The sequence below is a fragment of the Janthinobacterium sp. NKUCC06_STL genome (assembly GCF_019345455.1).
GTDB classification, from domain to species: domain Bacteria; phylum Pseudomonadota; class Gammaproteobacteria; order Burkholderiales; family Burkholderiaceae_D; genus Janthinobacterium; species Janthinobacterium rivuli.
Window position 1 is genome coordinate 56,554 of record NZ_JAHKQY010000008.1, and the last position, 113,253, is coordinate 169,806.

Here is a 113,253-nt window from a genome sequence, read left to right on the forward strand (position 1 = left end):
GCCCTGGCGCAACAGCCACGGCAGGGCCTGGTCCAGGCAATTGAAGACGCCGCCCACGTTCAGCGCCAGCAAGCCCTGGGCTGCCTCAAGGTCGAAACTATCGGCGCGCATGGCCTGATAGCCACCAGCGACTACCAATATCAGGTCGATATGCGTCCACTGCTGCTGCAATTGCGCGCTGACGGCCCGCAGCTGCGCATGCTGGGTGATATCGAGCGGCAAGGCTTGCGCCAGCGGCTGTCCCTCGCATAACCGTTCGAGACTGGCGCGGTGGCGGGCAGACAAGGCTACGCAGGCGCCCTGCTCCAGCAGCAAGGTGGCGCAGGCGGCGCCAATGCCGCTGGACGCGCCGATGATCCACACGCGCTTGCCGGCCCAGCTGGTGATCTTGCGATTCATGGGGCCGCCTGCGGACGCTTGCTGAACGACAAGGTGACGGCGCCCAGGCTGAAGCCGAACTTGCTCATGGCGGCGCGGTTGAGCATGACCTTGTCATCCATCAGGAACATCCAGTCCTCGAAGTCGACGTGATAGACCGTGCCATCGACGGGCAGCGCCAGCACATATTGCCAGCGCAGCGCATTGCCGGCCACTTCGCCGACGGCCTCGCCGATCACGTCGGGCGCGGTGCCGATGAAGCGCCCGGGCGCCGTCTTGCGCAAGGTCCACACGCGGCGTTGTTTGCTGCCGTCGGAATACGTGAAATCCTCGTCCAGCGTACCCGTCTCACCCGCCCAGCTGGCCCGCATCACCACGGTGAAACGCTTGACCACCTTGCCGGAGCGGTCCTGGAAGATGCCGTGGGCATCGAGCGTGCCATTGAAATACTGTTGCAAGTCCAGCTTCGGCAATTCCTGCGCGTAGGTGGCCGGCGTGGGCGGCGTGGAGCAGGCGGCCAGCGCCAGCAGCACGGCCGCCAGGGCGCCGCGTTTGCAAAATGTTATGAGGCGCATGTGCGGGTCTCCGAAGGTTGTATATATATATATGTTGCAGGGGGGCGCGCCACAGCAGCAGCGCGGCCAGCAGTTTCAGGACGCAGGGCAGCAAGGCGTAGGCGGCGGACAGGGCCGGCAAGCCGCCGCTGCCGCCCGGCACATAGCCGAGCCAGGCCAGCAGGGGCAAGGCGATGCCGGCCGCCAGCGCCAGGCTCATCTGCACGCCCCAGTTCCACCAGCCGAAATACGCAGCTTCATGCCGCCCGGCATGGCCGGCCGCGCCGATCAACCCTGCCAGCAGGGCCGGCGGCAGGGCCAGGTCGGCGCCCAGCGCCAGGCCCGATAGCAGACAGATGCTGGCAAAACCCCAGGCCGCGCCCGCGCCCAGGCCATACGCCCAGACAAACACGGTCGCGGCCAGCAGCATGGCGCCACCCCAGGCGCGCGCCTCGCCAAAGCGCCGCGCCAGGGCCACCCACACGGGCATCGAGGCGGCCGCAGCGCAAAAGTAAACGATCAAAAACGGTCCTGCGTAATGGCCCAGGCGCAAGTAGTCGGCGGCAAAGAACAGGAACAGGGTGGCGGGAATGGCGGCCGCCACGCCATTGACGAGCAGGACGGCAAACAGCCAGCGGAACGCGCGCTGGCGAAACGGCAGGCGCCAGGCGCCAGCGGGCAGCGCCTGCGTGCCGTGGAGCAAAACCGGACGCGGCGCGCGCGCCAGCAGCAACGCGCCCGCCGCCAGCAGGCAGGCGGCAAAGGCCAGCGACAAGCCGTCATAGCCGAACACGGAAGTGAGCCCCGCCGCCAGGATGACGCCCAGCAAGCCGCAGCCTTCGCGCACGGCCGTCACCCGCGTCCGCTGCGCGCGCAGCTGGCTCAAGGCCGCGCCCCAGCTCTGGTGCGCGATGCCGGCCAGGCCATAGGCGGCGTAGACGAGCAGCAAGGCGACCAGGAACCAGGCCAGGGTGGCCGCTTCCTGCATGGCGGGCGGATGGAACAAGGCGCCAAAGCCCAGCAGCAGCAAGGGCAGCGAGGCGCCGATCACCACGGCATAGCTGCGCCCGCCGCGCGCCATCCAGGCACCGAGGGCCGGGTCGATGAAAGCGGCGGCGATACGGGCCGCCAGCAGCACGGCGCCGATCTGCGCCAGGTCCAGGCTGCTGCGCTGCGCATAAAATGGCGCGACATATATATAGATGGGCAGCGCCAGCATGGCCAGCGGCAAGCCGAACAGGCCATAACTGAACAAGGCAGGCAAGCTCAAGGCGCCGCCCCCGGCACTCATGGCAGCGGCGCCGCGCTCTGCAGCAAGGCCGCGCGCAGCTTCGGCGCCGTGGTCGACGGCGAGAGCCAGATAGCGAAGAAGGCGCGCGCGAAGTCACCGTCGCTCACGTCGGCCAGTACCTTGCCATCGAGATAAAAGCGCACGCCGGGCGCGATGCCGGCCCGGTAGACGCCCGCGATGCGCTGGTCTTCCTTAACGTCAGGAAAGATACGCTGCATGGTGGCCAGCCAGGCCAGGCGCTGCTCCGGCGTGCCGGCGCCGATTTTCTGCATCTGTTCATAACTGGCTTCGGCGATCTTCTTGCCATCGAGCGCGCGCGCGTAACGCAGTTCCAGCACAAACGGCGCCGTTGCGGACGCCGCGCCCTGGTAGCCCTGCGGCCCCACCCACAGTTGCGCGCGATAAATACGCATGCCGAACCACGTGTATTCGCCTTCGCCCGCCAGGCGGGCTTCGGGCACGTCGGCGGCGATAAAGGCAGGCGGCGCGGCCGCGGCGCCCAGCATGGTCAAGGACAGCACAACAGTGGCAAGCAGGCGGCGCATGGTCAGTCCTTGATCAGGGTAAATTGCATCACATCCGTGTTGTGCGCCTGGAAGGCGGCCTCGCAATACGCGAGGTAAAACTCCCAGGTCAGCAGGAAACGTCCATCGAAACCCTGTTTTTCCAGCGCCGTGCGCTGGGCCAGGAAGCTGGCGCGCCACTGGCGCAAGGTTTCCGCGTAATCGAGACCAAAGCTGAAGGCGTCTTCCACACGCAAGCCCTGCGCCTCGGCGGCGCGGCGAAACTCGGCCGGCGACGGCAACATGCCGCCCGGAAAAATATACTGTTGAATGAAATCCGTGCTCTTGCTGTAGCGCTCGAACAAGTCATCGGCGATGACGATGGTCTGGATGCAGGCGCGTCCGCCCGGCTTCAGGTTGCGCGCCACGCATTCGAAATAGCCGGGCCAGTAGCTTTGCCCCACGGCTTCGAACATTTCGATCGAGGCGATGGCGTCGTACTGGCCGGCGCTGTCACGGTAATCGCACAGCTGCAGGTCGGCCTGCCCTGCCAGCCCCGCGTCGTGCAGACGCTGGCGCGCATAGGAGAGCTGTTCGGTCGACAAGGTCAGTCCCGTCACGTGCGCGCCATAGTCGCGCGCCGCCGTTTCCGCAAAGCCGCCCCAGCCGCAGCCGATTTCCAGCACCCTGGCGCCTGGCTGCAGCTGCAGTTGATCGGCGATGCGCCGGTATTTCGCACCTTGCGCCTGCTCCAGGCTGGCGCCTTCGGTGAACAGCGCGCTCGAATACGTCATCGACGGATCCAGCCACAGCTGATAAAAGGCGTTGCCGATGTCGTAATGGGCGTGGATATTCTTCTTGCTGCCGGCGCGCGAATTGCGATTGAGCAAATGCCGGATCTTGTAGACCAGGTTGCCCCACCAGTTACCGTAGATCAGCGATTCGATGTGCGCGCGGTTGCGTATCATCAGCTCGATCAGGCCCGGCAAATTGTCCGTGCGCCAGTCGCCGGCGATAAACGTTTCCGCAAAGCCAATGTCGCCCGAACGCAGGACTGCCGCACACAGGCGCCAGTTGTGCAAGTCCAGGGTGACGGGGTGGCTGCCATCGCCATACAGCAAGATACTGCCGTCCGGCGTGCGCAGGCGCAGGGCGCCATGCTGCAATTTTTCCAGCAAGCGCAAGATCACCCGTCCGGAAGCGGGAACGTCCAGGTGCGTGTGATCGGCCGTGTGGTCGGGACGGACGCAGGCGCGCGCCTGCAGGCCGGTCGGCAGGGAATCGGAGCTCATCGGGACACCTTTTCTTGTGGGGGAAGGGGTTTGCTGAAAAACGGCACGCGGCGCAGCCACAGGCGCAAGGCTTGCCAATGAATGCGCGCCATCACGCCTAACGTCATCAGGGGGTAGCGCAGCAAGGCCCAGGCGATGGCACCATCGCGCAGCGGCTGCGCCGTGCCGGACAAGCTCGTCTGCAGCAGTGGACCATCGAGGTCGTCGTAGTCGACTCTGGCCAGGTGGCGTTCGCCGTCCTGTTCGCTATTGCGCAGGAAACGGAAGCGGTACTTACCCTCCACCTTGCAAAACGGCGACACGTGGAAAATTTTCTTGGCGACCAGTTCGCTGCCATAGGCGATGGCGCCGCCCTGTTCGAGCAGGTACAAATGGCGCTCGCCGAAGGTATTGCGCACATCGCAGACCACGGCGCGCAGCGCGCCATCCGGGCGGTGGCAAAACCAGAAACTGACGGGATTGAAGACATAGCCGAACATGCGCGGCATGGTTTGCAGCCAGATTTCGCCGCCCGCGTCCGACACGCCATGCTGGCGCAGCAAACCATCGATCCAGTCCAGCAGCGGCGTCGCACCATCGCCGTGGTCGCTGTCGCGGAAGGACAGCACATTGGCGCCGTTGCGCGAAATCAACCTGGCAGGAAAATCGTGCGCGCCCAGGCTGCGCAGGGGCAGGCGCAGATAAAACATGCCATAACTAAAAGCATGCGCGCGCGGACGCAAGCGCGCATGGCGCACCAGTCCCAGGCACAGCTGGGGCTGCGGCTGCGACGGCTGCGTGGGATCACGCGGCATGGCCAAGCTCCGCCGCCGCCATGCCATTGAGTACTTGCGCCACGGCCAGGCCCGACTTCAAGCCGTCTTCATGGAAACCATAGCCGGTCCACGCGCCCGCGAACCACGTGTGCTGCGCGCCCTGGAAGCCGGCCAGGCGCGCCTGGGCGGCAATGGCCGCGCCATCGAACACGGGGTGGGCATACGAAAACTCGTCGAGGATGGACGCCGGGTCCGGTTCGTCGAGGGGATTGAGCGAAACGATGACGGGCGTGGTAAAGGGCAAGGGTTGCAGCTGGTTCAGCAAATAATGCACGCACACTTGCGGCGCCTCGCCTTCCGCGGCTGGCCGGCCTTGGTAATTCCAGGCCGACCAAGCCTTGCGGCGCTGCGGCAGGCAGGACGCATCCGTATGCAGCACAGCGCGATTCGGCTGGTAGCGCACGGCTTCGAGCACGGCGCGCTCGTCGTCGCGGATATCTCCCAGCAGGGCCAGCGCCTGGTCGCTGTGGCAGGCGAGCACGACGTGATCGACATGCTCGACGCCGGCGGCCGTGTGCAGCTCGACCATGCGCGCGCCACCGTGCGGCTGGCGGCGCACCGCCAGCACGGGGCAAGCCAGGCGCTGCTGCGGGATGCCTGCCAACAATTTTTTCACATACTCGCGCGAGCCGCCGCGCACCGTGCGCCATTGCGGCCGGTCGCTCACTTGCAGCAAGCCATGGTTGTGGCAGAAACGGATGAAGGTGGCCAAGGGAAAGGCCAGCATCTGGCGCGCCGGGCATGACCAGATGCAGGCGGCCATCGGCAGCAGATACCAGTGGCGAAATTCCTCGCCATAGCCGTGCAAGTCGAGAAACTCGCCCAGCGGCATGGCCGGCGCCGGCACGCTGGCCGTCGCCAGGGAGCTGGCCTGGCGGTTGAAGCGCAGAATATCGCGCAACATGCGCAGGAAGGCGGGGCGCAGCAGATTGCTGCGCTGGGCAAACACGGTATCCAGGTTGGCGCCCGCCCATTCCAGCACGCGGGCATCGGACGCGGTGCCCAGCGGCATTTTGACGGAAAACGACATGTCGCTGTCGGCCGCCTCGACGCCGAGCTCGTCAAACAGTTGCACCAGGTTCGGATACGTGGCGTGATTGAATACGAGAAAACCCGTGTCGACGCCATGCGTGACGCCATCGAGCGTGACATCGACCGTATGGCTGTGGCCGCCAAAATAGTCGCCCGCCTCGTACAAGGTGACGTCCTGACCCGCTTGCGCCAGCCGATAGGCACACGACAATCCTGCGATTCCTGCTCCGACGACGGCAATTTTCATGAGTGCACCTGTGTTAAGTTTGTCCTGGACAAATAAGCCTCATGGATAATCGATGAAATATTGATTTATGTCAATGAGCGTCCTGAGCCGTTCAGAAACTTATACGTCGGCAATTTCTAATCGGATTCAGCTATTTGGTATGGGGCAGCGGAAGGCGTAAAATGCACTCCACGTTCTTTTGGCATGCGAGCAAGCCCCCTGGTATGGATACTGACCTGCAACCTACTTCCGCCTTCAGCATCAGCGATGTCGAACGCGATACCGGACTGGCCAAGGAAACCTTGCGTGTGTGGGAGCGCCGTTACGCCTTTCCCCAGCCCCAGCGCGACGCCTTTGGCGAGCGCAGCTACCCGGCCGAGCAAGTGCAAAAATTGCGCATGGTCAAGCGCCTGCTGGACCTCGGATTTCGTCCGGGCAAAATCATGCAGCACAGCACCGTGCAACTGCAGCAGCTGGCCAGCGCCGGCAGCGCGGCGCCGTCAACGCCAGCGCCCCAGCTCGAACACTACCTGGCCCTCTGCCGCAGCCACCAGATGGAGGAACTGGGCGGCGCCCTGCGCCAGGCGCTGGCCGTGCTGGGCCTGAAAGCGTTCACCATCGACGTCATCGCGCCGCTTACCGGCATGGTGGGCGAAGCGTGGGCTTGCGGTGAGCTGGCCGTGTATGAAGAGCATCTGTATAGCGAAACCCTGCAGACGGTGATGCGCCACGCCATTTTTTCCCTGCCGCAAGCGAGCAGCCCGTCCACGCGCACGCCGCGCATCGTCCTCAGTACCTTGCCGCAGGAACGCCATGGCCTGGGGCTGCTGATGGCCGAGGCGCTGTGCGCGGCGGCCGGCGCCCACTGCATGTCGCTGGGGGTAGAAACGCCGCTGACGGACATCGTCGCGGCCGCCCGCGCGCAGCGGGCCGACATCGTGGCGCTATCGTTTTCCAGCGCCAGCAAGCAACGGCAGACGCGCGACAGCCTGCAGCAACTGCATGCAAGCTTGCCGCCAAGCATGGAATTGTGGGCCGGCGGACGCAGTCCCGTGTTGTACCGCCAGCCGCCGCCGTTTTTACATGTGCTGGACTTGCGGCAAGTCGACGAAAGCATCGCCGACTGGCGCCGCCGCCACCAGGCCCTGGCCCTGCAAACCCATTGATCCGGCTGGAAAGCGCGGCAATTGCGGCGATCTTCGTGGATAGCGACGCAATGTTGCCAATCGAACAGTAAAGCATGAAGGGCCGGGCGCGCTCTGGTAGAATAGCCCGTAACAACAGTGTCCGGCGCCGCCGGGCCTTAGGTCAGCACCCGCCACCACACATCCATGTTTAGTTTCTTCAAGAAAAAACCCATCGCTCCCGAGGCTGCACCAGCCGAGCCTCTCGTCCTTCCCGCCGCCACGCCGCCTGCACCGCAGCCTGCCGCTGCGCCCCTGAGCGGCGCGCCGGCCGAGCTCGTGCCCGTGATCGTGGCCGCCGAACCCGAGAAAAAATCGTGGATGACGCGCCTGAAGGCGGGCCTGTCGAAAACCTCGAATACCTTGTCCGTGCTGTTCGTCGGCGCGAAGATCGACGACGCCCTGTATGAAGAGCTGGAAGCGGCCTTGCTGATGTCCGACGCCGGCATCGACGCCACGGAATTCCTGCTCACGGAATTGAAGAAGAAGGTCAAGGAAGACAAGCTGCTCGACGCGGCCGCCGTCAAGGCCGCCCTGAAAGTATTGCTGATCGACCTGCTCTCGCCGCTGGAAAAGCGCTTCGAGCTGGGCCGCCACAAGCCGCTGGTGATGATGATTTCCGGCGTGAATGGCGCCGGCAAGACCACCACCATCGGCAAGCTGGCCAAGCACATGCAGTCGAACAACCAGTCCGTGCTGCTGGCTGCGGGCGACACCTTCCGCGCCGCCGCGCGCGAGCAATTGATGGTCTGGGGCGAGCGCAACAACGTCACCGTGATTTCGCAGGAATCGGGCGACCCGGCCGCCGTGGCCTACGACTCCGTGCAATCGGCAAAAGCGCGCGGCATCGACGTGGTGATGGTCGACACGGCGGGCCGCTTGCCGACGCAGTTGCACCTGATGGAAGAATTAAAGAAAATCAAGCGCGTCATCGGCAAAGGCATGGAAGGCGCGCCGCATGAAACCCTGCTCGTCATCGACGGCAACACGGGCCAGAACGCCCTCACGCAAGTGAAAGCGTTTGACGATGCCCTGCAGTTGAGCGGCCTGGTGATCACCAAGCTGGACGGTACCGCCAAGGGCGGCGTGCTGGCGGCGATAGCCCGCGTGCGTCCCGTGCCCGTGTATTTCATCGGCATCGGTGAGAAAATTGAAGACTTGCAGCCTTTCGTGGCTGCCGAATTTGTCGAAGCGCTGCTCGGATAAGCCTACCTACATGATTGAATTTCAGCACGTCTCCAAGCAATACTCCCCCGATGCCGTGGCGCTCAGCGACATTTCGCTCAGTATTGCCAAGGGCGAGCTGGTCTTCCTGGCCGGCCCGTCCGGCGCCGGCAAATCCACCTTGCTGAAAATGATCGCCGCCATGGAACGCCCCACGTCGGGCAAGCTGATCGTCAACGGCCAGGACATGGCCAAGATCAAGCCGGCCGGCGTGCCGTTTTTGCGCCGTAACATGGGCCTGATCTTCCAGCAGCAAAAGTTATTGAACGACCGCTCCATCCTGGCCAACGTCATGCTGCCGCTGCTCGTCGTCGGCGCGCATAAAGTGGCCGCGGAACAGCGCGCGCGCGCCGCGCTCGACAAGGTCGGATTGCTGGACCGCGCCATGGCGCGTCCGCTGTCGCTGTCTGGCGGGGAGCAGCAGCGCGTGTCGATCGCGCGCGCCATCGTCAACCGGCCGCAAATCATCCTGGCCGACGAACCGACGGCCAACCTGGACCGCGCCAGCGCCAACAAGGTGCTCGACGCCCTGAAAGCATTCCACTCCGTGGGCGTGACCTGCCTCATTTCCAGCCATGACGAACAGATGCTCGACGCGGCCGCCCGCGTGATCCACCTGAAAAACGGCCAGCTGGTGGCCATCGACAAGGCCACGCAAGCGCCCGTCTTCGCCCCGCCCGATCCCGATTTTGCCCCTGGCCTGGACGACGGCGAAGGAGAGCAGGCATGAGAGGCTGGTTCCGTCAACACCGCTTCGCGCTCGGTTCGGCGCTGATTCATTTGCGCAAGTCGCCGGGCGGCTTTTTATTGAACGTCGTCGTCGTCGCCATCGCCCTGTCGCTGCCGTTCGCCGGCTTGACCATGCTCGACAATGTACGCCCGATGTCGGAACAGATGTCGGTCGACCCGGAAATCAGCGTCTTCCTGAAGATCGACACGCCGCGCGAGCAAGCCGTGGCGCTGGCCAGTTCCATGCGCAAGATTGTCGGCGAGCAAAAGGCGAAGATCGTCTTCATCGCGCGCGAACAGGCGCTCGACACCCTGAAGAACAAGAACGGCCTGGCCGACGTACTGAGCACCCTGGGCGACAATCCCCTGCCCGACAGCTATGTGCTGAAACTCGACGCCTTCAGCAGCGCCAGCGAAGCGCAGGATGTCGATGCCGTGGCGGAACAGTTGCGCCAGTTGCCCGGCGTGGAATCGGCGCAAGTCGATTCGGCCTGGGTCAAGCGCCTGGCGGCCCTGCTGGGCGTGCTGCGCCTGGTGCTGTTGCTGCTGGCCATTACTTTGGGCGTGGCCGTGATCGCCGTTGTCTTCAATACCATCCGCTTGCAGGTAATGCAGCAGCGCGATGAAATCAGCATCTCGAAACTGATCGGCGCCACCGACACCTTCATCCACCGCCCCTTCTATTACACGGGCGCCCTGCTGGGCCTGTGCGCCGGTGCGCTGGCCCTGGGCGCCGTGGCGCTGGCCATGCAACCGCTCAATACCGCGATTGCCGAGTTTGCGCGCCTGTACGCGTCCGAATTCCAGCTGGTGCCGCTGGCGCCGCTGCCGATGGCCGGCTTGCTGGCCGTCAGCGCCGGCCTGGGCCTGATCGGCGCCTTCCTCTGCGTGCAGCGCCACCTGGCGCGCCTGAACTGAGCTTCCCTCCCATGGCGGCGCCTGCGGTGCCGCCATGCGCCTCACCCTCCTCATCTGCTGTTATCTTGATATTTAGCAAGTATTCTTAAGGTTCGCTTCAGTCAGAGGCCGTAGACTGATTACGTGTTCAAATCACTGTTCATATATATATCAAGCATTAAATCGCCATAGCATTTAGGCTATCAGGCCGATTAAATGTGCTGATTGGCACTCTCAAGCAGAGAGTGCTAATATAGGGACATACCAAACGCAGAAGCGCCATGGACGCCAGATGAAGATGGTGCCGCGCTCTGCAAAGTGCAAGACCGAATACGCAAACAGACAAGCGGACCACGTCGCGTGACGTGGCCAACTGGAACAAAGCAAGACTACGAGGGAGAAAACATGACTATGATGTCCGCAACGTCCGCATTGGTTCCGACCAAAAGTAATGCGCTGGGCCTCGGTTTCACTGGCAATCTGGGCAATATCGACGCCTATATTTCGGCCGTGAACCGCCTGCCCATGTTGACCCACGACGAAGAAATTTCGCTGGCGACACGCCTGCGTGAAAAAAATGACCTGGCCGCCGCGCAAGAACTGGTGCTGTCGCACCTGCGCCTGGTGGTCTCGATTGCCCGCGGTTACCTGGGCTATGGCTTGCCGCACGCCGACCTGATTCAGGAAGGCAATATCGGCTTGATGAAAGCCGTGAAACGTTTCGATCCGGATCAGGGCGTACGCCTGGTGTCGTACGCCATGCACTGGGTGAAAGCCGAGATGCATGAGTACATCCTGAAAAACTGGCGCCTGGTCAAGGTTGCGACGACGAAAGCGCAGCGCAAGCTGTTCTTCAACCTGCGCAGCCACAAGACGGGCCTGGACGCGATGACGCCGAAGCAGATCGATGCGCTGGCCAAGCTGCTCGACGTGAAGCGCGAAGAAGTGATCGAGATGGAAACGCGCTTGAGCGGCCGCGACATTGCGCTGGAATCGCCGACCGACGATGAAGACGACAAGTTTTCGCCGATCGCCTACCTGTCGTCGGAGCAAAGCGAACCGACCAAGGTGCTGGAAGCGGAACAAGTGACGCGTTTGCAATCGGAAGGCCTGGAAACGGCCTTGAGCAAGTTGGACGCCCGTTCGCGCCGCATCATCGAAGCGCGCTGGCTGGCCAACGACGACGGCTCGGGCGCCACCCTGCACGCGCTGGCAGAAGAGTTCGGCGTATCGGCCGAACGCATCCGCCAGATCGAAGTGGCGGCGCTGAAAAAAATGAAGGGCGCCTTGGCCGCCTGGGTGTAATCGAAAGCAATGCCGCAATGCAAAAGGCGCCGCAAGGCGCCTTTTAGTTTTACCACTGATATTTATCAACAGATAAACATTGTCAGCCCTTACGCTGCAGCCAGGCCCTTGACGAGGACTTCGGCAACCAATTCATTCAGATCCGCGCCGCGCTCCTTGGCCAGGGTCTGCAATTGCAAGACCAGATCGCTGTTCAGCTTGACGGCGAATGGCACCAGGCCCAGGGCCTGATCGCGCTTGCGCTGCTCGCGGCGGTCGATGACCACCGCTTCCTTACCGAATGCACCGGCGCCGGGAACATTCATCTTTCCCATCAGTTTCTTGGCATCGCTTTTCGCCAGGGCAGTTTTTTTCATGGTTGTTTCCTGATTTTCAAAACAGCCATTTTACGCAGTAATCGGCGCGCCGCGTGGCCGGCGCATCAATTCATCGGCAGCGCGCCAATAGTGCGCCGGAAAAATATCATTTTGTTACTATCATTTCATCCCACGCGTGAACAAGCACGCCGGGGACGCTCCACCTGAAAGGAAAAACATGCATTATCTGACCCGCTCTTATCGCAGCATGCTGCTTACCCTGTTCTTCGCCTGCCTGGCCGTGCTGGCTGGCTGCGGCGCGGCCGGCAGCGCCGGCGACGCGGAAAACACGCCGCGCAGCGTCACCCACGTGCTCTCGCCGGGCGAACAGGTCGCCATCACGGCCACCGATACCCTGAAACTCGAACGCGTCAACGACAGCCGCTGCCGCAAGGGCGCCGTGTGCGTATGGAAAGGCTACGTCAGCTACAGTTTCAGCTTGCTCAACAGCGCAGGCACGACCGACATCGTCCTGTCCGACTCCATGCCCGGCGCCGCCAGCTCCGTCACCGTCAACCACATGACGTTTACCTTGCTCGACGTCGACCCGGCCACGCCGCCGGCCCTGAATGCGGCCGAGCCCACTTACCGGGTCAAGGTGAAAATCACGCAGGGCGCGCTGCCCCGCTAAACGCTGTGGCGCTGGCGGCTGTCGGCCGGCGCCTGTTGCCGGTCCAGCATGCCGTAATCGCGCACGACGGCGGCGATGCGCAGCCGGTAATCATCAAATACGCCCTGCCTGCCTGCCGACTGCGCCGCGCGGTGCGCTTCCAGCTGCCGCCACTGCGCCAGCGCCGCCTCGTCGCGAAAGAAGGATAGCGACAGCAATTTGCCTGGCTCGCTCAGGCTGCTGAAGCGCTCGATGGAAATGAAACCATCGACTTCATCGAGCAAGGGACGCAGCGCGGCGGCCAGGTCCAGGTATTCCTGGCGCCCTTCCGCGCTGGGCCAGACTTCGAAAATCACGGCAATCATTTCATTTCTCCTGGGCTAAAGACGGGGATGCGGGCATTCAGCGACGGCAAGTAACGCCACGCCAGCGGCAGACGTTGCAACGCATCGGCCCACGTCTGCAGGCAAGCCGTGGCGATGGTGTGCGCGATGGACTGGCCCGGACAACCGTGGCGGCCATGGCCAAAGCCCAACTCCGCATCGCAAGCGCTGGCCAGCACGACGACGATCATCTGCCCGGCCGGCACGCGCACGCCATGCAATTCCACGGCATCGGCCGTGTAGCGGCGCGTGTTGTGGATGGCCGGATCATTCCGGCTGACTTCGCGCAGCATGGCCGGCCATCGCTGGGGGGCGGCGCGCAGTGACGGCAGCAAGTCAGGCTGCGCGCGCAAGGCAACGATGGCATTGCCCAGCAAGCCAGCCGTGGCGTCGCAGGTCTGCGACAGCAAGCCCACGAGGTTGGCCAGCAAGCCACTCCCCATGGCATCGGTCTCGGCCACGATACTGGCCAGCAGGCTGCCGGGCCTCGCGTTGCCCTCGCGCAGCAAGTGGCCAAAACCTTGCAACAGGGAATCGGCCGCCACTTGCGCGCCAGCCAGTTGTTCTCCATTGCTCAGCGGCGACAGGCAGGCGACAAAAGCGCGCGTCCAGGCGGCCAGCGACGGCCATTGCGCTGGCGCAAAGCCCAGCAAGTCGGCCATGGCGAACAGGGGCAGTTGAAAAATCGCATCGTTGAGCTGGGCGGCGCTGCCGGGAACATAATCACGGGCAAGATGTATCGCCCGCTCCTGCAGGCGCGCCAGATCCACCTGGCCCAACGCGCGCGCCAGCACCTGTTTCGGCACGGCATGCCGTTCGCCATCGTTCATGCGCACCAGTTCGGCAAAAATCGCGCCACACGGCGTGCCAGCCAGAGTATCCGGTACAGGCTGTCCTGTCGGGCGCACCCGGCAAGCGGGATGCGCCAGTACGGCCAGCACGCCGGCCGCGCCCGTCGCCAGCCAGCAGTCGAGTGAGGCCTCGAAACGCAGCGGCGGGCCATCCGCCAGGCGGCGATAGTAATCATATGGCGCCGCGTGGGTGACGGCGGCGAAAGGGTCGGCGGGGTCGATAACAAAGTCGGTGGACGGCATGCGCATTCCATTGCAGTGAGGGTGGGACACGAGTATGCTGGTCCTTCCACCACAACACTTCGCCCACGAACGAACTATGGATGACAAACTTCCCTCGGCCGACATGGGTCTGGCGCAACTGGCCGGCGCCATCGCCGAACCGGCCCGCGCGCGCATGCTGTGCAGCCTGCTCGATGGCCATGCGCGCACGGCTACGGAATTGGCCACGCTGGCCGAAGTGGGCGCCTCGACGGCCAGCGCCCATCTGAGCCGCTTGCGCGACGATGGTTTGCTGTCGATGGTGGCGCAGGGCAAGCACCGCTATTACCGCCTGGCCAGCACGGAGGTGGCGCGAGCGCTGGAAGCGCTGCTGGTGGTGGCCGGCGTGCCGGCGACGCCCTTTTCGCCCTCCACGCCCGACCGCCTGCGCCATGCGCGCACTTGCTACGACCACATGGCCGGCACGGTGGCCGTCACCGTGCACGACCAGTTGCTCGCCCAAGGCTGGCTGCTCGATGATGGCGGTGGCGGAGAATATCGTTTGTCGGAAGCGGGCGCGGCCGGCATGGCGGCGCTGGGCATCGACGTGCCGCAATTACACAAGCAGCGCCGCCGCTTCGCCTGTGCCTGCCTGGACTGGAGCGAGCGGCGTGCCCACCTGGGCGGCGCGCTGGGGGCCGCCATCTTGCAGTTGGCCCTGCGCCAGCGCTGGGCCGAACGCGAACTCGACAGCCGCGCCCTGCGCCTCACGCCAGCCGGTGAACGGCGCCTGCTGGCCGCCGTTGGTGGACGCTGAACGGCGCAGACATTTTGTATCTCGGAAGCAACGAAAAAGATAAAAATGTGCTTTTATCATTCTTTTCATTCATCATAGGCTGCGCCCTTGAGCGATCATTTTTTGGCCATGGAAAGAGTTCATCTTGAAAACAGTGTCATCCAGCACCTGCCATAACTGCAATACCGATGCGCCAGGCAACTTCTGCAGCGCCTGCGGCCAGACGACGACCCTGCACATGCCCAGCGCGCGTGAATTCCTGCATGAATTCGTTGCCCATTATGTGGCGCTCGAAGGCAAGCTCTGGCGTACCCTGGCCCTGCTGCTGTTTCGTCCTGGCACGCTGAGCAATGAATACATCGCGGGACGCCGCGTGCGCTACGTGGAGCCGCTACGCGTCTACCTGACCTTCAGCATCCTGTTCTTTGCCATCCTCAAGTTCAGCAGCCCCGCCGTATTCCTCACCGTCCATGGCCAGCCAGCCCAGGTGAACGCCCAAGGCCCCCGTCACATTCCGGAAAACAAACCATCACCTATACAGCTCAGCATCTTGGGCCAGACGCCCACCCTGCCGCAGCAATGGCAAGACTTCGAGCAACTGCCCACGGCGGAGAAACAAAAACTCGTGGTGGACAGCTTTTACCATTACGCGCCGTACGCCATGTTTTGCCTGATGCCGCTGTTCGCCCTGTTCCTGAAAATCCTTTACCTGGGCAGCGGACGGCGCTATGGCGAGCATTTCCTGTTCGCCCTGCATGCGAATGCCTTCGCCTTCATCACAATGGCGCTGATGACCTTGATCCCCGTCAACATCATCCGCCTCACACTCGGCGCCTGGCTGCTGGCCTATCTGCCCTGGGCCATGTGGCGCGTGTATCGAAGCGGCAAACTCGCCACCATCTGCCGCTGGCTGGTATTGATGGCAGCCTACGGCATCGCCATGAGTCTGGCGATCCTGGCCTGCATCGCCATCGGCGTCATGCTGCGACATTAAGGGACGCGCCAGCGGCACCGTCTCGGGCTATCATCCTGCACGCTATCTTTTTTGGGATGCACGATGATTGCCTTTGAAGGCTTGTCCAAACAGTACGGCACGTTCGAGGCCGTCAAGCCGCTGACCTTGCAAGTGGGCAAAGGAGAAGTCTTCGGCTTCCTGGGCCCGAACGGGGCGGGAAAAACCACCACCATCCGCATGCTGATGGGTATCCTCGTGCCCAGCGCCGGCCGCGTGCTGGTCGATGGCCTCGATTGCCAGCGCGATGGCGCCGCCGTCAAGCGCAAGGTGGGCTACCTGCCCGACAATCCCATCTTTTACGATTATTTGCGCGGCCGTGAAATCCTGCAATTCGTGGCCGAAATGCATGGTTTTTCACGCACGGAAGCGGCCGCCCGCGCCGCGCGCCTGCTGGCGGAGTTTGGCCTGGACGAGGCGAGCGAGGATTTCGCCGTCAATTACTCGCTGGGCATGAAGAAAAAACTGGGCCTGGCGTGCGCGCTGATCCACGATCCGGCCGTGCTGATCCTCGATGAACCGATCAACGGCCTCGACCCGCGAGCTTCGCGCGACGTGCAGGAACGCTTGCTGCGCCGCGCCGCCGCCGGCACCACGATTTTTGTTTCCACGCATTTGCTCGATATGGCGCAAAAGCTGTGCAGCAGGGTCGCCATCATCCACCGTGGCGCCCTGGTCGCCACAGGCAGCCTGGACGATATTCGCCAGCAACTGTCCAGCGATGGCAGCCTGGAAGAGCTCTTCCTGCAACTGACCGATGAAACCACATGACGGCGGCGCCGCCCACCGCCTGGCGCGCCGTCTGGCTGCTGACCCGCTTGCGCCTGCAGCGCCTGCTTAACGCCAGCGGCCGGGGCTTTTCCTTCAAGAAAAACAGTAAAAGCCGCCCCGCCACGCCGGGCAAGCGTGGCGGGCGCTGGCTGCTGGGCGCGCTGCTCTTGCTGCCCATGCTGTTGTCCTTCGGCAGCATCGCCCGCCATAGCGTGCTGAACATGCATTGTTTGCTGGACCAGGTCGCCGCCTGCCAGGCGCGTGGCAGCCTGCACACGGGCAGCCACCTGCTCGACCCCGTCATCGCGCAGCTGATGGCCGCGCCCTTCAGCGCGGTGCTGACCGGCGGCCTGACCCTGCAGCTGGCGCTGCTGTGGCTGGTCAGCGTCCTGCTGCCGCTAGGCATGGGAGAACTGTCGAAGCCGGACTGGGACCTGGAATGGCTGGTCACCCTGCCCGCCGAGAAAAGCACCTTGCTGTGGGCGCGCGTGCTCGAACGCACGCTCGTCAATCCGGCCGGCATGCTGGCCCTGTGGCCCGGCACGACCGTCATCGCCTGGTATTCGGGCCAGGGCTGGTTTTCGTCACTGTCCGGCCTGCTCACCAGCCTCGTCCTGCTGGCCCTGGCCGCCATGCTGCGCACCCTGGTCGACACGGGCTTGCGCCTGTCGCTCACGCCATCCCGGCTGGGCAACCTGCAGGCGGTGATTTCGCTGGCGGGCCTGTTTCCCATGTATCTGGGCATGTCCTTCGGCATGGGCATGGGAGGCTTCGCCTATGACTGGGCGGCCGCCATGCCCGCATGGAGCCACTGGACGCCGCCGGGCCTGCTGGTGCGCGTGCTCAATGCCGATGGCGTGGCCGCCTTGCTGCCCGCTATCCTGCTGCTGGCACAAACGCTGTTGTTGATGCTGCTGGGCATGGCCGTGCTGCGCCGCCAGTTGCGCCACGGCGTCGTGGGCGCGGGCCAACGCGAAGCGGCGCGCAAGCCGGCAGCGGCGCCATCGCCCACGCAGCGGTGGCGCCCGCGCCTCGGCACGGCGATCCAGCGGCGCGAGCTGACGTTACTCTTGCGCGACCGCAATTTTCTCGTGCAAACCCTGCTGATGCCCTTGCTGATCCTTGGCGGACAAGCCGTGTTGACAGGCCAGGCGCGCGACCTGCACGCGCTGCTGGCCAGTCCCGTCCTGCTGGCCTCGACCGGCTTTTTCCTCGGCACCTATGTGCTGCTGATGTCGGCGTTCCAGACCCTCAACAAGGAAGGCGGCGCGCTGTGGCTGCTGTACACGTTTCCCCTTTCCATCGAGCAGGCGCTGCGGCAAAAGGCGCAGCTGTGGGCCGTGCTGGCCCTGCTGTATCCATTGGTCCTGTTCGGCGTGGCGCTGGTCTGGCTGCCCGCCTGGTCGTGGCAGACGGTCGGCCTGATGCTGCTGGCCCTGGCCGGCATCCCCCTGTATGCGCTGATCGCCGTGGCGCTGGGCGTGTTTGCCAGCGATCCGCTGGCCACCGAAACAACGGCAAAGCTGCGTCCCGTCTATACGTACCTGTATTTGCTGCTCACCGGCCTGTACATTGCCGCGCTGGCCGCCGGCAGCCTGGTGCAGCAACTGGTGTTTGTCGTGCTCACGGGCGCGCTGACCGTGGCCCTGTGGCAAAAGGCGCGCGACGCTCTGCCCTACCTGCTCGATCCCGCCGCCTCGCCGCCAGCGAGAGTAACGGCGGCGGACGGCCTGATCGCCGCCATGCTTTTTTTCATCTTGCAGACACTGGCCTTGATCCTGCTCAAAGGTAGCAATGCGGCGCCGCTGGTACAGCTGTCCATCGCCTTCGGCGCGGCCGGCGTGCTCACGTATGCGCTGCTGCGCCTCGTCTACTGGCGCGCCAGGACGGCCGGCGTGCCGCGTATCGGCCATGGCCGCGAACCGTGGCGCCGGGGAATCGCGGGCGCCTGTGTCGCGGCGCTGTTCGGCATCGCTTATGCGGCCCTGTTGCCGCCAAGCGCTTCAACATTGATGCAGATCAATAGCGACGGACTGTGGCTGCTGGCCCTAGGTGTGCTGGCCGCGCCCCTGTGCGAGGAATTCCTCTTCCGCGGCTTGCTGCAGGGCGGCTTGCGCCGCTCTCTGCCCGCCTGGCAAGCGATCGGCATCGCCGCCGCGCTGTTTGCCATCATGCATCCACCGGCCGCCATGCTGCCCGCCTTCGTGCTGGGCCTGTGCGCGGGCCATGCCTACGAGCGCAGCGGCGCGCTGCTGGCGCCCATGCTCGTGCACGGGCTCTACAACGCGGCCCTGCTCGGCTGCCAGCTGAATAGGTGATTGTTGCCGAGTTTGCTAGAATCGCACACGTTTCCGTCCGTATCCCAACCCCTGACTACGCACAGATCACGCATGAATCCACGCTTGTTCGTCCCATTTATCCTCGTGGCGCTGCTGAGCGGCTGCACGGTACTCGCCCTGCGCCCCAACCGCGGCGTCGAAAACCGCACGTTTACCGTGCAGGAAACCCCGCGCCTGCGCATCGACGCGCCCAAGGCGCGCATCCAGAATCCGATGCCCAACGACCATTTCATCGGCATCGCCCTGTCCGGCGGGGGCAGCCGCGCCGCCAATTTCTCGGCCGCCTCGCTGGAGCAGCTGGAGCAGTTCGGCCTCGTCAGCGGCGCCTCGGCCATTTCCGGCGTCTCGGGCGGCGCCATCGCGGGCGGCTACTATGCGCTGCATGGCAAACAGACGGACTGGCCCTTGCTGCGCAGCAAACTGAAAACGGATTTCTTTGGCCAGACCATCTTGAAACCGGCCAACCTGACGACGATGTTGTTGACGAACAAAACGCGCACCTCGTTCCTGTCCGACGTGCTGGACGATGTGCTGTACGACAAGAAAACCTACCAGGACTTGCCGCACGACGGCCCCATCTTCCTGGCCAACGCGACGGACGCCACCGATGGCGGCAAGCGCGTGGTGTTTTCCTACGAGTATTTCTACAGCACCCTGCATTCGCCGATCCAGGACATCCGCCTGGCCACGGCCGTGGCCACCTCGGCCGCCTTTCCCGGCGTGTTCGATTCCGTCACCTTCGAGCGCTTCCGCCCGAAAAACAGTTTCGTGCCGGAACTCGGTTCCGAGTCGCGCGAATCGCCGTCGTACGTGCATTTGTTCGATGGCGGCGCGGCCGACAACCTGGGCGTGGAAACCCTGTGGGACGTGGCCCTGACGCAGCTGTACGGCAACGACATGGCCGTCGTGCCGCCACGCCTGAACAGCAAGCCCTTCATCCTCATTTCCATCGACGCCAACGCGCCCAATTCCAGCGCCGTGTTCGAAAAGATGTCGGACGAGCGCCAGCCGCTGGACCGCATCTTCAACAAGAATATCTACGACGCCGTCGACGCCCTGTTTTCGCGCCAGCGCAAGGAAAACCTCGTCAAGATGGGATTTGGCCAGGCCCGCTTCGATACCATCACGCATGAAAACTTTGGCGACCTGAGCCAGAAATTCGTCAAGGGCAAGCGCACCTCGGCCTTTGCCATCCCCGTGCTGTGCCGCCCCCACCTGGGCCTGTACCGCTGCGAAGTCGATGCGGCCGATCCCTTGCCGGGCCAGATCCGCACGCGGCTGGAAGGCTTTGCCTGGCATATTTCCATCGACCAGATCGCCTCGCTGGCACTGCGCCTGGCCAGCGAAGACGTGCACGTCGATGGTGCCCGCAAGGAAGAGCGCGCCGCCCTCGTCAAGCTGCAACGCCTGGCCACGCAAACGAAAACCCATCTGAAGCTGACGGGTCCGGAAAATTGCAGCCCGGAAGTCTTGCAATCGGCCCTGTACAGCGCCGCGCGCGTGCTGATCCTCGACGACGAGGAATCGCGCTTCGCCCTGTGCGACTACATGCTGGCGGGCCAGCTGATCAATGACGACACCGTCTGCAAGCAGCGCTATATCCACGCCGTGCCCCGCTTTGCCATCGAAAGCGAAGATTTGCAGTACCGCAACCTGAGTTCGGACGGCAATTCCGTGAACGTGCCGATACGCTGCAAGAAGTGAGCGCCCACAAAAAAGCCCGCACGATCGCTCGTGCAGGCTTTAGCGCAAGGATTCCAAGCGCCCGATTGACTTAAATCAACCGACTGCGCCTGCGCATGTAGCTGCGGCTTAACGCACCTTCCAGTTCCTGCTCCGTTTTATGCTGGTTCACCGTGTACAGGGCCCACAGGGCCGCCGGCGCCCAGCCGATCACAGTGCACTGCAAGATCAAGGCGGCGGCACCGGCCAGCGGGCGCCCCAGCATGAAAAACGTGAGACACGGAAGTAGCAAGGCTATCAGCAATCGCATCACGACATACTCTCCTTCAATATAGAGCAGCGGACAAGGGCCGGTATCCGGTCCGTCCCCCGCCCGCTGCGTACTGCTCCTTATAGATGCACGGCGATCTGCGGCATCAAGTCGTCAAACGTGCGACCGTTGCCGTTTTCTCCGATGGCGTGCATCTTCCATTCGCCGTTATGGCGGTACAGCTTGGCCATGATCTGTGCCGTGTGGCTACCTTGCACAGACAGGTTGAAACGCGCAACTTCCTGATTATTGCTGGCATTCAAGATGCGGCAATAGGCGTTTTCCACCTGCGAGAAGTTCTGGCCAGTAAAGCTGTTGACGGTGAAGACGAGGCTTTTCACGTTCGCCGGCACTGTCGACAGATCGACATTGATCTGTTCGTCGTCGCCATCGCCCGCGCCCGTGCGGTTGTCGCCCGTGTGGACAATGCTGCCGTCCTTGCTTTTCAGCTGGCGGAACCAGACGATGTCGGACGTGCTCTTGTTTTCATCGAACATGACGCACGACGCGTCCAGGTCGACGGCTTCCGTCTTCGAACCGAAACCGAGGAAACCCTTGGTCTTGGCCGCATCCCAGCCCAGGCCCATGGTGATACGGGTCAGGGTGGTACCAGCTTCTTTGTCCAGAGAAATCTTCTGGCCTTTGCTCAAATTGACAGACATACGCATAGCTCCTGTTAAGTGTTTACTGCTTGATTACGCCGGCTTGCTTTGGGTCCAGGCGAGGAAGGCCGCGCGGTTGCGCGAGCACACGAGGATTTTTCCCGTGCCTGAAAACTTCAGCACCATGCCCTCGCCGCTGGTCTGGCTATTGATCAAATTGCCCAGAAAGCCGCCGCTGCTGCCGGTCGTCATGGAAATTTCGTATTGCAGGCGGTTGTCCCAGCACACGACGTGCGAGTTATCGATCACCACGTCCTTGCCAGGCGTCACTTCCAGTATCGACATCGCGCCAAAACCGGACACCGCCAACTGGCCGCTGCCTGCCGTCTCGGTAATGAAAAAACCACCGCTCTGGGCAAACAGCGCATTGCCAAGGCTTTGCGTGCGCACCTTCAATTCCACGCCAGCACTGGCCGCCACAAAGGCGCCGTCGCTGATCATGTATTGCTGGGCACCGACCTCATTGCCCACCTCATTGCCCACATTAAGCACCCGCATCGCGCCGGGCAAGGTAGGCGACAGCAAACAATCGCCGTCGCCCCGCATGGCCTCGATATGCTGCTGAAAGAACGATTCCCCGTTGGCAAAGGTGCGCATCAGCGCGGCGCCTATGCCGCCCGTCATCTTGCCTTTCAGCTCAAGATTGGTTTCCATCATCACCATCGCATTGGATTCGCAATAAATCTTCTCGCCCTTGGCAAGCGACACATGCAGGAACGGGTCGACGTCCCCGGTAATAGTGAAAACTGGCATCTGACTGTTCCTTCCTCAACTCGGTAATGATGGGGGCGGTCCACACAGCGGACCGCCTTGACTGCTTACAACTTATACGCCGACGCCGAACGAGGCGGCGAGTGGGCCCAGACCGCCTTTATAACCTTGGCCGATAGCCTTGAATTTCCAATCGGCGCCATTGCGGTAGATTTCACCGAAGACCATGGCCGTTTCCGCCGAACCGTCTTCCGACAGGTCGAAGCGGGCGATTTCCGTGTTGCCGTTGGCATTCACGCAGCGTACGTACGCCTTCGATACCATACCAAAGTTTTGCTTGCGCGCTTCGGCATCGTGTATCGTGACGCAGACGGCGATCTTGTCGATCTCGGCTGGCACCGTGGCCAGGTCGACGATGACAGTTTCATCATCGCCATCGCCAGCGCCCGTGGTGTTGTCGCCCGAGTGGGTGACGGAGCCGTCGCTCGACTTCAGGTTGTTGTAGAAAATCATGTCGACGTCGGCGCGAACCTTGCCGTCGGCCTTCAGCATGAAGATCGAACCGTCGATGTCGAACGCGGCGCCATCGGTGGCGCGGGCATCCCAGCCCAGGCCGATGATCATCTTCGAAATGCCAGGAGCTTCCTTGCTCAGGTTGACGTTGCCGCCTTTTTGCAGACTGATTGCCATGATGTATTTCTCCTATGTGGGTTGTGTATGACCAAACACCTGGCGTCCTCCACCGGCCTGACTCCCCAGGCCGGCGGCGACGCTTGCTACAACTTGCCGACAAACGGGTGTAGCGTTTGTCGCGCATTCTTTACACTGCCGTTGCCTTGCCCGCTTCCAGCACTTCCGTCTTGTCTTCTTCGAGGGCCATCCTGCGCTTGTAGCGGATCGACGACCACAGCGAGGCGAGAATGAAGGCCACGCCGATCAGACCCGTGAAGATCTCGGGAATGTGGAACTTCATGCTGACCAACATGATCACGGCCAGGATACCGATCGCATAGTGCGCGCCGTGCTCCAGATAAACGAACTCGTCGAGCGTACCCTTGCGCACCAGGAACACCGTCATCGACCGCACGAACATCGCGCCAATCGCCAGGCCCAGCATGATGATCACGACATCCTTGGTGATGGCAAACGCGCCGATCACGCCGTCAAAGCTGAACGAAGCGTCGAGCACTTCCAGGTACAGGAAGCCGCCAATACCGCCGCGCTTGATGATGTCGCCCATGTTGCCGTCGCCGTTGTCGCCTTCCAGCAAGCCACTGATCACATCGACGCCCACGTAGGTCAAAATACCCCACAGGCCGGCCGTCAGCACCACCAGTTTCTGGCCTTCTTCGATCATCGACAGGCTGACCATCAGGGTGCCCAGCGCGATCATCACGGAAATCGAGGAGATCTTGCCCAGCGCGCCCAGTTTTTCTTCAATACGGCCCAGCCAGTGCGTTTCTTTTTCCGAATCCAGCAGGAAGTTCAGGAACACCAGCAACAGGAAGATGCCGCCAAAAGCCGCCACTTCCGCATGGTGATTCGTCAGGTGCATCGAATACTGTTCCGGATTGCTCAGGGCCAGATTCCATACTTCCATCAAGCCCAGATCCGCCGCTTGCGCCACGATGACCAGCGGGAACAGCAGACGCATGCCGAAGACGGCGATGATAATGCCGACGCCGAGGAACAGGTTCTGCCAGAACTTGTCCCAGTTCTTCAGCACCGAGGCATTGACCACCGCGTTGTCGAACGACAGCGAGACTTCCATCACGCCCAGGATCACCGCTATGCCCAATGCCGACAGCATGGTCGACACGCCACCGTGCGTGTAACCCCACCAGGCGGAAATGCCCAGGCAGATAAATGTCACTAGAAATGACACTCTGAAATGTTTCATCGATAGTTCCCCGTTATCCAAATTCAATGGAAGGTAGTATAAGGACATGTGACACATTTAAAAATGGAAGATAATGGAAGTATTACTTCGTAAAAACAGAAGATAGAGGATGCAGCGATGAAAACCACGGGTTTCAATTACCGCCATTTGTACTTCTTTTGGGTGGTCGCCAAGGAAGGCGGCGTGACGCGCGCGGCCGAACGCCTGGGACTGGCCGTGCAAACCATCAGCACACAGCTAGCCCTGCTGGAAAAGGAACTGGGCAAGTCCCTGCTGCAGCCGCAGGGACGGCGCTTGGTGCCGACGGAAGCGGGTCGCCTGGCGCTCGGCTATGCGGACCAGATTTTCTTGCTGGGCGAGCAGATGCAGGAAGCGCTGGCCGACACGGACGCGGAAAAGATGCGCCTGACGGTGGGCATTTCCGATTCCCTGCCGAAACTGATGGCCTACCGCATGCTTGACGCCACGCGCAGCCTGGACCAGCCCATCAAACTCGTGTGCCTGGAAGACGAGTTCGAATCCCTGCTGGCCGACCTGGCCCTGCACAAGCTGGACCTGGTGTTGACGGACCGCGCCGTGCCGGCCGGCGCCAGCCTGCGCGTGTCCAGCCACCTGTGGGGAGAAAGCGCCATGAAGCTGTTCGGCATCCCCGCGCTGGCGGAACAGTACCGCGACAATTTCCCGCACAGCCTGCACGGCGCGCCCTTTTTACTGCCCGCGCGCAACAACGCCTTGCGCGGGCGCATCGACGAATGGATGGTACAGCAAGGCGTACGTCCCGACGTGGTCGGCGAATTCGAGGACAACGCCATGCTCAACGCCTTCGGCCGCAAGGGCTTGGGCCTGTTTTTCGCCTCAGCCAGCCTGGCGGCCGATATCGAGGAACAATTCGGCGCCGTGCTGGTCGGCGACGCCTCGTCCCTGCGCGAGCAGTTTTATGTGATTTCCAACGAGCGCAAGATCATGCATCCGGCACTCGACGTGATCCTGGCGGCCATCCAGGGTACCCCGAAGATTAACAAGGAAACCTGATAAATCCATTCGAAAATAACGTTTGAATAATCAATCAAAAGCGATTGTAATGAAGCCTGAGACAAACACGCGCCCATCCCTCGCCGGCAGGGCGCGATCACCATAAAAATACAGGAGCGGCACCATGTCCACGGCAGGCAAGACGATCGATATTCCCGATCTCATCAATAACAACAAGATCGGCTCCTTCCAGATCGGCATGCTGATCCTGTGCGGGCTGTGCGTCATCATGGACGGCTTCGACGTGCAGGCCATGGGTTACGTGGCGCCCGCCATCATCGCCGACTGGCATGTGAGCAAGGCCAACCTTGGCCCCGTGTTTGGCGCTGGCCTGCTGGGCATGCTGGTCGGCTCGCTCGTCTTCAGCATCACGGCCGACAAGTTCGGCCGCCGTCCCGTGCTGATCGGCTCGACCATCTTCTTTTCGCTGTGCATGCTGGTCACGCCGCTGGCGACGACCATCGAACAATTGCAACTGATCCGTTTTATTACCGGCCTGGGCCTCGGTGCCGTGATGCCGAACGCCATGGCGCTGGCTGGCGAATACAGCCCCCTGCGCAAGAGAGTCACCCTGATGATGCTGGTCTCGTGCGGCTTTACCCTGGGCGCCGTGCTGGGCGGATTATTATCCGCCGCGCTGATTCCCGCCTTCGGCTGGCAATCCGTGTTTTACGTGGGCGGCGTGGTGCCGCTGGTGATCGGCGTACTGATGTTCTTCCTGCTGCCGGAATCGATGCAATTCCTGGTGCTGAAAAAACGCAAGCTGGATAAAGTCGCGCAGTGGCTGAAACGCATCGACCCGACGGTGAGCATCACGGCCGACACGCAATACGTCGTGCATGAGAAGGAACACAAGGGCGCGCCCGTGCTGCAATTGTTTACGGGCGGCCGCGCCAAGATGACGATTTTGTTGTGGGTCATCAATTTCATGAACTTGCTGAACCTGTATTTCCTGTCGAACTGGCTGCCAACGATCGCCAGGGAAGCGGGCCTGTCGACGTCCAACGCCGTGCTGGCCGGCACGGCCCTGCAAGTGGGCGGCACCATCGGTACCCTCGTCATGGGCCAGCTGATCGACCGCTCGAGCTTCCGCCGCATCCTGCTGCCGTGCTTCCTCGTTGCCGCCGTGGCCATTGCCCTGATCGGCCGTCCGGATGTGTCGCTGGCCTTCCTCTTCATCACGATCTTCATCGCCGGCTTTTGCGTGGTGGGCGGCCAGCCGGCCGTCAACGCCCTGGCGGCCAGCTATTATCCGACCACCCTGCGCTCGACGGGCATCGGCTGGAGCCTGGGCATCGGGCGCATCGGCTCCATCATCGGCCCCGTGCTCGGTGGCGAGCTGATCCGCCTGAACTGGCCCAACAGCACGATTTTCCTCGTCGTCGCCATCCCCGCCATCGTCTCGGCCGTCATGGTCTTTGCCATGCGCGGCGGGCCGCAAGCGGCCCCCGCCAAGGTAGCGGCCTGAGGCCGGCGCATTGGCCGGTTCAAGCGTACGCCGTCACAAAGTTGCATGTTTTATACTCAAACACTCATCCATTTCAGTGTACCGACATGACCAACCTTGCCAATGACGGCGCCGCAACCAGCCTTCTGGAAACAGCCTGGACCCAGCGCGAAGAAACACTCTACAAAACCCTGTTCGGGGACCTGGGTCCGGGCATCTATCCGCTCAGCATGTCCCTGTTTGAAGAGCTGTTCAACTGTACCGAAGTCGATCCGCGCTGGCTGCATATCGGCGTGTTCGAATGCCCGCCAACACCCACGCGGTCGCATTGGGCCTACGTGTCGTCGGGCCTGTCCAATCCATGGGACGACGAACCGGATGAGGATGAGGAATGGACGGGACTGGGCCGCGAACTGCTGCTGGAATGCCCGCAACAGTCGCCATGGGCGCTGGCGCTGGTGCGCAGGTTCGCCGCTTACCAGATGCTGCTGGCGGCTGGCCGCTTCGGCGACCAGGAACCGCTGGACGCCTGGGACCGCATGTCCGTTGGCGGCCCCATCGATGGCCAGCAGTCCGCGCTGAGCGCCATCATCATAGTGCCCAGCGAACATTACCCGGAAGAATACCAATTGGTCTCGGGAAAATTTGCCTTCCTGCAGATTATCGGCCTCAGCGCCGCCGAGCTGGCGCATGGCCGCGCGCACGACTTCGGGGACTTGTTGCAGACGCTGGGCGAACAGGGCGCCGCGCCGCTGGTGGACGCCACACGCCGCAGCATCGTGTAAAACCGCAGGGCAGATTTGCCGGAAATTAGGATACTGCGCCCTTCGTCGTTTAAGATGTCGTTTTACCAGCCCATCTTCTGCGCCCCCATGCACAATGTCTTGCTAGTCCTGCTCGCCCTCTTCCTGGTCGCGCTGAACGGTTTTTTTGTTGCCGCCGAGTTTGGCATCGTCACCTTGCGGCGCACCCGCATCCGCGCCATCGCCAAGACACAAGGGCTGCGGGGCCGCATCCTGGCCAAGGTGCATGGCCAGCTGGACGCCTACCTGTCCGCCTGCCAACTGGGCATCACCCTGGCATCGCTGGGCCTGGGCTGGGTCGGCGAGCCGGCGTTTGCCGGCTTGCTGGAACCCCTGTTCGGCGCCATCGGCGTCACCTCGCAAGAGCTGATCCACGGCGTGTCCTTCGTCGTCGCCTTCAGCGTGATTTCCTTCCTGCACATCGTCGTGGGCGAACTGGCGCCAAAATCGATGGCCATCCGCAACCCGGAAGCCGTCGGCCTGTGGAGCGCGATTCCCCTGTACGGCTTTTACTGGGCCATGTACCCGGCCATCTACCTGCTCAACGCCAGCGCCAACTGGGTGCTGCGCATGGCGGGCCTGTCCGGCAAGGGCGGCCACGATGCCCATTATTCGTCCGAAGAGCTGAAACTGATCCTGCGCACCAGCCAGCCGGGCGAAAAGTTTACGCGCGACGAGCGCAACATCCTGGCGCAGTCGCTGGATTTCGAGCAGATGACGGTGTCGGACCTGATGCGCCCGATCAATGAAGTGATCGCCCTGCACGCTTCAAACACCCTGGAAGAAAATCTCGACACGGTGCTGCGCAACCGCTTCAGCCGCTACCCGTATTTCGACATGAATGAAGACGACGTGCTCGGTGTCGTGCACCTCAAGGATCTGTTCTTTGCCCAGCAGGCGGGCAAACCGATCGCCTCGCTCACGCCCTTCCTGCGTCCCGTGGACATCATTTCCGCGCGCACGCCGGCATTGGAGCTGTTCCGCCGCTTCCGTGACGGTGCGCCCCACTTCGCGCTGATCGGCGAAAAGGGCAAGCGCCCGCTGGGTTTCATCACGCTGGACAACTTGCTTGGCGCCATGGTCGGTGAAATCCGCGACGAATTCCGCCGCAATGAAAACGACTGGCTCAAGCAAAGCGACGGCACCCTGATCGGCAAGGCCAGCCTGCCCATCTTCTCGCTCGAACGCATCCTCGGCATCGATATCGAAAACGAGGAACTGGGCCTGGACGACGTGGAATCGGTGGGCGGCTTGATCATGGTCAAGCTCGGTGACATTCCGAAGCAGGGCCAGCGCATCACCTTTGTCGACTTCGACATCGTCGTCAAGAAGATGAACGGGCCCCGCATCGTGCTGATCAAGGTGATCCCGAAACAGGAACGCGACCTCGATGCGGACTTACGCGATTAATCTTTTTTCAAGGTAATCGTATCTTTTCCCTGTGGCACGGTGGTCTCTCCCACCGTCCACGTTTGCAGCAAGCTGTACAGCACCGCCAGCAGGGTCGGCCCGATAAAGATGCCGACGAAGCCGAAGGCCAGCACACCGCCCAGCACGCCGAGCAGCACCAGCAAAAAAGGCAGGCTGCTGCCGCGGCTGATCAGCATGGGTTTCACGACGTTATCCACGCCGCTGATCAGCAGCGCACCCCACACCAGCATGAAGATGCCCCAGCCCGTCTGGCCGTCGGTAAACAGCCAGATGGCGGCGCCGCCCCAGATCAGGGGCGGCCCGACGGGGATCAGCGAAAAGATGAAGGTGGCCACGCCCAAGAGCGCCACGGCCGGCACGCCGGCGATCAGAAAACCCACCACGGCCACCAGCGCCTGCGCCAGCGCCGTGCCCAGCAAGCCGTACATGACGCCGCGCACGGTGCGGCTGATGGTCAGGCCCACGCCAGGCGCGCTGTCGCCGATGATGCGGCCGGCACCCGTCATCAAGGCGCGGCTCAGCTGCTGGCCGTCGCGGTAGAGGAAGAAGCTGACGAACACGGCCAGGCTGGTCTGCGCCAGGCCCGTGCCCAGCAGGATGCCGCCCGAGGCGAGGAAGTGGCGCGCCGGTTCCAGCATGGTCTTGCCTAAATTGAGTAATTCCTCGCGGTCGGCGAGCAGGCGTTCCACATAGCCAGCGATGGTTTCGCCCACCACGGGAATGCTGGCCAGCCAGGCCGGCGGGTGCAGGCCGCCCGATTCCAGCGCGGCGCGCAACTGTTCATAGATGCGCGACACATTGTCGGCCAGGTTGTAGGTGACGAGCGCCAGCGGCAGCACGATGACGAGCAGCAGCGACAGGGTCATGATGGCGGCCGCCCAGTTGCGCCGGCCTTTCAGGCGGTCCAGCAGGAGGATGTACAAAGGCCAGCTGGAAATGCCCACGCAGGCGGCAAACAGCATGGCGGCGAGGAAGGGCCGCAAGACGAAAAAGCAGCCGATCAACAGAAAGATGATGGCTGCCAGGCGGGCGTGCGGCTCGAAACGTTTGTCCATGTACTGCATATCCTGAAGATGGCGCCCTGAGGCGCGACCGGGTCAGGATAGCAGAAGTTTAAGATCGTGCGCGATGGCGGCAGGCTTTTCGCCGTGGCGCACGAACAGGCGGATCTTGCCTTCGCGGTCAAAGACATAGGTGCCGGCCGTGTGGTCGACCGTGTAGCTGCTGTCCGTCTCGCCCTCGACCTTGGCGTAATACACCTTGAATTCCTTGGCCACCCTGGCTGTCGCGGCCGCGTCGCCATACAGGCCGACGAAACGCTTGTCGAAGGCGGGCACATACTGCGCCAGCAATTGCTGCGTGTCGCGCTCGGGGTCGACGGTGACGAACAGCACTTGCACCTGCTCCGCCTGCGGACCCATTTCCTGCATCACCTGGGCCATGTCGGCCATGGTGGTGGGGCACACGTCCGGGCATTGCGTGTAGCCGAAGAACACCAGCACCAGCTTGCCCTTGTAGTCGGCCAGGGTGCGCGGGTGGCCCGTGTGGTCCGTCAGCGCGAACTCGCGCGCGTAGCCCAGGCCCGTCACGTCCGTGTTCTTGAAGGCCAGCTTGGGCGCGGCAGGCTTGCCGCAGCCGGCCAGGACGGCGACCAGCGCGGCCGCCAACAACAGGGTCAGGGTTTTTTTCATGTGCCGAGTGGAATGTAATGGTCGACCAGCAAGGCCGCGAACAGCAATGCCAGGTAGATGATGGAAAACGTAAAAGCCTTGCGCGCGATCAAGTCCGTGTAGTGGCGGTACATCTTCCACGCGTAGTACAGGAAGCCGGCGTTGAGCACCACGGCCGACGCCAGGTAGATCAGGCCGCTCATGCGCACGGCGTACGGCAGCAAGGTGGTGGCGGCCAGCGCGATCGAATACAGCCAGACGTGAAATTGCGTGAATTGCATGCCGTGCGTGACGGGCAGCATGGGCAAGCCCGAGCGCGCGTAATCATCGCGGCGGTACATGGCCAGGGCCCAGAAATGCGGCGGCGTCCACACAAAAATGATCAGGACCAGCAGCCACGCCTGCATCGGCACGTCGTTGGCGACGGCAGCCCAGCCCAGCGCGGGCGGCATGGCGCCGGACAGGCCGCCGATGACGATGTTTTGCGGCGTGGCCGGTTTGAGCACCATGGTGTAGATCAGGGCATAGCCGACAAAGGTGACAAAGGTCAGCCACATAGTCAGCGGATTGACGAGGTGATACAGAATCGCCATGCCCAGGCCGCCGATCACCAGCGCGAACACCACCGTCTGCTTGACGGTGATGTCGCCCATGGCCATCGGGCGGCGCGCCGTGCGGGCCATGCGCGCATCGATTTCGCGCTCGGCCAGGCAATTGACGGCAAACGCGGCGCCGGCCAGCAGCCAGATGCCGATGGTGCCGAACACCACCGCGTGCCAGTCAGGCAACTCCTCACTGGCCAGGAACATGCCGATGACGGCGCAAAACACGGCCAGTTGCGTCACGCGGGGCTTGGTCAGCGCCCAATACTGGGCGATGCGGGGGGATGGTTTACGGCTGATGGTCTGAGTAGTCATTTATGCGGTACGGGAAGGACTGGCTTGTGCCGAGGGCACTGGCGCGGAGGCGCAAGCGCGCTTAACATTGCGCGCTACATCGAGTTGGAATTTAGCCTTGTAGTTTAACATGGTCAGCAATAACACGAGCAGCGCCGCCCCGCCGTTATGCATGACGGCAATCGACAAGGGCCAGCTCAGGTAAATCGTCGCCAGGCCCGTGGCCGCCTGCAAGGCCAGCACCAGCGCCACCCAGCGTGCCGTGCCGCGCAAGGACGGCAGCTTCCATGCGCGAAACACGGTATAGCCGATGCCGGCCACCACGATGAAGGCGAAATTGCGGTGCACCCAGTGGATGGCCGTCAGCGCGGAAAACGGCAAATAGTGGCCGGCGGCCGTCTTGCCCAGCTCGCGCCACAGATGGAAACCATGCTCGAAATCCATCTCCGGAATGACTTTCCCGCCGCACAGAGGGAAATCCGTGCAGGCCAGGGTGGCGTAGTTGGTGCTCACCCAGCCGCCCAGCGCGATCTGCACGGTCAACAGCACGAGCGAAAAGATGGCCAGCGCGCGCACGGGGCGCAGCACGGCAGCGTCCGCATCGGCGTGCAGCAGGGGTTTGACGGCATGGTCCTGGCGCCCGCCCAGCCACGTCAGCATGGCCAGCAAGCCCATGCCCAGCAACAAGTGGATGGTGACGATCACCGGCTGCAGTTTTAATGTCACGGTCCAGGCGCCGAACGCGCCTTGCAGGCAGACGAACAAAAACAGCGCCGTCGGCAGAGCCGGGGCGAATTCCGCGCGTTTGCTTTTACGCCACTGGCGCCACGCCTGCACCATCATCGCCACGATCAAGACGCCTATGGCCATGGCCAGGTAGCGGTGCGTCATTTCGATCCACGCTTTCACCACCGTCACGGGGCCCGTCGGCATCAGGGTTTCGGCTGCCACGATGTGCTCGTGCGCGAGGAAAGGATTGGCCGAGCCATAGCAGCCGGGCCAGTCGGGGCAGCCGAGGCCGGAATCGGACAGGCGCGTAAAGCCGCCAAACATGATCAGGTCGACCGTCAAAAAAATGGCGATCCACACCAGCTTGCGGTATTTATTGGCGTCCGCGGACACCCAGACCATGGTCAGCGGCAGCAGCGCCACCAGCAGACCCGTCAAGCCCAGCTGGGCCAGCGCGGAGAGATGCATCGTCGGCATGCAGACTCCTCAACCGATCGCCGAAGCTTTGAGCAGCTTGGCGATGTCTTTCTTGATCTTGTTCGGGTCCGCGTCTTTCGGGAAGCGCATCATCAGATTGCCCAGCGGATCGATCAGGTAGAAATGGTCGCTGGTCTTGCCGCCCGGCTCTACGGGCAGCCACGCTTTCAAGGCGTCGCTATTGACGCGCAGCATGCTGGTGCCATCGAATTCGCGCATCACGAGGGTGTCGAGCGGCTGGGCGTCCGTCACCAGCCAGACTCTTTCCAGGCGCTCGCGCTCCTTGCCCTGCATGAGGCGCAGTTGTTGCATGTCAAACAGTTGCTTCTTGCATGCCTCTTGGCAATCGGACGGCCCTGTCTGCAGCAGCACCCACTTGCCCTTGAACTGGGCCAGCGGCGACGCCTTGCCATCGAGTTCCGTCACCTGCAGCTGCGCTTCCGGTATCGGATACAAACGCGGGTCGATCAGCGCGCCATAGTTGTTGCGGCCCGTGGGCTTGATGATGTAATACGTGAAATACGAAGCGATGATGGGAAACGCGCACACGGCCACGACGGCCAGCAATTTCCAGCGTCCCGTATTTTGTGCCTGTTTATTGCTGCTGTCTTGCGTTGCTTCAGGGTTGTTTGTTTGCACGTCGAAATCCTGTAAAGACAAAAAATAGAAAAGCCATCAGTGCCAGTGCGTACCACTGGAATGCATAGCCGCGGTGCTTGTCGGCGCCCAGGTCCGGCGCCGGCCAGTCGCGCACGGGAAGCTGGCCAGATGCTGGCGCCGTCGCTCCTTCGACTGTTTGTTCGAGAATGAACGGTTGCAAGGCCAGGCCACTGGCCTGTGCCAGCTGGGCAATGTCAGCATTTTGCACGATGGCGTGCGGCGCCAGGGCCGGTGCCGTGCCCAGTTCCATCACATGACCCGCGTTCAGGCGCGCGATGCCGGAAATCGTCACCGTGCCGGCAGGTGTAGGGTAATCGGGAATGCGCGTACGCTCGGCATTATTGCGCGGCAGCCAGCCTTGCGCCACCAGCACGTGCATGGCCGAACCGTCGATCTGGAATGGCGTGAGCACGTGAAAGCCGGCCTGGCCCTTGTAGGGGCGGTTGTCCAGGTACACCGTCCAGGCGGGCACGAAATGGCCCGTGACGGTGACGCGGCGATATTCAATCGCTTGCGCGTCGCTCGGCAGCATGGGCGCGGCCGTCAATGCCAGCGGAGCGGCCAGGTTGCCCGCTTCCAGCCGGGCGGCGCGGGCGACTTTTTCATCGCCACGGCGCTGCTGCCATTGCGCCAGGGACACGCCCAGCGCCACCAGTAGCAGCATTACAACAAATGGAATCCATCTAAAATGGAAGCGGATACGCATTACAATGAAACCTCCTCAAGCCTGGCGCTACCATCCATGAAAATCCTCGTTGCCATTGCCTTCATCCTGATCCTGGGCAGCCTGGGCTCGGCCCTGTTCTTCCTCATGCGCGACAAGGGCAAGAGCAACCGCACCGTGCAAGCGCTGGCCCTGCGCGTGGGCTTGTCGATCACCCTGTTTTTGCTGATCCTGCTGGCGCACAGGCTCGGCTACATACAGCCGACGGGAATTCATTAAGGCCCGACATTGCCTGATTAGCAAATTCTTCACACTAAGAAAAAAGCCGTACCCAGGATCTCCCGGTACGGCTTTTTTTATGGTGCCGGCGCCAGCGCTAACCGCGCGCGCCCTGCCCCGCCATTATAACCAATACACGACCACGTACAGACCCAGCCAGACGACGTCGACAAAGTGCCAGTACCAGGCGGCGCCTTCGAAGCCGAAGTGGTGTTCAGGGGTAAAGTGGCCTTTCAGCACGCGGTACAGGATGACGGACAGCATGATGGCGCCCAGGGTCACGTGGAAGCCGTGGAAGCCCGTCAGCATGAAGAAGGTGGCGCCGTAGATGCCGGACGTCAATTTCAAGTTCAGTTCGCTGTAGGCGTGCATGTATTCGTAGACCTGGAAGCCCATGAAGATGGCGCCCAGCAAGATCGTGGCAAACAGGAACAGGGCCGTCATGCCGCGGTGGCCGGCGCGCAGCGCGTGGTGCGAGATGGTCAACGTGACGCCGGACAGCAGCAGCAAGGCCGTATTGATGGTCGGAATCCAGAACGGCGTCATGGTGGTGAATTCCTGCACCGTGCCGGCCGGGCCCGTATTACCCCAGTGAGCGGCGAAATCAGGCCAGATCACCTTATGGTCGAGGTCGGCCAGCCATGGCATCGAGATGCTGCGCGCATAGAACAGGGCGCCGAAGAAGGCGGCGAAGAACATGACTTCCGAAAAGATGAACCAGCTCATGCTCCAGCGGAAGGAGTGGTCGATGCGCTCGCTGTACAGGCCCTGCTCCGATTCGCTGATGGCGTCGCCGAACCAGAAATACAGCACCAGCAGGATGCCGGCCAGGCCGATGTAGTTCAGGTACGGGCCCCAGGAGACGTCGTTGACCCAGGCCGAGGCGCCGATCATGGTCAGCAGCAGGCTGGCGCCGCCCAGCATGGGCCAGCGCGACGGGCCGGGCACAAAATAATAAGGTACGGCGGCGTGGTTGGAACTCATCATCATCTCCTCAAAAACTTATAGGGTGGTTTTTTATAATTTATAAAACGACGAATTTAACAATTGAAATCAGGATGCCGATCAGGCAAGCCACCACCAGGAAGCCGGCGATGACGATGTGCACGGGATTGAGCTTGGCCGAATCCGTGTCGAAATCGCTCTTGCGGCGCAAGCCCGTGAATGACCACACGACGGCGCGCAGCGAATACAGGAACGACGCTTTTTCAGGCTGCTTGGATTCGCCCATGCCACTCTCCTATTGGACGGCCGGCGTCTGAGCCTGGCTCAGACCGGCAATCTCGAAAAACGTGTACGACAGGGTGATGGTTTTCACCTCTTTCGGCAGGGCCGGATCGAGAAAAAACACCACCGGCATCTGCCGCGCTTCCTTCGGTTTCAAGGTCTGCTGCTTGAAGCAGAAGCACTCGACCTTCTTGAAATGCGGCGTGGCGCTCTGCGGCGCATAGCTGGGGATGGCTTGCGCGTTGACGACGCGGTTTTGCGTGTTGACCACTTCATACATGACGGTCACCAGTTCGCCCGGATGCACCTGCATGCTCGACACGGTCGGGCGGAAGCGCCATGGCCCCTGCGCATTGCCGTCGAACTCGACGGTGATGCTGCGCGTCGTGTCGACCTGCGTATTGTTGTCGTAAGCTACCGTGCCATCTTTTTGCGTCAGCACGTTAATGCCCATCACTTCGCAAATCTGCTTGTAGACGGGAATCAGGGCATAGCCAAAGCCGAACATCAGCACGGCAATGACGAGCAGCTTGCCCAGCATCTTGCGGTTCAGGCCGCGTGTTTCCTGTTGGTGGGGCGTCGTCACGTCAGAGCCACATGCGCTTGACGAACACGGACAGGAAGAAGAAGGCCGCCAGGGCCCCCAGTATCAGCCCGGTACGCAGGTTGTTCGGTTTTTTACGCTCAGTTTTCACTTCGGTCATGACAGGCACTTTATTCAAGACGGGCCGCGCAACACGCCGGCCCGGGATACCCATTATTTCACTGTCGGCGGCGTTTCAAACGTGTGGAAAGGCGCCGGGCTCGGCACGGTCCATTCCAGGCCTTCCGCGCCTTCCCATGGTTTCGCTGGCGCAGCCTTGCCGCCGCGGATGGTCGGCAAGACCACGAAGAACAGGAAGTACACCTGCATCAGGCCAAAACCGAAGCCGCCGATCGAGGCGATCATGTTGAAGTCCGTGAACTGCGCCGGATAGTCGGCGTAGCGGCGCGGCATGCCGGCCAGGCCCAGGAAGTGCATCGGGAAGAAGGTCACGTTGAAGGTGATCAGCGACAGCCAGAAGTGGATCTTGCCGCGCGTCTCGTTGTACATGTGGCCCGTCCATTTCGGCGACCAGTAATAGAAGCCGGCGAACAGGGCGAACAGCGAACCGGCCACCAGCACGTAGTGGAAGTGGGCCACCACATAATAGGTATCCTGCAGCTGGATGTCGATCGGCGTGACGGCCAGGATCAGGCCCGTGAAGCCGCCCATGGTAAAGACAAAAATGAAGCCGACCGAGAACAGCATCGGCGTCTCGAACGTCATGGAACCCTTCCACATCGTGGCGATCCAGTTGAACACTTTGACGCCCGTCGGCACGGCGATCAGCATGGTCGCGTACATGAAGAACAGCTGGCTGGTCACCGGCATGCCGGTGGTAAACATGTGATGCGCCCAGACGATGAAGGACAGAATCGCGATGGAAGCGGTAGCGTAGACCATCGACGCATAGCCGAACAGCGGTTTGCGGGCAAACGCGGGCAGGATCTGCGAGACGATGCCGAAAGCCGGCAGAATCATGATGTAGACCTCGGGGTGGCCGAAGAACCAGAAGATGTGCTGGTACATGACGGGGTCGCCGCCGCCTGCCGCGTTAAAGAAGGAGGTGCCGAAATGGCGGTCCGTCAGGGTCATGGTGATGGCGCCGGCCAGCACGGGCATGACGGCGATCAGCAGGTAGGCGGTAATGAGCCAGGTCCAGCAGAACATCGGCATTTTCATCAGGGTCATGCCAGGCGCGCGCATGTTCAGGATGGTAACGATGATGTTGATCGAGCCCATGATGGACGAGGCGCCCATCAGGTGCATGGCAAAAATCGCCATGTCCATGCCAGGGCCCATCTGCGTCGACAGCGGCGCATACAGGGTCCAGCCGGCAGCCGTGGCGCCGCCCGGCACGAGGAAGGACGTGGCCAGCAAGATCGCGGCCGGTGGCAGCAGCCAGAACGAGAAGTTGTTCATGCGGGCAAAGGCCATGTCGGACGCGCCCACTTGCAGCGGGATCATCCAGTTGGCGTAGCCGACGAAGGCCGGCATGATGGCGCCGAACACCATCACCAGGCCGTGCATGGTGGTCAGTTGATTGAAAAATTCCGGGTGAAAGAATTGCAAGCCTGGGTGAAACAGTTCCGTACGGATCATCAGGGCCAGCACGCCGCCCGACAGCAGCATGATGAACGAGAACCACAGGTACAAGGTACCGATATCCTTGTGGTTGGTGGCAAACAGCCAGCGGCGGTAGCCAGTCGGGTGGTCGTGGGCATGGTCGTGATCGTGACCGGCGTGATCCAAGGTGCTAGTGCTCGTGCTAGTACTCATATACGGCTCCTAATTACTTGCGTGCAGCCACGATTTCGGCTGGTTGAACGATGTTCTCTGCGGCCTTGTTCGACCAGGAATTGCGCGTGTAAGTGATCACTGCGGCAATTTCCGTGTCGGACAGCTGTTTCCAGGCTGGCATTTCAGCGGGATACTTGCCGCTCTTTTGCCCGTTCAGCAAGACGTGGATCTGTTCCGCTTTCGGGCCGTTCACCACGGCCGAACCGTCCAGCGGCGCGAACGCACCGGGCACGCCCTTGCCGGTCGCCTGGTGGCAGACCACGCAGTTGGCCGCATATACTTTCTCGCCCTTGACCTTCAATTCGTCGATGGTCCACACCTTGCTTGGATCATCAGCCAATGCCGCCATTTCCTTTTGTTTTACATCAACCCAGGCCTTGTAATCTTCGTTTGACACGACCTTGACGACGATGGGCATGAAGGCGTGTTCCTTGCCGCACAGCTCGGCGCAATTGCCGCGGAAAGTACCGATATGGTCAGCCTTGAACCAGGTGTCGCGCACGAAACCGGGAATCGCATCCTGCTTGACGCCGAAGGCGGGCACGGACCAGGCGTGGATGACGTCGTTGGCCGTCAGTACCACGCGGATCTTCTTGTTGACCGGCACGACGACTTCGTTGTCGACTTCGATCAAGTAGTTTTCGCCGCGTTTTTCCGTCGGCGGCACGCCTGGCGCGCCCACTTGCGAGCGCGGCGTGGCCAGGTTGGAAAGGAAGGAAATGCCTTCGCCCTCGCCTTTCAGGTAGTCATAGCCCCATTTCCACTGCATGCCGGTGGCCTTGATGGTGATGTCGGCGTTCGAGGTATCTTTCATGCCGACGACGGTGCGCGTGGCAGGCAGGGCCATGCCGATGACGATCAGGAAAGGCACGACGGTCCAGGCGATCTCGACGGTGGTGCTTTCGTGGAAAGTGGCCGGCTTGTGGCCCAGGGACTTGCGGTGCTTGAAGATGGAATAGAACATGACGCCGAACACGGCCACGAAGATCACCAGGCAGATGATCATCATCAGGGTGTGCAAATCGTAGATTTCATGGGCGATCTGTGTCGCCGGCGGTTGCAGATTCATTTCGAACGGCACGGGACCGCCGGTGCCGGGATAGGTGCCGGCAGCCGGTGCCGCCGTGGCCCATCGCCCGATGCCAAACGCTGTCAAAGACAGCCCGAGCAGCAACGATTGAAGTCGCTTTGCATGTGTCATGTTTTCCCCAACCACCCAAAAAATAATGATATTTTAAACGGCTGCGGACTTCTCCGTACTGGACCGCTGCCGCTCCTCCATGAAAGCAACACGGCCAGAATGCGGCCATGTGCGTCAAGCACCAGCGAATTCCATGCTGGCTGCCGACGCCAAAACGCTGACGGACAACCATGCTGGAACCCTGTTTTTCTTCCTCACATCGAAATGGCCTCGTGTGGAAGATGGTTACTATACTAATGCAGTAACTTCGAATTCGTCTCGCTTTGTTTTTTTTATTTTGTATGCAGCCCTTGTTTTTTACACTTATTAAGCTGACAAACAATCAACGATTATAATCAAGTAAACTTGAATCCATCAAGCAATAATCGGCTTTGTGCATGCCCTTCTGCTGGCCGCCGCGCGCTTTGCAACGCTTGCTGCAACATTAACGCGCGGATGGCGACCAAGTGTCGGTTTCTTTAGCCTTTTATTTGGGTTTGCGCGGCAAATCAAAGCGGATGATCGCCTCGCCATTGCGCGTCACGCGCGGCGCCGGACGGAAGGCGTGGCCATAGATCACCTCGAAACTCAGGCCCAGCTTGCCGTCGGGACGGCGCATTTTTTCCAGCGCGGCCAGCATGCGCTGCCAGGCCGCCTTGCCCATCAGGCCGCGCCGGCGCGTGGTCAGCGGGTTGCCGCCAAAGGCGCGCACGTCCGCCAGCAGTTTTTCCGCCGTATCGTAGGTCACCGTAATGATTTCCATATCCAGCACGGGCGTGGAAAAACCCGTCTCGACCAGCATGTCGCCAAAGTCGTGCATGTCGACAAAGGGCAAGGCGTGCGGATATAAATCGGCCTCGGCAAAGGCATCGCGCACTTCGCGGAAGGTGTCGGGACCGAAACAGGAAAACATCAGCAAGCCATCGAGGCGCAAAGCGCGCCGCCATTCGGCAAACACGCGGTCGGGTTGCGCGTGCCAGTGCAGCGCCAGATTCGACCACACGAGGTCGATGCTGCCCTGCGCCAGCGGCAAGTCGCCCAGGTCGCCGCACAATAAATCCACGCCCGCCTTGGCCGGCAGCAGTTTACTGAGAAACTGGTTCAGGCTGGCCAGTTTCGACGCGGGCGCGCGCGCCGCCTGCATCATCGCTTGCGCTGCATCGAGACCGATAATCTGCGCAGCGGGATAATCCTTTTGCAACTGCGCCAGGTCCGCGCCCGGGCCGCAGCCGGCGTCGAGCACGCGGTGCGGCGTGATTTTCACCAGCTCCAGGCGCTCGTGCATGCGTGCCGACACTTCGCGGCGCAGGAAGTCCGACGGCGCGACGCGCGCCGGACGGGAAAAGAAATCGCGTACTTGCACCGCATCGATGGGCGCACTCATTTTGGGTGGATTGGCGGGAACAGGCATGTTGAAACCGGTGAGGTGAGATAATGTCGGCAGTGTACATGGAACGACGCCATCGCGATGCGGACGGCCACCCGGCACCGCCTTGAAGCCGCCTGGCAGGCGCTGCGCCAGTGGCTGGGTGCCACGGTGCTGCCGGCCCAGTGCGCGCTGTGCGGCATCGGCTGCCCGCAAGTGCTGTGCCCGCCCTGCCGCGCACAATACCTCGGACAGATCCAGCCGCGCTGCCGCCAGTGCGCCAATCCGCTCGACGATGTGGCAACGCTGTGCGGACGCTGTTTGCGCCACAGGCCCGCGTATGACGCCACCGTCACGGCATTTGATTATGCGGCGCCCGTCGACCAGTTGCTGCTGCAACTGAAATTCGGCGCGCGCCTGGCGCTGGCGCCCCTGTTGGCAGAGCTGCTGCATGTTGCCATTCAGCAACAACCAGTGTGGGAGGCGCCGCAACTGCTATGTCCCGTGCCGCTGGGCCCGGCCCGGTTGGCCGAGCGGGGTTTTAACCAGGCGCTGGAAATTGCCCGCCCGCTGGCGCGCCTGCTGGACGTCCCTTTACAGCCCCGCCTGGCGCTGCGCGTGCGCGACACCCGGGCGCAAAGCGGCGTGGCGCCGCAGGAACGGCAAGCCAACCTGGCGCACGCGTTCGCCATCGCGCCGGAACACGCGCCGTCATTGCAAGAGTGTCATGTGGGCATCGTCGACGACGTGATGAGCAGCGGCCATACCGTCAACGCCCTGGCGGCCGCCTGCAAGAGCGCAGGCGCAGCCAGGGTCAGCATACTGGTGGTGGCGCGCACGCCGCCGCATTGAATTAGTTATATATATGAGGAGAGCATTTTGTTTCACGTAGTTTTGGTAGAACCTGAAATCCCGCCCAATACGGGCAACGTCATCCGCCTGTGCGCGAACACGGGCGCGCAGCTGCACCTGGTCGAACCGCTGGGCTTTCCGCTCGACGATGCCAAGATGAAGCGCGCCGGCCTCGATTACCACGATTACGCCAAGATGAAGGTGCACAAGAACTGGGACGCGTTCCTGGCCGACACCCAGCCCGACCCGGCCCGCATGTTCGCCATGACCACGCGCGGCTCGCGCCCGTTCGGCGACGTGGCCTTCCTGCCGGGCGACGTATTCGTGTTCGGCTCGGAAACGAAAGGCCTGGACCCGGCCCTGCGCGACGGTTTTCCCGCCGAGCAACGCATCCGCCTGCCGATGCGCCCGGACAACCGCAGTTTGAATTTATCGAATACGGTGGCCGTGGTCGTCTACGAGGCCTGGCGCCAGCACGGCTACGCCGGCGGCGCGTAGGTCGGATTAGGCCCAAGGGGCCGTAATCCGACAACATTGTTGGCGTTAGTGGTGTTGTCGGATTACGCGGGGCTTTACCCCGCTAATCCGACCTACTCGTTTGCATACGGCGATCAGCGCAGCGCCAGCTGCGCGTCAACGCCCGTATCCGCATCCAGCATCACCAGCTGCGTGCGCAGGTCGCGCGTGGCGGCCAGCTTGCCGTTGACGTACAGATTCGTCCTGACGCCATACACGCCTTGCGATACGCCTTCCGGAAAGGTCAGCTGGAACGAGTTTTCAAAGCGCCCGCCCGACTTGTTGTTGCTGGCCAGGGCCTTCGAGCCGGACTTGAATGGCTGGCCTTGCGGGTCGAGCACCACCAGCTCTTCGCGCACGTCGGTGACGCTTTGCGCGCTGCCGTTGACCAGCTCCACCACGGAATTGACCTTGAACGGCTGGCCGCGCTTGACGGTCGACGCGCTCAGCTGCGGCGTGTACGACACCACTTGCGGCTCGCGCGGCAGCGCGCCGCGCGTGCGGATGTAGTCGCGGTCCGCCTGCGCCGCCGTCTTGGTCTGGCGCGAATTGACATTGATGGCCAGGCAACCGGCCGCCGCCAGCCCCCCGCCGATGGCCGCGCCCTTCAGCGCAGCATTCTTGCCGCCCGCCAGCGCGCCCAGCAATGCCCCCACGGCTGCGCCGGCCGCGGCCGTCGCGCCCATGCTGCACGGGTCATCGTCCGTTGCCGCCTGGCTTCCACCTTGCGGATAGGAACCGTCCTGGCGCACGCCGTTCGGGCTCATCGGCGCCGTGGCGCAGCCGGCCAGCATGGCCGCGATGGTCAGCGCGGCAGCCGCGCGCACAGTGGTGTGGTTCAGCATGTTGACTCCCAGGATTGCTAATTGATCGTTGTTTCCGTCTGCAGCACTTGCCGTTCGCGCTCGCGGATGCGGCGCGACAGATTGTCGATGCGCGCATTGCCCGGATCGACGCGGCGCGCGCTTTCCAGATACGTCTTGGCCGCATCGAACTTGCCTTCCAGCAAAGAGCGCTCGGCATCGCGCAAGAACGATTGCGCCATTTCGTTGCGCATGGCCGCGCCGCTATCGACGGGCGACGTTTCCAGCGGACGGCGTTCGGCCACCGCTGAACGTTCGACCGCGCGCGCGGGCGCAGGTTCCTGCTGTGCCGACGTCGCCACTGGCACAGGCGTTGAAACGGGCGCCGGCGCAGGCTCCGCGACCGCTGACAACGCCTGCACGTCGGCCTTCAACTGCGGCAATTCCACCGCTTCGCGGTCGATCGCTTCCAGCCTGGCGATGCCATTTCTTGCTGCCGTCGCATCCTTGCCATCGAGCGCCTGGCGCACCCCGACCAGCACGGACGCGGCTGCCGCCTGCTGGCGCGCCAGCTGCTTGCGCAAGGAGTCGACGCTCGATGCGCCCGCGCAATCGGCGTCGAGCGCGGCGATGCCCTTGGCCGCGCTTTGCAATTGATGGCCGTCGATGGCGCGCTCGATGGAACGCACGCCGCGCTGGCAACCGCTGGACGCGGCGCCGGCCTTGCCGATGGCCGCCTGCAAATCGTCGGCCTTGGCGCTGGACTTGCCCGTACACACATTCTTCGCCGTCGCCAGCTTCTGCCGGGCGCCGTCCAGGCTACCGTTCGCTACCAGTTTCAAACCGCTGTCGATGGCGTCGTTGCAGGCCGACTCATTCTTGCCGCCCGGCTTGCCGTTCATGTAGACGATCACCAAGGCCAGCGCGGCGATGCCACCGAGCCAGCGCAGCCACTTGCGCGGCGGCGATGACCGTTCGGTTGATGCCGGTGGCGCTGCCGGCACGGGCTTGGGCACGGCTTTCGGCTGGGCCGGCTGGGCCTGTTTCGCTGGCGCCGGCGGCGGCACGGTAGCCTGCTTCGGCGGTGCTTTCGGCGCAGGCGCAGGCGCCACCGGCACAGGCGGCGGCTTGGGCGCTACTGGCGGCGGCACCGGTGCTGGCACAGGCAGCGGCGGCGGCACGGCCGCAGCTGGCCTGGCAGCGCCCGCCACCGCGTGACCGCAGTACGGGCAATGGCTGACAACGGTCCACAGGCCCGTCTTGCATTTGTTACAGATATCCAAAACTAATCCTTCATTCCAACGTCATTCCAGCGTTCACAGGGGCGGCGGCATCAACGGTGGCGGCGCGCTGAGGAACAGGGGCGCCAGTTCCGGGAACTGGGCCAGATCGGCCCAGGCCGGCAAGCCGGCGCGCCACACCTTGGTGGTACCTGGTGCGACCTGCCCCGCCTGTACGTACTGCACGATCTGCTGGGCCGTGAACGGTCCCTGCTGCTGGCCATTGATGCCCAGGAAATACTGGTATTCCACCAGCGGCGGCGGCATGCCGCCCAGCGGTGGCGGCGCCATGCCGAACACTGCCGCCGGGGCAGCGGCCGCGCCGGCCGGGCGCAGCAATTGCTCGAGACGCCCCGCTTCCAGCATTTCCCCCTTGATCGCATACTTTAAGCGCGGCTGCCCGTCCGCTTCCGGCTCGCGCACTTCCCAGTCGTAGGCGTCGCTGTCGGAGTCGCCGATGACGTTCGCCCACTCCTTCAAACGGCCCAGCAAGGCTTGCACCGTGCGGTCGAGCTCGTCGCTGGCCATGCCCTTGCGGCGCGCCGACTCGCGCAGGCGCGCGCCCACTTCGGCGGAAATGGCGCTGCCAAAACCGACGTACGGCAGTTGTGAGCCGTCGGCTTGCGCCACCAGCTTGGGCGCATATACGGTGCGCTCATAGTATTTTGCCAGCGCGGCCATGGCCGCTGTCTGCACGGCGTCAAGCGCCGTCAATTTTTCCTCGATGCGCAGGGCGATATTTTTCTCGTACGAAGCGGGCATGCCGTTCTGGCGGATGGCCCGTTCGTTGCCGATGCGGCGCAAGTCACCCGGTTCGACGGCAAACTGGTACTGGCCCGGCGGCACGACCCGGCCCGTGTGGCGCGTCAGCACGCCCAACATGATCGCTTGCAGGAATTCGCCGAAATCTTCCGCCAGGCGTTTCATTTCATCCGTGTTCGGCGCGATCGGATGCGTAAATTGCGTCGGATCGATGTGCGTGTGGGTCGGCGCCTTGTCGTTGTCGCCTTCCTTGCGGTAACTGGTACGCCAGCCTTCCAGGCCGCGCAGCACCGTCATCGGCACGCCAGCCAGCTCGCAATAGCAGACGGCGCGCCCGCGGATGCCCGTCTCGACGATTTCCAGCTGGCTCACCGTGATGCCCACTTGGGTCGGCACACACGACTCGAGTTCGGCGCCGAACTTCGCCTTGAAGGCGGCCGCGTTGGCCACGCCGATCACGCACTTGAACTGGTCCGACACAACAGTGAAGTCACCGGCCATATTGGCGTCGATCCACGGCATGGAGCAGGCCAGCAGCTTGCGGAAGCGGTCCAGGCGTTCGGACACATCCATCTGTTCCAGCGCTTCGAACAGCGGGTCGGGCGTGCTCGTCGCGCCTTCGGTCAGGCCTGCCGTGGCGATCATGTTTTCCGCCATGCGCGTGACCTTGGCCAGGATCAAGCCCCGCTGCGCCGGTTCGCCCAGCATGGGGAACAGCGCTTTCGAGCCGCCCATGTCCTTGAACGCTTCATCGGCCCACTGGCGCAAGGTGGCCGCCGACGGCAGCGCGATGTCTTTTTCCGTGACGGGAATGACGATCAGGGTCGCGTGTTCCTTGTCCAGGTCCTTTTGCAGGATGGTATTGGCCGTTTTGAGTTCCGCCAGCATGGCCAGCACACCTTCGCGTCCCGTTTGCAGCTCGCCCACGAGGCCATTCCACTGCGCGCGGCCCTGTGCGTCGACGCCGACCCGGTTGCCCAGCCAGCGCGACAGTTCGCCCAGCAGGATGACGGACTCGTCCGCCGCCTTGGCGCGCAAATGGAATTTCAGGGCATTCGCCATTTCCGTGCGCAAATGGTCCATCACGACGCCCGCCTGCTTTTCGCCATTGCTGAGGAAGCCGAAGGTGCTGCGCGTCTGCTCCAGGTTGTTCAACAGGCGCTCGTATTCGCGCGAGCGCACGGCTTCCTTGATTTCGCGGTAGCGCTCGGCATTGTTGCCGATCTGCGCCGTCAAGCCGCTGCCCGGCGCCTCGATGCGGTCCTTGATCTGTTCCACCAGCGACAACACGTATTCCAGGCCGCCGAATTCCTTGTTGTCCAGGTAGCCATACAATTGGTCGCGCACGACTTTCTTGACGTCTTCCAGCACTTCGCGGCGGCGCTTGCTGATGCGGTCTTCCGTCGTGTCGGCCGTGGAATCCTGGTCGCGCACGGCGTCACGTTCCAGGTGCTTCATGGCGTCGCGCACCTGCGCCGGCCATTCGCTGCGGTCAAAGCCCGTGCGGATATCGTTGATGCGCGTATTGACCCGGTTTTCCACGCCGGCCAGCAAGTGGCCGTGGCGGTCTTCCAGCAATTCGTCGACGACGCGGAAATCGATGAAGTCGCCGCTGGAACGTTTCAGTTCGATGCTCTTGTCGGAAAACTCGGGGAAGTCGCTGAACGGCGTGCCCTTCAGGAACATATTGGCAGCCAGGAAATTATCGCGCTGCGTATCCGTGGCGCGGTTGGCGCCCGCATCCGTGCCGCCCACGCCAAAGAACGCTTGCAGCATGGCGCCGGCCCAGCGGTGAGCCCGCTCGTCGCGCGCCGCTTCCTGGCGCGTATCGAGCACAGCCATGCCAAACGAGGAAAAGCGCTTCGAGAAATACAGGCGCATGTCGCCGAAGCGGTCTTGCGGCACGGGCGCGTTGTACAGCGAGTTCTTGTGCTGCGCCTGGTTGACGGCGATCGAGCGCTTGGCGCGCGCGAAGTCGGCCGAGGCGAAATCCTCGAACAGCGAATCGGCCACCATGTGGTACACGTCGCTGACATCCTTGGTGTGCTGCTGAGCCAGGTTGCCCGAGTCGATCAGGTAGACTTCGCTGTACGGCTCGCGCGTCAGTTCCGGACGGTCATACGCATCCCAGCGGCCCACATAGCCCTTGTTGCCCATCATCGCCGATTCCAGCTCCATCAGCGCCGCATAGCCGTTGGCCTCGACCCGATCCTTGTTGGCCTTGGTGTAGCCGGTCGGCAAGAACAGCATCAGCTCGACGTCGGCCGCGCCTACTTCGCTGCGCGCCAGCCAGCGCGCCAGCAAGCCCATGTCGAGGAAGGAACCGGAACCCGTGCCGCCGGCCACGGAACCGACGATGACGATGCGGAAACGGTTCGTTTCCATGCGCAAACCCAGCTCGGCCAGCTGGCGCTCATGCGACAGGCCCGCCTTCAACGCTTTCAGCTTCAAGCGGATCTTGTCGCGGATCTTGGCATATTTATCGAAGAAATACAGGCGCGACACGGCGCGGATCTGGCCGGCGCCGCTGCTCATGTCGAAACGCAATTCGCGGATGCGCTGCGGCGTCAACGGCAGCCATTCCTTGATGTGCGGATATTTCTCCAGAGAATCTTCATCGCGGCTGTACTTGTCCATGTCGAACGATTCGACCACCTTGTCATCATCCGTGAACTTCACCTGGTCGAACTGCAAGTCCTTCGCCTGCGACTCGCCGCTTTCGATCACGGCGCCATTGTCGAGGTCGAAATGGATGAATTGCGCGATGGGAAAGTCGGCCAAGCCCTCGATGCGCGTGCGGTTGCCCGCGCCGCCCCACAGGGTGTTGAGGACGCGCCGGCGCACGCGCATCAGCACCTGCATGCCCGTGCCGCCGATGCCGATGAACAGGGTCGGGCGCAGTTCGATGATCTTGTCCTGCTTGCGCTCGCTGGCGCCGCCGGTGATGGTTTGGTTCAGGTTCTCTGCCATGGTGATTCCTTCGATGATGCGTGTTACGGCGTGTGCTTAACGGCGGCTGGAAGTAAAAGTCAGCAACAGGGCGACCAGGCCCACCAGCACCAGCGGTCCCATGAACAGTGGCGCGAGGAATTTATGCGCGTTCACGGCAGCCAGCACGACACCGGTCGCCAAGCTGGCCAGGAAGATGAACAGCCACCAGCCCGAGGCATTGGCCTTGTTCGGCGGCACGCGCTTGGCCACGAGGCCATTCGCGTAGGCATTCTTGGCAAAGAAAAAGGCGATGAACAGCAGCAACAGCACGACGCCACCGATCAGGGTGTCGCGCGACGAGGTATCGGTCGTGCTGGCAGGGTCGAGCGCGGGCGCAGGTTCGGTGGTGGCCGTGGTGGCGGCACCTGCAGCCGGTGCGTCCGCCGCGGGCGGCGCGGACGCCGGTGCCGGCAGGGTGAAACCAGTGTTGTCTTTTGGAGTGTCTTGCGCCATGGTATGCCTCTGTTGAATGGAAGGAATTTTTAGGGAGTGATTGTTCAGGCCAGGCTCAGGGTATGGCCTTCAGCCACGCGCACGACGGCCGGCTGGCCCAGGCCCCGCTTGAGTTCGCCAATGTCGCGGCCGTCATCGTCGCGGATCTGCACGCTCTTGAACGGTTTCAACAACACTTGCCGCTGCACGCCGTCGGCCATCACCTTGTAGCGCGTGGCGCGCGTGCCAAGCAAACCCAGCGCCAGCAAGCCCAGCACGAGCGCCAGCACGCCGCCGAGTATCACCAGCACGGGCAGCAGCGGATACTGGATGCGCACCAGCAAGGGGATCGTTGCCTGCGAGGCGCGCACGCTGTCGGGCGGCGTGAACATGCCAGAGATCGGGTCGCCCGGGAACAGTTCCTGCAAATCCTTGCCAAAACTGGACGCCAGCGCCAGCCGCTGTTCCGACAGACCCACTTGCGCCTGCATCGGCAGCATCACTTGCTTGCCCATGGCGGCGATCGCCTGCGCCGACCACGGCGACGGGATCTGCGCCATCGGCAGGGCGAACTGTACCTGCACGGACTGGCTGGCGCCCGGCTGCAGCTGGTGGATTTGATCTGGCGCAACGTGCAGCGGTGCGTTCTGGCCAGCCAGGCTGGCATGCACTTTGGCGCTGTCGATCACGTACGGGAAAAACATGTTTTGCAGAGACGCTTGCAGCACCACTTGCGGCACCAGGTTGGCCGCATCGACGTCGAGCACGATGGTGCGCCCGTCGCGGCCCAGGCTGGCGTGCACATTGGCGCTGTTCTTGACGGACTGGGGCACGATGCGCACGGCATCCTGGTCCACCGGTTTCAGGCGCGCGGGCGGGCGCGTCAGCACTTGCGACAAGCGCCCTTCGGCCAGGATGCGGGTCAAAGCCTCGGACGCCGGCTGGCCGTACGCGAGCGCATACACCATCAAGCCCTTGGCGCTGTACAGCTTGCCCTGCACGGGCATGCGCAGTGGAAACACCACCGTCTTGGTGATCGACGGTTCCAGGTGCAGCAAGCGGTAAAAGTCGCGGTTACGCTCGGCCGTCTGGCTGTCGTTGTTGGGGCTGTTCTTGTTATTGGTAAATATCCACACGATGCCGGAGGCGGACTGGAACGGGCCCGTGATGGTCTTGGTGACGGCTTCCTGGAAATCCGTGTCGGCCAGCGCGCCGCCGGCGCTCTTGCGCGCCAGACCCAAGTTCGCCAAGTGGCCCGCCACGCCGGCGCCGCCCTGCCCTTGCCCCAGCAGCGACGGCGACACGTGCGCGCCGCTGCTCTGGCTGAAGGCCAAGGTATAGACCTTGTCGGACGGGTTCGTGGCAGCCTGCGCCACGGCGCCCACGAGGGCCTTCAGCTGCGAATGCTCATCCGTATAAAACGGCTCCATCCAGCCCGAGTTTTGCACGAGGAACGCTTGCTGGATGTCGGCCGCCTGCACGCTGGCGGTGGCGAAGGCGAGCAAGGCGGCGCCGGCCGCGATCAGGGCGCGCGCTTTCATGCCTGCAAGGCCCAGCCATCGATGCGCGACAACAAGGGGTGATACGCCCACAAGGTGCCTTTATGGACAAACAGGCGCACCCGCCACGGCTCGCCGACGGCAAAGGTATGAAACACGGTTTCGCGCAATTCATCGTCCTGCACCAGCTGGGCCGCCAGGCGCTCGTTCGAGCGCAGCACGCTCGACAGGCCGGCGCTGGTGGCAAATTTCACGCCAAAGACGCTGTTACCACCGCTTGACTCCAGCAGCGGCATGACGGCCTGGTTCTTGCCGCCATCGTCGCCATGTTCCGGCTCTTCCCACGGCGCCGTTTTCAGCTTGGTGGCAAAGCGGTAATTGAAGCTGCCCGAACACAGGCGCGGCGCCAGCGCATCGGCACGTTCGGACTGCGCGCCCAGTTTCACGTAGACATAGGTGCCGCGGCTGCGCTCGAAGCACAGCTGCCACAGGCCGCCGTCGCGCGACACGTAGGGGCTGCCGAATTCGAAATGCGGCACCAGGCCTTCGGGCCAGGGCGTAAACGAGGCGGCCACGTTGCCGTCCGGCTGCAGCTGCAAGCGCAGCTGGCCGTTGGCGCAAGGCCACACGGCCATGCGGTTGTAGGCGACGGGCGCGCTGACGGTGCCCAGGTCGACCAGGCCGTCGAGCAGCACGTCACTGCCCGGCTTTTGCGCGGCATCAAGGTTGACGAAGCGGAGGCGGCCATCGTCGTCGCGCAGCGGCGCCCACAGGCGGCTCTGGAACCAGACGGGCGCGGCCGCGCACGGCGCGCCGCCCACGTGCTCGACCACGTAGGTCAGCGATGGCACGTCGGGGCGGATGCAAGCCAGACCATGGCTGGTCGGCAAGACCAGCACGCTATTGAACTCCGGCACCAGCTCGGCGCGCCAGGCGCCGTGGGCCAGGTCCGATTCGGCCAGCAGGCTGCCATAGTCGGGATCCAGCGCCAGCCAGCGTTTCGAGGCGGGCAGCCAGGCGTGCAAGACGGCCTTGCGCGGGTCGAGCGCCAGCAGCGCGGGCGCGCTGGTGCCGAACTGCGCGGAAAAGAATTCGTATTCGCCGGGCGGCGGCATGGGCAGCGAGGCATCGGCCTGCGCATGCTCTTCGCGCGCGCGCTGGTCGGCCAGTTTCAGGGGCACGCTGGCCTGGCGCAAGCCGGACGGGCCGGCCGGCGGCACGTCGCTGACGGGATAGGCGCCGTAGGGCGGCACCCACGGCGGGCTAATTGACGTGTCGGGCGGCACTTGCAAGGCCGCGCCCGAAGCGGGGTCGAACGCAAATTCGGGCGGGAACTGCCGCACGGGTGCGTCGGCCGCCGCGGGCAGGCGCCGCGCGAGCATCAGCTTGCCGATATCGGCATCGCTCACCAAGGGCGAGACGTTCTGGCCGTCCGCGCTGCGCTGCATGCTCCATGCGCCCTCGTCATCCACGTGCCAGGCGCCGGAAGGCAGTGGCCAATCCCCAGAAGTTTTATGGTCCATTTATTTTCTATGACTAGCAATGCATTCAGACGGTGTAACGTGCTGGGGCTGACGAAACGAAGTCGCAGCCCTGGCAGTTCTCATAGTAACGTCTTTTTATCTGTATGGAAACATTGACGACAGTCCTCAGCCTTGCTGCGTCCGCACTTTCGTCAACAGCTTGGTGGTCGAGCGGTCATGCTCGAAATCGATGGCCACGGCCTGGCCGCCATATGCGAGCACGGCCTTGCCTTCGGGGATGGCCGCCATGTCGTAGTCGCCGCCCTTGGCATAGATTTCCGGTTCGATGTCCTGCACCACTTCCAGGGCGCTGTCTTCCGAAAACGGCACCACCAAGCTCACCGCTTCCAGCGCGGCCAGCACGGCCATGCGGTCTTCGCAGTTGTTCAGGGGACGGTCGTCGCCCTTGCCCAGGCGTTTCACTGAAGCATCGGTATTCACGGCAACGATCAGCGAGGCGCCCAGTGCGCGCGCCTGCGCCAGATACGTTACGTGGCCGCGGTGCAAAATGTCGAACACGCCGTTCGTCACCACCACCGGTTTCGGCAGGGCCGCGGCGCGGGCGCGCAATTCGTCGCGGCCACACAGTTTGTTTTCAAAGTCAGGCATGAATATCTCTTGTAGGGTTAAATAGGGTCACGCTATGGTCACGCTCAGGCGTGGCTATCGCCTTGGATGCCGCCGGCATCGCGGCGCCAGGCGTCGATCAAGGCCAGAATGGCCGGTTCCAGGCCCTCTTCGGCGATGCAATCTTGCCGGTTGTAAATCATCAGCGCATACACGCCGGCCAGGCGGCTGACGGGCGGCGACAGCGCATATTCATTGCCGCGCGCCGGTTGCCTGGCACGCCAGTAATTGATTGCCGCTTCCAGCGCCTGCATCCGCAATTCCATCACCGTCTCCCTTCGCCGCCCGGTCCCGCATTATAGGGGGCGATCCGCTACAATACGCCATCGGCGCCACAGTTTCACGTTTGCGCCACCTTTCATTCATTGCAAGTAAGTACTTCCTGTGTTTCAATCAACCTATGACACTGACTGAACTGAAATATATCGTTGCAGTCGCGCGAGCGAAGCACTTCGGCCACGCCGCGGAAGCTTGCTTCGTTGCCCAGCCCACCCTGTCAGTGGCCATCAAGAAACTCGAAGACGAATTGGGCGTGGTCCTGTTCGAACGGGGCGGCGCGGAAATCTCCGTCACGCCCCTGGGCGCGCAGATCATCGCGCAAGCCGAGCGCGTGCTGGAACAGACGGCCGCCATCAAGGAACTCGCCAAGCAAAACAAGGACCCGCTGGCCGGCCCGTTGCGCCTGGGCGTGATCTACACGATCGGCCCCTACCTGCTGCCGCCGCTGGTCAAGGCCATGATAGACCAGGTGCCGCAGATGCCCTTGATCTTGCAGGAGAATTTCACGGTTCGGCTGCTCGAATTGCTGCGCCAGGGCGAACTGGACGTGGCCATCATGGCCCTGCCCCTGCCCGACCACGGCATGGCCATGCAGGAACTGTATGACGAACCGTTCGTCGTCGCCATGCCGCGCCAGCATCCATGGACGGCGCGTGACAAAATCGCCGCGCAAGATTTGAAATCGGAAACCATGCTGCTGCTGGGCAATGGCCACTGCTTCCGCGACCAGGTGCTGGAAGTGTGCCCCGAAATGGCGCGTTTTTCCTCGCCCGGCAACGGCATGCAGCGCACGTTCGAAGGTTCTTCACTGGAAACCATCCGCCACATGGTGGCCAGCGGCATCGGCCTGACGGTCTTGCCGCGCGCCTCCGTCGCCAATATGCACGCCACCGACGGCATGCTCGAATACCGGCCCTTCGCCGCCCCCGTGCCATCGCGCCGGGTAGTCATGCTGTGGCGCAAGAGTTTTACGCGCAAGGCCGCCATCGACGCCTTGTGCGCGGCCATCGCCAGCTGCAACTTGCCGGGCATCACCCCTTTATGTGACGACGAAGACTAGCGTCCAGGCGTCAAATAGTACATTTACGTACTATTTGCGATAATCGACCTTTCTCTTCAACAAGATCGAGTCTTCCATGAACAAGCTGGCGCTGTATTTCCGCCTGATACGGCTGGACAAGCCTATCGGTACCGTATTGCTGCTGTGGCCTACCCTGTGCGCGCTGTGGCTGGCGCAGCAGGGCGTGCCGGACTGGCGGCTGCTGCTCATCTTTACTCTTGGCACTTTCCTGATGCGCTCGGCGGGCTGCGCCATCAATGACTACGCTGACCAGGATATCGACAAATTCGTCAAGCGCACGGCCGAGCGCCCCATCACCAGCGGACGCATCAGCGGCAAGGAAGCGCTGGCCGTGGCCGGCGTGCTCACCGTGCTGGCCTTTTGCCTGATCCTGCCCCTCAACGCGCTGACCAAGCAGCTATCCGTGGCCGCCGTCATCATCGCCGGCACCTATCCCTACTTCAAGCGTTTCTTTGCCATCCCGCAAGCGTATCTGGGCATCGCCTTCGGTTTCGGCATTCCCATGGGCTTTGCCGCCATCACGGATGCCGTGCCCGTCGTCGCCTGGCTGCTGCTGCTGGGCAATGTCTTCTGGGCCGTGGCCTACGATACGGAATACGCGATGGTCGACCGCGACGACGACTTAAAAATCGGCATCAAGACCTCGGCCATCACTTTTGGCCGCTACGACGTGGCCATCGTCATGTTCTGCTACGCCGTTTTCCTGCTGCTGTGGCTGGCATGTGGCTGGTATCTGGGCTTGCGTTACTGGTTCGTCGCGGGGCTGGTGGTGGCGGCCGGCTGCGCCGTTTACCACTACACCTTGATCCGCGCACGCGAGCGTATGCCGTGTTTTGCGGCATTCCGGCATAATAACTGGCTAGGAGCGGCGGTGTTTGCGGGCGTGGTTCTGGACTTTGCTTTCCGTTAAGCAATCATCCTTGCGCCGCGGTAGCCCTTGAGGCGGCGCAAGACAGCCTGGCCGCAGCTGCCTACACTGGTATTTCACTGTGCAGTTTCACTTCCATGAGGTAATACATGAGCTCGATACATACCGGAAAATCCAGCAGCGACAGCATCCTCGCCGACGCCGACAAGGCGCGCGACAAACTGGTCGGCGACCTGAAAACCGTCATCAATGAAGCGGAAGGCTGGCTCGACGGTGCCAAGGATCAGACGGGCGAGAATGTCAAAGCCGTCAAGGACAAGTTCATCGCCACCCTGGAAACGGCCAAGAAAGACTTGATCAAGCTGGAAGAAGACTTGCTCGAACGGACCAAGAAGGCGGCCAAGGCCACCGACGAATACGTGCAGGACAATCCGTGGAAAGCCGTGGGCGCGGGCGCCGTCGTGGGCGTGCTGTTCGGCCTGCTGCTTTCCTCGTCACGCCGCTAGACAGTACCGACGCAGTACCGACGCAGTACCGACGGCCTTGGCCGTCTCCTGACGCGAAAGGCAGCATATGGCTATCGTGCACCATGTCGCCCAAGTCGCAGCGACCCTCGCCGCCATCGTCCAGACACGTCTGGCCCTGGCGGCCGTGGAAATGGAAGAAGAGTCGCTGCGCTTCCTGTCCTATCTGGCGCTGGCCATGCTGGCACTGCTGTGCCTGTTCGTCGGCCTGGTATTGATCGTGTTCCTCGTCATCGTGCTGTTCTGGGATACGCACCGCATCGCCGCCATCGCCATCACGGCCGCCGTTTTCATCGTCGCCGCCATCGCCACCCTGCTGGGCGTGCGCGCCAGTTTCCGCAGCAAGCCGAAACTGCTGTCCTTCACACTTTCCGAACTGAATAAAGACCTGGACGAGCTGCAATTGCTGGCCCGCCGGGGATCGGAGCGGCCATGACCACGCATCCCACCAAGTTGTCGCATGTGCACACGGCCGCCAGCCTGGCGCAGCGGCGCGACGCGCTGCTGGCCGAATGCGCGCTGCAGCGCCTGGCCCTGGGCGTGCAGACGCGCCAGTTGCTGGAACCGCTCACGGGCGGCAATCTGCGCCACACCCTGGCCACGCGTTTTAAAATTCCCCTGATGATAGGCGGCGGCGTGCTGGGTTTGCTGCTCGTGCGCCCGCGCCGTTTCCTGCCGCTGCTGCGGGCCAGCGGCGCGCTGCTCAAGCACGCCACCACCGCCATGCCCGTCGTGCTGGCGCTGGCGCAGCGTTTCAGCAAGAAAGACACGCCGGACTAAAATATTTTTTCCTGGCTGCATCCAAATGGCAAACCCCTGCGTAGTAATGGTATCAACCAGCCGGTTGAGCCAACTACCAGGAGTTTGCCATGCTTGCCTTCACCGCCCCACGCCACGCCGTTCCCGCACTGACTCTGCTGAGCGCCGCCCTGCTGCTGACGGCTTGCGCGCCCATGAGCGCGCGCTATTCGCAGGAACAATTGCCGAACGCCGTCAAAGTGCCCGATGGCCACCAGGTCGCCATGCAAACGGTGGGCGTGGGCAAGATCGCCTACGAATGCAAGGCCAAGAAAGACATGACGGGCCATGAATGGGTCTTCGTGGGACCGGACGCGGCCTTGAACGACCGCGGCGGCATGCAAGTGGGCACGTATGTCGGCCCGCCTGCCACCTGGGCCAACCTGGACGGCTCGAAAGTGACGGCGACGCAAGTGGCCGTGGCGCCGGCCGGTGCGGGCAACATCCCGTATCAGCTGGTGAAGGCCAACCCTGCCACGGGCAGCGGCGCCATGCAGGGCATCAGCTACATCCAGCGCGTGGCCACCAGCGGCGGCGTGGCGCCAAGCAGCCCCTGCGGCATGGAGTCCATCGGCGCCAAGCAATGGGTACCTTACCAGGCCGATTATATCTTTTGGAAAGCAGCATAAAAGCGTAAGCGTGACGGTTGGCAAGCTGGTTTCTGGCCTATACTTGGTCTTGAAAACTTGCTAACCGTTAACTCCAACGATTGCGCCAACCTTGCCAACCCTAGCCACCCCTTACGATTACGATGCCGCCCTGCGCGCCTGCGCCAGGGGCGAGCAGCAGGCATTGCACGGCCTGTACCAGCAGGAAAGCCGCTATCTGCTGGGCGTGGCTCTGCGCATCGTGCGCCAGCGGGACCTGGCTGAAGACGTGCTGCACGACGCCTTTCTGAACATCTGGCGCCGCGCCGGCAGCTTCGATGCCACGCGCGGCAGCGGCAAGGGCTGGATCTATGTGGTGGTGCGGCACCAGGCGCTGGATGTGGCGCGCACCCGCGCCCATGAAGTATCGGCCGACGAGGATACCGTGGAAACCCTGCTGCACGAACGACTAGGCCATGATGCCGGCGATGCCTATGCCGACCAGGCGGATCTGGGCAAGCTGCACGATTGCCTCGGCCACCTGGATGAAGGCAAACGCAATAGCATCCTGTACGCCTACGTCGATGGCTGTTCCCATAGCGAAATCGCGCAGCGCCTGCAAGCGCCGCTGGGCACGGTGAAAGCCTGGGTCAAGCGGGGCCTGGCCGCCTTGCGGGAGTGCATGGGATGATCGACAGCGACGATCAATTGCACAGGCTGGCCGGCGAATACGTGCTGGGCACCCTGGAACTGGCCGAACGGGCGGACGTGGAACAGCGTTTGCCGCGCGACGCCGCCTTGCGCGACGCCATCGACGCCTGGGAACGGCGTCTGCTGCCCTTGACCACGCTGGCGCCGCCCGAAACGCCCTCGGCGCAACTGTGGCCGCGCATCGGCGCCAGCCTGTTCACGCCAAAAGCCGTGCGGCAGGCGGGCGGCTGGCAGGCGTGGTGGAACAGCCTGGCCTTCTGGCGAGTGCTGGCCGGCGGCGGCCTGGCGGCCACGGCCGGGCTGGCCGTGCTGGTCACTATGCAACTGCAGGCGCCAAGCGGACCCGGCTATCTGGTGGTGCTGGTGGCGCCGCAGGATAAATCGCCGGGCTGGATCGTGCAGGCGGGCGGACGCGGCGGCAAGAACCGCGACCTGAGCCTGATCCCGCTGGGACCAACAAACGTGCCGCAGCAGAAAGCCCTGCAATTCTGGACCAAGGGCAAGGACTGGGGCGCGCCCGTCTCGCTGGGCCTCGTCAAGCCGGGGCAAAGCCTCAAGCTGACCCTGGACAAGCTGCCGCCATTGCAACCCGATCAACTGTTTGAAATCACGCTGGAGCCGCAAACAGGCTCGCCGACGGGCCGGCCGACGGGGCCGATCCTGTATATCGGCCGCGCCGTCAAGGTCATCTGATTACTTGGACACTTATTTACCTAATTCGTCCCCCATCTCGCGCCCGCGCTGCGCGGCCGCCTTGATGCCCTTGACGATGGCCGCCTTCACGCCGCTCTCTTCCATACTGGTGAGGGCCGCGTAGGTCGTGCCGCCCTTCGACGTGACCCGCTCGCGCAGCAAGGACACGGGTTCGCTGGAGTTCGCCGCCAGCTGCGCCGCGCCCGTAAAGGTGGCAATCGCCAGTTGCGTGCCCTGCTCCGGCGTCAAGCCCAGCTCGGCCGCCGCCTGCTGCATCGCTTCGATAAAGTAAAACACATAGGCCGGGCCACTGCCGGACACGGCCGTCACAGGATCGATCTTGGCTTCGTCATCGAGCCAGACGGTCTGGCCGACGGCGCGCAGGATGGCGTCCGCCGTCTTTTTCTGTTCTTCGCTCACGCCGCTGCTGGCCACCATGCCCGTGATGCCCATGCCAATCAAGGCCGGCGTGTTCGGCATGCAGCGCACGATGGCCGGATAATCGCCGAGCCAGCGCGACAGGTCAGCGGCGCGGATGCCTGCCGCGATCGACAGGATCAATGGCGCCCGTTCCCCGTCGAGGAAAGGCAGCAATTGCGCCGCCACCTCGCGCATGCTTTGCGGTTTCACGGCCAGCACGATCACGTCCACGCCGCGCAGCGCGTCGTCCGCAAGCAGCGCCGTCGTCACGCCGAATTGCGCCTGCAGTTTTTCCAGCGCGGGGGCATGCGGGTCGATCACGTGGATGTTGCCGCCCAGGGTCAGCTTGCCCGCCAGGCCGGCGATCAGGGCGGCGGCCATGTTGCCGCCGCCCACAAAGGCGATATTCAGTTCTGTCGTCATGCTTGTTCTCTCTTCATCAGGAATAGTTGCGGGAACCGAAAATGGCGCTACCCACGCGCACGATGGTGGCGCCTTCCAGCACGGCGGCGCGCAAGTCGGCCGACATGCCCATCGACAAGGTGTCGAGCGCCAGCCCTTCAGCATTCAATTGTTCGTATAACACGCGCAATTGCGCAAAGGCAGCGCGCTGCAGCGTGACATCCGTTTCCGGCTCGGGAATGGCCATCAGGCCGCGCAAGCGCAAACGGGGCAGCTGCGCCACGGCATGCGCCAGCGCCGGCAGTTCGGCAGGTGTCACGCCGCTCTTGCTCGCTTCGCCGCTGATATTGACTTGCAGGCAGATATTCAAGTCCGGCAAGCCGGCCGGGCGCTGTTCCGACAGGCGCGCGGCGATCTTTTCCCGTTCCACCGTATGCACCCAGTCAAAATGTTCGGCGATGGGGCGCGTCTTGTTGCTCTGGATGGGGCCGATGAAATGCCATGCCGGGACGTGCTGCGGCGCGGCCGTCTTTACAAAGGCGATCTTGTCGAGCGCTTCCTGCAGATAATTTTCGCCAAACGCCGTCTGGCCCGCGCGCATGGCGTCCAGCACGGCGTCCGCGCCAAAGGTTTTCGATACGGCCAGCAGGGTCACGTTGGTCGGGGCGCGCTGCGCCTCAGCGGCCGCCTGCGCAATACTGTCTCGCACGGCTTGCAAGTTCTGTTCGATTGTGGACATAATCATTTTCTAGTGTATAGGGGCGGCGGCACAGTGCGCCAGCCCATCAATGCAGGCACAGGGATTATAAATGGACATCTCCGAACTACTCGCTTTCTCCGTCAGCAACAAGGCTTCCGACTTGCACCTGTCTTCCGGCCTGCCGCCGATGATACGGGTCAACGGCGACGTGCGCCGCCTGAACGTGGCCCCGCTCGAGCACAAGGAAGTGCACAGCATGATCTACGACATCATGAACGACAGCCAGCGCAAGGCGTATGAAGAAGCACTGGAATGCGATTTCTCGTTCGAGATTCCCGGCCTGGCCCGCTTCCGCGTGAACGCCTACAACCAGGAACGGGGTGCCTCGGCCGTGCTGCGCACGATTCCCTCAAAAGTGCTGACCTTGGAAGAACTCAACGCCCCGCGCATCTTCGGCGAGCTGGCCATGCGTCCGCGCGGCCTCGTGCTGGTGACGGGGCCGACGGGTTCCGGCAAGTCGACCACCCTGGCGGCCATGGTGAACCACGTCAACGAGCGGCTGAACCACCATATATTGACCATCGAAGACCCGATCGAATTCGTGCATGAACCGAAAAAATGCCTGATCAACCAGCGCGAAGTCGGTTCGCACACGCATTCGTTCAGCAATGCGCTGCGCTCGGCCTTGCGCGAAGACCCGGACGTGATTTTAGTGGGCGAATTGCGCGACCTGGAAACCATCCGCCTGGCCCTGACGGCGGCCGAAACGGGCCATCTGGTCTTCGGCACCCTGCATACCTCGTCGGCGGCGAAATCGATCGACCGCATCATCGACGTCTTCCCCGCCGAGGAAAAGGAAATGGTGCGCGCCATGCTGTCCGAATCCCTGCAAGCCGTCATTTCGCAGAACTTGCTCAAAACCAAGGATGGCGCGGGCCGCGTGGCCGCGCATGAAATCATGCTGGCCACGCCGGCCGTGCGCAACCTGATCCGCGAAGCGAAAGTGGCGCAAATGTATTCGGCCATCCAGACGGGCAGCAATGTCGGCATGCAGACCCTGGACCAGTGCTTGAGCGACCTGGTGCGGCGCGGCACGATCTCGGCGGAAACGGCCCGCTCGGCCGCCAAGGCCCCTGAAAACTTCCCCGGATAAGCCATGCAGACGACGCACGAACACTATGGCGCCATGCACGCGCTGCTGGCGCAGATGCGCGCACGGGGCGGCTCGGACCTGTTCATCACGGCCGGCTTTCCTGCCGCCATCAAGCTCGACGGCAAGCTGACGCCGCTGGCCGGCGGTGCACTCGATGCGCAACAGGCGGCCGGCTACGTGCGCGCCGTCATGAACGCGCGCCAGGCGGCCGAGTTCGAATCCAGCCGCGAAGCCAATTTCGCCATCAGCCCGGAAGGACTCGGGCGCTTCCGCGTGTCCGCCTTCGTGCAGATGGGCCAGGCAGGCATGGTCTTGCGATTGATCAATACCGCCATCCCCACCCTCGATGGGCTCGGTTTGCCCGCCATCCTGCAAGACGTGGTGATGAGCAAGCGCGGCCTCGTCATCATGGTGGGCGCCACGGGCTGCGGCAAGTCGACCACGCTGGCGGCCATGGTGGGCCACCGCAACGCGCACAGCCATGGCCACATCATCACCATTGAAGACCCCGTGGAATTCATCCATCCGCACGGCAACTGCATCGTCACCCAGCGCGAAGTGGGCGTCGATACGGACGACTGGGGCACGGCCCTGAAAAACACCCTGCGTCAGGCGCCCGACGTGATACAGATCGGAGAAATCCGCGACCGGGAGACGATGGACCACGCCATCGCGTTTGCCGAGACGGGCCATCTGTGCCTGGCGACCTTGCATGCGAACAACGCCAACCAGGCGCTGGACCGCATCATCAATTTCTTCCCCGAAGAGCGGCGCCAGCAGTTGCTGATGGACCTGTCGCTCAATTTGAAGGGCATGATTTCGCAGCGCCTGATCCCCGGCAAGGACGGCGGCGGACGCAAGGCGGCACTGGAAATTCTGCTCAATTCGCCGCTGATGAGCGACCTGATCTTCAAGGGCCAGGTGCACGAGATCAAGGAACTGATGAAAAAGTCGCGCGAGCATGGCATGCAGACTTTCGACCAAGCCCTGTTCGACCTGCACGAAGCGGGCGCCATCAGCTATGAAGACGCGCTGCGCAATGCGGACTCCGTCAACGACCTGCGCCTGACGATCAAACTCAAGGGCGCCACGGCGCCGGAACCGGCCCCGCAAGCGGGCGCCACCAAACTGGGACTCCTCTGACATGACCAGCATCCATGATTTCCAGGCCGAGGCGCTGGACGGCACGCCGGTCGACCTGGCGCGCTACAAAGGTAAGGTATTGCTGATCGTCAACACGGCCAGCGCCTGCGGCTTCACGCCGCAATACCAGGGACTCGAAACGCTGTACCGCGAATTTCACGAGCAGGGCCTGGTCGTGCTGGGTTTTCCCTGCAATCAATTCCGTCAGCAGGAACCAGGATCGAACGCGGAAATTGGCGCCTTTTGCGAGAAAAACTTCGGTGTCACCTTTCCCCTGTTTGCCAAGGTCGACGTGAATGGCGCGCAGACCCATCCCCTGTTTGCACAATTAAAACAGGCGGCGCCCGGCATATTGGGCACGCAATCGATCAAATGGAATTTCACCAAGTTTTTGGTGCGCAAGGATGGCAGCGTATTTCGCCGCTATGCGACGGCCAGCAAACCGGCCAGTCTGGCGGCCGACATACGGCAATTGCTACAGGAGTAAAAACGGATTGCTTTGATTTAAGACAATAATCATGTGAAATCCATAAAACTGCATTTATTTCATGCTTGATATCAATATTGTGTTTCAAATAGCAAATATCGGTGATAATGTTTCCATAATTATTCGCAGATATCGATCATAAAACGATGCCAGTCTTTGGGAAAATATTATCTTCTTGGATGCGGATGGGCAGTTATTCCCGCCTCTTCATCCCTATTACCTTCCTGATACTTGCCGTTTCCGCCGTTCGCTATCACGCCCTGCTGGGTACGGAAACGGCGCTGGCCAATGCGCGCTACCAGAGCGACGCCCGGCAACTCGACCTGTTCCTGGCCAATAGCGTGCTGCCGCTGGCCGTGCACACGGACCGGCATGCGACGCACGACAGCGTGCGGCAGGCGCTGCGCAGCGCCTTGCCGCTGAACCGCAGCCTCGTTTCCGCGCGCTGGGATACGGCTGGCGCGCATGTCGAAGTGCTGGCCGACAACAAGCCGGGGGACACGCTGGCCGACGGCGTGCCGGGCTGGTTTGCGCGTCTGGCGGGCATGGCGGCCATCCGCAGCCGCCTGACAGTGGCGCTGCCGGACGGCGGCGACGGCATCCTCGACTTGCACTACACGCCCGGCCGGCCTCTGGCGCAGGTGTGGCAAAGGGTGCTCGAGCAGGCCGTCCTCAGCAGCATCAATATCGTCCTCGTCTTCCTCCTGCTGGGCTTGATCCTGGCGTCGCACCGCAAGCTGCTGGCGCGCTTCGTGCAAGCGACCGACCGCTTCCGCGACGGCAACTTCGCCGTGCGCCTGGCGGCCGGCGCCACGCCCGAGGCGCAAGCCGTGTCGCAGTCGTTCAACGGCATGGCCGGCGATATCGAAGAACTGCTGACCTCGCTGAAGACCAGCCAGCGCCAGCTGGGCGAACAGCTGAACGAAACCGTGCACATGCAGCAGGCGCTGCAAAAGCTGTCGTGGCAAAACTACAATGACGTGCTGACGGGTTTGCCCAACCGTGCCGCGCTGGCCGCCCGCTTCGAACAGGAACTGTTCCTCGCGCGCGAACGCCAGCGCCTGCTGGCCGTCTGCCTATTCGACCTCGACCACTTCCAGGCCATCAACGACCGCTACGGCGCCGAGGCCGGCGATGAAATCCTCAAGCAGGTGGCCGGCCGCCTGCACGGCTTTACGGGCCAGGTCCATTACGCGGCGCGCCTGGGCGGCGATGAATTCGTCATGCTGCTGTGCGGCCAGGCCAGCATCGCCAGCATCGAACAGAACATCACACAATTGATGCAGGAACTGAGCCGCCCCTACCAGTGCGACCAGCAGGCGCTGCACATGACGGCCAGCGCCGGCATCGCCGTGTATGCGGGCAAGGACTTGAATACGGAAAGCCTGCTGCGCCATGCCGACCACGCCGTCTACCAAGCGAAACTGACGGGGCGCAACCAGTACCACTTCTTCGACACCAACCTCGATGAGGAAGTGCGCACGCACCACAACCAGCGCACGGAAGTGCGCCACGCCCTGATCAATGGCGAACTGCGGCTGTACTACCAGCCCAAGGTGAACATGCGTGCCGGCACGGTGGTGGGCATGGAAGCGCTGCTGCGCTGGCAGCATCCGCGCCGCGGCGTGCTGGCCCCCGCGCAATTCCTGCCGCTGGTGGAACAGACGGATTTGATCATCGACATCGGCGAATGGGTGCTGCGCCAGGCCCTGTGGCAGATGCAGCGCTGGGTGGCTTGCGGCAAGCACTGGGTGGTCAGCGTGAATATCGCGGCACGCCACTTCCAGCAACCGGACTTCGTCTCGCGCCTGGAAACCATCCTCGGCGAATTTCCCGGCGTGCGCGCCAGCATGCTGGAACTGGAAATCCTCGAATCGTCGGCGCTGCACGACATCGAAGACGTGCGCCGCATCATCCGCGCCTGCCAGGCGCTGGGCATCACCTTCGCGCTCGACGATTTCGGCACCGGCTACTCGTCGATGTCATATTTAAAACGCCTGCCGGCGAATATCGTCAAGATCGACCAGAGCTTCGTGCGCAACATGCTCAACGACCGCGACGACCTGCACCTGGTGCGCGCCGTCATCGGCCTGGCCCGTTCCTTCAGCTTGACGGTGATCGCCGAAGGCGTGGAAAGCGTCGAGCATGGCGCGCGCCTGATCCAACTGGGCTGCGACCTGGCGCAAGGCTACGGCATCGCCCGCCCCATGCCGGCCGACGCCGTGCTGGAGTGGGCTGCGAACTTCGTGCCGGCGCCGCAATGGCGCATTGCGCAGTACAGCGAAGTGCCTATTTAGGCGTCAAGGCCGAGTCGATCAGCTCGATCCAATGCCGCACGGGCGTCTGCGTGCCCGACTGCAGGTGGCTCAGGCAGCCGATATTGGCCGACACGATCATCTCCGGCTCGCACGCTTCCAGGTTCGCCACCTTGTTGTCGCGCAGCTGCTGCGACAGTGCCGGCTGCAGGACCGAATACGTGCCCGCCGAACCGCAGCACAGATGGCTGTCGGCGCACAGGCGCACGTCGACGCCGACGGCGCGCAAGACCTGCTCCACCTTGCCGCGAATTTGCTGGCCATGCTGCAGGGTGCACGGCGGGTGATACGCCACTTTTTTGCCGATGCGTCCTTTCAGCAGCGCCGCCAGCTCGTTTTCAAACGCCGGCATGATCTCGGACAGATCGCGCGTCAGTGCCGCGATGCGCCGCGCCTTCTCCGCATACTGCGCATCGTGCGCCAGCAGATGGCCATACTCCTTGACGGTGGCGCCGCAGCCGGAGGCCGTCATGACGATGGCTTCCACGCTGTCTACGTAAGGCCACCAGGCGTCGATATTGCGGCGCATGTCGTCCAGCGCCGCTTCCTGGTCATTCAGGTGATGGCGCAGCGCGCCGCAGCAGCCGGCCTTGGGCGCGACGATCAGTTGCACACCTAATGCATCGAGCACGCGCGCCGTGGCCGCGTTGATGTTCGGCGACATGGCCGGCTGCACGCAGCCGTCCAGCAGCAGCATGCTGCGCGCGTGCTGGCGCGTCGGCCATGCCCCCGCTCGCGCGCCCGGACGCAATTTATCCTGCAAGCTTTTCGAGAGGAGCGGGCGCAGCGCCTGCCCCGCCTTGTACACGGGCGTAAACAGCCAGCGGCGCGGCAAGGCTTCCTTCAGGGCGAAGCGCAGCGCGCGTTCGCGCAAGGGGCGCTGCACGCGCTGCTCGACGACGTTGCGCCCGATGTCGACCAGGCGCCCGTACTGCACCCCCGAGGGACAGGTCGATTCGCAGTTGCGGCAGGTCAGGCAGCGGTCCAGGTGGGTCTGCGTCTTGGCCGTGACGGGCCCGCCCTCCAATACCTGCTTGATCAGGTAGATGCGTCCGCGCGGGCCATCGAGTTCGTCGCCCAGCAATTGGTAGGTGGGACAGGTGGCCGTGCAAAAGCCGCAATGCACGCAGGCGCGCAGGATGGCTTCGGCTTCGTCGCCTACCGGCGTATTCTTGATGAAATCGGCGAGATTGGTTTGCATGCGCTCAAGTCATTCTGTGCGGGTTGAAGATGCCGGCCGGGTCGAAAGCCTGCCGCAGGCGCTGGTGGATGGTGGCGATGGCGGGCGCCAGCGGGTGGAACACGCCCACCGCCTTGTCGCCGCCGCGAAACAGGGTGGCGTGGCCGCCGGCGGCCGCCACGGCCTGGCGAATCTGCGCGCTGCTGGCCGCATCGGCGTCGCCATCGAGCTTGAGCCAGCGCTGCGCCCCGCCCCACTCGATCAGCTGGCGTCCTTTCAGAATCATGGCGCTGGCGTGCGGCGGCAGAGACAAGCGCCACAGGCTGCCCGCGCCCGCGAAGAATGCGTGCGTCTGCTCGCGCACGGCCAGCCAGAAGGCGGCCGCGTCATCGTGGGCCAGCACTTCGCCCCCAAGGGATTGCAGGGCCGCCGAGACAGCCGCCTCGGCGCCGGACAGGCGCACCGTCAACACGCCGTCATGCCAGCAGCTGGCCGATATCGGCAGCGGCTTGCCCGCCCACTCATTGAGCATGCACAAGGCGGCGATTTCCGCGCAAGCCACGCGCAACGTCGCTTCGCGCAGCGGCAAGGGCAGCACTTTCAGCGACACTTCCAGGATCAGGCCCAGGGTACCCAGGGACCCCGCCAGCAGGCGCGAGACATCGTAGCCGGCCACGTTCTTCATGACTTGCCCGCCGAAGGCCAGGCGTTCGCCATGGCCATCCATCAGCACGGCGCCCAGCACGAAATCGCGCAGCGCGCCCGCGCTGGCGCGGCGCGGACCGGACAAGGCACTGGCGACGACGCCGCCCACCGTGGCGCCAGGGCCGAAGTGCGGCGGCTCGAACGCCAGCATCTGGTTGCGTGCGGCCAGCGCCGCCTCGATTTCGGCAAGTGGCGTGCCGCAGCGCGCCGTGATCACCAGCTCCGTCGGCTCATAGTCGATGATGCCCGCATACGCGCGCGTATCGAATACCTCGCCTGTCAGCTGCTGGCCATACCAGTCTTTCGTGCCGCCGCCACGCAGGCGCAGGGGGTTGCCTGCCGCGCTGGCCGCCAGGATCTGCTGCCTGAATTGTTCAACGATTGCTTGCAAAAGAGTCTCCGGCGGATTAAAAACGGGGCAAGTTGGCGAACGGCAGGCGCCCCGCCGTCACATGCATCTTGCCGAATTCGGCGCAGCGGTTCAAGGTGGGGATCGCCTTGTCCGGGTTCAGCAAGGCATGCGGATCGAAGGCGCGCTTGACGGCGAAGAAGGCATCGAGTTCGGCGCGCGTAAATTGCACGCACATGGAATTGATCTTTTCCATGCCCACGCCATGCTCGCCCGTGATGGTGCCGCCCACGGCCACGCACAGGGCCAGGATGTCGGCGCCGAACGCTTCGGCGCGCTCAAATTCGCCGGGCATGTTGGCATCGAACAGGATCAATGGGTGCAGATTGCCGTCTCCAGCATGGAACACGTTCGCGCAGCGCAAGCCATGCGTCGTTTCCATGCCGGCGATGCCCGTCAACACTTCCGCCAGTTTCTTGCGCGGGATGGTGCCGTCCATGCAGTAGTAATCGGGCGAAATGCGTCCGGCGGCGGGAAAGGCGTTCTTGCGGCCGGACCAGAATTTCATGCGCTCCGCTTCCGACTGCGACACGGCAATCGCGCTGGCGCCCGCCCCTTCCAGCACGGCCGTCATGCGCGCGATTTCCTCTTCCACTTCCTCGTGCGTGCCGTCCGCTTCGCACAGCAAAATGGCGGCCGCGTCGATGTCGTAGCCGGCCTTGACGAACGGTTCGACCATGCGCGACGACGTCTGGTCCATCATTTCCAGCCCGGCCGGGATGATGCCGGCGGCGATCACGTTGGCCACCGCATTGCCGCCCGTGACGACGTCGTCGAACGACGCCATGATGACACGCGCGGTGGCCGGCTTCGGTATCAGTTTCACCGTCACTTCCGTGACGATGCCCAGCATGCCTTCGGAACCGATGAAGACGGCCAGCAGGTCGAGGCCCGGAGCGTCGAGGCATTCGCCACCCAGTTCCAGCACGTCGCCAGCGATGGTGACGACGCGCACGCGCAGCACATTGTGCACGGTCAGGCCGTATTTGAGGCAATGCACGCCGCCCGAGTTTTCCGCCACGTTGCCGCCGATGCTGCAGGCGATCTGCGACGACGGGTCGGGCGCGTAGTACAAGGCATATTGCGCCGCCGCTTCGGAAATGGCCAGGTTGCGCACGCCCGGCTGCACCACGGCGATGCGCGCATACGCATCGACGCGCACGATGCGGTTCAAACGCGCCGTCGACAGCACCACGCCATCGGCAATCGGCAAGGCGCCGCCCGACAAGCCCGTGCCGGCGCCGCGCGGCACGATCGGCACCTTCAATGCACGGCAGACGCCGAGGATGGCGATGACCTGTTCTTCCGTGTCCGGCAGGGTCACCACCATCGGCAGCTGGCGGTAGGCGGCCAGGCCATCGCATTCATACGGGCGCGTATCTTCGGCGTCGGACAGCACGCAGCGTGCCGGCAGCACGGCCAGCAGGGCCGCGACGACGGCTTGCTGGCGCGCCGCGGTCAATCCGGATTCAGGAGCGGTATTGAGCATAAGATGGAGGGCAAATGAGCATGGGCGTGCAACGATTGTAAGCATAAACGTGGCGCGCAGCGCATTTTTTGTCCGATTTGCAGGCAAATGCGGGGCCAGGCGGCGCGTGGTGTCGTATGCTGCCCCCATTCTTCTTTACAGGATCAGCATCATGGGCAACCGACTTTCGAAAATCGCCACGCGCACGGGCGACAATGGCAGCACCGGCCTGGGCGACGGCAGCCGCACCAGCAAGGACAGCGCCCGCATCCACGCCATGGGCGACGTGGACGAACTCAATTCGAATCTGGGATTGCTGCTGTGCGAAGCCATGCCCGACGCCTTGCGCGAGGAGCTGGTGGCCATCCAGCACGACCTGTTCGACCTGGGCGGAGAAATCTGCATCCCCGGCTACCAGCTGATCAAGGAAGAGCACGTGCTGCGCCTCGACGACCTGCTGGCGAAATACAATGCGGACTTGCCGGCGCTCTCCGAATTCATCCTGCCGGCCGGCTCGCGCGCCGCCTCGCTCGCGCATGTATGCCGCACCGTGTGCCGCCGCGCCGAGCGCAGCATCGTCGCGCTGGCCAATGCGGAAGCCCTGCACGAGCATCCGCGCCAGTACGTGAACCGCCTGTCCGACCTGCTGTTCGTGCTGTCGCGCGTGCTCAACCGCTTTGCCGGCGGCGGCGACGTGTTGTGGCGGCATGACCGCGCCAGATGACGCGGCCATGCCGTGTTGCTTATTCCGGCATCTCGGGATAGATGCCATTACGGCAGTTTTCAACGCAGAAATTGTAGTTGTCGCGGCAGGAAGCGTCACCCCGGCCTTCGTCGAGACAAATTCCCCTTAATTGGGCGCACTGGAAACCACAGCTTGGAGTGCTGTTTGCCGCCTTGTTGAACGACAGGCTGGCACCTGCAACAAAAAGAAAAAAAGCGATTTTTTTAAACATGCTGTTCCTTAGTGAGCGACGTGAAGTAAACACGCAACATGCCGCCGTTTCATGTTGCGCCCAAAGACAAGGGATAGAATCGGCTAGCGCCTTTCTTCAGCACCGGCCAGAATAGTTATTGGATTTTCTTAGCCGCAGGCCTGAAGACACACTTTATTGGCGCGGACGCATGAAGGAACACTGAACTCCATGACACAGGCATCGAGCGCCATATAGCACTCGGACTGGCATTCGGAAATGTCGGCGGTACTACTGGCCATCGCATACGAGGCGCTGACGCCCATGGCAAACAAAAAGAAACCCAGCTTTTTGAACATAAGCACTCCTGTTGAATTGACAGACGATGAGCAACAGCCATGGCGCGCCGTCTCTTACGCGCCATCGATAAGCTGGCATTGCCTCCGCGTCAATGACGCGGCGGACGCAGGCATTCCTTCTGGCAAGCCTGATAATTTTCCATGCAGGCAGGCTGGCCGAATTCCACGCAATCGAGCAGGTTGCGTTCGCAGACAAAGGTGCAGTCAGGGCCAAAGGCCTGGGCACTGAAGGACAGCGCGGCACCGGCGGCAAACAGGAACGCGGCAATCTTTTTGAACATGGTCAGCCTTTCAAGTTAACAAGTTGAAACGTCAGATTTTCTTCAGCGCCGCTTCCAGCGCGCCCGTATTGAAACCCTGGATTTTGCGGTTGCCGATCAACACCACCGGCACGCCGCCACCACCGAGTTCTTCATGGGCTTTTCGTGCTTCCGGGGATTTTTCGATATCCAGATCGACGAAATCGATCTTGTTTTCCTTGAAGTACGCGCGCGTCTTGGCGCAATAGCCGCACCAGTCCGTGCCGTACAACACCACCTTCGCCTGGGCATTCGGGAAATACGCGGCGTAATTGCCCTCGGTGTAATTCGACTTGAGCAAGCCGGGCAACAAGGACAGGCCATAACCGCTGCCCAGGCCTGCGGCCAGGATCAAGCCATACATGGCGATGGTTTTCATTTTTTTCTGCATCATAAGTATTGTCAGAGGCTTCAATGATCGAAGGCGGCGGATGCAGCATGCGCTGGGCGGCCGCCTGGCAATGCAAAACGGCTATCAGGCGCCGGCTTGGCAGCCTCTCAGGCAGCCTTTATAACTGCTGCTGCAGAATGGGGATCTGTCACCATACATCATCTGGCATTCCCGCAATTCCTCCTCGCAGCTATAACAGCTGTTATCCGAAGCGATGGCATAGGAAGCGCTCAAACCCAGGGTAAAAATAAACGCGGCAATCTTTTTCATTTACTACTCTCCATGTTGGCGATGGCACCAGGCAAAGCCGGCAATCGCGTCAGATCAGTCGTAAAAAATCCATACGGATTTCGTCTTTGCTTGCTACGAAAACGAATATAGACCGCACTTATTTTAGAGTCAACGTTTCCTTTCGATAAATTTCCATTTTGAAAAATATACCGTGGAAGCCCCTGAAATGTGGAATTTGGAGAGATTGGCAGGCGTCAAACGTCTATACAATATCGGCGCCGCAAGCAGAAAAAGGCCGGTTGCGGGCGCAACCGGCCGAGCGGCCATCCGTTAGCGCGAGGATGTCACCGCGCTATCGACCGCCAGCACATGCTCGCGCAGCAAGCCGCGCAGCAGCTGCACCTGCGCCACCGCATCGGCTTGCAGGGCAGTCAAGCCCTCGGCAACGCACGGGCCAGGCGCGCTGGCATCGGCCGCACCGCACAGCAGCGCATCGATTTCCCCGCTGACGGCGCTAATCCACTGTTGCAATGCGGGCGGCGCGGGCTCGGCCTGGGGACTCAGGCTGATGCGCGCCGTGCTGCCTGCCACGCGGCGCAGCAGCGGCAAGGTGCGCAGCGCCGCCAGGCCCACGCCGCTGCTGCGGTCCAGGCGGCGCTCGATGCGCAGGCGCTGCAGCACCTGTTCCGCGTTATTGCTGGCCAGCCCCGCCTCGCGGCGCAGGCGCGCGATGGCGCTGTCCCATTTACCACCGGCGGCCAGCACGGCCAGCAGGTATTTCAGGTTGGCCGACACGGCTTGCGCCAGGCGCTGATCCAGGTCGTCCGCCTCGCGGTCGGGCCACAGGAAAAACGTCGCCAGCAAGGCCAGCACGCAACCGAGCACATTGTTGCCGAGGCGGCTCATGGCGTACACCATCTCGCTGGCCGGCGCCGCATAGTCGGCCACCAGCACGAAGGCGGGCGTCATGAACAGCACGTGCAGGCTGTAGCTGACACGGCGCAAAGCCATGGTGGCGACGATCAGGGGAAACACCACCAGCGAGATGCCCAGCGGCGTGTAAATGACCAGGCCGATCAGCACGGCCAGCACGGCACCCAGCACGCTGCCCGCGACGCGCTCGATGCCGCGCGTCCAGGTGGTCGACACGGACGGCTGCAGTATCAGCAAGGTCGCCATGGTGGCCCAGTAGCCGAACGGAATATGCAAGGCCTCGACCAGCAGGAAGCCGGCCGTCGTCGCCAGCGACACGCGCGCCGCATGGCGCCAGCTCAGCGACTGCGGCGTGGCGTTGACTTTCGCCGTTTGCCAGGCCTGCCCCAGCGCCAGGAAAGCCGCCTCGCGCCACGGCAGCTGCGCCGCGCGCGGCAAGCCCAGTTCCATGAAATCCACATTCAGGCGCAGCGGCAGCAAGGCGCCCAGCGCCGCCTCCAGGCGCCGTCCGCAGCCCGCCAGGCGGCGCTGCAATGCCAGCGGCGGCGTTTCCGGCTGGCGCTGCACGGCTTGCCCCAGGCGGCGCAGCAGCACGGCCATCACTTCCAGGCTGCGCCGCGCGCGCGGGTCCTGGCGCAGGCGCTGCTGCTCGCGCTCGCAGGTATGCGTGACGGCAATCAGATAGGCGAAGATGCGCTCGGCGTCGCTGAGCGCCAGCAGCAGGTTGTCGTACAGGACGCTGCGTCCCGCGCGCGCGGGCGGCACGGCGGCCAGCGCCACGCGCGCCGCTTCCAGCGCGGCGCGCGCCTGCGAGCGGTAGCTGGCGCCATGCGCGGCCGCGTCCGGTAGCACCGGGCCCTGCGCCAGGAAACGCGCATTGTCGCGCGCGATGCCGGCCAGGCGCGAATACGCAGCGCGGATGGCGCGCCTGGCGGGGCTGAACGGGTGGATGCGCCAGACCGTAAAACTGAGCACGGTGGCAAACAGGCAGCCGAACATGTACAGCCCCAGGAAAGGCGCCGTCTGCGTCATCGATTCCAACGGGTGCGTGACCATCACCACGCAGGCCGTGGCGGCCAGGATCGCCACTTGCGCCGTGGCCGCGCCCCAGATGCGCGCCAGCGCGCCGGCCCAGGAAAACAGCAGCACGGCGATGGCGGCCGTCGCCACGCCATGCCCGGCCGCCAGTGCCGTCAGGCCGCCGGCGACCGTCGACAGCAAGCCGAAGCCCACCATCGAGACGAAGCGCATGCGCCGCGTGCCCGCCGCGTCGGCCAGACAGGTCCAGAAGGCGCCGATGGCGGCCCAGGAAAAATCGGGGTGGTCGAACAGCAGGCCCAGCAGCAACATGGCGCTCGAGGCGCAAGCGGCCCGCAGACCCTCGGACAGATTCGTTTCATCGATGGCCAGGCTGACCATCCACAGGGGACGGCGCTGCGCCAGCTTGTCGGTATAGGCGTGCATGCCCGTCAGCCAGCGGCCGGCCAGTGCGCGCGAACGGCGGTGAAGTTTCCTGAAATGCAAGTTGGACTTTGAAAGGGTATCAAAGCGTCATCGTAGCATTCCCCGGCAGAAAATGTTGCAGTGCAGCGTAAAATCTCGACAGGCGAAAAAAAAAGCTATGTCACCGTCAAATGTGGGAATGCGCCCAGCGTTGCTTTCAATAACGTTTCCGGTGAGCGGATACGCCTAGCGTCGAGTATCCAGCGCCAGCCCAGGTAGTTCGGCAGGTAGCGCGTCGCCACGCCATGAAACGGACCCAGCCATTGCCGCAAACGGCTGTGATAGGCATTGACGTTCTGCACATGGGCGGCGCCCTGCACGCGGATGCCGGCGCGCAAGTTGACGGCCTGGTGGCTGATGCCCGCTTCCCTCGCAAAGGCCCGGTAGGCGGCATGGCCATCGGTCACCAGCAGCACGTCCTTGTCGATGACAGGCAACAAGCAATGATGCAGCTGCGCTTTCGTCAACGCCCCTTTTCCCGTGACAAAATCGAGCGTCTGCCCCGTGCGGTCGCGTGCCACCAGGATGCAGACCTGTTCATTGGAAATGCCGCGCTTGTGGGCATGGCCGCCCCGGTGGCGCGCTGGACGCGTCATGTTTCTGGATCCCTTTTCCGATTCCAGCAGATATAACTCGTCGGCTTCGGCGATGCCGTGCAGACCATGTGGCCGGTCCGTCTTTGCCAACGACAAAAACCGGTGGCGCCAGCGGAACGTCGTGTTGCGGTGTACGCCCAGCTGTAACGCCGCCTTGCGCACGGAATCCGATGCCAGCAGGTAATCGGCATAATCGAGCCACAGCGCCTTGTGGCGCAAGCGGGCCAGCGGCGTGCCCGTCAAGGCATTGAAGGTGCGGCCGCAGGACACGCAGCGGTAGCGCTGCAAACCGTGCGCATGGCCATGCCGGTGCAAGTGGTCTGAATGGCAGGAGGGACAGGCCAATCGCGGTTGGGCCACACTTTCTAGCAGCGCGACGGTCGCGTCTTGTGGAGAGTTGCCACGCAACAGGGCAATGCTTGCCTGCCGCTGGCGTTGGTTCAGCTGAGCAAACTGCGCAATCAAGGTGATCCATTCGGCTGGCCGCATGATCTGCTCCTGCAGGGTGGGTATGCAGAGTCAGACAGCACGGTCACAGGAAGATTCCGGCATTTCCCCTACTTGCCGATGACAGAGCCAAAAAAAGCGGCACCGCAGTGCCGCTTCTCTGTATGCAAGCAAACTTAGCTGACGACCGCCAGGCGCGGCTGGGTGCCGCCAAAGCGTTGCTCGATCGACGTGGCGATGCCGTTCGCATCGAGACCCACGCTTTTCAGCAGTTGCACGGGGTCGCCATGGTCGATAAAGACGTCTGGCAAACCCAGCATCAGGATCGGCTTGACGATCCCTTCCGCCGCCAAGGCTTCGGCCACGGCCGAACCGGCGCCGCCCATGATGCAGCCCTCTTCCACCGTCACCAGGTAATCGTGTTCCGCAGCCAGCTGTTTCACCAGCGCCACGTCGAGCGGCTTGACGAAGCGCATGTTGGCGACCGTCGCGTCGAGCTTGTCGCCCGCCGCCACGCTCGGCGCCACCATCGAGCCGAAGGCCAGGATGGCGATGCGCTTGCCCTGGCGCTTGATCTCGCCCTTGCCGATCTCGATGCTGGTCAGTTCCGGCACGATGGCAGCACCGGCGCCGGCGCCGCGCGGATAGCGGATGGCGGCCGGGCCCGGATAGTGGTAACCCGTGGTGAGCATCTGGCGGCACTCGTTTTCGTCCGACGCGGCCATGACGACCATGTTCGGGATGCAGCGCAAGAACGCCATGTCGTAGTTGCCCGCGTGCGTGGCGCCATCGGCGCCCACCAGGCCGGCGCGGTCCAGGGCGAACGTCACGTCCAGGTTTTGCAGGGCCACATCGTGGATCAGCTGATCGTAGGCGCGCTGCAGGAACGTGGAATAGATGGCCACGACGGGTTTCAAGCCTTCGCAAGCCAGGCCTGCGCCAAAGGTCACGGAATGCTGCTCGGCGATGCCGACGTCGAAATAGCGGTTCGGGAATTGCTGTTCGAACTTGACCATGCCCGAGCCTTCGCGCATGGCGGGCGTGATGCCCACCAGGCGCTTGTCGTGGGCGGCCATGTCGCACAGCCAGTTGCCGAACACTTCCGTGTACGTCATCTTGCCCGGCGCCGTGGCCGGCTTGATGCCTTCCGCCGGATTGAACTTCGGCGTGCCGTGGTACAGGATCGGTTCCGCCTCGGCCAGCTTGTAGCCTTGCCCCTTCTTGGTGACCACGTGCAGGAATTGCGGACCCTTCAGTTGCTTGATATTTTGCAAGGTCGGGATCAGCGAATCGAGGTCGTGGCCATCGATGGGGCCGATATAGTTAAAACCGAATTCCTCGAACATGGTGGCGGGCACGACCATGCCTTTGGCGTGCTCTTCAAAGCGCTTCGCCAGCTCCAGCACGGGGCCGGGCAACACCGACTTGCCGACATTTTTCGCCGCCGCATAGAACTGGCCCGACATCAAGCGCGCCAGGTGGCGGTTCAGCGCGCCGACGGGCGGCGAGATCGACATGTCGTTGTCGTTCAGGATCACCAGCAGGTTGACGTCTTCTTGCACGCCCGCATTGTTCATCGCCTCGAAGGCCATGCCGGCCGTCATCGAGCCGTCGCCGATCACGGCGATCGCGTGCAGCGGGTCGCCCTTGATCTTGGCGGCCTGGGCCATGCCCAGCGCGGCCGAGATCGACGTCGACGAGTGCGCCGTGCCGAAGGTGTCGTATTCGCTTTCGTCGCGTTTCGGGAAGCCGGAAATGCCGTCTTTCTGGCGCAGGGTATGCATGCGCTCGCGGCGGCCCGTGAGAATCTTGTGCGAATAGGTCTGGTGGCCCACGTCCCACACGATGCGGTCGTGCGGCGTGTTGAACACGTAATGCAGCGCGACGGTCAGCTCGACCGTGCCCAGGTTGGACGACAGGTGGCCGCCCGTCTTGGAAACGGAGTCGAGCAGGAAGCTGCGCAATTCCTGCGCCAGCGGCACCAGTTGCGAGCGGGCCAGCTTGCGCACTTGCGCTGGTTCATTGATGGTTTCTAACAGTTTCATTTATGCCTTCCGCTGCACGACCAGGTCTGCCAGCTCGCGCAGACGGCGTGCCTTGTCCCCGAATGGCGCCAGCGCCGCATGGGCGTCGCACCGCAATTGTTCTGCCAGGGCTCTCGATGGTTCCAGCCCCAGTATCGATACGTAAGTGGGCTTGTTGGCGGCCGCATCCTTGCCCGCCGTCTTGCCCAGGGTGGCCGAATCGGCCGTGGCGTCGAGCACGTCGTCAACCACCTGGAACGCCAGCCCGACGGCGCGCGCATACGCGTTCAGCGCCGTCATCTCGTCTGGCGTCAAATCTTTGCCAGCCAGCGCGCCGAGAATCACGGCCGCGCGCAACAAGGCGCCCGTTTTGAGTTGATGCATCTGTTCCAGCTGCGGCAAGGTCAAGGCCAGGCCGACGCTGTCGAGGTCGATCGCCTGACCGCCGCACATGCCGCTTGACCCGGAAGCCTGTGCCAGCAGGCGCACCATGGCCATTTGCCGCACCGGCGCAATGGCCGCGCCTTCGGCCAGCAGCATGAAGGCCTGCGATTGCAGGGCGTCGCCGACCAGCAGGGCCGTCGCTTCATCGTAGGCGATGTGCACGGTGGGTTTGCCACGGCGCAAGGCATCATCATCCATGCACGGCATGTCGTCATGCACGAGCGAATACACGTGAATCATTTCCAGCGCGCAAGCTGCGCGCGCGAGGGTGTCTTGATCCGCATCAAACAGTTCGCCAGCCGCCATCACCAGCAGCGGACGCACGCGCTTGCCGCCACCGAGCAAGGCATAGCGCATGGCCGCGTGCAGCTTGTGCGGCACGATGTCCGCCGCCGGCAGGAACTGGTCGAGCCGCGCTTCCACGCCGGACTGGGTCGCTTGCATCCAGTCGCCGAAGGTCACGCCGTCTTGTTGCACGCTGGCCATCATTGGGCGGCCTCGCCGGCATCCACGAACGGTTTCAACATGTCGCCTTCCAATACTTTCACCTGCGCTTCGACACTGTCGAGCTGGGTAGCGCAATACTTGACCAGTTCCGAGCCGCGTTGATATGCCGCGACCGATGCTTCCAGCGGCAACTGGCCCGCTTCCATTTGCGTTACCAGCTGCGCCAGTTCCGCCATCGCCTCTTCAAACGAGGCCGGCGCTGCGGCAGCGGCAGTTAATTTCTTCGACATAGACTCAGATCTCTTCGTGGCACGAGGGGCTTGTAGGGAGACGCCGGGGATTCCCGGCCAGCATAGAAGCGTTATTTTAGAACAAACCACACTATTAAGTGAAAACTAAAGCGCAATCGGCGCGCTCAAAGTCAATAGCGTTGCCAGCTTGGCAGTGAATTTTAGCGCAATCGCCCCCATCTACCGGAAATTGCGCGCCAAATGACAATGTTTCTCATTAATAGACTATTTACCGGGGGGTTTTGGCAATGCCGAGGCCGATACGCGCTATAATCGCCGGTTCTGTCCGAAATACCGTTTCAACAAATTTGAATTCAGGTCTTTGCGGATTCTTTCTCTCTGTAGCGGTTGCCCAGGGAATGGCCTGGGGCACTGCTGACCGTTGTACATTTATGGGGGGTTGGGATGTCCGATCTGGCTACTCACGCCAAGCTGGCGCGCTCAAACGCGCAACTTCCGGTCCACGTCTATTTTGACGAAACGCTGTTGCAGCGTGAAATGCAGCAATTGTTCCAAGCCGGCCCGCGCTATGTCGGGCATGAGCTGATGGTGCCGGAAACCGGCGATTTTGCGACCCTGGCGTCTGAGAACGAAGGGCGCATGCTCGTGCGCAACGCCAATGGCATCGAAGTGCTGTCCAACGTGTGCCGCCACCGGCAGGCGCTGATGTTCAATGGCCGCGGCAACGCGAACCATATCGTCTGCCCGCTGCACCGCTGGACTTACGACCTCAAGGGCGAACTGATCGGCGCGCCGCATTTCCCCGAGACGCCGTGCCTGAACCTGTCGAAAACGCCGCTGCAAAGCTGGAATGGCTTGCTGTTCGAGCAAAATGGCTACAACGTGATGGAAAAATTGAAAGATTTTTCCGTCTCGAAAGAACTCGATTTTTCCGGCTATATGTTCGATCACGTGGAAATCCACGAGTGCGACTACAACTGGAAGACCTTCATCGAAGTCTATCTGGAAGACTATCACGTGGAACCGTTCCATCCGGGCCTGGGCAGCTTCGTCAGCTGTGATGACCTGCGCTGGGAGTTCGGCAAGGATTACAGCGTGCAAACGGTGGGCGTGCATCGCGGCTTGCAGCAGGCCGGTTCGCCCGCCTACAAGAAATGGCAGGAGCAGGTGCTGCAATTCCGTGGCGGCGAAGCACCGCCGTATGGCGCCATCTGGCTGACCCTGTATCCGAACATCATGGTGGAATGGTATCCGCACGTGCTGATCGTCTCGACCCTGTGGCCCGACGGTCCGCAAAAGACGCGCAACGTTGTCGAGTTCTATTATCCGGAAGAAATCGTGCTGTTCGAGCGCGACTTCGTCGAAGCGGAACGGGCCGCCTACATGGAAACCTGCGTCGAAGACGATGAAATCGCCCTGCGCATGGATGCCGGCCGCAAGGCCCTGATGGCGCGTGGCGTGAGCGAAGTGGGCCCTTACCAGTCGCCCATGGAAGACGGCATGCAGCATTTCCACGAGTGGTACCGCAACAATATCGAACTGTAATTCCCTCCAGGGCCGCCTCGTGCGGCCTTTTTCATTTCCGTCACCAGGATGTATTCATGCAGTCTTTATGGATGTTATTTGCCAGTTTCATGTTCGCCATCATGGGCGTGTGCGTCAAATTGGCGTCGGATATGTATTCGACCTCCGAAATCGTCATGTACCGCGGCATCATCGGCATGACCGTCATGAGCTGCACGATTTTGTACCAGGGCGGCAGTTTTAAAACCACGATGCCGGGCCAGCATCTGTGGCGCGGCGTGGTGGGCGTGATCGCCCTGTGGCTGTGGTTTTATGCCATCGCCATCCTGCCGCTGGCCACGGCCATGACCCTGAACTATATGGCGCCCATCTGGATCGCCGTGATCCTGCTGGCCGGCGGCTGGTGGAAAGCAACAAAACAAGTCGAGTGGCCGCTGGTGGCGGCCATTGCCATGAGCTTTGTCGGCGTGACCCTGCTGCTGCAACCCGTGTTCGAAACGGACCAGGCGGCCGGCGCCATCACGGCCTTGATTTCCGGCATGCTGTCGGCCCTCGCCTACCTGCAGGTGCGCAAGCTGGGCTTGCTGGGCGAACCCGAATACCGGGTCGTGTTTTATTTCTCGGTCGTCAACTTCCTGGCCGGTGTGATCGGCCACGTGGCCAGCGCCGGCGGTGGCCCCGTCGTCTGGCACGCGCACACGAGCGGTTATGGCATCGGCTTGCTGGCCGCCATCGGCCTGTGCGCCACCATGGCGCAGATGGCCATGACACGCGCCTATCGCCTGGGCAAGACCCTGGTGGTTGCAAACCTGCAATACACGGGCATCGTCTTTTCCAGCTTCTGGGGCGTGGTGATCTTTGGCGACCTGTTCGACTGGCACGGCTGGACCGGCATCGGCATCATTCTCGCTTCCGGCATCGCGGCAACCTATTACAATACCCGCAACACGGCCCGTGGCGCGGCGATCGCGCGCACGGATCCGATTGCCAGCGAAGTGTAAAGGAGCGTTCCTGATGTACACCACCTTGTTACAGGCCAGCGAACTGGCCAGCCACCTGAATGACAGCAACTGGGTCATCCTTGATTGCCGCCACGACTTGCTCAACCCGACCGCCGGCAGCGACGCGTTTGCCGCCGGCCATATCCAGAACGCGCAGTTCGCCGATATCGACACGGCCCTGTCCGGTCCCAAGACGGCGCGCGGCGCGGCATTTACGGGACGCCATCCCTTGCCTGAGCGCAACGTCCTGCTGACCACCTTGCGCGGCTGGGGCATCGATGACGACACGCAAGTGGTCGCCTATGACGGCCAGGGCGGCATGTTCGCCGCCCGATTGTGGTGGCTGCTGCGCTGGCTCGGCCACCCGGCCGTCGCCGTGCTCGACGGCGGTCTGGCCGCCTGGCAGGCGCAAGGCTTGCCGCTGGTCACGCCCGTGGCGCCGCGCCCTGTGGGCACCCTGACGGAAAAAGCCAGCCTGACGCGCACGGTCAGCGTGCAGGACGTCATCGCCAACCTGGAAACGCAAGCGCTGACGGTGATCGACGCGCGCGCGCCCGAGCGTTATCGCGGCGAAAACGAAACCATCGACCCCGTCGGCGGCCACATCCCCGGCGCGAAAAACCGTTTCTTCAAGGATAACTTGCAAGCGGATGGCCGCTTCAAGAGCGCGGACGAACTGCAGCGCGATTTCAGTGCATTGGTGAATGCACCGCAAGCGGCCATCCTGCAGTGCGGCTCCGGTGTGACGGCTTGCCACAACTTGCTGGCCCTGGAAGTGGCAGGTTTACCTGGCGCGGCCCTGTATCCGGGTTCGTGGAGCGAATGGTGCGCCGATCCGGCGCGGCCTGTGGCGACTGGAAATTAAAAAATGGCGGACCAACTGGTCCGCCATTTTTTCACCGGTGGATAACTACGACGTTATCCCCAGCGATTGATTCAAGCGTTCCCGTTCCGCCAGCCACGCCTGCTGGCTGGCCGGTTTCTGGTGGCGCGGCTTGCGGGCCAGGTCCTCGGCCAGCAATTGCTCCAGTTCGCACAAACGCTCCAGCTGCACGTCGACGTCCGTCAATACCGCAGATGCATGCTCCACGCGCGGCGTGGGCGTCAGCGCTTGCCCATCTTCCGCGCTCAACCGTGCATACGCGCTGGTCGCATCCGGCCACTCTTCCAGCCCGCCATTGGCCACCACCCAAAAACGGTTGCACGCCGTCTCGATCAGGTCGCGGTCGTGCGATACCAATAAACAGCCGCCGCCAAAGCTGAGCAGCGCTTGCCCCAGTTCCGCCTTGCCCTGCATGTCCAGATGGTTGCTGGGCTCATCCAACAGCAGCAAGTGATAGCTGGCCAGCGACAGCCCCAGGAACAGCAGCCGCGCCCGCTCACCGCCGCTCAGGGTCGCTACCGTCTGGCCATGGCGCGCATACGGAAAGCCTGCCGCAATCAACGCCTGCCTACGCGCCACCTGGCTGCGCGCAGCCTCGTTTTGCACGGCAAACGGGTACAGGGCGTCGGACAAATCCGCATCGTCGGCCAGTTGCTTGAGCGACTGGTCGTAGTAACCGATGTTGGCCGCCTTGTGGTAACGCAAGTCAGGCCGCTCGTCCTGCGCCTGGATCGCTTGCCAGCACAGGCGCAGCAAGGACGACTTGCCGCTGCCGTTGGCGCCCAGCAAGGCGATGCGGTCGCCCGGTTTCAGCCACAGCTGGCCGACCTGGAACAGCACGGGAGAGGTCGGCACGGCGCGCACATCGAGTTCGTCCAGCGCCAGCAGCTGGTCGGCCGCCAGCGCCTTGCCGCGCAGGCTCAAGCACCACGGCGCGCCATCGCTGACGAAGGACTGTTCATCCTTCAATTTATCGATGCGCCGCTGCATGGTCTTGGCCTTGCGCGCCAGGTCTTCATTGTCATAGGTGCGTCCCCACAGGGCCAGGCGGGCGCTGCTGGCCGACAGGCGGTCGATTTCCTTCTGTTCGGCCGCATGGCGGGCGGCGGCGGCAAGATCGGCTTCGGCCAGCGCCGACAGCGCGGGGCCGCACGGCAAGTCGAAGTCGTACAGGCGGCTATCGCGCAAGATCCAGCTGCGCGTGGCCACATTGTCGAGCAAGCGCTGGTCGTGCGAGACGAGGATGAAGGCGCCGCGCCAGGCCAGCAGGAATTGCTCCAGCCACAGCAGCGACGGCAAGTCCAGGTGATTGCTCGGCTCATCGAGCAGCAGCACGTTCGGTTCCTGCAGCAGGGCACGCCCCAGCAGCAGCCGCGTGTGCTGGCCACCGGACAGCGAGTGCACGGGCACTTGCGCCGTTTCTTGGTCGAAACCCAGTTCAGCCAGCAGGCTGTCGACCCGCCAATGCAGTTCCGGCTGCTCCAGCACGGGCGCCAGCAAGGCGTCGTACAGGCTCAGGCTCGCAAGTTCGGCTGGCAAATGCTGCTCCACGTGCTGCAAGCGGCAGGCACGGGCGTAATGAATGGAACCGGACGAGGCTTCCCGCGTGCCGCTGAGCAGACCCAGCAAGGTGGATTTGCCGCAGCCATTGTGACCGATCAGGCCGATGCGGTCGCCCTGGCGCAAGGTAAAGGCGAGTTCATTGAACAGAAAACCGTCGTGGGTATCCAGTTGTAAAGCTTGTGTCGAGATAAGGGTAGTCATGGCTCTTGTCTTTGTTCGGGATGCAAGCATCCGCGTTAACAGGAGCGCTAACGACAACGGAGTACCAGGAAAGGACTCGTGGAGGAGGGTAACTTTGCTCTGGCCAGGTTATCGCAGCGCGATAGAACGTGGGCAAGAGCTGGCAAATGTGCTTAAAGAACGCGCATCCCATAGGGCGAGCATAAAAATTTCCATATTTTCCTCCTTTCTGTGCAAGTTAGTCAGAAAGGCAATACTACACCGACACAGTCAGTACATCAACCGCCATGGCGCTTATGCGTCAGGAACAGCACGATGCACACTCCCAGCCCGATCAAGAGCACTTGCGGGATGGTTTCGCGCAAGGTGGCGCGGCGCTGCATCTGCGGCATCAGGTCGCTCAAGGCAATATAGATGAAGCCGGATGAGGCAAACACGAGCACGTACGGAATCAGATTGCTGGCGCGGTCCAGGGTGAAATAGCCGAGCAGGCCGCCCGCCACCGCCATCAGGCTGCACAGCAGGTTGAAGATGTAGGCGCGCAGGCGCGAGAAGCCAGCGTTGAGCAGCACGATGAAGTCGCCGATTTCCTGCGGGATTTCATGCGCGATAATGGCCAGGCCCGTCACCAGGCCCAGCTTCGGGTCGGCCAGGAAGGCGGCCGCGATCAGGATGCCGTCCGTAAAGTTGTGCATGCCGTCGCCGACCAAAATCATCCAGCCGGCCTTGCCCGCTTCGTGCTTGTCGTGGCCGTGCGCATGATGGTGGCCATCGCCTTCGTGGTGGTGCGAATGGCGTAGGATGGCGAATTTTTCCAGCATGAAGAAGGCCAGCAAGCCCGCCAGCAGGGTGGCGAACAGGCTGCGCGGGTCCGCCTGCGATTCAAACGCTTCGGGCAAGGCATGCAGCAAGGACGTCGACAACATGATGCCGACGGACAAGCTGACCATGCGCTCGACCACTTTGGACAGAAATGCAAACGAAAAGATCGCCGCCGCGGTAATGCTCAACACGCCCGCGATCGTGGTCGCGAGCAAAATGGATATAAGGACGGGATCGATGATTTTCTTACCTCAAAATGGCGCCGGGTCACTGGCGCCCGCGATGCTGGCGTCTGGCCTGATGAATGCGTTGTTATCTATTGTTTAATTTTTCGCGCGTTTGGCGGCAGCGTCGCGCGATGAAGATGCAATTGTACTGCATTGGCGCGCAGCGGGCATTTTACAGCCCGGTGCGCCTTTCGCGCCAACTTCTGGGAAATGTGGTGTTTTTTTGTTGCGGATCACGCCACGCCGTGGCGCTTGAACCAGGCCAGGCAGCGCGCATAGCCGTCTTTCGCATCGGCCGCCACATAGCTGGGGCGGTAATCGGCATTGAAGGCGTGGCCCGCATCGGGATAGACGACAAACTCGGATGGGTTGCCGCCCTTGGCCAGCGCCTCCTTCATCTTCGCGATCGATTCCTGGCTGATGCCCGTATCCTTGCCGCCGTACAAGCCCAGCACGGGGACCTTCAAGCTCGCGGCAATATCGATGGGGTTGCTTGGCTGCAATGGATTGGGCTCGCCCACGAGGCGGCCATACCAAGCCACGCCCGCCTTGACGGCCGGATTGTGCGCCGCGTACAGCCACGTGATGCGCCCGCCCCAGCAGAAACCCGTGATGCCCAGGCGGCTCGTGTCGCCGCCATTCTGTTTCGCCCACGCCACCACCGCATCGAGGTCCGTCATCACCTGCGCGTCCGGCGTCTTTGCGATGATGCCTTTCATCAACTCCGGGATGCTGCCCACCTTGGTGGGATCGCCCTGGCGCACGAACAGATCGGGCGCCAGCGCCAGGTAGCCCTGCTTGGCGAAACGGCGCGCCATGTCGGCGATATGTTCATGCACGCCAAAGATTTCCGAAATGACCAGTACCACGGGCAAACCCGTCTTGCCTTCCGGCTGCGCCGCGTACACGGGCACGGCCTGGCCATCGACCATCACCGACATGCTGCCAGTAACGAGCCCGGCGGAATCCGTCTTGATGACGTTTTGCGCCGCCACGGGCAGCACGGCCACGGCAAAACCCGTACCCAGCGCCACCTTCAGGAAACCACGCCGGCCATCCGGCCCGGACAAGCTGCTCTGGCCCAGCAAACTTTCACAATCGGTGATCATGTCGCTCATGCGTTTCTCCTGAAGGGTGTGTTCACAAAAAATGTCGGCTTACGCGCTGCGCGCTAAGCCGACCTACGGTCATTGCTCAATTAATCAATGCGCTTCGTCCCAATTGCGTCCTAGGCCTACCTCGGCCGTCAATGGCACCTTCAATTCGGCCACGCCGGCCATCAGTTCCGGCAACCTGCGCTTGACCAGTTCCAGTTCCGCGTCCGGCACTTCCAGCACCAGTTCATCGTGCACCTGCATGATCATTTTTGTTTGCAAGTTGTCCGTTTCCAGCCAGCCTTGCACGGCGATCATGGCCAGCTTGATCAGGTCGGCGGCCGTGCCCTGCATCGGGGCGTTGATCGCCGCCCGTTCGGCGCCCTGGCGGCGCGGGCCGTTTGGCGAATTGATTTCCGGCAGCCACAAACGGCGGCCGAACACGGTTTCCACGTAGCCGCGCGCCTTCGCTTGCTGGCGCGTGTCTTCCATGTACTGTTTCACGCCGGAAAAACGGGCGAAGTAGCGGTCGATATAGCTTTGCGCGGCCGTGCGGTCCACGCCCAGGTTGCCCGCCAGACCGAATGCGCTCATGCCGTAGATCAAGCCGAAATTGATGACCTTGGCGTAGCGGCGCTGTTCGCTCTGCACTTCCGCGGCTTGCACGCCAAAGATCTCGGCGGCCGTGGCACGGTGAATGTCGATGCCGTCGGCAAACGCGCGCAGCATGGCTTCATCGCCCGAGATATGCGCCATGATGCGCAATTCGATCTGCGAATAGTCGGCCGAAACGATGTGGCTGCCGGGCGGCGCAATAAACGCTTCACGGATGCGGCGGCCTTCCGCGCTGCGGATGGGAATATTCTGCAAGTTCGGGTCGTTCGACGCCAATCGCCCCGTCACGGCCACGGCTTGCGCATAGTTCGTATGCACCCTGCCCGTCGTGACATTGATCATCTTCGGCAATTTATCCGTATAGGTCGACTTCAGCTTGGCCATGCCGCGGTATTCGAGCAGCACTTTGGGCAATGGATAATCCTCGGCCAGCTTTTGCAGCACTTCTTCATCCGTCGATGGCGCACCCGTCGGGGTTTTCTTGACCACCGGCAGTTTCAGCTTTTCAAAGAAGATTTCGCCGATCTGCTTGGGCGAACCGAGGTTGAACGGCTGCTCGGCCAGCTCATACGCCTTCTTTTCCAGCTCGAGAATTTTCACGGCCAGCTCGGCCGACTGGATGTTGAGCAATTCATCATCGATCAGCACACCGTTGCGCTCGATCTTTTGCAAGACCACGGCCGTCGGCATCTCGATCTTTTCATAGATGAAGGTCAGTTTTTCATCGTTCGCCACATTGCCCCACATGGCATTGTGCAGGCGCAAGGTGACGTCCGCATCCTCGGCAGCGTATTTCGCCGCCTGCTCCACTTCCACCTGGTTGAAGGTGATCTGCTTGGCGCCCTTGCCGCACACATCCTCGAACGGAATCGTCGTGTAGTTCAGGTGGCGCAGCGCCAGACTGTCCATGTCGTGCTTCTTGTGCGACTCGAACACATACGATTCAAGCAAGGTATCGTGGGCGATGCCGCGCAGGGTCACGCCATGGTTGGCGAAGATGTGGCTGTCATACTTGAGGTTCTGGCCCAGCTTGGGCTTGTTTGCATCTTCCAGCCACGGGCGCAGTTTCGCCAGCACGTGTTCGCGCGTCAATTGTTCCGGCGCGCCCGCGTAATCGTGGGCCAGCGGAATGTAGCAGGCGGCGTGCTCTGCCACCGAGAGGGAAATGCCGACCATTTGCGCCGTCATCGGTTCCAGCGAGGTGGTTTCCGTGTCGACAGCCGTCAGGGCAGCCGCATCGATCAGGGCGATCCATTTGTCCAGCTGCTCATCCGTCAGCACGGTTTCATACACGGCCTCGACTGCTGGCGCGGCATCGGCAAACATGTCGCCCGTCGTGTTGGCAGCAGCGCCGCCGGCAACAGGTGCACCGACTGGCGACATCGGCGGCGGCGTGGCGCCCAGTTCGCGCAGCAGGGCCTTGAAGCCGTAGCGGTTGAAGAAGGCCAGCAGCGCTTCCTTGTCTTCGTGTTTCGCCACCAGCGAATCGGCGATGGTCGTCATGTGCCCGGACAAATCGCAATCGGTCTTGACGGTGATCAAGGCACGCGCCTGCGGCAGCCATGGCAGGGCCGTGCGCAGGTTTTCCCCGACGGCGCCGCCCACACTGGCCGCGTTTTCCATCACGCCTTCCAGACTGTCGTACAAGGTCAGCCATTTGACGGCCGTCTTCGGGCCGCATTTCGACACGCCCGGCACGTTGTCGACCGTATCGCCGATCAGCGACAGGTAATCGATGATGCGGTTCGGCGGCACGCCGAATTTGACCAGCACGGCCGCTTCGTCGAGCTTTTCATTGCTCATGGTATTGATCAGGGTGACCTGGCTGTTGACCAGCTGCGCCAGATCCTTGTCGCCAGTCGACACCACCACGTTCATGCCGGCGGCCGCCGCCTGCACGGCCAAAGTCCCAATCACGTCGTCCGCTTCCACGCCGTCGACCATCAAAATTGGCCAGCCCATGGCGCGCACGGCTTCGTGGATCGGTTCGATCTGCAATCGCAGGTCGTCCGGCATCGAGGCGCGCGTGGCCTTGTATTCGGGATACATGTCGTCGCGGAAAGTTTTACCTTTGGCATCGAACACGCAGGCGATGTAAGCGGCCGGGAAATCGGCGCGCAGGCGGCGCAGCATGTTGACCATGCCGTGCATGGCGCCCGTGGGATAGCCATCCGGGCTGCGCAGGTCGGGCAGCGCATGGAAGGCACGATAAAGGTAACTGGAACCGTCGACTAACAGCAGGGTGTTTTGCATAATGCCAATAAAATAAGGTGAGCCGCGCCAGCCGGGAAGACACAGCGGCGGACGGGCGGAATATCGCACAATTATCGCAGAGTTTAGGGCCACGCCACCGGCCGCCACGCGTGCCGTTCCTGGTGTTTTTGCCACCCTGGCGGCCCCGTGCGGGCGCGCGGGCGGCCACTGCGGGCCATTTCGCCTCATTTAAACAGCATTGCCTACCAGTTTGTTACAATGCCTTATAGATAAATTGACGGCATTACACCACTGCACGCGCTGCAGTCCCACACATGGAAGCGAACCCATCATGATGCGTACATCGACACTCTGGACATTCCTCGCCCTGCCCCTGCTGGCATGTTCGGCCCTTGCCAGCGCCCAGACGCCGGCCAAACCGAGCGACGCGCCACCCCAGCTCGAACGTATCGAGGAAATGGGCGAAGCACCGATCACCGTGGCGCCAGCGGCGGCCAAGCAGCAGATCACCGAAAAACGCGAAGCGGGCGTGACGTCCGAAGTGAAAGTGACGAGCGGCGGCAGCACGTATTACATGAAGCCGGCCGCTGGCGCCGACCAGGCGCACGGCGGCGCCCTGCGCGGCCCGCAATGGAAAGTGCTGGAGTTTGACCTGGGCAAGAAGAAACAGAAACAACGCGACGAAGAGGCAGCGGACGCGCCAGCGCCGCCCGCACCAGCGAAGTAAGCAGCCACTCTCTTCTGCCCTGCCCCGGCCATCTGCGGGGCAGCCGGCTTTTTTTGACCTTTTAGACCATTCCCCTCTTTCCCATGGCAGTTTTTACCGCGCTACACCTGGACGATATCGGCCAGTGGATCACGCAATTTCCACTCGGCAAACCTCTGGCGCTCAAGGGCATCGCGTCCGGCATCGAAAACAGCAATTTCTTCCTGAGCACGGAGCGCGGCGAGTATGTGCTGACGATCTTTGAAAACCTCAGCTTCGAGCAATTGCCGTTCTATCTGCAACTGATGCGCCATTTGGCGGACCGGGGCGTGCTGGTACCGGCGCCGATCGCCAATGCCGATGGCGAACTGGTGACGGCCCTGCAAGGCAAGCCGGCCGCCATCGTCAGCAAACTCGACGGCAGCTCGCAGATGGCGCCGCAAGCCGTGCATTGCGCGGCTGTCGGCGCCATGCTGGCGAAGATGCACCTGGCGGCGCAGGGCTTCCCCCTGCAACAGCCGAATCTGCGTGGCCTGGACTGGTGGAACACCACCACGCCGCTGGTCTTGCACCACCTCGACGATGCCAAGGCGCATCTGCTGCGCGCGGAAATCCATTTCCAGGACGCCTTTGCTGCCTGCGATACGTATAAAGCCATCCCGCGCGGTCCCGTGCATGCCGACTTGTTCCGCAACAACGTTATGTTTGACGGCGAGCAACTGACGGGCTTTTTCGACTTTTACTTTGCCGGCTGCGACACGTGGCTGTTCGACGTGGCCGTCACCGTCAACGACTGGTGCGTGGATCTGGCCACGGGCGTGCTCGACACGGCAAGAGTGCGCGCCCTGCTCGACGCCTACCAGGCCGTGCGCCCGTTTACGCAGGAAGAACAAACGGCATGGCAACCGATGCTGCGCGCCGCCGCGCTGCGCTTCTGGCTGTCGCGCCTGTACGATTATTACCAGCCGCGCGAAGCGGAAATGCTGACCCCGCACGATCCGGCGCATTTCGAACGCATTCTGCGCGAACGTATCGCCACACCTGCTCCGGAACTGTTTTAAACATGGAAAAATTACCTGCAAGTACAGGTTGGCAATGGGTAAAACAAGGCTTCGCCCTGTTTCGCAAGCAACCTGGCGGCATGTCGATGCTGTTTCTCGGCTATATGTTCTGCATGCTGGCCGTCAGTATCGTGCCCGTGCTCGGCCAATTGCTGCCCGTCATCCTCGTCCCCGTCTTTTCCGTCGCCTTCGTGCAAGGCTGCCTGAATATCGACCAGGGCAAGCGCGTCCTGCCCAGCCTCTTGATCTCGGGCTTCCGCAAGCCGGCTTTTCCTTCCCTGTTCGGCCTGGGCGTGCTGTATATCCTGATGGCCATCGTCGCCATCGGCGCCTCGACCCTGGTCGATGATGGCTTGCTGTGGAAACTGGTCACCGGGCAACTGACGGAAGAAGCGGCACGCGCCGCCATCCCCGAATCGCGCCTGGGCCTGGGCATCCTGCTGGCCATCGTGCTGTACGTGCCGGCCGCCATGGCCTTCTGCTTTGCCGCGCCGCTGATCTACTGGAAACAAGTCAGCCTGGGCAAGGCCCTGTTCTTCAGCTTTTTCGCCGTCTGGCGCTCGCTGTCGGCCTTCATCGTCTTCGCCGCCACCTGGTTCGCCATCAGCATCGTCACCAGCCAGTTGCTGGCCATCATCTTTGGCCGCACGCAGCTGATGATGCAACTGATGATGCCGCTGTCGATGATCTTGACCATCATCATGCATTGCTCGTTCTACGCCGCCTACCGCCAGATCTTCGGCCTCCCCGTCGATGAGAGCAAGACGGTGTCGCTGGACAAGACCGGCGAATGATCGTCGGCCAGATGTAAAAAGGGGCAGCCTGCGCAGGCTGCCCCTTTTTTATTTTCCGAATGCCTTGCAATGCCACACGTAGGTCGGATTAGCCGAAGGCGTAATCCGACACCATTGTTGGCCTCGCAGCGTCGGATTACGCGGCGTTCCGCCGCTAATCCGACCTACGCGACCGGCAATGTTTCTTCCAGTAGGTCAGATTAGCGGGGCCGAAGGCCACGCGTAATCCGACAACATTGTTAGCGCCCGCAGTGGTATCGGGTTACCTTCACAGCCGTTCCAGCTTCGCAATCCCCAGGTCCAGCACCTTCATGCCGTGCTGTCCGAAATTGATCTGCGCGCGCGCATTGCCGCCGCCGCCTTCGATGTTGACGATCACGCCTTCGCCGAACTTGGCGTGCGCCACGGATTCACCGATGCGCCAGCCGCCGCCCGTGGCTTTTTGCGCGATTTTTTGCGCAATCGCATTGTCCGACCCCAGGCTGGCCACACGCGGTGCCTCGTCCCAAGCCGACTTGCGGTTGCCGAACCAGTTCGCCTGCACCTTCGGCGACAGCCATTTCAGCGATTCTTCCGGCAATTCATCAAAGAAACGCGACTTCATGTTGTAGCGCGTCTGGCCGTGCAGCATGCGCGTCTGCGAAAAGCTCATGTACAGCCGCTTGCGCGCGCGCGTGATCGCCACGTACATCAGCCGGCGTTCTTCTTCCACGCCGTTGTCTTCCTTCGAACTGCTTTCGTGCGGGAACAGGCCCTCTTCCAGGCCCGTGATGAACACGTTGTCGAATTCCAGGCCCTTGGCCGAGTGCACCGTCATCATCTGCAGCGCATCCTGACCCGCCTGCGCCTGGTTGTCACCCGCTTCCAGCGACGCATGCGATAAAAACGCGGAGAGCGGCGACATCACGGCCGGCAGCGGTGCGTCCGCGTCCAGGATTTCAATGCCATCCTGATTCACGACGGGCGCGCCCGACTGCGCCTGGGCCGCTGGCCCCAGGTGCGCCGGTGCGCCCTGACCAAAACCTTCCTCGGAAATGAACTGGCTGGCCGCGCTGACCATCTGCTCCAGATTTTCGATGCGGTCGGCGCCTTCCTTTTCGTTCTGGTAATGCTGCAGCAAGGTACTCGCTTCCAGCACCACTCTGACCATTTCCGGCAGAGACAATTGCTGCGTTTCAAAGCGCACGCCTTCGATCAATTTCACGAAGCCGGCCAGCACGCTGCCCGCCTTGCCCGCCACATACGGCACGGAGGCGTACAGCGAAATGCCGTACTGTTCCGACGCGGCCTGCAATTGCTCGATCGAGCGCATGCCGATGCCGCGCGTGGGGAAGTTCACCACGCGCAAGAAGGCCGAATCGTTGTGCGGATTGTCCATCAACTGCAAATAGGCAATCGCGTGCTTGACCTCGGCGCGCTGGAAGTAGCGCTGGCCGCCATACACGTGATATGGAATCGCGGCCGAAAACAGCGCATGCTCGATCACGCGCGACTGCGCATTCGAACGGTACAGAATCGCAATTTCGCTGCGCGAAGCGCCATCGGCGATCAGGCTTTTCGCCTCTTCGATGATCCACTGCGCTTCCTGCAGGTCGGAACTGGCTTCATACACGCGCACCTGCTCGCCATGGCCCGCGTCCGTGCGCAGATTCTTGCCCAGGCGCTTGCTGTTGTTCGCGATCAGCACGTTGGCACTGTCGAGGATGTGGCCGTGCGAGCGGTAGTTCTGCTCGAGCTTGATCAAGTTCTTGACCTGGAACTCGTGCTCGAAGGCGCTCATATTGCCCACGTTGGCGCCACGGAAGGCGTAGATGCTCTGGTCATCGTCGCCGACGGCAAACAGGGCGCCGCCATCGCGGCTGCCGTGGCCAGCCAGCAATTTGAGCCAGTTGTATTGCAGGTTGTTCGTATCCTGGAACTCGTCCACGAGGATGTGGCGGAAACGCGCCTGGTAGTGTTCGCGCAGCGGCTGGTTGCGGCTCAGTAATTCATACGTGCGCAGCAGCAATTCAGCAAAATCGACGACGCCTTCGCGCTGGCACTGGTCGTCGTACAACTGGTACAGCTCGACCATCTTGCGCTCGTGCGCGTCGTAGGCTTCCACGTCCGTGGCGCGCAAGCCCTGGTCCTTGGCGTTGTTGATGAAATACATCACCGTCTTCGGCGGGAATTTTTCATCATCGATGTTGTTTGCCTTCAACAAGCGCTTGATCACCGACAATTGATCCTGCGAGTCGAGAATCTGGAACGTTTGCGGCAAGGCCGCGTCGCGGTAATGCGTGCGCAGCAAGCGGTTGCACAGGCCGTGGAAGGTGCCGATCCACATGCCGCGCGTATTGATCGGCAGCATGGCCGACAGGCGCGTGAGCATTTCCTTGGCGGCTTTATTGGTAAACGTCACGGCCAGGATGCCGGGCGGCGATACCTGCTGGGTCTGGATCAGCCACGCGATGCGGGTGGTCAGCACGCGGGTCTTGCCAGAACCGGCGCCAGCCAGGATCAGCGCATGCTGCGCCGGCAAGGTGACGGCAGCCAATTGTTCGGGATTGAGGTTGTGAAGAAGATTTTGCATCCCGTGATTATACCGGCATGGCTAAAAATACTGTGCATTTGTCCAGCGGTCGCGGCATTTTACCCACGCGCGCTACAATCGCCATCCCGACACAGCGGCCTGTATCCCATGACACCACCCACCCACCTCGACGACGCCCGCGTACTGGCCTGGGCCTGGTCCGACCTGCCCTTCGGCCATGTCGCCAGTGAAGATGGCGCCGCCCCCACCGCCATCCACGGCCTGGCCGTGTGCCGCTACGGGGACGAAGCGCAAGTCTACCGTTTCAGCTGCGACGCGCAGTGGGAAACCGTGCAGGATGACGTGTATGCCAGCGAGGACGACGCCAGGGAGCGGTTGCCGGCGCAATACCGCGCCGTGGCCGCCACCTGGAACACGCCATGAGCAACACCATCCGCGCGGCCACCCGCGCCGACCTGCCGTTGCTGGCCCAGGTCGAACGCAGCGCCGCAATCCTGTTTGCCCAGGCCGGCCCCGAACTGGCCTGGCTGGCGCATGGTGAACCCTTGCCACTGGAGACCTTGCAGGCGCTGCAGCAGGATGGCGGCGTGTGGGTGGCCGCCGATGGGCAGGATGCGCCAGCGGGTTTCCTGGCCTCCCAGCCGCTCGACGGCCAGTTGTTCATCGTGGAATTGTCCGTTGCACTGGCGCAGCAACGGCAGGGACTGGGCGCGCGCCTGCTCGACGCGGCGGCGGCCCATGCCCGGGCGCTGGGCTGCGCCTGCCTGACACTGAGCACATATCGCCACCTGCCATGGAACGCGCCCTACTATGCGCGCCATGGCTTCAGCGAAATCGAGGCCGTGGCGCTGGGCGCTGGGCATGCGCTCAAGCTGGCGCGAGAAGCGCAGGACGGGCACGATCCGGCGCTGCGCTGCCTGATGCGCAATCCACTGGCCCGCTGATTCGGCACAGCACTCAGCGCACCAGCTTTGCCTTGCCTTCGCTGAGCGCCTGGGCGATCACCTGGCGCGTGGTCTTGTCGGCGATCTTGACGACTTTTTCCTGCTGGCGGCCCAGGTCGCCCATTTGCTTGCCCAGCGCTTCCATCGGCTTGCTGCGTTGCTCCATCTGGCGCGACATCTGCTCCACTTTCTCGGCCTCGCGCTCGTGCACGTCGGCGATGCGGTCGTTGATCTCTTCCATCTCTTCCTGTGCATCTTCCATCTGCTGCTGCAGGCGCTCCACGTCGCGCTCGGCCGCGCGGCGCGCCGTGTCGCTCGTTGCCAGCGCCTGGCGGCGCGAGGCGTCGCCAAGCTTGCGGCCCAGTTCCTGCTGCTGGCGGCCCAGCACACGCAACTGCTCCGACTCGCGTGCGCTGCCTTTTTCCAGGCTGCGGGCACCCATCTTGCGGCCCATTTCGCCCATGGCCTTGCCATGCGCACCCATTTGATCGCCGAGCGCGCTCATCTCCTTGCCGAGCTGTCTCGAGGGCTGCCATGCCGTGCGCACCTTGCCCAGCAAGGCCGCGTCCTGCAGCACATAGGCCTGGCCCTGGTCGCGGAACCACAGGAATGGCCCCTTGATCGAGCGCTTGAGCTTTTCCACCTGCTGCGAGTGAATATCGCTGTCGACGACGATGACACCCTCGCTATCCGTGGCGCCATCGACCAGCGCATAGCTTTCGCCCTTGTCGATCGAACGGCTGACCTGCACGCTGGGTGCGGCTGGCGGGGCCGGTGGCGTGGGAGGCTGCGGCGGCTGCACGGCCAGCGCGCTGCCGCCAAGCAGGATACCGGCCAGGCTGAGGATCAAACGGTGGGAAGTGGACATGGCTGCCTCGTCGCAAAAGTAGTGGAGCATTGACTTTAGCGGCGGGTGGAGCACGGCTCCAGCGCGATGCGACAGGCTGCAAAAAGACCTGCCTGGATGGCAAACATGGACGATGGATGGAACGCGGGGCAAAAAAACGGAGGCCGCAGCCTCCGCAAAACGCCGTGGTACGGCGTATTTATATTAATACAACACAACGGAACGGATCGACTCACCGCTCTTCATCAGGTCGAAACCCTGGTTGATATCGTCGAGCTTCAAACGGTGCGTGATCAAATCGTCGATATTGAGCTTGCCTTCCATATACCAGTCGACGATCTTCGGCACGTCCGTGCGGCCGCGCGCGCCGCCGAAAGCGGAACCTTTCCACACGCGCCCCGTCACCAGCTGGAATGGACGGGTGGAAATTTCCTGGCCGGCCGCCGCCACGCCGATGATGATGGACTGGCCCCAGCCCTTGTGGCAGCACTCGAGCGACTGGCGCATGGTGGTGGTGTTGCCGATGCATTCAAACGAATAGTCGGCGCCGCCGTCCGTCAGCTGCACAATGGTGTCGACCACGTTTTCCACCTCGTTGGCGTTGACGAAATGCGTCATGCCGAACTTGCGCGCGATTTCCTGGCGCGCCGGGTTGATGTCGACGCCGATAATCTTGTCCGCGCCGACCATCTTGGCCGCCTGGATCACGTTCAAGCCGATGCCGCCCAGGCCGAACACAACCACATTGGCGCCCGCCTCGACCTTGGCCGTAAACAGCACGGCGCCCACGCCGGTGGTGACGCCACAGCCGATGTAGCAAACCTTGTCGAAGGGCGCGTCTTCGCGGATCTTGGCCAGGGCAATTTCCGGCACGACGATGTAGTTCGAGAAAGTCGAGGTGCCCATGTAGTGGAAGATGGGTTTACCGTCGATGGAGAAACGCGAGGTCGCGTCCGGCATCAGGCCGCGGCCCTGGGTCGAGCGGATCGACTGGCACAAGTTGGTTTTTTGCGACAGGCAGAATTTGCACTGGCGGCATTCCGGCGTGTACAGGGGGATGACGTGATCATCCTTTTTCAGGCTTTTCACGCCCGGCCCCACGTCGACGACGATGCCGGCCCCTTCATGGCCGAGGATCGATGGGAAGATCCCTTCCGGATCGGCGCCCGACAGGGTGTAGTAATCGGTATGGCAAATGCCGGTGGCCTTGATTTCGACCAGTACTTCGCCCTCGCGCGGGCCGGCCAGGTCGACTTCTTCGATCGTCAAAGGCGCGCCCGCCTTCCATGCAATCGCTGCTTTGGTTTTCATGTGTGTCCTGTGTATGGTTGAAACGTTTACTTGGCTTTCGCGCGGTTGAGGAAGGCGCCGTGCAGGCCGTTCAGGGTTTCCTCGGCCAGCAACAGCTGGCTGGCGATTTCATTGATCTTGCGGCGGCTGGAACGGGCGTGGTCGCGCAGCACTTCGAAGGCCGTGTTGCGGTCCGTCTGGAACTTGCCCATCAAGAGGCCCACGGCCAGACTCGTTTCGCGGCCGGCGGCCAGCGCCGCGTTCAGGTTCAGCTCGGTGCGGCGCAGCTGGCGGATTTCATCGGCACGCGCCAGGCCCGCTTCGAACGCGGGCATCAAGCGGGCTTCATCGACGGGTTTCACCACGTAACCGACGGCGCCGTAGGCGGCCGCCTGCTTGCCCGATTCGCTGTCGCCGCTGCCGGACAGGAACATGAATGGCACGGCCGTTTCGCCATGCAGGCGCTTGGCCAGTTCCAGGCCGGACATGCCCGGCATGTGGATGTCGAGCAAGGCCAGATCCGGCTCGCGCTGGGCGATCAGCTGCAACGCCACTTCGGCCGAATGGGCCAGGGCCGTCTCGTAGCCGGCATGGCGCAGGACTTCGCCGAGGAATTCCAACAGGAGCTGGTCATCGTCAACGATCAGGATAAGGCGTTTCGCGGCGGCTGGCTGACTCATGGGTGGGGGACCTCGGTAATGAATGATGCTCATATTATATGCCGATTACTGCCCCAAACCAGCCCTGCACGCCCATGCTCATGCCGCAAACAATTGATTGAATTGCTGCACCGCAATATCCACATCGTCCGCTTGATAGACGCTAGTGATGGCCGCCACCATGTCGGCGCCGCGCGCGGCCAGCGGCGCCGCGTTCTCCGGCGTCATGCCGCCGATCACCACGCAGGGCAAGGCGATCTCGCGCTTGGCCTGCAGCACGATGTCGAGCGGAGTCGTCACCGGATACTTTTTCACCAGCGACGGATAAAAGCCGCCGAAGGCCACGTAGCTGGCGCCGCCGGCCTCAGCCGTCCTTGCCAGGGCCATGTCGCCATAGCACGAGGCGCCGACGATTTTGTCCTTGCCCAGGCGCGCGCGCACCTGCGCCACGGACGCATCCGTGCCGCCCACGTGCACGCCGTCCGCGTCGAGCTCTTCGCACAGCTCGATAAAATCATTGATGATGAAAGGCACGCCATACTTGCGGGCCAGCGCCAGCAAGGCGCCTGCCTGTTCGCGCCGCTGCTCCGCCTCGGCGCTCTTGTGGCGGTATTGCAGCAGGGCCACGCCTTCCTGCAAGGCTTGCTCGCTCACGTCGAGCAGGCGGTCGGTGTCGTCCCAGTTCGGGGTGACCAGATACAGTCCACGCATGATGTTTTCCTTATTGAATGAATCGTTGCGGCATGAGTTGACCTGGCGCAATCGCATACGCGCCAGCCAGGGCCGCATGGCAGTAGCGTTGCGCGCCATCGAGCGCCTCGGGCAATGCCTGGCCCAATGCCAGGCGCGCCGCGATGGCGGACGCCAAAGTGCAGCCGCTGCCGTGAAATTCGCCGGGAAGACGGGGCCAGCGCCACTCGCGCTCCCTGCCCTCACCATCGACCCAGCGGTTGACGATCGTCTCGCCATCGCCATGGCCGCCCGTCATCAGCACGTTCCGACAGCCTTGCGTGCGCAGGTTTTCTGCGCCACCGAGGGCCAGCGCTTCCGGCCCGTTCGGTACGATGACGGTCGTCACCGGCAGCAAGGGCGCCAGCGCCAGCACGGCGTCGTCCCGGCTCAGCACGTCGCCATGGCCGCTGGCCAACACGGGGTCGAGCACGACAGGCAAGCCTGGGCGGGCCAGCCGCATTTGCGCGATCAGCTGCGCAATGACGGCTGCATTCGCGGCGCTGCCGGGGATGCCGATCTTCACGGCGTGAATGGCCATCTTGTCGATCAGGGCCAGCGCCTGCCGGCGCAATAGCTCCGGCACCACCGCCTGCACGCCAAAAACCCTGTCGTTGTCCTGCACCGTCAAGGCCGTGATGACGGGCAAGGCATGCGCGCCCTGCGCGGCAATGGCCACGATATCGGCGGCGATGCCGGCGCCGCCCGACGGGTCGGCACCGGCAAACACCAGCACAGTGACACGCATCGGCGCCATCACGCCAGGCGGCCCGCCATCGGCGACGATGGCGAGGCGGCAAACTTGCGCGGCATGCGGCCCGCCAGAAATGCTTCGCGACCTGCCCGCACGGCCAGCTTCATCGCACGCGCCATGCGCACGGGGTCGCGCGCGCCGGCAATGGCTGTATTCATCAGCACGCCATCGCAACCGAGTTCCATGGCAATGGCCGCATCGGACGCCGTGCCCACGCCGGCATCGACGAGCACGGGCACTTTCGCCTGGTCGATGATCAGCGACAAGTTCCACGGATTCAAGATGCCCATGCCCGAGCCGATCAGGGAGGCCAGCGGCATGACGGCCACGCAGCCGATGTCTTCCAGTATCTTCGCCTGGATGGGGTCGTCGCTGCAGTAGACCATCACGTCAAAGCCATCCTTGACCAGCGCTTCGGCCGCAATCAACGTTTCCGGCATGTGCGGAAACAGCGTCTTTTCATCACCGAGTACTTCCAGCTTCACCAGATTGCGCCCGCCCAGGAGCTCGCGCGCCAGTTGCAGGGTGTAGACGGCATCTTTGGCGTTGTAGCAGCCGGCCGTGTTCGGCAAAATCGTGTACTGGTCCGGCGGCACGAAGTCCAGCAGGCTGGGCGCGTTCGGGTCTTGCCCGATATTCACCCTGCGGATCGCCACCGTGATGATCTGCGCCTCGGCCGCATCCGTCGCTTCGCGCGTCTGCGGCAAATCCTTGTACTTGCCGCTGCCGACCAGCAAGCGCGATTGATACTGTTTTCCTGCGATGGTCAGCAGGTCGTTGTTATTACTGTTCATTGCTTTTTCCTTAGTTCAGCCGCCGCCGATGGCGCGGACTATTTCCACTTGGTCCTGGGTTTGCAAGACCTGCCCCGGCCACGCCTTGCGCGGCACGACATTGCGGTTGACGGCCAGCGCCAGCGCCTGGTTTTCCAGCGACAGCGCGGCGATCAATTGATCGAGGGTTTGTCCCGGCGGCACCTGGTGCGGTGCGCCGTTGAGCGTGATGGATATCAATGCAGGCATCACGCTCTCCTTCAGACCTTGCGGTACAGCTCGGCGCCGTTCTTGATGAATTCGATGGCCTTGATTTCCATCCCCTGCTTGAGCGCCTTGTCTTCCGCGATGCCCATGCCGGCCGCGTATTCGCGCACTTCCTGCGTGATCTTCATGGAGCAGAAATGCGGGCCGCACATGGAGCAGAAATGCGCCACCTTGGCCGAATCCTTGGGCAGGGTTTCATCGTGGAATTCGCGCGCCTTGTCCGGGTCCAGGCCGATGTTGAACTGGTCATCCCAGCGAAATTCAAAGCGTGCTTTCGACAGGGCGTTGTCGCGGATTTGCGCGCCCGGATGGCCCTTGGCCAGGTCGGCCGCGTGCGCCGCAATCTTGTAGGTGATGATGCCGTCTTTCACATCGGCCTTGTTGGGCAGGCCCAGGTGTTCCTTCGGCGTCACGTAGCACAGCATGGCCGTGCCGTACCAGCCGATCATGGCCGCGCCGATGCCCGAGGTGATGTGGTCGTAGCCGGGCGCGATATCGGTCGTCAACGGTCCCAGGGTGTAGAACGGTGCTTCGCCGCACTGTTCCAGCTGCAAGTCCATGTTTTCCTTGATCAACTGCATCGGCACGTGGCCCGGGCCTTCGATCATCACTTGCACGTCGTGCTTCCACGCAACTTGCGTCAGCTCACCCAGGGTTTTCAGTTCGCCCAGCTGCGCCTCGTCGTTGGCGTCATAGATGGAGCCGGGACGCAAGCCGTCGCCCAGCGAGAACGACACGTCATACGCCTTCATGATTTCGCAAATCTCTTCGAAATGCGTGTACAGGAACGATTCCTGGTGGTGCGCCAGGCACCATTTCGCCATGATGGAGCCGCCGCGCGACACGATGCCCGTCAGGCGCTTGGCCGTCATCGGCACATAGCGCAGCAGCACGCCCGCGTGGATGGTGAAGTAGTCGACGCCCTGCTCGGCCTGCTCGATGAGGGTGTCGCGGAAGATTTCCCAAGTTAAATCTTCGGCCTTGCCATTGACCTTTTCCAGCGCCTGGTAAATCGGCACGGTGCCGATGGGCACGGGGCTGTTGCGCACGATCCATTCGCGCGTTTCGTGGATGTGCTTGCCGGTGGACAGGTCCATCACGTTGTCGCCGCCCCAGCGGATGGCCCAGGTCATCTTTTCCACTTCCTCGCCGATCGACGAGGTGACGGCGGAATTGCCGATATTCGCGTTGATTTTCACCAGGAAATTGCGGCCGATAATCATCGGCTCGACTTCCGGGTGATTGATGTTGGCAGGGATGATGGCGCGGCCGCGGGCGATTTCCTCGCGCACGAATTCCGGCGTGATTTCCGCCGGGATGCTGGCGCCGAACGACTGGCCCGGATGCTGGCGGCCCATCAGGTCGGCCAGGCGCTCGCCCATGGGGCCGGAAGCTTTCAGCTCGCGCAAATATTCCTGGCGGCGCATGTTTTCGCGGATGGCGACGAATTCCATTTCCGGCGTGATGATGCCGCGCCTCGCGTAATGCATTTGCGTCACGTTCTTGCCGGCAATGGCGCGGCGCGGCTTGCGGTGCAAATTAAAACGCAGCTCGGCCAGTTTCGGATCCGCCAGGCGGGCGATGCCGTAGTCGGAGGTCGGGCCGGGCAATTCTTCCGTGTCGGCACGTTCGACGATCCACGGCAGGCGCGGCGTATCGAGGCCCGAGCGGATGTCGATCTGCACGTCCGGGTCCGTGTACGGGCCGGACGTGTCATACACGTAGATCGGCGGATTCTTTTCGCCGCCGAACGACGCTTCCGTGTCGGACTGGCTGATCTCGCGCATGGGCACGCGGATGTCGGGACGGCTGCCTTCAACATAGATCTTGCGCGAATTGGGCAGCGGCGCGATGGCGGCTTCGTCGACCGTGGCGGTGGCGGAGAGGAATTTCGGGTTGGCGTTCATTTTGGCTCCTTGGCTAGACTATTTTTAAGCCTGGAGCCAGCTAAGGAGGTTCGGAATTACGCACGCGGAAAGGCGGGGTGCGTTCATCCTAAAGCTTCCCTTCGCTGGCATTATCCAGATCAGGTTCGGAGGGTATTTCTCACCCGCGCTTGCACCGTGTTTCCACAGCGAAAGGCAGGACCCCTAGCGTTTGCCGCCTTGCGGCAGCGAGCCAATTATACGCGGTTCACGCCGCGCGGCCAGATGATTTCTTGCAGGTGTCGTCTTTGTACATCGCGCTACTTCTTCTTGCCCCAGCGCCAGCTGGTCGGTTCACCCTTCAGCTGGCAGATGAAAATGAGCGCGGCAACGATGGCCACTTCATAGACGATATAGCCCACCAGCATGGTTTGCGGCGGGAACAGGAAGGCGCCGCAGGCGAACAGCGCCAGCGCGCTCAAAAAGACCAGCCAGCCCTGCCACGTGATGGGCAATCCCCAGCCCCAGCCATAGGTCTTGGCGGGGAACCAGTAGGAGGAAGATTTGTCAGTCATGATTTTTCCTGGTCAGTATCGATAGCACCCAGTATAAATCAGGCAATGCGATGGCGCTCCGTGACATCGAGGCCGATGCCGCGGTAGCCAATGAAGCGGCTACCCGTGTCGAACATCGGTTCGCCGCTGACCTGCAGATACTGCGTGCTGCCGTCGAGGTTGGCGCGGCTGTAAATGAAATCGAGAAACGGTTCGCGTGCGGCGATTTTTGCATCGAGCAAGGCCCGCTCGGCCGCGTTCCAGCGCTGCGGCTCTTCTTCGCTGCCAATGCCCAGCATTTCAGCCACGGGGCCGGAAAAACGCGTCAGGTTGCCCTGCGCATCCTGTTCCCAGTACCAGTCGGACGACAGCTCCGTGAAGCGCTGGAAGCGCGCTTCGCTTTCGCGCAGCTCCGCCGTGCGCTCTTCCACCATCTGTTCCAGCGACTTGTTGTATTCGGCCAGCTTCTGGTACAGCAGGCGCACTTCCAGCATGTTGTGGATGCGCGTTTTGACTTCCACCAGGTCGAACGGTTTGCTGACGAAATCCTTGGCGCCCGCTTGCAGCGCGCGCAACTTGTGGCCCGGCTGGGCCGTGATCACCAGCACGGGCAGATAGCTGCCCGCCTCGATGTCGCGCAAGCCTTCCATGACTTCAAAACCATCCATTTCCGGCATTTGCAAGTCGAGCAGGATCAGGTCGTAGCGGTGCTGCTGGTGCAGCGCGTGCACGGCTTGCGGGTCCATGGTGGAGGTGATGCGCGTATAACCGGCATTGCGCAGCACCTGTTCCAGCAGCATGACGTTCGCCTCCTGGTCATCGACGATGAGAATGCTGGCGTTCAGAATCTCGGTGGCTTGAAGCATGGCGGTATTCCTAAAAATAAATGCTGAATTAGCGTACTGCGTGAATGTCGTCGGCCAGGCCATGCGCGGCCGCATGGTGCAGGGCCACGTCGAGCGCATCCATGAATTCGACGACCTTGATCGGCTTGGTCAGGTAGCGGAAGAAGCCCGCTTCCAGGCCCTTCTCGATGTCGCGCGGCACGGCGTTGGCCGACAGGGCCATCACGGGAATATGGCTCGTGAGCGGGTCGTCGTGCAGGATGTGCAGGGCGCCAAAGCCGCTGATGCCGGGCAGGTTGATGTCCATCAGGATCACGTCCGGCTGATACGTGCGCGCCAGGTCGATGCCCAGGTGCGCATCGATGGCCGTGAGCAATTTCAAATCGCTGCGGCGGGCGATCAATTGCTCCACCAGCGCCAGATTGGCGGGATTGTCTTCCACGTACAGCAAGGTACGCTGGCTTTCCTGCGGCTCCTGCACCTGCGGCAGCGCATCGCCGTCGCCCAGCACCAGGGCCGGCGCGCTGCTGGCGGCCAGCTCGAACCAGAACGTGGTGCCCACGCCGACCGTGCTGTCGACGCCGATGGTGCCGCCCATCAATTCGACCAACTGCTTGGTGACGACGAGGCCGATGCCCGTGCCCTCTTCCGTGCTGTTTTCCTGTCCCAGGCGATTGAAGGGCTGGAACAGCTGGGCCACCTGGCCCGCATCGAGGCCGGCGCCACTGTCGCGCACGCTGACGCGCACCTTGCCAGCACGCTGGCTGCAGTCGACGGTGACGGCGCCGCCGCTCTGGTTGTACTTGATGGCGTTCGACAACAGGTTGACCATCACCTGTTTCACGCGCGTGCGGTCCGCATGCACATAAAAGGCCTGGCCGCAGCGGGGGAATTGCATGCGGATGCCGCGCTTTTCCGCCTGCGGCGCGATCATCGCCTGGCAATCCTGCAACACGTCAAGCAAGGACATCGCTTCCTGCGACAAGGTGACCTTGCCCGATTCGATCATGGCCAGGTCGAGAATTTCATTGATCAAACGCAAGAGATACCAGCCGCCCTTGAGGATCTGTTCGATCGAGCGCTGCTGCGGCACGGTGGGTGGCGGCACATCGGACGCCATCAGCTGCGCAAAGCCCAGCACGGCATTGAGCGGCGTGCGCAATTCGTGGCTCATGCTCGACAAGAATTCGGACTTGGCACGGTTGGCCTTTTCCGCCACCAGGCGCGCCTTCTTCAGCTCCGCATTGTTGGTCTCGACCAGCGAGCGCGTGTACGCCTGCTGTTCGCGCAGACGCTGGTCCAGCAAGGCTTGCTCCGCCTCGACCTGCTTGCGTGCCGTATTGTCCGTGCCGATCAGCAGATAACCGATGACCTTGTTCTGCACGTCGCGCAAGGCCGTCACGGAGACGATGGCGGGGAAACGGCTGCCATCCTTGCGGATATACGTCAATTCGTAGATGTCTTCGATGCCACGCGTGGCCTTGAACACGAGCGCTTCCACGCCGGGCGTGATGACCCTGTCGAGTTCGGCACTGAGGGCGGCCGCGCGCGCGACAATTTCTTGCGCGTCGGAAATGCCAGCCGGCGTCAGCTTGTCGACCACGTCGCTCGCTTCATAGCCGAGCATGCGTTCGGCGCCCACGTTGAAAATCTGGATCACGCCCTGCGCATCGGTGGCGATGCACGAGAAATTGGCGCTATTGAAAATCGCATCCTGCAAGGCGCCCGCCTTGAGCAGCTGGCGCGGCAGGCTGGCCGCCAGGGTGCGCCGGTACAGCGCCACGAGCAGCATCAGCAGCAAAAAGACCAGCGCATCGATGACGCAGGCCGTTTCGAACGGCGCGCGCCAGGCCAGCAGGCCGATGGCCAGCAGCACGATGGCGCTGAACGAAAACGCCAGCGCCATGGGCCAGCGCGACGATGCGCGCGGGGGAGTGTTTTCAACAGATTGCATGGGGTAGCCTGGGCTGTGACAACGATAAGAGAAAGGATGCGGTGTTCAAAGCGCCTGGCGCTGGCGCACGTCCGACAGCAGGCGCGTGAATTCCTTTTTGACCACGCCATAGCATTCGCACACATGGCCTTCGAGGCCGGCGCGGTCCAGCACGGAGATATGGCCGCGACGGTAGCTGATGAAGCCGCGCGTCTGCAAACGCCCGGCCGCTTCCGTCACGCCTTCACGGCGCACACCCAGCATGTTGGCGATGAGTTCCTGCGTCATGGTCAGCTCGCGGTTCGGCAGGCGGTCCATGGTCAGCAGCAGCCAGCGGCACAATTGTTGCTCCACCGTATGGTGGCGGTTGCACACGGCCGTCTGCGACATTTGCGTGATCAGCGCTTGCGTATAACGCAGCAGCAAGCGCATGACGGGACCGGCGCGGTCGAATTCTTCCATCAGCAAATGCGCCTTCAGCCGGTAGCCGACGCCGCCCGTCTGCACGACGGCGCGGCTCGGCGTCGAGTTGCCGCCCATGAACAGCGACACGCCCACGACGCCTTCATTGCCGACGCCGGCAATTTCCGACGAGCCGCCGTTTTCCAGCAGATAGTGAATGGAAACGATGGCCGTGGTGGGGAAATACACATGCTGCAGCTTGTCACCCGAATCGTAGATCACGTCACCGAGCAGCATGGAGACTTGCTCCAGGTGGGGGGCCAGGCGCGCGAAATCGGCGTCGAGCATGGCGGCGAGCAAATGGTTTTGATTCGGGTTGTGCAGCTGGGCATGCGGACTCGACATGGGCAGTTTTCCTGGTTTCCAGTCGTCAGCTAGGGGATAGATAAAAAACGTCCGAACGAGGGGCGCCATATGCCGGAGCGTAACACAGCGCCTGCACAGTACCACCACTATATTTCTTGCTGGTATGGCGGTCTGTTCGGCAGCGAACGGACGGTCAGGTACCCCGCGCCCTACAGTCAGTCACTGCCAGGGCTGCCGGATCACGGATCGGCGCCGGCGCTGCTTACCGGACGCCATCATGCAATCATTTTTCAAACGTATCTCCATTTCCGTTTCCACCTCGGCCCTGATCACCCTGGCGGTCGGCCTTTGCCTGACGGGCCTGTGCTATGCCTCGGCGCGCCAGATCGAGTCGGAAAGCACCCGGCTGCTGCTGCAGTACCATGCCAGCGGACACACCTTGGGCGCCGCCCTGCTGCCGGCCAAAGGCATGGGCCTGGACGCCAACCATCGCGGCTCGCTGTATGTACTGCTGGGTGGATTGCTGTCGAGCCTGCTGGCGGCTGCGTATGTATATCAGTTGGTGTCGCGCAATTCCGTGATTGCCCGCATCACGGGCGAACGCACGGCGGCGCTGCAGTTTGCCAATTTGCGCCTGTCCGAAGACATCGCCGCGCGCATGCACAATGAAAAGTCGCTGCGTTTGCGCGAACGCATCATCGAAGTGTCGGCCAATGCCATCATCCTGTGCAGCGCCGACGCGCCAGGCTACCTGATCGAGTACGTCAACCCCGCCTTCGAGCGCATCACCGGTTATGCGGCCAGCGAAGTCATCGGCCAGCGCCTGGAAGACTTGCAAGGCCCCGAACAGGGACGGCAAGACATGCACGCCATTACGGCGGCCCTGCGCGAACAGCGCGAAGGCAAGGCCATCGTGCGCAACTTCCGCAAGGATGGCAGTTGCTACTGGAGCGAACTGTTCGTCGCGCCCGTGCGCGACGATGGCGATGGCCCCGTCAGCCACTTTGTCGTGGCGCAATACGACATCAGCAGCGTCATGCGTTTCGAACAGGAACTGGAATTCCAGGCCCGGCACGATATCCTGACGGGCCTGGCCAACCGGGCCCTGCTGCGCGAACGGCTGGAGCAGGCGATGGCCGTGACGCGGCGCAGCGGCCTGCCCCTGTGGGTGGTGTTCATCGACCTCGACCGCTTTAAATTCGTCAACGATACCCTGGGCCATGATGCGGGCGACCTGGTGCTGAAAAGCGTGGCCGAGCGCCTGCGCGATGCGACGCGCGAAGTCGACACGGTGGCGCGCCTGGGCGGTGATGAATTCGTGCTGCTGCTGCCCCAGCATGGCAATGGCGAACCGGGCGCGGCCATCCTGCAGCGCATCCTGGACGCAGTGGCGCAGCCGCTGCAACTGGGTGAATATGAATTTTTTCTCAGCTGCTGCATGGGCGTGGCCGTGTATCCCGACGATGGCCAGAATGCCGACACCCTGATCAAGCACGCCGACATCGCCATGTACCGCGCCAAGGAACAGGGACGGGGCCACTGGCAATTCTATGCCTCGAGCATGAATGCGGGCACCCTGGAACGGCTGGGACTGGAGAGCGAGTTGCGCCACGCCCTGGAGCGGGGGCAATTCCACCTCGAATACCAGCCCCAGCTGGACCTGGCCAGCGGCGAAGTGGTGGGCATGGAAGCGCTGCTGCGCTGGCAACATCCGCAGCTGGGACGCATTCCACCCGCCAGCTTCATCGGCCTGGCCGAGGAAATGGGTTTGATCACGCCCATCGGCGACTGGGTGCTGCGCACGGCATGCGCGCAGGCGCGCGCCTGGCAACTGGCCGGCCATGGCCCGCTGCGCCTGGCCGTCAACCTGTCGGCGCGGCAATTCAAGCAAAAGAACCTGCTGCACGCGGTGGCGCAGGCGCTGGCGGAAACGGGACTTGCCGCAGCCCACCTGGAACTGGAATTGACGGAAAGCATGGTCATGCATGACGTGGAGCAAGCCACGGCCATCATGGCCAACCTGAAGGCGCTGGGCGTGCAACTGTCCATCGATGACTTCGGCACAGGCTATTCCAGCCTGGCCTACCTGCGCCACTTCCCCATCGACGTATTGAAAATCGACAAAACTTTCGTCAGCGACATCACGCACAGCGACGATGACGCGGCCATCGTGCGCGCCATCATTTCGCTGGCGCACAGCTTGCGCCTGAAAGTCATCGCCGAAGGCGTGGAAACGGCGCAGCAACTGGCCTTCCTGCGCCAGCACGGCTGCGACCAGATGCAGGGTTACCTGTTCAGCCGACCGCTGGCCGCCGCCGCCTTCGAAACATTGTTGCGCGAAGGCAGCATGCTGCCCGCTTAGCACAAAGGTTTAAAACGCGTGGCGCAGGCCGACGTTGAAGGCGCGGTTGCCGCTGCCCACTTCGGTGGCATTGCCCACCATGTAGGCGGCGTCGTTGCGGTTGCGGATATGCGCGTAGGCAACATACACCTTGCTACGCTTGGACAGAGCATACGTGGCGCCGATGGCCAGTTGCTGCGCGTCGCGGTTGGCCGCATCGCGGTCATCCTTGTGGACGTACGAGGCGAGCAAGGTCGTCGCGCCGAGCGGCACGGACACGCCGACGATAGCGTCGCGGCTGTCGCTGGACTGGGCCGGCGCCTGCGCCGCGCCGTACGGGTTTTCCGCAAAGAACATGCTGCTGCCATCGCCCGTGTTGCGGCCATAACCGGCAAACGCCGTGGCCACGCCGAAGTTGTAATTGCCGGCCAGAATGGTGTTGTTCACGTCGGCCTTGCCGGGTTCGCCGGCACGGCTCTGGCGCGCCAGGCGCAAGGTCAATGGACCGTTGACGTAGCCGAGGGCCAGGCCCAGCGAACGCTGGTCCGCCGCAATCGCCGTGTGTTCGCCGGCACCATACATGACGGTGGCCGTCACGCCGCGCCATTCCGGCGAGGTATAGCGCACGGTATTGTCGATGCGCGTGGCCGAATAGCCGGCCAGGTTGGTCGCCGCGCCAGCCAGGCCGCCTTCGAATGGATCGGCCACGTCGGTCAGCGCCTGGCTTTGCAGGTTGTACTGGCGACCCACGGTCAGCATGCCCAGCGGGCTGTTGAGGCCGACAAACGCCTGGCGGCCGAACAATTGCCCCGCCTGGTCGGAGCGGCCCGTGTCGCTCAGGACGCCCGCTTCCAGGGTGAACACGGCTTGCAAGCCATTGCCCAGGGATTCCGTGCCGCGCAAGCCCAGGCGCGAGCCGGCCGACACGCCGCTGGTGAGTTTGCTGACGCCGCCTTCCTGCACCAGGCCAGCGTCCATCAAGCCATACACATCAACGGATGATTGGGCGTGGGCCGCAGGCAAGGCGCCCACGGTGGCAATGGTCGAAACGAGGCCGACGGTGATCGAGATTTTTTTCATGCTGGTTTCCTTGTCAAGGCAAAACCGGGAAAGCGCGCGGCCATGGCGCGGCCACAGGCGCCAAAGGCGCGCTGGGGAGTGCCGTATCGAAAGACGACTGGCCAGGCAACACGATTCCTGGCTAAGCTGTGGCGGCAGCGGCGTGCAATGATGCGCCGCGTTGATTCCGCCGTGAATGGTGCACCGCTGGCGGTGCGCGTGGCTCAGGCGCCCGGCCCGAAGGGGACGCTCTGAAGATGGCTGGCATCGCGGATGCGCTGGCCTTGAGACGCGGACGAGTGCTGGATATGCAACGTAAATACAACCGCGTCTGCTGGCGCCGTCCGCAAGGATGGGGCAGGAGGCGCCGGGGCCAGAATTATAGCATCGGCAGCGCCTTGATCCCCGTTCTGTTGCAGGAAAACGACTCGCCAGGCCGCCAAACACGGCCATATGGCCGCGTTTACTTCACCTTGTCGTACGACAGCATTTGCCCGTCGCGATCCCAGGCCAGTGTGTCATCCCCGATGCCGATGACGGCATGAAAGTCCCGCATGCCCGAGCGCGGCGGATACAGCGCAAAACGCAACAGGCCTTGCCGGGCCGGCAGCGCCACCGTGGCAAAGCCCGCTTCCGGATGGGACAGCGCCAGATGGCGCAGCGGCCCGGCAAACGGCACCTGCCACGGCTGCGTGCCACTGACGCCTTTGGCAAACGCGGGCGCATCGCCGAGCGCCGCCAGGCCGATATCGGGCACGGCCTCGTTGCGATATTCGACGATGATGCGGGCCGGGCCGGTGGTGGCGTCGCCGGGCTGCGGCGGCAACAGCGCAAACGGTGCATCGGGCGACTTCCCGTCGCCCTGCAGCAGCAGCTCGCCATCCAGCACCGACCAGCGTCCCTGCGCCGCTTGCTCATCGGCGCCGTACACCATCTGGTAACTGAAACGCCCGTCGGCACGCAGCACGATCTGCGACGCGACCTCGGTCCGGCGCCCCATGGTGTAGCGTCCCGGCAAGCGCTGTCGCAGCACCAGGTCGGCAGCCTTGTCCTTGTGTACGGGCGCAGCCGCAAGCTGCGCAGGCGGCACCCGCCAGCCGCCGGCCGCCAGGATGGCCAGCATGTCGGCGCGTCCCGCGGCGCGCAGCGCGCTCCAGTCCTGCGGCGCGAGTTGCCGCAGGCTGCCGGCCAGGCGCGGCAGGCGCGCAGCGAAGCGCTGGCCCAGCCAGCCGGCCAGGATCAGCCCCGGTTCCTCGGCAAAGGCGGTGATCAGGCGCGGCGCCATGGCGTGCTCGCACTGCGGCGGCGCGCTGGAAAATCCATGCTTGAGCAGCAAGTCCCAATACGCATCGGACGCGTTCATGACGACGTCGATCAGGTTCGGCGTGTCCGGCAGGCAGACCTTCTCCAGCGACAGCGTCCAGTCGCGCGTGACGAGCGCCAGCATATCGGTATTGAGACTGACGGCGGCCAGGTCCAGCGCGCCACCCCATGGGTGCTCCGTGCCGTCATCGATCCGTGCGCCGCGCGCGAGGAACAGGCGCACGGCCTCGATATTGCCGCTGAGAATAGCCTGCTCCAGCGCGCTCTTCTGATTGGCGCCGCGCCAGTTCGGGTCCAGCCCCAGGTCCAGCAGACGCGGCAGCAGATCGCCGCGCTGCGCCCGCAGCGCCTGCCGCAGCACCACCGCATCGCCCGGCGCGCGCCGCACACCGTCGGCGCGCCGCAACATGCCGTGTTCCAGCAACAGCGGCGCCAGTGCGCGCTGCCGCGACTGTACGGCGAGCACGGCGGCGTTGTTGCCCAACTGGCTGGCCGGCAGGCCGGCCGCCAGCATCAGGCGTACCCGCTCGACGCCGGCCGCATCGCGCACGGAACGCAGCGCCTCGTCCAGCGGCGACCACTTGATGTCTGCCAGCGGCTGGCGCGCCGCAACGGCCGCCAGCAGCAAGGTCAGCACGGTATTATTTTCCGGCGTCGGCTTCAGTTTCAGCGCCATCCTCAAGACGGGGAACTCGCCGCCCAGCGGGTCGGCGCCCAGGCCCAGCAGCAGCTTGACCATCGCCGCGTCACTATTTTCGACGGCCGCCAGCAAGGGCGGACGATAGCCGTCGCTGACGACGGGCGCACCCATCGCGGCCAGGCGGGTGACCCAGTCAGGCCGCTGGCTGCGCACGGCATGCCACAGCAGGGTTTCCGTTTCCAGATGCAGCGCGTCGAGCGTCTTCAGTTTGCTCATATGAAAGTCGTCGACTGCGGGACCGGCTTGCTTCCACGGCATGCCGGGCATCACCAGCTGGCGCAGCACCTCCTCGGACGCCGGCTGATGGTTGTACATGGCGCGCATCGCGGCGTCGAGCCAGCGGTCCTTTCCCTTCGCGTCATGCCGGGGCACGCGCTGCTTGAGCCAGTCCAGCGCGCCGGCGTTGCCCGCTTCGGCGGCGTAGGCGTACAGCGACTTGCCCTCGTCGTAGATCTCGGGCGTGGTGCCGGTGGCCAGCATTTTATCGAGCACTTCGGTGCCGCGCGTCAGGCCCAGCAAGCGCCCCCAGAGCATGTGATCGGCCAGCGGCCGTTCGGCTGGCCGCGCCGCGCCGTCTTTCGCCGTCTTTTTCTCTGCCTGGCGCAGCTCTTCCATGCGCTGGTCGCCCACCAGATAGGGCAGGCCCGAACCAGCGTCCAGCAAGGCGATCATGTTTGCCGTGCGTTCATCCGCGTCGAGCAATTCCGGCAGCATGTCCGCGTCTTCCTGCTGCAGCGCGTATTCCAGCGGCGCCAGCGTTTCATTTCCGGCGCCGTAGTGCCGCACATCGGCGCCATGGGCCAGCAACAGGCGCACCATCGCGGCGTTGCCGTACATGGCCGCCAGATGCAGGGGCGCGACGCTATTGCCCCCAGTGCCTTCGCCGACCGGCACGCCGCGCTGCAACAGCAGCGTCATCATGCGCAGCCTGGCCGGCAGCAGCGCCGCGTGACGCTCGCGTTGCGCCTGGCGGTGCGCCCGCCGCTGCACTTGTTGCAGCAGATGATCGTCCAGACGCGGCTGCGCCTTCTGCCATGCCGATTCGGCTTCAACCAGGCTGTACGCGGGCAAGATCAAGGTGTGCAGCAGGGTGCTCGAGCCGATCCGGTAGGCGCCCGGCAGGGCGACGCCGGCGAGCAGCTGGCCGAAGGCGGCTTCATCGCCCTCGCTGGCGGCATCGAACAGCGCCCGCACTTCGGGCGTCGGCGGCAGCTTGTCGCGCGCCACGCTCACATAATGGATCATGCGTTCCATGCCGTGCACCGAGACCTCAGGCAGCGGCATGCCCACCTTCCACGCCCGCGCCAGCTGATCCGCCTCAGCGTTTTGCGCCGCGTTCATCGCCTTTGCCCAGCCCGCCACGCTGGCGGCGGCCCCCGGCTCCCCGCCAGCCGCCGCAAGCTGGCTCAGCATGGAGGCGAGCACATAGTCCTGCGGCACGCCCCAACCCATGCCGTACACCTTGACCAGTTGCAACTGGGCCTTGGCGTTGCCGCTTTCGGCCGCCTTGCGCAGCCAGCGGACGGCCTGCCTTTCATCCAGGCCGTCTGCTCCGTTGCAACACCGAATGCCCAGCTGGTAGGCGGCGTCCATGTCGCCGCCCTCGGCGGCGCGCAGGTACCAGTCCTGCGGCGAGCGCCGCCCCGTCAGCGACGTCGCCGGCAAGGACATGCCGCGCCGCCAAAGGCCGGCCAGGCGCACGGCTTCGTCGACCTGGTCCGGCGACATCGCGTTGCGGCGTGCCGGCAGATACCTTTCCAGCTCGGCTGCGCCGCTCCATTCCTTGTCCTGTAGCGCCAGCAGTCTGAGCGCATGCGACAACACCTTGTCGGCCGACACGCCTTCGCCCTCTTCATACATTTTCGCCAGTTCCGCCATCGGCTCGCCGGCGCCCTGCGACGCCAGGCTGCGCAGCCAGGGCAGCGCGCGCGCGGGATTGCGCATGCTGCCCGACCAGCTCGTATACAGGGAAACAAGTTCCTCCTGAGCAACGCGGTCGCCGCGCTTGGCCGCCAGCAGATACCAGCGCACGGCATCGGCATCGCTGCGCGCCACGTCCGAACACCGCTCCGCGCCCGCGTAGATATCGCCGAGAACCTTTTGCGCCTTGATATTGCCGCCCAGCGCAGGTCCGCGCAATTGGGCCACGGCGTCAACGCAGCGCCCGCGCTGGAAAGACGCCATTCCTTCCGGAACGCCGGCGCACGCGCCACCGGCAGCCAATCCAGCGCCGAGCACGGCCAATTGCCACAATTTTTTCATGATTGCCTGAGTTTTCAAATAATGTTGCAAAGATGATAGCTTAGAAAAAATACAATGCAGCAATATTGCTCAATCGTGCGCGGCTTTTCGGCTCATCCAGGCCCGCTATTTGCTGCGCATGCTTTATGCACCCCTTATAATGGTTCCTTTTGCCAATCACACGCCAAATCATGGAATTAGCCAAGTCTTTCGAGCCCGCCGACATTGAACAATTCTGGCGCACCGAGTGGGAACAGCGCGGTTACTTCACCGCCACCCTCGATGCCGGAAAACCTTCCTTCAGCATCCAGTTGCCGCCGCCGAACGTCACCGGCACCCTGCACATGGGCCATGCGTTCAACCAGACCATCATGGATGGCCTGACCCGCTACCACCGCATGCTGGGCCACAACACGGCCTGGATACCGGGCACCGACCACGCGGGCATCGCCACGCAAATCGTCGTGCAACGCCAGCTGGACGCGCAAAAGATTTCGCGCCATGACCTGGGCCGCGAGAAGTTCGTGGAAAAAGTGTGGGAATGGAAAGAAAAATCCGGTTCCATCATCACCGGGCAAATGCGCCGCCTGGGCGCCTCGGCCGACTGGCAGCGCGAATACTTCACGATGGACGAGCCGCGCTCGAAAGTCGTCACCGACGTCTTCGTGCGCCTGTTCGAGCAAGGCCTGATCTACCGCGGCAAGCGCCTGGTCAACTGGGACCCCGTGCTGGGCACGGCGGTGTCCGACCTGGAAGTGGTGTCCGAAGAAGAAGACGGCTCGATGTGGTACATCAAGTACCCGCTGGCCGACGGCAGCGGTTTCCTGACGGTGGCCACCACGCGTCCTGAAACCATGCTGGGCGACGTGGCCGTGGCCGTCGATCCGACGGACGAGCGCTACCTGCCGCTGGTCGGCAAGATGCTGAAACTGCCTTTGAGCGACCGCGAAATCCCCATCATCGCCGACGAATACGTCGACAAGGAATTCGGCACCGGCTGCGTCAAGATTACGCCTGCGCACGACATGAACGATTACGCCGTGGGCCAGCGCCATAAACTGGCGCAGATCGTCATCCTGACGCTGGACGCGAAGATCACGGACGACGCGCCGGAAGCCTACCGCGGCATGGACCGCTTTGCCGCGCGCAAGCAGATCGTCGCCGACCTCGACGCGCAAGGCTTGCTCGAGCAAGTCAAGCCGCACAAGCTGATGGTGCCGCGCGGCGACCGCACGGGCGTCGTCATCGAGCCGATGCTGACGGACCAGTGGTTTGTCGCCATGAGCAAGCCGGCCCCGGAAGGCACGTTCTTCCCAGGCAAGTCGATCGCCGAAACGGCGCTGGACAAGGTCGCCAACGGCGAAATCAAGTTCGTGCCGGAAAACTGGAGCACCACCTACAACCAGTGGCTCAACAACATCCAGGACTGGTGCATCTCGCGCCAGCTGTGGTGGGGCCATCAAATCCCGGCGTGGTACGACGACGCCGGCAATATCTTCGTTGCCAAGACGGAAGCCGAGGCACAAGCCAAGGCGCAGGCGGCCGGCAGCACGGGGCCGCTGAAACGCGACGACGACGTGCTCGACACGTGGTTCTCGTCGGCCCTGGTGCCGTTCTCGACCATGGGTTGGCCGGAAGAAACGCCGGACATGAAGGCGTTCCTGCCATCGTCCGTGCTGGTGACGGGTTTCGACATCATCTTCTTCTGGGTCGCGCGCATGGTCATGATGACGGCGCATTTCACGGGCAAGGTGCCGTTTGAAACCGTCTACGTGCACGGCCTGGTGCGCGATTCGACAGGGCAAAAAATGTCCAAGTCGAAGGGCAACACCCTGGAC

The 113,253-nt window shown here is 62.9% G+C and carries 110 protein-coding genes, 3 pseudogenes and 1 riboswitch (2 of these 114 cut by a window edge); of the genes and pseudogenes, 42 read left to right on the forward strand and 71 right to left on the reverse strand.

Going from position 1 to position 113,253, the window contains the following annotated elements:
• The 7 genes and pseudogenes from KO539_RS22035 to KO539_RS22065 all read right to left on the reverse strand — a co-directional run.
• Positions 1-399, reverse strand: partial view of an SDR family oxidoreductase gene (locus KO539_RS22035; protein ID WP_219311745.1) — the 5' portion only. 369 nt of this gene lie to the left of the window's left edge; only the first 399 of its 768 coding nucleotides appear in the window; the start codon lies at positions 397-399; its stop codon lies beyond the left edge, outside the window.
• Positions 396-953 (reverse strand): DUF3833 domain-containing protein, encoded by a 558-nt coding sequence (locus tag KO539_RS22040; protein WP_219311746.1) that lies wholly within the window; start codon positions 951-953, stop codon positions 396-398. Before KO539_RS22040 ends, KO539_RS22035 begins: the two co-directional genes overlap by 4 nt.
• A gap of 46 nt (positions 954-999) precedes the next feature.
• Positions 1,000-2,223 (reverse strand): annotated as a pseudogene (locus KO539_RS22045) (MFS transporter); the annotation flags it as partial.
• On the reverse strand, positions 2,220-2,768 hold the full coding sequence (locus KO539_RS22050) for a chalcone isomerase family protein (protein WP_035824805.1): 549 nt from the start codon (positions 2,766-2,768) through the stop codon (positions 2,220-2,222). The gene KO539_RS22050 and the pseudogene KO539_RS22045, both read right to left, overlap by 4 nt.
• Positions 2,769-2,770: 2 nt before the next feature.
• On the reverse strand, positions 2,771-4,018 hold the full coding sequence (locus KO539_RS22055) for a cyclopropane-fatty-acyl-phospholipid synthase family protein (RefSeq protein ID WP_257626399.1): 1,248 nt from the start codon (positions 4,016-4,018) through the stop codon (positions 2,771-2,773).
• Positions 4,015-4,812 (reverse strand): DUF1365 domain-containing protein, encoded by a 798-nt coding sequence (locus KO539_RS22060; RefSeq protein WP_219311748.1) that lies wholly within the window; start codon positions 4,810-4,812, stop codon positions 4,015-4,017. The genes KO539_RS22055 and KO539_RS22060 overlap by 4 nt, the downstream gene beginning before the upstream one ends.
• Complete coding sequence (locus tag KO539_RS22065; RefSeq protein ID WP_219311750.1) at positions 4,802-6,112, reverse strand: NAD(P)/FAD-dependent oxidoreductase; 1,311 nt, start codon at positions 6,110-6,112, stop codon at positions 4,802-4,804. The genes KO539_RS22060 and KO539_RS22065 overlap by 11 nt, the downstream gene beginning before the upstream one ends.
• A gap of 203 nt (positions 6,113-6,315) precedes the next feature.
• Here KO539_RS22065 and KO539_RS22070 point away from each other — a divergent pair, with 203 nt between their 5' ends.
• The 5 genes from KO539_RS22070 (at position 6,316) to rpoH (ending at position 11,430) form a co-directional block, all read left to right on the forward strand.
• Positions 6,316-7,257, forward strand: a complete 942-nt coding sequence (locus tag KO539_RS22070) for a MerR family transcriptional regulator (RefSeq protein WP_219311752.1) — start codon at positions 6,316-6,318, stop codon at positions 7,255-7,257.
• 165 nt (positions 7,258-7,422) lie between these two features.
• Positions 7,423-8,481: a signal recognition particle-docking protein FtsY gene (gene ftsY / locus KO539_RS22075; protein WP_035824796.1), complete on the forward strand. Its 1,059-nt coding sequence runs from the start codon at positions 7,423-7,425 to the stop codon at positions 8,479-8,481.
• Between the two features lie 10 nt (positions 8,482-8,491).
• Positions 8,492-9,229: a cell division ATP-binding protein FtsE gene (locus tag KO539_RS22080; protein ID WP_035824790.1), complete on the forward strand. Its 738-nt coding sequence runs from the start codon at positions 8,492-8,494 to the stop codon at positions 9,227-9,229.
• Complete coding sequence (ftsX, locus tag KO539_RS22085; protein WP_219311754.1) at positions 9,226-10,146, forward strand: permease-like cell division protein FtsX; 921 nt, start codon at positions 9,226-9,228, stop codon at positions 10,144-10,146. The genes KO539_RS22080 and ftsX overlap by 4 nt, the downstream gene beginning before the upstream one ends.
• A 390-nt stretch (positions 10,147-10,536) precedes the next feature.
• Complete coding sequence (gene rpoH / locus KO539_RS22090) at positions 10,537-11,430, forward strand: RNA polymerase sigma factor RpoH (protein ID WP_035824784.1); 894 nt, start codon at positions 10,537-10,539, stop codon at positions 11,428-11,430.
• Positions 11,431-11,519: 89 nt separating this feature from the next.
• Here rpoH and KO539_RS22095 read toward each other — a convergent pair whose 3' ends face one another.
• Positions 11,520-11,786, reverse strand: coding sequence for a hypothetical protein (locus tag KO539_RS22095; protein WP_219311756.1), 267 nt, complete (start codon positions 11,784-11,786; stop codon positions 11,520-11,522).
• Between the two features lie 178 nt (positions 11,787-11,964).
• Between KO539_RS22095 and KO539_RS22100 the strand changes: the two genes are divergently transcribed.
• Positions 11,965-12,417, forward strand: coding sequence for a hypothetical protein (locus KO539_RS22100; RefSeq protein WP_219311758.1), 453 nt, complete (start codon positions 11,965-11,967; stop codon positions 12,415-12,417).
• Here KO539_RS22100 and KO539_RS22105 read toward each other — a convergent pair.
• Together KO539_RS22105 and KO539_RS22110 are read right to left on the reverse strand one after the other, a co-directional pair.
• Positions 12,414-12,761, reverse strand: coding sequence for an antibiotic biosynthesis monooxygenase (locus KO539_RS22105; protein WP_219311759.1), 348 nt, complete (start codon positions 12,759-12,761; stop codon positions 12,414-12,416). The two genes, KO539_RS22100 and KO539_RS22105, sit on opposite strands and share 4 nt — an antisense overlap.
• Complete coding sequence (locus KO539_RS22110; RefSeq protein WP_219311761.1) at positions 12,758-13,873, reverse strand: cytochrome P450; 1,116 nt, start codon at positions 13,871-13,873, stop codon at positions 12,758-12,760. The genes KO539_RS22105 and KO539_RS22110 overlap by 4 nt, the downstream gene beginning before the upstream one ends.
• Before the next feature lie 76 nt (positions 13,874-13,949).
• On the opposite strand from KO539_RS22110, the gene KO539_RS22115 reads away from it, so the two are divergent.
• From KO539_RS22115 to KO539_RS22135, 5 genes are all read left to right on the forward strand, one after another.
• A complete protein-coding gene (locus KO539_RS22115) occupies positions 13,950-14,648 on the forward strand; it encodes a helix-turn-helix transcriptional regulator (protein ID WP_219311763.1) in 699 nt (232 codons plus the stop codon).
• A 133-nt stretch (positions 14,649-14,781) separates the two neighbouring features.
• On the forward strand, positions 14,782-15,621 hold the full coding sequence (locus tag KO539_RS22120; protein WP_225243853.1) for a DUF3667 domain-containing protein: 840 nt from the start codon (positions 14,782-14,784) through the stop codon (positions 15,619-15,621).
• A 63-nt stretch (positions 15,622-15,684) separates the two neighbouring features.
• Entirely contained in the window at positions 15,685-16,410 is a 726-nt protein-coding gene (locus tag KO539_RS22125) for an ABC transporter ATP-binding protein (protein WP_219311765.1), read from the forward strand.
• Positions 16,407-18,728, forward strand: coding sequence for a type II CAAX endopeptidase family protein (locus KO539_RS22130; protein ID WP_219311767.1), 2,322 nt, complete (start codon positions 16,407-16,409; stop codon positions 18,726-18,728). The genes KO539_RS22125 and KO539_RS22130 overlap by 4 nt, the downstream gene beginning before the upstream one ends.
• A gap of 72 nt (positions 18,729-18,800) precedes the next feature.
• A complete protein-coding gene (locus tag KO539_RS22135) occupies positions 18,801-20,453 on the forward strand; it encodes a patatin-like phospholipase family protein (protein ID WP_099403274.1) in 1,653 nt (550 codons plus the stop codon).
• Between the two features lie 70 nt (positions 20,454-20,523).
• Here KO539_RS22135 and KO539_RS22140 read toward each other — a convergent pair whose 3' ends face one another.
• The 5 genes from KO539_RS22140 to KO539_RS22160 all read right to left on the reverse strand — a co-directional run bounded on the left by KO539_RS22140 (position 20,524) and on the right by KO539_RS22160 (position 24,015).
• On the reverse strand, positions 20,524-20,742 hold the full coding sequence (locus tag KO539_RS22140; RefSeq protein WP_034784905.1) for a hypothetical protein: 219 nt from the start codon (positions 20,740-20,742) through the stop codon (positions 20,524-20,526).
• 80 nt (positions 20,743-20,822) lie between these two features.
• Complete coding sequence (locus tag KO539_RS22145) at positions 20,823-21,404, reverse strand: TerD family protein (protein WP_219311769.1); 582 nt, start codon at positions 21,402-21,404, stop codon at positions 20,823-20,825.
• Between the two features lie 33 nt (positions 21,405-21,437).
• Entirely contained in the window at positions 21,438-22,157 is a 720-nt protein-coding gene (locus KO539_RS22150; protein ID WP_219311771.1) for a TIGR00266 family protein, read from the reverse strand.
• A gap of 72 nt (positions 22,158-22,229) precedes the next feature.
• Entirely contained in the window at positions 22,230-22,805 is a 576-nt protein-coding gene (locus KO539_RS22155) for a TerD family protein (protein ID WP_035824762.1), read from the reverse strand.
• Positions 22,806-22,935: 130 nt separating this feature from the next.
• The gene (locus tag KO539_RS22160) at positions 22,936-24,015 is read right to left on the reverse strand and encodes a DUF475 domain-containing protein (protein WP_176388096.1); all 1,080 of its coding nucleotides are present in this window, start codon (positions 24,013-24,015) and stop codon (positions 22,936-22,938) included.
• A gap of 117 nt (positions 24,016-24,132) precedes the next feature.
• Here KO539_RS22160 and nhaR point away from each other — a divergent pair, with 117 nt between their 5' ends.
• The 4 genes from nhaR (at position 24,133) to KO539_RS22180 (ending at position 28,707) form a co-directional block, all read left to right on the forward strand.
• The gene (nhaR, locus tag KO539_RS22165) at positions 24,133-25,047 is read left to right on the forward strand and encodes a transcriptional activator NhaR (protein WP_219311773.1); all 915 of its coding nucleotides are present in this window, start codon (positions 24,133-24,135) and stop codon (positions 25,045-25,047) included.
• A 124-nt stretch (positions 25,048-25,171) separates the two neighbouring features.
• Positions 25,172-26,515, forward strand: a complete 1,344-nt coding sequence (locus KO539_RS22170; RefSeq protein ID WP_219311775.1) for an MFS transporter — start codon at positions 25,172-25,174, stop codon at positions 26,513-26,515.
• Positions 26,516-26,601: 86 nt separating this feature from the next.
• Positions 26,602-27,279: a suppressor of fused domain protein gene (locus tag KO539_RS22175; protein ID WP_219311777.1), complete on the forward strand. Its 678-nt coding sequence runs from the start codon at positions 26,602-26,604 to the stop codon at positions 27,277-27,279.
• A gap of 87 nt (positions 27,280-27,366) precedes the next feature.
• Positions 27,367-28,707, forward strand: a complete 1,341-nt coding sequence (locus KO539_RS22180; protein WP_035828641.1) for a hemolysin family protein — start codon at positions 27,367-27,369, stop codon at positions 28,705-28,707.
• On the opposite strand, the gene KO539_RS22185 is transcribed toward KO539_RS22180, so the two are convergent.
• From KO539_RS22185 to KO539_RS22210, 6 genes are read right to left on the reverse strand one after another with little or no spacing between them, the layout of a single operon-like run.
• Positions 28,704-29,783, reverse strand: a complete 1,080-nt coding sequence (locus tag KO539_RS22185) for an AI-2E family transporter (RefSeq protein ID WP_099403384.1) — start codon at positions 29,781-29,783, stop codon at positions 28,704-28,706. The two genes, KO539_RS22180 and KO539_RS22185, sit on opposite strands and share 4 nt — an antisense overlap.
• A gap of 42 nt (positions 29,784-29,825) precedes the next feature.
• Positions 29,826-30,419 (reverse strand): SCO family protein, encoded by a 594-nt coding sequence (locus tag KO539_RS22190; RefSeq protein ID WP_219311779.1) that lies wholly within the window; start codon positions 30,417-30,419, stop codon positions 29,826-29,828.
• Complete coding sequence (gene cyoE / locus KO539_RS22195) at positions 30,416-31,315, reverse strand: heme o synthase (protein ID WP_035824745.1); 900 nt, start codon at positions 31,313-31,315, stop codon at positions 30,416-30,418. Before cyoE ends, KO539_RS22190 begins: the two co-directional genes overlap by 4 nt.
• Entirely contained in the window at positions 31,316-32,491 is a 1,176-nt protein-coding gene (locus tag KO539_RS22200; protein WP_219311969.1) for a heme A synthase, read from the reverse strand.
• 18 nt (positions 32,492-32,509) lie between these two features.
• Positions 32,510-33,139 (reverse strand): cytochrome C oxidase subunit I, encoded by a 630-nt coding sequence (locus KO539_RS22205; RefSeq protein ID WP_128141324.1) that lies wholly within the window; start codon positions 33,137-33,139, stop codon positions 32,510-32,512.
• A complete protein-coding gene (locus KO539_RS22210; RefSeq protein WP_219311781.1) occupies positions 33,120-33,866 on the reverse strand; it encodes an SURF1 family protein in 747 nt (248 codons plus the stop codon). The genes KO539_RS22205 and KO539_RS22210 overlap by 20 nt, the downstream gene beginning before the upstream one ends.
• Positions 33,867-33,902: 36 nt before the next feature.
• Between KO539_RS22210 and KO539_RS22215 the strand changes: the two genes are divergently transcribed.
• Positions 33,903-34,103 carry a twin transmembrane helix small protein gene (locus KO539_RS22215; RefSeq protein WP_219311783.1) on the forward strand — a complete coding sequence of 67 codons (201 nt, stop codon included), beginning with the start codon at positions 33,903-33,905 and terminating at the stop codon, positions 34,101-34,103.
• Between the two features lie 123 nt (positions 34,104-34,226).
• Here KO539_RS22215 and KO539_RS22220 read toward each other — a convergent pair whose 3' ends face one another.
• The 7 genes from KO539_RS22220 to KO539_RS22250 form a co-directional block, all read right to left on the reverse strand.
• Complete coding sequence (locus tag KO539_RS22220; protein ID WP_099403386.1) at positions 34,227-35,087, reverse strand: cytochrome c oxidase subunit 3; 861 nt, start codon at positions 35,085-35,087, stop codon at positions 34,227-34,229.
• 40 nt (positions 35,088-35,127) lie between these two features.
• Complete coding sequence (locus KO539_RS22225) at positions 35,128-35,334, reverse strand: DUF2970 domain-containing protein (protein ID WP_034749002.1); 207 nt, start codon at positions 35,332-35,334, stop codon at positions 35,128-35,130.
• Positions 35,335-35,343: 9 nt separating this feature from the next.
• A complete protein-coding gene (locus tag KO539_RS22230) occupies positions 35,344-35,916 on the reverse strand; it encodes a cytochrome c oxidase assembly protein (protein WP_099409817.1) in 573 nt (190 codons plus the stop codon).
• A gap of 1 nt (position 35,917) precedes the next feature.
• Entirely contained in the window at positions 35,918-36,034 is a 117-nt protein-coding gene (locus KO539_RS22235) for a cytochrome oxidase small assembly protein (RefSeq protein ID WP_216350353.1), read from the reverse strand.
• Between the two features lie 53 nt (positions 36,035-36,087).
• The gene (ctaD, locus tag KO539_RS22240; protein WP_034784874.1) at positions 36,088-37,692 is read right to left on the reverse strand and encodes a cytochrome c oxidase subunit I; all 1,605 of its coding nucleotides are present in this window, start codon (positions 37,690-37,692) and stop codon (positions 36,088-36,090) included.
• Positions 37,693-37,705: 13 nt separating this feature from the next.
• A complete protein-coding gene (coxB, locus tag KO539_RS22245) occupies positions 37,706-38,914 on the reverse strand; it encodes a cytochrome c oxidase subunit II (RefSeq protein WP_035824734.1) in 1,209 nt (402 codons plus the stop codon).
• 466 nt (positions 38,915-39,380) lie between these two features.
• A complete protein-coding gene (locus KO539_RS22250) occupies positions 39,381-40,277 on the reverse strand; it encodes a methyltransferase domain-containing protein (RefSeq protein ID WP_099379734.1) in 897 nt (298 codons plus the stop codon).
• A gap of 84 nt (positions 40,278-40,361) precedes the next feature.
• Between KO539_RS22250 and KO539_RS22255 the strand changes: the two genes are divergently transcribed.
• Together KO539_RS22255 and trmL are read left to right on the forward strand one after the other, a co-directional pair.
• Entirely contained in the window at positions 40,362-41,111 is a 750-nt protein-coding gene (locus KO539_RS22255) for a ComF family protein (protein ID WP_219311785.1), read from the forward strand.
• 27 nt (positions 41,112-41,138) lie between these two features.
• The gene (gene trmL / locus KO539_RS22260; protein WP_035824729.1) at positions 41,139-41,609 is read left to right on the forward strand and encodes a tRNA (uridine(34)/cytosine(34)/5-carboxymethylaminomethyluridine(34)-2'-O)-methyltransferase TrmL; all 471 of its coding nucleotides are present in this window, start codon (positions 41,139-41,141) and stop codon (positions 41,607-41,609) included.
• A 113-nt stretch (positions 41,610-41,722) separates the two neighbouring features.
• Here the strand turns inward: trmL and KO539_RS22265 are convergent, their stop codons facing one another.
• The 8 genes from KO539_RS22265 to KO539_RS22300 all read right to left on the reverse strand — a co-directional run bounded on the left by KO539_RS22265 (position 41,723) and on the right by KO539_RS22300 (position 51,810).
• Positions 41,723-42,472 carry a hypothetical protein gene (locus tag KO539_RS22265; protein WP_219311787.1) on the reverse strand — a complete coding sequence of 250 codons (750 nt, stop codon included), beginning with the start codon at positions 42,470-42,472 and terminating at the stop codon, positions 41,723-41,725.
• A gap of 17 nt (positions 42,473-42,489) precedes the next feature.
• On the reverse strand, positions 42,490-43,713 hold the full coding sequence (locus tag KO539_RS22270; protein WP_219311789.1) for a hypothetical protein: 1,224 nt from the start codon (positions 43,711-43,713) through the stop codon (positions 42,490-42,492).
• 33 nt (positions 43,714-43,746) lie between these two features.
• Entirely contained in the window at positions 43,747-47,442 is a 3,696-nt protein-coding gene (locus tag KO539_RS22275) for a tubulin-like doman-containing protein (protein ID WP_219311790.1), read from the reverse strand.
• A 36-nt stretch (positions 47,443-47,478) separates the two neighbouring features.
• Positions 47,479-47,916, reverse strand: coding sequence for a hypothetical protein (locus tag KO539_RS22280; protein ID WP_219311792.1), 438 nt, complete (start codon positions 47,914-47,916; stop codon positions 47,479-47,481).
• 44 nt (positions 47,917-47,960) lie between these two features.
• A complete protein-coding gene (locus tag KO539_RS22285) occupies positions 47,961-49,436 on the reverse strand; it encodes a hypothetical protein (protein ID WP_219311794.1) in 1,476 nt (491 codons plus the stop codon).
• Complete coding sequence (locus KO539_RS22290) at positions 49,433-50,917, reverse strand: hypothetical protein (RefSeq protein WP_219311796.1); 1,485 nt, start codon at positions 50,915-50,917, stop codon at positions 49,433-49,435. Before KO539_RS22290 ends, KO539_RS22285 begins: the two co-directional genes overlap by 4 nt.
• Positions 50,918-51,043: 126 nt before the next feature.
• Positions 51,044-51,526 carry a D-glycero-beta-D-manno-heptose 1-phosphate adenylyltransferase gene (gene rfaE2, locus KO539_RS22295; protein ID WP_035824719.1) on the reverse strand — a complete coding sequence of 161 codons (483 nt, stop codon included), beginning with the start codon at positions 51,524-51,526 and terminating at the stop codon, positions 51,044-51,046.
• 44 nt (positions 51,527-51,570) lie between these two features.
• Positions 51,571-51,810, reverse strand: coding sequence for a DUF3717 domain-containing protein (locus KO539_RS22300; RefSeq protein ID WP_035824717.1), 240 nt, complete (start codon positions 51,808-51,810; stop codon positions 51,571-51,573).
• Positions 51,811-51,944: 134 nt separating this feature from the next.
• On the opposite strand from KO539_RS22300, the gene KO539_RS22305 reads away from it, so the two are divergent.
• From KO539_RS22305 to KO539_RS22340, 8 genes are all read left to right on the forward strand, one after another.
• On the forward strand, positions 51,945-52,883 hold the full coding sequence (locus KO539_RS22305) for a hydrogen peroxide-inducible genes activator (RefSeq protein ID WP_219311798.1): 939 nt from the start codon (positions 51,945-51,947) through the stop codon (positions 52,881-52,883).
• 76 nt (positions 52,884-52,959) lie between these two features.
• A complete protein-coding gene (ubiA, locus tag KO539_RS22310) occupies positions 52,960-53,814 on the forward strand; it encodes a 4-hydroxybenzoate octaprenyltransferase (protein ID WP_035824713.1) in 855 nt (284 codons plus the stop codon).
• Positions 53,815-53,921: 107 nt separating this feature from the next.
• A complete protein-coding gene (locus KO539_RS22315) occupies positions 53,922-54,278 on the forward strand; it encodes a DUF883 family protein (protein WP_046683402.1) in 357 nt (118 codons plus the stop codon).
• A 67-nt stretch (positions 54,279-54,345) separates the two neighbouring features.
• On the forward strand, positions 54,346-54,732 hold the full coding sequence (locus KO539_RS22320) for a phage holin family protein (protein ID WP_046683403.1): 387 nt from the start codon (positions 54,346-54,348) through the stop codon (positions 54,730-54,732).
• Positions 54,729-55,076, forward strand: coding sequence for a hypothetical protein (locus tag KO539_RS22325; protein WP_035824704.1), 348 nt, complete (start codon positions 54,729-54,731; stop codon positions 55,074-55,076). Before KO539_RS22320 ends, KO539_RS22325 begins: the two co-directional genes overlap by 4 nt.
• Before the next feature lie 89 nt (positions 55,077-55,165).
• On the forward strand, positions 55,166-55,723 hold the full coding sequence (locus tag KO539_RS22330; protein ID WP_219311799.1) for a DUF3455 domain-containing protein: 558 nt from the start codon (positions 55,166-55,168) through the stop codon (positions 55,721-55,723).
• 91 nt (positions 55,724-55,814) lie between these two features.
• Positions 55,815-56,372 (forward strand): sigma-70 family RNA polymerase sigma factor, encoded by a 558-nt coding sequence (locus tag KO539_RS22335; RefSeq protein ID WP_219311801.1) that lies wholly within the window; start codon positions 55,815-55,817, stop codon positions 56,370-56,372.
• Positions 56,369-57,085: an anti-sigma factor domain-containing protein gene (locus KO539_RS22340; RefSeq protein ID WP_219311803.1), complete on the forward strand. Its 717-nt coding sequence runs from the start codon at positions 56,369-56,371 to the stop codon at positions 57,083-57,085. The genes KO539_RS22335 and KO539_RS22340 overlap by 4 nt, the downstream gene beginning before the upstream one ends.
• 12 nt (positions 57,086-57,097) lie before the next feature.
• Here the strand turns inward: KO539_RS22340 and proC are convergent, their stop codons facing one another.
• Positions 57,098-57,928: a pyrroline-5-carboxylate reductase gene (gene proC, locus KO539_RS22345; protein ID WP_219311804.1), complete on the reverse strand. Its 831-nt coding sequence runs from the start codon at positions 57,926-57,928 to the stop codon at positions 57,098-57,100.
• A 16-nt stretch (positions 57,929-57,944) separates the two neighbouring features.
• Complete coding sequence (locus tag KO539_RS22350; RefSeq protein ID WP_219311806.1) at positions 57,945-58,646, reverse strand: YggS family pyridoxal phosphate-dependent enzyme; 702 nt, start codon at positions 58,644-58,646, stop codon at positions 57,945-57,947.
• Between the two features lie 70 nt (positions 58,647-58,716).
• Here KO539_RS22350 and KO539_RS22355 point away from each other — a divergent pair, with 70 nt between their 5' ends.
• The 4 genes from KO539_RS22355 (at position 58,717) to KO539_RS22370 (ending at position 63,687) form a co-directional block, all read left to right on the forward strand.
• Positions 58,717-59,760 (forward strand): type IV pilus twitching motility protein PilT, encoded by a 1,044-nt coding sequence (locus KO539_RS22355; RefSeq protein ID WP_035824693.1) that lies wholly within the window; start codon positions 58,717-58,719, stop codon positions 59,758-59,760.
• Between the two features lie 3 nt (positions 59,761-59,763).
• Positions 59,764-60,903, forward strand: coding sequence for a PilT/PilU family type 4a pilus ATPase (locus KO539_RS22360; RefSeq protein ID WP_219311808.1), 1,140 nt, complete (start codon positions 59,764-59,766; stop codon positions 60,901-60,903).
• Position 60,904: 1 nt separating this feature from the next.
• A complete protein-coding gene (locus KO539_RS22365; RefSeq protein WP_219311810.1) occupies positions 60,905-61,390 on the forward strand; it encodes a glutathione peroxidase in 486 nt (161 codons plus the stop codon).
• Positions 61,391-61,575: 185 nt separating this feature from the next.
• A complete protein-coding gene (locus tag KO539_RS22370) occupies positions 61,576-63,687 on the forward strand; it encodes a bifunctional diguanylate cyclase/phosphodiesterase (RefSeq protein ID WP_219311812.1) in 2,112 nt (703 codons plus the stop codon).
• On the opposite strand, the gene glcF is transcribed toward KO539_RS22370, so the two are convergent.
• The 3 genes from glcF to KO539_RS22385 are packed head-to-tail and all read right to left on the reverse strand — an operon-like array spanning position 63,680 to position 67,488.
• Positions 63,680-64,906, reverse strand: coding sequence for a glycolate oxidase subunit GlcF (glcF, locus tag KO539_RS22375; RefSeq protein ID WP_219311815.1), 1,227 nt, complete (start codon positions 64,904-64,906; stop codon positions 63,680-63,682). The genes KO539_RS22370 and glcF overlap by 8 nt on opposite strands.
• A 4-nt stretch (positions 64,907-64,910) precedes the next feature.
• On the reverse strand, positions 64,911-65,981 hold the full coding sequence (gene glcE, locus KO539_RS22380; RefSeq protein WP_219311817.1) for a glycolate oxidase subunit GlcE: 1,071 nt from the start codon (positions 65,979-65,981) through the stop codon (positions 64,911-64,913).
• A gap of 16 nt (positions 65,982-65,997) precedes the next feature.
• Positions 65,998-67,488 carry an FAD-linked oxidase C-terminal domain-containing protein gene (locus tag KO539_RS22385; RefSeq protein ID WP_219311819.1) on the reverse strand — a complete coding sequence of 497 codons (1,491 nt, stop codon included), beginning with the start codon at positions 67,486-67,488 and terminating at the stop codon, positions 65,998-66,000.
• A 151-nt stretch (positions 67,489-67,639) separates the two neighbouring features.
• On the opposite strand from KO539_RS22385, the gene KO539_RS22390 reads away from it, so the two are divergent.
• Positions 67,640-68,191, forward strand: coding sequence for a cob(I)yrinic acid a,c-diamide adenosyltransferase (locus KO539_RS22390; RefSeq protein ID WP_219311821.1), 552 nt, complete (start codon positions 67,640-67,642; stop codon positions 68,189-68,191).
• A 19-nt stretch (positions 68,192-68,210) separates the two neighbouring features.
• On the opposite strand, the gene KO539_RS22395 is transcribed toward KO539_RS22390, so the two are convergent.
• From KO539_RS22395 to KO539_RS22440, 10 genes are all read right to left on the reverse strand, one after another.
• Positions 68,211-68,423, reverse strand: coding sequence for a hypothetical protein (locus tag KO539_RS22395; protein WP_139143510.1), 213 nt, complete (start codon positions 68,421-68,423; stop codon positions 68,211-68,213).
• 128 nt (positions 68,424-68,551) lie between these two features.
• The gene (locus KO539_RS22400) at positions 68,552-68,740 is read right to left on the reverse strand and encodes a hypothetical protein (RefSeq protein ID WP_034749095.1); all 189 of its coding nucleotides are present in this window, start codon (positions 68,738-68,740) and stop codon (positions 68,552-68,554) included.
• Between the two features lie 89 nt (positions 68,741-68,829).
• Positions 68,830-69,021 carry a hypothetical protein gene (locus tag KO539_RS22405; protein ID WP_099403302.1) on the reverse strand — a complete coding sequence of 64 codons (192 nt, stop codon included), beginning with the start codon at positions 69,019-69,021 and terminating at the stop codon, positions 68,830-68,832.
• Between the two features lie 31 nt (positions 69,022-69,052).
• Positions 69,053-69,433: a glutaredoxin family protein gene (locus tag KO539_RS22410; protein ID WP_225243765.1), complete on the reverse strand. Its 381-nt coding sequence runs from the start codon at positions 69,431-69,433 to the stop codon at positions 69,053-69,055.
• Between the two features lie 81 nt (positions 69,434-69,514).
• The gene (locus KO539_RS22415) at positions 69,515-69,700 is read right to left on the reverse strand and encodes a hypothetical protein (protein ID WP_099379706.1); all 186 of its coding nucleotides are present in this window, start codon (positions 69,698-69,700) and stop codon (positions 69,515-69,517) included.
• 291 nt (positions 69,701-69,991) lie between these two features.
• Positions 69,992-72,058 (reverse strand): FUSC family protein, encoded by a 2,067-nt coding sequence (locus tag KO539_RS22420; RefSeq protein WP_219311823.1) that lies wholly within the window; start codon positions 72,056-72,058, stop codon positions 69,992-69,994.
• Positions 72,059-72,213: 155 nt separating this feature from the next.
• On the reverse strand, positions 72,214-73,182 hold the full coding sequence (locus tag KO539_RS22425; protein ID WP_219311825.1) for an IS1595 family transposase: 969 nt from the start codon (positions 73,180-73,182) through the stop codon (positions 72,214-72,216).
• Between the two features lie 134 nt (positions 73,183-73,316).
• On the reverse strand, positions 73,317-75,185 hold the full coding sequence (gene dxs / locus KO539_RS22430) for a 1-deoxy-D-xylulose-5-phosphate synthase (protein WP_219311827.1): 1,869 nt from the start codon (positions 75,183-75,185) through the stop codon (positions 73,317-73,319).
• Positions 75,186-76,052 (reverse strand): polyprenyl synthetase family protein, encoded by an 867-nt coding sequence (locus tag KO539_RS22435; protein ID WP_225243850.1) that lies wholly within the window; start codon positions 76,050-76,052, stop codon positions 75,186-75,188. It abuts the gene before it with no gap.
• Between the two features lie 41 nt (positions 76,053-76,093).
• Positions 76,094-76,345, reverse strand: coding sequence for an exodeoxyribonuclease VII small subunit (locus tag KO539_RS22440; RefSeq protein ID WP_046683420.1), 252 nt, complete (start codon positions 76,343-76,345; stop codon positions 76,094-76,096).
• Between the two features lie 405 nt (positions 76,346-76,750).
• Between KO539_RS22440 and KO539_RS22445 the strand changes: the two genes are divergently transcribed.
• On the forward strand, positions 76,751-77,851 hold the full coding sequence (locus KO539_RS22445; protein WP_219311829.1) for an aromatic ring-hydroxylating dioxygenase subunit alpha: 1,101 nt from the start codon (positions 76,751-76,753) through the stop codon (positions 77,849-77,851).
• Positions 77,852-77,922: 71 nt separating this feature from the next.
• A pseudogene (locus KO539_RS30735) lies at positions 77,923-78,300 on the forward strand (EamA family transporter); the annotation flags it as partial.
• Here the strand turns inward: KO539_RS30735 and KO539_RS30740 are convergent.
• Positions 78,255-78,371, reverse strand: a pseudogene (locus KO539_RS30740) (hypothetical protein); the annotation flags it as partial. The pseudogenes KO539_RS30735 and KO539_RS30740 sit on opposite strands and share 46 nt — an antisense overlap.
• A 473-nt stretch (positions 78,372-78,844) precedes the next feature.
• Between KO539_RS30740 and KO539_RS22455 the strand changes: the two are divergent.
• On the forward strand, positions 78,845-79,696 hold the full coding sequence (locus tag KO539_RS22455) for a sulfurtransferase (protein WP_219311833.1): 852 nt from the start codon (positions 78,845-78,847) through the stop codon (positions 79,694-79,696).
• A 45-nt stretch (positions 79,697-79,741) separates the two neighbouring features.
• On the opposite strand, the gene KO539_RS22460 is transcribed toward KO539_RS22455, so the two are convergent.
• On the reverse strand, positions 79,742-81,478 hold the full coding sequence (locus KO539_RS22460; RefSeq protein ID WP_219311835.1) for an ABC-F family ATP-binding cassette domain-containing protein: 1,737 nt from the start codon (positions 81,476-81,478) through the stop codon (positions 79,742-79,744).
• A gap of 257 nt (positions 81,479-81,735) precedes the next feature.
• Entirely contained in the window at positions 81,736-82,470 is a 735-nt protein-coding gene (locus KO539_RS22465; RefSeq protein ID WP_374106475.1) for a ZIP family metal transporter, read from the reverse strand.
• Between KO539_RS22465 and KO539_RS30310 the strand changes: the two genes are divergently transcribed.
• Positions 82,382-82,606 carry a hypothetical protein gene (locus tag KO539_RS30310; protein ID WP_257626412.1) on the forward strand — a complete coding sequence of 75 codons (225 nt, stop codon included), beginning with the start codon at positions 82,382-82,384 and terminating at the stop codon, positions 82,604-82,606. The two genes, KO539_RS22465 and KO539_RS30310, sit on opposite strands and share 89 nt — an antisense overlap.
• Positions 82,607-82,739: 133 nt before the next feature.
• Here the strand turns inward: KO539_RS30310 and KO539_RS22470 are convergent, their stop codons facing one another.
• Entirely contained in the window at positions 82,740-83,624 is an 885-nt protein-coding gene (locus KO539_RS22470; protein ID WP_219311839.1) for a dienelactone hydrolase family protein, read from the reverse strand.
• A gap of 84 nt (positions 83,625-83,708) precedes the next feature.
• Positions 83,709-86,468, reverse strand: coding sequence for a DNA polymerase I (gene polA, locus KO539_RS22475; RefSeq protein ID WP_219311841.1), 2,760 nt, complete (start codon positions 86,466-86,468; stop codon positions 83,709-83,711).
• A 292-nt stretch (positions 86,469-86,760) separates the two neighbouring features.
• Here polA and KO539_RS22480 point away from each other — a divergent pair, with 292 nt between their 5' ends.
• The 3 genes from KO539_RS22480 to KO539_RS22490 all read left to right on the forward strand — a co-directional run bounded on the left by KO539_RS22480 (position 86,761) and on the right by KO539_RS22490 (position 88,990).
• Positions 86,761-87,156 carry a hypothetical protein gene (locus tag KO539_RS22480; protein WP_035824640.1) on the forward strand — a complete coding sequence of 132 codons (396 nt, stop codon included), beginning with the start codon at positions 86,761-86,763 and terminating at the stop codon, positions 87,154-87,156.
• An 83-nt stretch (positions 87,157-87,239) separates the two neighbouring features.
• A complete protein-coding gene (locus tag KO539_RS22485) occupies positions 87,240-88,196 on the forward strand; it encodes a homoserine kinase (protein WP_219311843.1) in 957 nt (318 codons plus the stop codon).
• Positions 88,197-88,198: 2 nt separating this feature from the next.
• Positions 88,199-88,990, forward strand: a complete 792-nt coding sequence (locus KO539_RS22490; protein WP_219311845.1) for a BPSS1780 family membrane protein — start codon at positions 88,199-88,201, stop codon at positions 88,988-88,990.
• Positions 88,991-89,258: 268 nt separating this feature from the next.
• On the opposite strand, the gene KO539_RS22495 is transcribed toward KO539_RS22490, so the two are convergent.
• Positions 89,259-91,562 carry a UvrD-helicase domain-containing protein gene (locus KO539_RS22495; protein WP_034749150.1) on the reverse strand — a complete coding sequence of 768 codons (2,304 nt, stop codon included), beginning with the start codon at positions 91,560-91,562 and terminating at the stop codon, positions 89,259-89,261.
• Between the two features lie 108 nt (positions 91,563-91,670).
• On the opposite strand from KO539_RS22495, the gene KO539_RS22500 reads away from it, so the two are divergent.
• Together KO539_RS22500 and KO539_RS22505 are read left to right on the forward strand one after the other, a co-directional pair.
• Positions 91,671-91,946 carry a hypothetical protein gene (locus KO539_RS22500; RefSeq protein ID WP_219311847.1) on the forward strand — a complete coding sequence of 92 codons (276 nt, stop codon included), beginning with the start codon at positions 91,671-91,673 and terminating at the stop codon, positions 91,944-91,946.
• Positions 91,943-92,467 (forward strand): GNAT family N-acetyltransferase, encoded by a 525-nt coding sequence (locus tag KO539_RS22505; protein ID WP_219311849.1) that lies wholly within the window; start codon positions 91,943-91,945, stop codon positions 92,465-92,467. Before KO539_RS22500 ends, KO539_RS22505 begins: the two co-directional genes overlap by 4 nt.
• 13 nt (positions 92,468-92,480) lie before the next feature.
• On the opposite strand, the gene KO539_RS22510 is transcribed toward KO539_RS22505, so the two are convergent.
• The 12 genes from KO539_RS22510 to KO539_RS22565 all read right to left on the reverse strand — a co-directional run bounded on the left by KO539_RS22510 (position 92,481) and on the right by KO539_RS22565 (position 103,790).
• A complete protein-coding gene (locus tag KO539_RS22510) occupies positions 92,481-93,335 on the reverse strand; it encodes a hypothetical protein (RefSeq protein WP_219311851.1) in 855 nt (284 codons plus the stop codon).
• Positions 93,336-93,518: 183 nt separating this feature from the next.
• A complete protein-coding gene (locus KO539_RS22515; RefSeq protein ID WP_152284325.1) occupies positions 93,519-94,625 on the reverse strand; it encodes an S-(hydroxymethyl)glutathione dehydrogenase/class III alcohol dehydrogenase in 1,107 nt (368 codons plus the stop codon).
• 26 nt (positions 94,626-94,651) lie between these two features.
• Positions 94,652-95,284 carry an ANTAR domain-containing response regulator gene (locus tag KO539_RS22520; RefSeq protein WP_035824626.1) on the reverse strand — a complete coding sequence of 211 codons (633 nt, stop codon included), beginning with the start codon at positions 95,282-95,284 and terminating at the stop codon, positions 94,652-94,654.
• Between the two features lie 78 nt (positions 95,285-95,362).
• Positions 95,363-95,974 (reverse strand): thiamine phosphate synthase, encoded by a 612-nt coding sequence (gene thiE / locus KO539_RS22525; RefSeq protein WP_219311853.1) that lies wholly within the window; start codon positions 95,972-95,974, stop codon positions 95,363-95,365.
• A gap of 10 nt (positions 95,975-95,984) precedes the next feature.
• On the reverse strand, positions 95,985-96,740 hold the full coding sequence (locus KO539_RS22530) for a hydroxymethylpyrimidine/phosphomethylpyrimidine kinase (protein ID WP_219311855.1): 756 nt from the start codon (positions 96,738-96,740) through the stop codon (positions 95,985-95,987).
• 8 nt (positions 96,741-96,748) lie between these two features.
• Positions 96,749-97,540 carry a thiazole synthase gene (locus KO539_RS22535; RefSeq protein WP_035824622.1) on the reverse strand — a complete coding sequence of 264 codons (792 nt, stop codon included), beginning with the start codon at positions 97,538-97,540 and terminating at the stop codon, positions 96,749-96,751.
• 15 nt (positions 97,541-97,555) lie between these two features.
• The gene (gene thiS, locus KO539_RS22540; RefSeq protein ID WP_070222852.1) at positions 97,556-97,759 is read right to left on the reverse strand and encodes a sulfur carrier protein ThiS; all 204 of its coding nucleotides are present in this window, start codon (positions 97,757-97,759) and stop codon (positions 97,556-97,558) included.
• A 20-nt stretch (positions 97,760-97,779) separates the two neighbouring features.
• On the reverse strand, positions 97,780-99,693 hold the full coding sequence (gene thiC, locus KO539_RS22545) for a phosphomethylpyrimidine synthase ThiC (RefSeq protein WP_219311857.1): 1,914 nt from the start codon (positions 99,691-99,693) through the stop codon (positions 97,780-97,782).
• Positions 99,694-99,772: 79 nt separating this feature from the next.
• Positions 99,773-99,888: riboswitch (TPP riboswitch) on the reverse strand.
• A gap of 83 nt (positions 99,889-99,971) precedes the next feature.
• On the reverse strand, positions 99,972-100,226 hold the full coding sequence (locus tag KO539_RS22550; protein ID WP_219311859.1) for a hypothetical protein: 255 nt from the start codon (positions 100,224-100,226) through the stop codon (positions 99,972-99,974).
• Between the two features lie 38 nt (positions 100,227-100,264).
• Positions 100,265-101,071 carry a response regulator gene (locus KO539_RS22555; protein WP_219311861.1) on the reverse strand — a complete coding sequence of 269 codons (807 nt, stop codon included), beginning with the start codon at positions 101,069-101,071 and terminating at the stop codon, positions 100,265-100,267.
• Positions 101,072-101,099: 28 nt separating this feature from the next.
• Entirely contained in the window at positions 101,100-103,004 is a 1,905-nt protein-coding gene (locus KO539_RS22560) for an ATP-binding protein (protein WP_225243761.1), read from the reverse strand.
• 45 nt (positions 103,005-103,049) lie between these two features.
• Positions 103,050-103,790 carry a Crp/Fnr family transcriptional regulator gene (locus KO539_RS22565; RefSeq protein ID WP_072456773.1) on the reverse strand — a complete coding sequence of 247 codons (741 nt, stop codon included), beginning with the start codon at positions 103,788-103,790 and terminating at the stop codon, positions 103,050-103,052.
• Positions 103,791-104,028: 238 nt separating this feature from the next.
• Between KO539_RS22565 and KO539_RS22570 the strand changes: the two genes are divergently transcribed.
• On the forward strand, positions 104,029-106,113 hold the full coding sequence (locus KO539_RS22570; protein ID WP_257626401.1) for a bifunctional diguanylate cyclase/phosphodiesterase: 2,085 nt from the start codon (positions 104,029-104,031) through the stop codon (positions 106,111-106,113).
• Positions 106,114-106,122: 9 nt separating this feature from the next.
• Here KO539_RS22570 and KO539_RS22575 read toward each other — a convergent pair whose 3' ends face one another.
• Both KO539_RS22575 and KO539_RS22580 read right to left on the reverse strand, forming a co-directional pair.
• Positions 106,123-107,172 (reverse strand): porin, encoded by a 1,050-nt coding sequence (locus KO539_RS22575; protein WP_219311864.1) that lies wholly within the window; start codon positions 107,170-107,172, stop codon positions 106,123-106,125.
• Positions 107,173-107,614: 442 nt separating this feature from the next.
• Positions 107,615-111,436, reverse strand: a complete 3,822-nt coding sequence (locus tag KO539_RS22580) for a tetratricopeptide repeat protein (protein ID WP_219311865.1) — start codon at positions 111,434-111,436, stop codon at positions 107,615-107,617.
• A gap of 170 nt (positions 111,437-111,606) precedes the next feature.
• On the opposite strand from KO539_RS22580, the gene KO539_RS22585 reads away from it, so the two are divergent.
• Positions 111,607-113,253, forward strand: the 5' portion of a protein-coding gene (locus KO539_RS22585; RefSeq protein WP_099403323.1) for a valine--tRNA ligase. The gene runs 1,161 nt beyond the window's last position; only the first 1,647 of its 2,808 coding nucleotides appear in the window; it begins with the start codon at positions 111,607-111,609; the stop codon falls past the right edge of the window.

Bases quoted from the DNA above. Each gene is read 5' to 3' on its own strand.
- polA (WP_219311841.1), bottom strand. From the start codon at position 86,468: ATGCAAAACACCCTGCTGTTAGTCGACGGTTCCAGTTACCTTTATCGT.
- rfaE2 (WP_035824719.1), bottom strand. From the start codon at position 51,526: ATGCCTGACTTTGAAAACAAACTGTGTGGCCGCGACGAATTGCGCGCC.
- ctaD (WP_034784874.1), bottom strand. From the start codon at position 37,692: ATGAGTACTAGCACGAGCACTAGCACCTTGGATCACGCCGGTCACGAT.
- KO539_RS22405 (WP_099403302.1), bottom strand. From the start codon at position 69,021: ATGTTCAAAAAGATTGCCGCGTTCCTGTTTGCCGCCGGTGCCGCGCTG.
- KO539_RS22040 (WP_219311746.1), bottom strand. From the start codon at position 953: ATGCGCCTCATAACATTTTGCAAACGCGGCGCCCTGGCGGCCGTGCTG.
- KO539_RS22455 (WP_219311833.1), top strand. From the start codon at position 78,845: ATGTACACCACCTTGTTACAGGCCAGCGAACTGGCCAGCCACCTGAAT.
- proC (WP_219311804.1), bottom strand. From the start codon at position 57,928: ATGACGACAGAACTGAATATCGCCTTTGTGGGCGGCGGCAACATGGCC.
- KO539_RS22200 (WP_219311969.1), bottom strand. From the start codon at position 32,491: ATGCATCTCTCCGCGCTGGCCCAGCTGGGCTTGACGGGTCTGCTGGTG.
- KO539_RS22145 (WP_219311769.1), bottom strand. From the start codon at position 21,404: ATGTCTGTCAATTTGAGCAAAGGCCAGAAGATTTCTCTGGACAAAGAA.
- KO539_RS22070 (WP_219311752.1), top strand. From the start codon at position 6,316: ATGGATACTGACCTGCAACCTACTTCCGCCTTCAGCATCAGCGATGTC.
- KO539_RS22250 (WP_099379734.1), bottom strand. From the start codon at position 40,277: ATGAGTGCGCCCATCGATGCGGTGCAAGTACGCGATTTCTTTTCCCGT.
- KO539_RS22325 (WP_035824704.1), top strand. From the start codon at position 54,729: ATGACCACGCATCCCACCAAGTTGTCGCATGTGCACACGGCCGCCAGC.
- KO539_RS22490 (WP_219311845.1), top strand. From the start codon at position 88,199: ATGGAAAAATTACCTGCAAGTACAGGTTGGCAATGGGTAAAACAAGGC.
- ubiA (WP_035824713.1), top strand. From the start codon at position 52,960: ATGAACAAGCTGGCGCTGTATTTCCGCCTGATACGGCTGGACAAGCCT.
- KO539_RS22170 (WP_219311775.1), top strand. From the start codon at position 25,172: ATGTCCACGGCAGGCAAGACGATCGATATTCCCGATCTCATCAATAAC.
- KO539_RS22160 (WP_176388096.1), bottom strand. From the start codon at position 24,015: ATGAAACATTTCAGAGTGTCATTTCTAGTGACATTTATCTGCCTGGGC.
- KO539_RS22350 (WP_219311806.1), bottom strand. From the start codon at position 58,646: ATGTCCACAATCGAACAGAACTTGCAAGCCGTGCGAGACAGTATTGCG.
- KO539_RS22470 (WP_219311839.1), bottom strand. From the start codon at position 83,624: ATGAGCGACATGATCACCGATTGTGAAAGTTTGCTGGGCCAGAGCAGC.
- KO539_RS22555 (WP_219311861.1), bottom strand. From the start codon at position 101,071: ATGCTTCAAGCCACCGAGATTCTGAACGCCAGCATTCTCATCGTCGAT.
- KO539_RS22560 (WP_225243761.1), bottom strand. From the start codon at position 103,004: ATGCAATCTGTTGAAAACACTCCCCCGCGCGCATCGTCGCGCTGGCCC.
- KO539_RS22575 (WP_219311864.1), bottom strand. From the start codon at position 107,172: ATGAAAAAAATCTCGATCACCGTCGGCCTCGTTTCGACCATTGCCACC.
- KO539_RS22500 (WP_219311847.1), top strand. From the start codon at position 91,671: ATGACACCACCCACCCACCTCGACGACGCCCGCGTACTGGCCTGGGCC.
- KO539_RS22285 (WP_219311794.1), bottom strand. From the start codon at position 49,436: ATGAAAGCGCGCGCCCTGATCGCGGCCGGCGCCGCCTTGCTCGCCTTC.
- KO539_RS22515 (WP_152284325.1), bottom strand. From the start codon at position 94,625: ATGAAAACCAAAGCAGCGATTGCATGGAAGGCGGGCGCGCCTTTGACG.
- KO539_RS22410 (WP_225243765.1), bottom strand. From the start codon at position 69,433: ATGATGCAGAAAAAAATGAAAACCATCGCCATGTATGGCTTGATCCTG.
- KO539_RS22385 (WP_219311819.1), bottom strand. From the start codon at position 67,488: ATGCTCAATACCGCTCCTGAATCCGGATTGACCGCGGCGCGCCAGCAA.
- dxs (WP_219311827.1), bottom strand. From the start codon at position 75,185: ATGAAACTGTTAGAAACCATCAATGAACCAGCGCAAGTGCGCAAGCTG.
- KO539_RS22100 (WP_219311758.1), top strand. From the start codon at position 11,965: ATGCATTATCTGACCCGCTCTTATCGCAGCATGCTGCTTACCCTGTTC.
- KO539_RS22480 (WP_035824640.1), top strand. From the start codon at position 86,761: ATGATGCGTACATCGACACTCTGGACATTCCTCGCCCTGCCCCTGCTG.
- KO539_RS22565 (WP_072456773.1), bottom strand. From the start codon at position 103,790: ATGTCGAGTCCGCATGCCCAGCTGCACAACCCGAATCAAAACCATTTG.
- nhaR (WP_219311773.1), top strand. From the start codon at position 24,133: ATGAAAACCACGGGTTTCAATTACCGCCATTTGTACTTCTTTTGGGTG.
- KO539_RS22220 (WP_099403386.1), bottom strand. From the start codon at position 35,087: ATGAGTTCCAACCACGCCGCCGTACCTTATTATTTTGTGCCCGGCCCG.
- KO539_RS22415 (WP_099379706.1), bottom strand. From the start codon at position 69,700: ATGAAAAAGATTGCCGCGTTTATTTTTACCCTGGGTTTGAGCGCTTCC.
- KO539_RS22400 (WP_034749095.1), bottom strand. From the start codon at position 68,740: ATGTTCAAAAAGCTGGGTTTCTTTTTGTTTGCCATGGGCGTCAGCGCC.
- KO539_RS22185 (WP_099403384.1), bottom strand. From the start codon at position 29,783: ATGGACAAACGTTTCGAGCCGCACGCCCGCCTGGCAGCCATCATCTTT.
- KO539_RS22105 (WP_219311759.1), bottom strand. From the start codon at position 12,761: ATGATTGCCGTGATTTTCGAAGTCTGGCCCAGCGCGGAAGGGCGCCAG.
- ftsX (WP_219311754.1), top strand. From the start codon at position 9,226: ATGAGAGGCTGGTTCCGTCAACACCGCTTCGCGCTCGGTTCGGCGCTG.
- KO539_RS22155 (WP_035824762.1), bottom strand. From the start codon at position 22,805: ATGGCAATCAGTCTGCAAAAAGGCGGCAACGTCAACCTGAGCAAGGAA.
- KO539_RS22510 (WP_219311851.1), bottom strand. From the start codon at position 93,335: ATGTCCACTTCCCACCGTTTGATCCTCAGCCTGGCCGGTATCCTGCTT.
- KO539_RS22265 (WP_219311787.1), bottom strand. From the start codon at position 42,472: ATGCTGAACCACACCACTGTGCGCGCGGCTGCCGCGCTGACCATCGCG.
- KO539_RS30310 (WP_257626412.1), top strand. From the start codon at position 82,382: ATGATGCCGACGGACAAGCTGACCATGCGCTCGACCACTTTGGACAGA.
- KO539_RS22095 (WP_219311756.1), bottom strand. From the start codon at position 11,786: ATGAAAAAAACTGCCCTGGCGAAAAGCGATGCCAAGAAACTGATGGGA.
- ftsY (WP_035824796.1), top strand. From the start codon at position 7,423: ATGTTTAGTTTCTTCAAGAAAAAACCCATCGCTCCCGAGGCTGCACCA.
- KO539_RS22495 (WP_034749150.1), bottom strand. From the start codon at position 91,562: ATGCAAAATCTTCTTCACAACCTCAATCCCGAACAATTGGCTGCCGTC.
- KO539_RS22215 (WP_219311783.1), top strand. From the start codon at position 33,903: ATGAAAATCCTCGTTGCCATTGCCTTCATCCTGATCCTGGGCAGCCTG.
- KO539_RS22115 (WP_219311763.1), top strand. From the start codon at position 13,950: ATGGATGACAAACTTCCCTCGGCCGACATGGGTCTGGCGCAACTGGCC.
- KO539_RS22150 (WP_219311771.1), bottom strand. From the start codon at position 22,157: ATGCCAGTTTTCACTATTACCGGGGACGTCGACCCGTTCCTGCATGTG.
- KO539_RS22280 (WP_219311792.1), bottom strand. From the start codon at position 47,916: ATGGCGCAAGACACTCCAAAAGACAACACTGGTTTCACCCTGCCGGCA.
- KO539_RS22050 (WP_035824805.1), bottom strand. From the start codon at position 2,768: ATGCGCCGCCTGCTTGCCACTGTTGTGCTGTCCTTGACCATGCTGGGC.
- KO539_RS22435 (WP_225243850.1), bottom strand. From the start codon at position 76,052: ATGCAAGCGACCCAGTCCGGCGTGGAAGCGCGGCTCGACCAGTTCCTG.
- KO539_RS22520 (WP_035824626.1), bottom strand. From the start codon at position 95,284: ATGAGTCAGCCAGCCGCCGCGAAACGCCTTATCCTGATCGTTGACGAT.
- KO539_RS22360 (WP_219311808.1), top strand. From the start codon at position 59,764: ATGCAGACGACGCACGAACACTATGGCGCCATGCACGCGCTGCTGGCG.
- KO539_RS22365 (WP_219311810.1), top strand. From the start codon at position 60,905: ATGACCAGCATCCATGATTTCCAGGCCGAGGCGCTGGACGGCACGCCG.
- KO539_RS22130 (WP_219311767.1), top strand. From the start codon at position 16,407: ATGACGGCGGCGCCGCCCACCGCCTGGCGCGCCGTCTGGCTGCTGACC.
- KO539_RS22065 (WP_219311750.1), bottom strand. From the start codon at position 6,112: ATGAAAATTGCCGTCGTCGGAGCAGGAATCGCAGGATTGTCGTGTGCC.
- KO539_RS22125 (WP_219311765.1), top strand. From the start codon at position 15,685: ATGATTGCCTTTGAAGGCTTGTCCAAACAGTACGGCACGTTCGAGGCC.
- KO539_RS22320 (WP_046683403.1), top strand. From the start codon at position 54,346: ATGGCTATCGTGCACCATGTCGCCCAAGTCGCAGCGACCCTCGCCGCC.
- KO539_RS22535 (WP_035824622.1), bottom strand. From the start codon at position 97,540: ATGAACAGTAATAACAACGACCTGCTGACCATCGCAGGAAAACAGTAT.
- KO539_RS22210 (WP_219311781.1), bottom strand. From the start codon at position 33,866: ATGCGTATCCGCTTCCATTTTAGATGGATTCCATTTGTTGTAATGCTG.
- KO539_RS22530 (WP_219311855.1), bottom strand. From the start codon at position 96,740: ATGCGTGTCACTGTGCTGGTGTTTGCCGGTGCCGACCCGTCGGGCGGC.
- KO539_RS22355 (WP_035824693.1), top strand. From the start codon at position 58,717: ATGGACATCTCCGAACTACTCGCTTTCTCCGTCAGCAACAAGGCTTCC.
- KO539_RS22420 (WP_219311823.1), bottom strand. From the start codon at position 72,058: ATGCACGCCTATACCGACAAGCTGGCGCAGCGCCGTCCCCTGTGGATG.
- KO539_RS22340 (WP_219311803.1), top strand. From the start codon at position 56,369: ATGATCGACAGCGACGATCAATTGCACAGGCTGGCCGGCGAATACGTG.
- KO539_RS22580 (WP_219311865.1), bottom strand. From the start codon at position 111,436: ATGAAAAAATTGTGGCAATTGGCCGTGCTCGGCGCTGGATTGGCTGCC.
- KO539_RS22080 (WP_035824790.1), top strand. From the start codon at position 8,492: ATGATTGAATTTCAGCACGTCTCCAAGCAATACTCCCCCGATGCCGTG.
- KO539_RS22330 (WP_219311799.1), top strand. From the start codon at position 55,166: ATGCTTGCCTTCACCGCCCCACGCCACGCCGTTCCCGCACTGACTCTG.
- KO539_RS22140 (WP_034784905.1), bottom strand. From the start codon at position 20,742: ATGCGATTGCTGATAGCCTTGCTACTTCCGTGTCTCACGTTTTTCATG.
- KO539_RS22135 (WP_099403274.1), top strand. From the start codon at position 18,801: ATGAATCCACGCTTGTTCGTCCCATTTATCCTCGTGGCGCTGCTGAGC.
- KO539_RS22315 (WP_046683402.1), top strand. From the start codon at position 53,922: ATGAGCTCGATACATACCGGAAAATCCAGCAGCGACAGCATCCTCGCC.
- KO539_RS22390 (WP_219311821.1), top strand. From the start codon at position 67,640: ATGGGCAACCGACTTTCGAAAATCGCCACGCGCACGGGCGACAATGGC.
- KO539_RS22305 (WP_219311798.1), top strand. From the start codon at position 51,945: ATGACACTGACTGAACTGAAATATATCGTTGCAGTCGCGCGAGCGAAG.
- KO539_RS22055 (WP_257626399.1), bottom strand. From the start codon at position 4,018: ATGAGCTCCGATTCCCTGCCGACCGGCCTGCAGGCGCGCGCCTGCGTC.
- cyoE (WP_035824745.1), bottom strand. From the start codon at position 31,315: ATGACTACTCAGACCATCAGCCGTAAACCATCCCCCCGCATCGCCCAG.
- KO539_RS22275 (WP_219311790.1), bottom strand. From the start codon at position 47,442: ATGGCAGAGAACCTGAACCAAACCATCACCGGCGGCGCCAGCGAGCGC.
- KO539_RS22255 (WP_219311785.1), top strand. From the start codon at position 40,362: ATGCGGACGGCCACCCGGCACCGCCTTGAAGCCGCCTGGCAGGCGCTG.
- KO539_RS22460 (WP_219311835.1), bottom strand. From the start codon at position 81,478: ATGACTACCCTTATCTCGACACAAGCTTTACAACTGGATACCCACGAC.
- glcF (WP_219311815.1), bottom strand. From the start codon at position 64,906: ATGCAAACCAATCTCGCCGATTTCATCAAGAATACGCCGGTAGGCGAC.
- KO539_RS22180 (WP_035828641.1), top strand. From the start codon at position 27,367: ATGCACAATGTCTTGCTAGTCCTGCTCGCCCTCTTCCTGGTCGCGCTG.
- thiC (WP_219311857.1), bottom strand. From the start codon at position 99,693: ATGAACGCCAACCCGAAATTCCTCTCCGCCACCGCCACGGTCGACGAA.
- KO539_RS22440 (WP_046683420.1), bottom strand. From the start codon at position 76,345: ATGTCGAAGAAATTAACTGCCGCTGCCGCAGCGCCGGCCTCGTTTGAA.
- KO539_RS22445 (WP_219311829.1), top strand. From the start codon at position 76,751: ATGTCCGATCTGGCTACTCACGCCAAGCTGGCGCGCTCAAACGCGCAA.
- KO539_RS22060 (WP_219311748.1), bottom strand. From the start codon at position 4,812: ATGCCGCGTGATCCCACGCAGCCGTCGCAGCCGCAGCCCCAGCTGTGC.
- KO539_RS22175 (WP_219311777.1), top strand. From the start codon at position 26,602: ATGACCAACCTTGCCAATGACGGCGCCGCAACCAGCCTTCTGGAAACA.
- KO539_RS22190 (WP_219311779.1), bottom strand. From the start codon at position 30,419: ATGAAAAAAACCCTGACCCTGTTGTTGGCGGCCGCGCTGGTCGCCGTC.
- KO539_RS22395 (WP_139143510.1), bottom strand. From the start codon at position 68,423: ATGTTTAAAAAAATCGCTTTTTTTCTTTTTGTTGCAGGTGCCAGCCTG.
- KO539_RS22225 (WP_034749002.1), bottom strand. From the start codon at position 35,334: ATGGGCGAATCCAAGCAGCCTGAAAAAGCGTCGTTCCTGTATTCGCTG.
- KO539_RS22110 (WP_219311761.1), bottom strand. From the start codon at position 13,873: ATGCCGTCCACCGACTTTGTTATCGACCCCGCCGACCCTTTCGCCGCC.
- KO539_RS22370 (WP_219311812.1), top strand. From the start codon at position 61,576: ATGGGCAGTTATTCCCGCCTCTTCATCCCTATTACCTTCCTGATACTT.
- KO539_RS22235 (WP_216350353.1), bottom strand. From the start codon at position 36,034: ATGACCGAAGTGAAAACTGAGCGTAAAAAACCGAACAACCTGCGTACC.
- coxB (WP_035824734.1), bottom strand. From the start codon at position 38,914: ATGACACATGCAAAGCGACTTCAATCGTTGCTGCTCGGGCTGTCTTTG.
- KO539_RS22290 (WP_219311796.1), bottom strand. From the start codon at position 50,917: ATGGACCATAAAACTTCTGGGGATTGGCCACTGCCTTCCGGCGCCTGG.
- KO539_RS22570 (WP_257626401.1), top strand. From the start codon at position 104,029: ATGCAATCATTTTTCAAACGTATCTCCATTTCCGTTTCCACCTCGGCC.
- KO539_RS22550 (WP_219311859.1), bottom strand. From the start codon at position 100,226: ATGACTGACAAATCTTCCTCCTACTGGTTCCCCGCCAAGACCTATGGC.
- KO539_RS22485 (WP_219311843.1), top strand. From the start codon at position 87,240: ATGGCAGTTTTTACCGCGCTACACCTGGACGATATCGGCCAGTGGATC.
- KO539_RS22425 (WP_219311825.1), bottom strand. From the start codon at position 73,182: ATGCGGCCAGCCGAATGGATCACCTTGATTGCGCAGTTTGCTCAGCTG.
- thiE (WP_219311853.1), bottom strand. From the start codon at position 95,974: ATGCGTGGACTGTATCTGGTCACCCCGAACTGGGACGACACCGACCGC.
- KO539_RS22300 (WP_035824717.1), bottom strand. From the start codon at position 51,810: ATGGAATTGCGGATGCAGGCGCTGGAAGCGGCAATCAATTACTGGCGT.
- KO539_RS22505 (WP_219311849.1), top strand. From the start codon at position 91,943: ATGAGCAACACCATCCGCGCGGCCACCCGCGCCGACCTGCCGTTGCTG.
- rpoH (WP_035824784.1), top strand. From the start codon at position 10,537: ATGATGTCCGCAACGTCCGCATTGGTTCCGACCAAAAGTAATGCGCTG.